Source organism: Aeoliella straminimaris, from assembly GCF_024054565.1.
Classification (GTDB): Bacteria; Planctomycetota; Planctomycetia; order Pirellulales; family Lacipirellulaceae; genus Aeoliella; species Aeoliella straminimaris.
The window spans coordinates 288,357-403,699 of the sequence record NZ_JAMXLR010000026.1; the positions used below are offsets into that span (position 1 = coordinate 288,357).

Here is a 115,343-nt window from a genome sequence, read left to right on the forward strand (position 1 = left end):
GAGTCGTGACAGGGAGTGGTCGATCCAGTCGAGGCAAGCGTCCTGCTCCACGATGTCGCCAGTCAGGGCCACCAGGTCAGGCTGCCATGCATTGGTGAGATCGACCATCTGATCGTAGTAGTCGCGAATGATGCGTCCCGACATGTGCAGGTCGGTAAGGTGAGCGATCTTCAGGCCCTCGAACCGTGGCGGTAGATCGGGCACCAGCAGGTCGAGTTCCACGCGGATCGGCGAGACGACCTGATTGCCGGGCAGACCACCCAGTAGTCGCGGGATGCCTGCCGCCAGCAGGTCGGTGGGCTCGCCCGCCACCAATTCGATGGGCGTCCGTCTCCGGCTAGCCACGCCGCCACGCCGCTCGCGGTGAAAGTAGCGAAAGGCGTTGTGCACAAAAGCAACGGCCGCCAGCGTGAGCGAAGCCCATCCCCAGAAGTCGGCCACCGAATGTGGCAACCGCGGCGCCAGGCTGGGATAATGCGGCCCGGCGGCGAACTGCGCAATCGGCCACAAACCGAAGCCGGCCAGCAACACGCACCCCAGCATCAAGACGTCGACAAACTTGCGATTCCAACCGTAAGCATGCGTGCGATTGACGATGGCCACCCAGAACACTGTGTGCCCCACGGCTGCGACGAGGAACAACAAGAGGCGGGCAAAAACCATGGAGACGAACGGCTGAGGTAGAACCGAAGACCGGGCGGATGGCCCAGGCCGAGAGAAGACCAGTTAGACAATCGGAACTACCGTTTGCTCCACGGCCTCGAGCAACTGATCGAGGCGGAACGGCTTGTACAGCACGTGCTTGAGCCCAGCCTGGCGGGCTTTGACGATGGAGTGCCCGGGGTCGTAGCCAAAACCAGTCATCAGAATCAGCGGCACCCGCTCGCTCATTTCGGCCAATTTCAACATCAGTTGGTGCCCCGACATATCGGGCAGGCGGATGTCGGAAATAATGGCGTCGTACTGCTGCGCCGTTCCGAGGTTACGCACCATGAACACCGCCTCGTTGCCGTCGTGGGCTGTCTCGACCACGCAGTGATAGCGATCCAACAGGGCATGGGCAGCACTGCGGACGCTCTCATCCTCGTCCACCACCAACACGCGTTTGCCAACCAATCCCGGACGCTGCTCGATGCGGGCCGCCGCCGGACGGGCCTCGATGGGGGCCATCGTCTGCCCCACCTTTTGGATCACCTGCTTGATGTCGCGGGCGTTCATCAGGATGCGTTGCAGGCGTTCGACCACGGCCGGTTCGTGGCCGATGTAGCGTTCCATCACATTGACCGCGTCGTTCAGGATATCGTCGACGGGGCGGGCGACAGCGCTATGGATGGCCTCGACGCTGGCGGCGGCGGTGTTGAGTTTCTCGGCGGCCAACAACTCAAGCGTGTTGAGCGCTACGGCCAGATCACGGCAGAACACCTCAACGAACTGCAAGTCGCTGGTGGTAAACGCCTTGACGTCGGGGCTCTCGACATTGAACGTGCCGATCACGTCGTCGTGCAGCATCAGTGGCACGGTCATCGAACTGCGGGCGTCCTGGCTCCCCTCGAGGTACAGACTGTCCTTGCTGGTGTCCTCGCACAGGTAGCTCTTCCCCGTAGCAGCCACCCAACCGGTAACACCGTTGCCTTCGGTCTGCGCCCACAGCGTGCGGGCTTCGGCCTCGGGCTTCATGCCGACGGCCAACAATGGCTTCAGCGCGCCGGTGGCCTGATCGAGCATGCGAATTTCGACCACATCGTACTGCAACACGTCTTCGGTGCAGTGCAGCACATTGTCCTTCAGCAGATCGATGCGGGCCATGAAGTCCATATCGGCCACATCGTCGGTGGTCAGGTCAGCCAACTCGATGCCGGCCTGATGAATGTTGGCGATCTTTTGCTGTTCGTGGTACTCGTCGGTGACGTCCCGCAGGGTGACGATCAGATGCTTCTGTGGGTCGGTGGTGTCGAACACCGGTGCGGCATGCACCCGGAAACAACGGTTGTCGCCACATCGCAGCGTGCTGGCGCTGGGGCGATCGGTAGTGAGGGCACGATTGAAGGGACAGAAGTCCGCGCCCAGGATCTCGGGGTCCCCCAGCACGCTGTACAGATTTTTGCCCACCAGGTCCTGCTCGCCCACCCATTCGCACAAGCGGCCATTGCTCCAGACGATCACATTCTCGCTGTTCAGCAGCACAACGCCATCGGGCATGCTTTGCAGAACGTGCTGATTCCGCATCACCCGCCCGGCATCGAACGCGGCGGAGAAATGCTCGGCATCGGCATAGACGCCGATGAATTCGCCACGGGCCAGTTCGGCCATTGCTCGAACAGGGGAGCCCACGCGGACTACGTCCACTTGATCGCCGAAGCGCTCCTGGATCGCGACAACCTGATCGTGGCTGCCTCCCAAGCAAAGTACCTGGGGTCGGGCCTCGGCGACGGTCGACTGTGGGTCTGTGGCAGGTTCGTTGGTGTCGTGCGCGTTATCGGGCACAATCGCTTCCCGCAGGGGGTGGGGTCGGATCGGGGAAACGGCGCAGGACGACATCGGGGGGTCGTCGTAGTCCTGCGTCAGTCGTTCGCCTGTGTTGCCCCCTCACGCCGTGAATTATACGTACTGGTTGCCTAACCAACAACCTTTGACAGCACGAGCGGGCGTTTCTTGATATCGGCAGGCTGTCGTCGGCCTCGCCCCCGCCCAGCCCTATTTCACCCGAATTTCTCCCCGTCTGTGCAGGCGCATCCCGACTGGGCTATACAACCCGTTCGGCTGGGGAGTACAACATCCGATTCGCCCCAGCCCTCAGGCGATAGCCATCTGGCCGAATCGCGACCCGCTCCGCCCCGCCTTCCCATTCTTCCTGCCATGACGCCCAATACGGCCCACCTGCGCAACGTTGCCATCATAGCCCACGTCGACCACGGCAAGACCAGCCTGGTAGACAAACTCATGTACCAATCGGGCTTGTACCGTTCCGAGGAGCTCGACCGCCGCGCCGGCGGACAGCACGGCCTGGTGATGGACACCGGCGATCTCGAGCGAGAACGGGGCATTACCATCCTCAGCAAGAACTGCGCCGTTACCTACCAGGCGTCCGACGGCGACACTTATCGCATCAACCTGATCGATACCCCCGGCCACGCCGACTTTGGTGGCGAGGTGGAACGCGTGCTGACCATGGCCGATGGGGCCCTACTGGTGGTCGACGCTTTCGAAGGCCCCATGCCGCAAACCCGATTTGTGCTGCAAAAGGCGCTGGCCTGCGGTTTGCGCCCGTTGGTGGTGGTGAACAAGGTCGATCGCCCCGACTCGCGACCCGACGAGGTGGTTTCCGAAGTATTCGACCTGTTGGCGGATCTTGGTGCAGACGACGAGGCGCTCGACTTCCAGACCGTCTATGCATCGGCCAAAGAGGGCTGGGCGGCCACTTCGCTGGACGACGACCGGCAGGACATGCGGGCCCTGTTCGAAGCGATCGTCGAGTGGGTTCCGCCGCCCCGGTATGCCGACGTCGAAGCCCCCACCCAGCTATTGGTAACCAGTATCGACTATTCCGACTACGTGGGTCGTATCGCGATTGGCCGCGTGTTCGGCGGAGCACTCGAAGCCCGACAGCGAGTCGCCGTGATCGACCGCCACGGCGAGAACACGCAGCAGCAGATTCTGCAACTGCTGTCGTTCCAGGGGCTGGATCGAACGGAAACGAAGCGCGTGGAGGCGGGCGACCTGTGTGCCGTGGTGGGACTCGATCCCATTAACATTGGCGACACCATCGCCGATGCCGCTCAGCCCGAAGCCCTGCCCGCGGTTACGGTAGACGAACCCACGCTGCACATGACGTTTCGGGTAAACGATGGCCCGTTTAGCGGTCGTGACGGAAAGTACCTGACCAGCCGCCAGATTGGCGACCGGCTGGAGCGCGAACTGCGCTCGAACGTCGCCCTGCGGGTGGAGCCGGGCGAGACCATGGAGCAATACCGGGTGAGTGGCCGCGGCCTGATGCACTTGGGCATCCTGATCGAGAACATGCGCCGCGAAGGGTTCGAGTTGTGTGTCGGCAAACCCCACGTCGTGCTGCGGAATGTGGATGGACACAAGGAGGAACCGATCGAGCTGCTGGTAATCGACGTCCCCGACGAGCACCAAAGCTCGGTGATGTCCCTGCTGGGCGACCGCCGGGCGGAACTGATCAAAATGGGCTACAAAACGGGCACCAGTGGCTTCGTGCACATGGAATTCTCCATTCCGGCGCGGGCCATGATCGGCCTTCGTAGCCGCCTGCTCACGGCCACCGCGGGAAATGCAGTGATCCACCACACCCTGCTGGGATACGAAACGATGCGCGGCGCCGTGCCGCACCGTCAGTCGGGTGTGTTGATCGCCAACGAACCAGGTCAGGTAACCGCTTACGCCTTGGATGGCCTGTACGATCGCGGTTCCTTCTTCGTCAAACCGGGCGACGACGTCTACGAAGGCCAGGTTGTTGGCGAAAACTGCAAGGCAGGCGACCTGGTCGTGAACGTGGTCCGTGGCAAGAAACTCACTAACATCCGCGCCGCCGGCAAGGACGATAACAGCCAAATCCGCCCGGTGCGCGAGATGTCGCTGGAAGCCTGCCTGGAATACATCGACGACGACGAGCTGGTGGAAGTTACCCCAAGCACGATACGCCTCCGCAAGATTCTGTTGAAGGAAACGGATCGCCGCCGCGAATCGCGGCGGGCAGCCAGCGTGTAGGCCCCCCGTCCGTCATCCCGCCGAGATGCGTCTCTGATCTGGCCGCCGGTAAGCCGGCCCATTCGTTACGACCCGCGTGTTCGCGCGCCGGGTTGCAGGCGAGACGTTGCATTCTGCCCAATTTGGCTTAGGCAGTTCCCAATGAGCTAGGGTTGAAGTGGAACTTTGTACCGCGTACGCGCTATGCGCGTGGTTCGCAGTGCTCCTGGTGGAGTACAAGCAGCGAGCCCAACCGTTGAGACTCTACGTTACCCGGGGACACAAAACCATGTTTGGCATCCGTTATTTGGCGATCAGTCGGAACCACCACGGCCGTCGAGGAGCCAGCCTGCTGGAAATTGCTGCCTGCATTGCAGCAGTTGCCGTCGGTGTCTGGTTGGGTGCTCGCTACCTGGATCTCAATCTGCACGCCGCGGCATACACCGCATTGACTGAAGCGGAAGTCATGGACCAGCTTCCCGAGGACTGGCGACTCGACCCTCCCGAGGGCATGGAACTTCCCACGGCGGAGGAAGAAGCGGAGGCCTTGAACGCCGAGTTGGAAGCACTGCGTCTGGATGTGACCAGCCTCACCAAAGCAGAAGCCGACATCGCGGCTGCCGCTGCCGAGGACGAGGCGACCGTCGACCTGCCGCCGGAGGTGCTGAAGCGTCGACAGCACACGCTGGCCTTTTGGTCGCAACTGGCAAGTATCCGCGAAGAAGTTGTTAGGTTGCAGGCGACGGCTGACAGAGCTTTGAACCAAGACAACATGTTCCGCGTGCTGGAGATCCGCCGCCGCGCCTACCAGTATGGCGCCAAGGCCGTGAAGGCCGCCATGAACGACAATGTCGATCCGCAGGCACTGCAGTTTGCCCACCAATTGGAGGGCTGGTACCAGCATGGCGCCGATCTGTACGGCGAGGCCATGACCGTGTGGCAAACGCAGCATGGCCCGTCGGGAGGACTCTCCACCGATCAGCTATTGGAACAGGTACAACAGCAGCACCACAACGAATCGCTGCTGATCCAACAGAAGAGCGATCGGCTCCGCGAAGTGCTCCTACGCCGGTATCAGGTGGCATTTCCCAGCATCGACGGGGCTCCGAATTCTCAGGACTAATCGCATCCGAATATCCGATTGCGCCTGCCATTTTGGCCCGATGCTAGCCGATCGGGGCCATTTTGGTTCGGTTGATGCGGGTATTAGCGACTCTCTGGCGGGTAGGAGATTTAGTTGGATTTGCGGAAGCGGCCCTTCCCGAAGGTTGATTGCATCGCCATCTGGCCCTAGGTAACATGGACCAAAGTACAGGGAACGTACGCAATGCCCCAGGACGGTAGGGCGAATCCGACCATCCAGCTAGATTAGAGAGTACCTTTCATGCGTTTGCGTTTCCTGCGTCACATGTTGCGAGTCGCTCTGGTTCTGTTCCTATGCGTGACTCTCTCGGTGAGTCCCGCTGCAGCCAGCCAATGGTTTGCCTCACGGTGGTGCTCTCCTTGCCCGCCGTGCTACGTGCAGCGCTGCAGCCCCGTGTATTACGACTGCGGTCCCTGTGTCACCTACAGCCCGTGCGGCAGTTGTGGTCCCGTGGTGGTCGAGAGTTCGAGCAACTGCGGCTGCGACTCGACCGTGGTTAGCTCTGGCGAAACGATCATTCAATCCGAAGGAGCTGTCACCCAGGGTGAGCCTACGGAAGCCCCCCCGCAGCCCGAAGATGCTCCCAGCACTTGGTCGGCCACTGATCCCGCCACCGACGTCGAGGTAAACAAGCCCGCTGATGAGGCAGAGGCTCCTGCCGAAGACACCATAGCGCCCACCTTGGCCGACGAGGCCCCTGCGCCGGCCGACGATGTTGCTCCCTTACCGGAGCCCGTCGTGGAAGAGCCCGCTGCCGAGGAAGACCTCTTCGGTGCCCAGCCGGCGGCTGAAGAACCTGCCGCTGCCGACGACATGTTCGGCGCTCAACCGGCCGCCGAAGAACCCGCTGCGGAAGAAGACCTGTTCGGTGCCCAGCCGGCGGCTGAAGAACCCGCCGCTGCTGACGACATGTTCGGCGCCCAACCGGCCGCCGAAGAGCCCGCCGCCGAAGAAGACCTGTTCGGTGCCCAACCGGCTGCTGAAGAACCTGCCGCTGACGAAGACATGTTCGGCGCTCAACCGGCCGCCGAAGAGCCCGCCGCGGAAGAAGACCTGTTCGGTGCCCAACCGGCTGCTGAAGAACCTGCCGCTGCTGAAGACATGTTCGGCGCTCAACCGGCCGCCGAAGAGCCCGCCGCCGAAGAAGACCTGTTTGGTGCCCAACCGGCTGCTGAAGAACCTGCCGCTGACGAAGACATGTTCGGCGCTCAACCGGCCGCCGAAGAGCCCGCCGCCGAAGAAGACCTGTTTGGTGCCCAACCGGCTGCTGAAGAACCTACCGCTGACGAAGACATGTTCGGCGCTCAACCGGCCGCCGAAGAGCCTGCCGCTGAAGAAAACCTGTTCGGTGGTGAAAGCTCCGACATGGAAGAGGCAGCCATGGACGACGAAACCAACCTGTTTGGTGCCGAGACCGACATCGACGAAGCCGCCGCGGACGACGACGCAGCCACCATGTTTGGTGAGCAGCCTGCCGCTGTGGAAGATGGTGGCAGCCTGTTCGGAAGCGAGCCCGCCGAGGACGAGTCGGCCGACGACGCAGGTGCCGACCTGTTCGGGGGCGAATCGGAGAGCGAAGAACCTGCCGCTGACGAACCAGCGGGTGACGAGGACGACCCCATGACGGACCTGTTCGGCCCCACCGGAGTGCTCGAGCAGCCTGGTGGCTTCGACAGCCTGGCCCTGCGTCACTGGGTCGACAGCACCGGCACCTACACGGTCGATGCTCGCCTGGTGGCCGTGCTGGATGGCCAAGTTCGGCTGCTGAAGGCCAATGGTCGCACGACCACCGTGCCATTCAGCCGACTGAGCGACGACGACCTGTCCTTCGTCAATGCCCAAGCCGCCGCTCGCAATGCGGAGGATATTGCTCGCACCGCCCAGCGTTAGACTGCTTGGCAAAACTGCAACACGAAACGAGGCGAAGCCGCGAGGACAGACTCGCGGCTTCGCTTTTTTGTCTACCAGGGCTGGTCGCCAAGCTACCACGGACCGTGGCGGTTGGGACTGTTCCAGTTGTTGTCAGGGCGTCCGCCGTAGCGCCACTCCAAGCCGAACGTTAGTGTGAAGTTCTGCATGCCCCGAGCTGAGTTTTGTCCCCAGGCAATGTAGTTCATGGCCTCCGCTCGCAAAGCCACCCAGCGACGCGTTTGGTACTTGATGCCCAGGCCGACGGGCGTGGTGAACAACGTATTATCTTCGCGGACGCCGAAGGGCGTAATGAAATCGATGTCGGTCAGCCCCACTCCAAATCGGTAGTAGGGCCGCACCCGCGAGTCGCCCCAGGGATAATAGAGCAGCGACAGATCGTAAAGCAGCAAGTTGTTGCTGGGCGTCGAGGTGCTGGGAACGGTGCTGTAGAACTCGGGCGTGGTCCACGCCACACGAAACTGGGTCCCCCAGTAATCGTCAAAGTCCCAGCCCAATTGCGCGGCTAGCAGCACGTCGTTGTTGCGTGAATTGTTGGAACTGACACTCTTGGTCATCACAAACCCGCCCGTTTCCAGGCCGAAAGAATACGGCCGATTGAGCCAGCTGGTACCCCGCAGCGGTTGCCCATGGCCGCTGGCGCGGCCGTGCCTGTTGGAGCTTCGAAACCGCAGGGCGTCGAAGAACGCCCGACACCAGCCACGATCGATCAGCACCTCGCCGCCTTCCCAGGCGGGATCGCACTCGGTTTCGTCGCAGGTGGTGCCGCACTCGGGGGCAAAATACTCAGGCGACTGGTCGCCCATGATGTGGGTATCGTCCGACAGGTCGTGCAGGACGTGCTCCTGGGCGCTAGTGTTGGCAGCCAGTCCAGCGCAGCAGTATGTGCACGCGATCAGCCAGGTCGCATTGCGAAACCAGAAATGCATGACGAGGTTCGTTGGGGCGAAGCCCAGGATAAGTACACATGCCGCGCGGCAGTGCCGGCGGAGGAAAAGCCGGCGGAGTATGACGAGCCCACGGATGCGTGTCAATGCAAACCGGGCCAGGTCCTCAACCGCAGTTGGGGGCCTGGCCCGGTGGTTTTTCGAGTTGTTCGCCTGCAGTGCTAGCGACTGCCGTCCGCCAGATTGGTGCTGGACTCGCTCGAGGCAGTCGACGTGCTCTCGGCGGGGGCGTCTTCAACCGGCGCCGGAGCGACGATGTTCGCGTAAGCCGTGCAAGCAGTACTGAACGTTTCGCCACGGTCGGTGTGAATGACAATCTGCTTCTTCAGGCGACCGTCTCTGTCACCCGCTTTGAAGGTCACCGCCACGACGTGCGTCGTGCGAGGCTCCTGATCGTACTCGCATTGGAAGCTGTCGTCACAATCAATCTTGGTGATCTGGAAGGGGGTCTTACCGCGAACAATGAGCTTCTTGGAGACCTCGTCGCCAGCGGTCACATCGCCCAGCACCCAATTTTCGGGCATCACCGAGATCTCCGGCATCACCCGACCTTCGATGTCGATCGGAATACGAGGGTTGTTTCCGTCGTTGGTGACCAGAGTCAGTTGATCCTTCAGGTATCCGGCCGGGGCGGTGTCCTTCAGGCGAACATTCAGGTCGTAGCGGGCCTGTCCGCCCTGGCGATACGACTCCTGCAGTTCCACTTCGTAGTATTCGCTGCTCTCGTTCGAGGCGACCACGTCCTTGATTTCCCAGCCACTATGGCCAGCGTAGCGGACGGACACCTTCTTCTCCTGCACCTCGCCCTGATCCACGGTGCCGAAGTTAATTCCGCCCGGCTCGAATACCACGTCGCCACGGATATTGCCGTGCACGCGCAACTGAACCTGGGCCGGGTACGGCTTGTCGATCGTCACGGTAAGCGTCGCACTGTGATACCCGGTGAAGGTGCGGGTATTGAATTTGGCGACGATGTAGGCCTTTTCGTAGGTCTTGATTTCCCCGTTTTCCACCGATGGCGTGGTGCAACCGCAACTCGAACGAACCCCGGTGATCCGGATATCCTCGACAAACTTGTTGGTTACTTCAAACTTGTAAACGGTGTCCGAGCCACGCGCCACGGTTCCGAAATCGTGGTCCAGGGTCTCAAACATCTTTTTGGGCCACTCTTGAGCATCGGCCACGGCCGATACCAGGCAGGCGCTCAAGACAGTGCCAACAATCGCGAAACTCTTACAGCGGCTCATAATCAACCCGATTTCTGCAAAATGTGTTGAGTGTCGGCAGTCAGCTTCCGAATCCTTGGGCGTTTAATATGGCTGACTGTTCTTACCCCTCAACGGACGATCGCCCACACACGAGCTGGCCACTCCACGGCAAAATCCCTACCTTGGCTATGCCAAACATCGTACCGGCATTATATAGCTCTCGTGCGGATGCGGAGCAGGACTTGCGCCGGTTTTTTTCGATAATTCTTTGCGCATGCGGTGTTTTTTGGAAGAGCAAAATGGTTTGGGCGGACTAGGCACTCAAGTGCGACCCTAACACAAGCATGGCCGTTGCAATCGCCAAATTCGCTCGGCCGCAGGCCCTGCAGAACGCCCCCCCGGGCAACGTACCGTTAGGTCTGGTATCATCGGGGGCCAATCGTAACGATTATCCAACCTTCGCTATCCACGAAGTAAATCGCGTCATGCAGCCGTTCGACCAGGTCTCCATCGTTGGCGTGGGATTGCTCGGCGGTTCCGTCGCGCAAGCCATGCGCGAGCGTTCGCTCGCTAAGCAAGTCGTTGGCATTGGGCGCGATACGACCAAGCTGCAGAACTTGGTCGATAACGGCCTGCTCGATCGGGCCACCATCAATCTGGCGGACGGAGTGACCGAGTCGGACCTGGTGGTGATCTGCACGCCCGTCGATACCGTGGTGCCCAGCGTGCTGGAGACCGTCCGGAACGCCTCGGCAGGGTGCCTGATTACGGACGTTGGCAGCACCAAGGCCGAAATCGTGGACCAAGTGCACCAGGCCCTGGGCGACGAGCCGTGCCAATTTGTTGGCAGCCACCCGCTGGCAGGCCACCATCGCGGTGGGGCCGAATTCGCGCGAGCCGACCTGTTTCAGGGCCGTACCGTGGTGGTCACTCCCGACGAGCGGTCCAGCGCAGAAGCGGTCGAGCGGATTCAGGAATTCTGGCAGGAGCTTGGCAGCCATGTCGTGCTGCTCGCCCCCGACGATCACGATGCCGCATTGGCCGTGACCAGTCATCTGCCCCACGTGGTGGCTTCGGCCCTTGCGGCCGCGACGCCCGATGGGATACTCGATCTGGCGGCAACTGGTTGGCGCGACACCACCCGGGTGGCCGCCAGTAGCCCCGACCTGTGGCGGCAGATATTTCTGGCCAACCGCTCGCAGGTGCTGACCGCCTTGAATCAATTCGACCAACAACTGAATCTGATCCGCGACGCCATCGAGGCGGAAGACGGACCAGAACTTGAACGACTGCTCGCCGAAGGGAAGCGAATCCGAGATGCTGTGGGAAATTGACGTACTACCGCTGAAGGCCAACCTCGACCGCCCTGCCCAACGCCTGGTGCAAGAGGCCATGGAGTACGGCCTGGCCGACCAGTTTGCAGCCGCCAGCGGCCGAGCCTTCCTGCTTTCGGGCGATCACCTGGCCGATGCCGACGCCCTGCGTGTGGCCGACCAACTGCTGACCGATCATGTCGTGGAACAAGCCGTGGTCGCGCCGGTGGGCGACGCCAGGCTGGCCACCGCTCCCGCGTGGCTGGCAGGCGAAGTGCGTGTGGTGCACGTGCTGCCCAAGCCAGGGGTGATGGACCCAGTGGCCCTTAGCGCTCAATCGGCCATCGCCGATCTGGGCATCGAACCGCCCCTGGTTCGCACCTGCCACAAATACTGGCTCGCGGGCCTCGACGACCAGCAGGTCGCCACGCTGAGCAGTCGCCTACTGGCAAACGACGCCATCGAGCAAGTGATCGTCGGACCTCTGTCGCTGGACCACTTGGACGTAGGCCGACCGTACGAGTTCGAATTGCAGACCGTCGCGCTGGACCAACTGGACGACGATGGCCTGATGCAACTCAGCCGCCAGGGCCAGCTCTACCTGCAACTGGCCGAGATGCAGACCATACAAAAGTACTTCCGCGATCTCGGCCGGGCCCCCACCGACATCGAACTCGAGACCCTGGCCCAGACCTGGAGCGAGCACTGCAGCCACAAGACGCTCGCCGGCCGCATAAAGTACACCGGGCCCGATGGCGAGCGGCAGTTCGACAACATGCTGAAGGAGACCATCTTTGCCGCCACCCAGACGCTCCGCAAGCAATGGGGCGACGACGACTGGTGCGTTAGCGTGTTTGCCGACAATGCGGGCGTGGTAACGTTCGATGACGAGAATCACGTGGCCTTCAAGGTCGAAACGCACAATCACCCCTCTGCCCTGGAGCCTTACGGCGGAGCGAACACTGGCCTGGGTGGCGTGATTCGCGACATCCTGGGCACCGGACTCGGAGCCGAGCCGGTCTGCAGTACCGACGTGTTCTGCTTCGCCCCGCCCGACACCCCGGCCGATTCGCTTCCGCCGGGCGTCTTGCACCCGCGACGGGTGATGAAGGGTGTCGTGTCCGGCGTCCGCGATTACGGCAACCGGATGGGCATTCCCACAGTGAACGGTGCCGTGTACTTCGACCGCCGGTACCTGGGCAATCCGCTGGTGTACTGCGGCAACGTTGGCGTCATCCCGCACGACAAGGCGTTTGGGGCCCCGCAGCCAGGCGACTTCATCGTCGCCATTGGCGGTCGCACCGGCCGCGATGGCATTCATGGCGCGACGTTTTCCAGTGCCGAGCTAACCCACGAGAGCGAAGAACTCTCCGGTGGTGCCGTGCAGATCGGTAACGCCATCGAAGAGAAGATGGTGCAGGACGTGCTGCTGGCCGCTCGCGACCGCGGACTCTACACCTCGGTGACCGACTGTGGCGCCGGTGGATTCAGTAGCGCCGTGGGCGAGATGGGCGAGAAGATCGGCGCAGAAGTGTGGCTCGAGCGAGCTCCACTGAAGTACGAAGGCCTGTCGTACACCGAGATTTGGATCTCCGAGGCCCAGGAACGCATGGTGGTCTCGGTGCCTGAAGGCAATTGGTCGGAGCTCGAATCGCTCTGTGCATCCGAGGGGGTGGAAGCCACGGTCATTGGCAAGTTCGAACCCACCGGCCGGCTGGTGCTCAAGTACCATGGCCAAACCGTCTGCGACCTGGCGATGAGCGTACTGCACGATGGCCGTCCGCCCGTGATTCGCGAAGCCAACTACACCCCACCGGCCGCCACCCCATTCGAACTGCCCGAGCGCACGAGCTACAACGACGACCTGCTGAAGGTGCTCGGATCGCTGAACGTGGCCAGCAAAGAGTGGATCATCCGCCAGTACGATCACGAGGTGAAAGCCGGCAGTGTCGTCAAACCGCTGGTCGGCCGCGCGAGCGACGGCCCCAGCGACGCCGCAGTGGTTCGCCCCGTGCTGACCAACCAACGGGCGATCGTCATCTCGTGCGGCATGAATCCTCACTACGGCGACTTCGACACCTATCACATGGCCGCCAGCGCCATCGACGAAGCGATTCGCAACTGCGTGGCCGTGGGAGCCGATCCCCAGCGGATCGCCATCCTCGACAACTTCTGCTGGGGCGACTGCGAAAAGGCCGAGACACTCGGCTCGCTAGTTCGTGCCGCGATGGCCTGCCACGACCTTTCCCTGGAGCTGGGCACCCCGTTCATCAGCGGCAAAGACAGCCTGAACAACGAGTTCAGCTACTTCGACGCCGACGGCCGGAAGCAGACGATCGCCATCCCGCCCTCGCTGTTGATCAGTGCGATGGGACAAATGGACGACTGCAGCCAGGCAGTGACCATGGACCTCAAGGCCACCGGCAACCCGATCTACCTGGTTGGCGTTACCAAAAATGAACTGGGCGGATCGCACTTCACGCTCGTGAATGAACTCACCGGCGGGCAGGTGCCGACGGTCGATGCGGCAGCGGCCCGGGAGACGTTCACATCGATGCACACCGCCATCAAGTCGGGCGCCGTGCTCGCGTGCCACGACCTGTGCGAAGGTGGCCTGGCCGTGGCCGCGGCCGAAATGGCCTTCGCTGGCGGACTCGGCATGCAGCTGTCGCTCGATGCGATCGAGCTGGCCGAAGGCGGTGTGGCCGCCAAGCTGTTCAGTGAATCGAACACCCGCTTCCTGGTGGAAGTTGATGCGTCAAAAGCAGCCGAGTTCGAAAGCGCCATGGCAAACGTACCGTACGTCCAAATTGGCACGACAGTTTCCGACACTCGTCTGTCCATTGCCGCCGACGGAACGAACTTCGTCGATGCCGACATCGATGAACTCAAGTCCGCCTGGAAGTCGCCACTCGCCTGGTAACACGCATCCCAGAAGTCTTGCGAGTTCTGCTACCCCTAAAGCCTAATACCGATCAAGCAATGTCATCCCCCCGCGTCCTTGTACTTCGAGCCCCTGGCACCAACTGCGACAAAGAAACCGCGTTTGCGTTCGAGCAAGCAGGCGGCACGCCGCGCACCGCACACATCCGCGAGCTGCTGGGCAATCCTTCCTTGTTGGCCGAACATCAGGTGCTATGCATTCCTGGCGGCTTCAGCTACGGCGACGACATCGCATCGGGGCGGATTCTCGGCAACCAGCTCCGCGAGCAGTTGACCAACGCGCTGCAAGAGTTCCGCGCGTCGGACAAGCTGGTGCTCGGCATCTGCAACGGCTTTCAGGTGCTGATGAAGACCGGCCTGTTGGATATCGACGATGCCGAAGGTCCTCAAGCCACCCTGGCCTGGAACGACAGCGGCCGCTACGAAGCCCGCTGGGTGAACTTGAATGTCGAGCCCGGCAATTGCGTCTTCCTGCAGGGCATCGAAGACATTGTGCTCCCCGTGGCCCACGCCGAAGGCAAGTTCGTGGTCCGCGACCAGCAGACACTCGATTCGCTGGCTGGGGCCGGTCGACTGGTGCTCCGCTACACCGACTCCGCTGCGGACTCGGAGACGCTTTCGCTCGAACCCCAGGTCGACTATCCCGCCAACCCCAACGGCGCGTCGGCCGACATCGCCGGCATCTGCGACACCACGGGCCGGGTGCTGGGACTGATGCCCCACCCCGAGCGATTCCTGTTCGCCCATCAGCACCCAAACTGGACCAGCAAGGGTTTGAGCGGCGCCGGCGCTGGAGCCAAGCTGTTCGACAACGCCGTGGCTTATTTTAAGTAGCTCCCTGGCTTCAAGTAGGTGTCATGTAGCCGGAGTCGCAAGACTTCGGAAGCACGGACAGAACGCTCCAGAATCTTGCGCAAATCACGGTCTCGGGAGTTTTGCCACAACTCGTTGTTGGCCAATTGCGATTCGTAGGCCCAAAACTCCGGGTACTCAGGGCCCGTTCGAATGCGTAACTCCTTACCCAACAATGAGTTACAGCCTATAGAGGCTAAAAACCCCGGCGAGTTTTGTCCCAACGTTTCCCCCAGCTGCGAGATGACTTCGCAGAGTGGAGCCAGGATTCAACTCCCCACGCGCTGCCATCTGCCCTCCGCCCACCAAGTTGCCAAAGACCCCGCCGCGCATCAGCCGGTGGTTCTATTAGATCAGCTGGAGGGGTGAATTCTACGGCGAAGTTCTTACAGCGGACATTCTTGTGAGGTGGGTGCCACTACAGCCACGGAGCGGCGACAGCGCGTAGCCCGGGACGCAAGCCCCGGGTACTCGTTCGCAGTTCCACATAAGCCACGGAGTGGCGGCAGCGACTGAGGAATTGCTAAGGCGATGAACACCGCGGGGAGCTAGGCGGCACAAATGAGGTGCGTTTTGCTACAATCGAGGGCTGGCTCATCCACACTCGTTGTAGATAAGGCAGGATCGATCGAGGCTTATCCACATTCATTGCGTCTAATCACAACTTCGAGTGAAAAGCAAAATGTTGCAGAAAACCAAAGATTGGCTTGCCCTCCTCACTTGCCTCTTCGCCTTAGTTTCGAGCACGCAGGCCGAGGAAGCGGATTGCCCAAGTTCCGAAATCTCCGCCATCGAGGATCGGCTCGCCTTGCTGGAAAAGAACCCGGATACTCATCCGCTCATCTTGATGCGACTTCTCAAGTTCAAGAGCAACGATGGCCTGACAAAATACGAAGAGTTTCTGAAATCTTATCAGCCCATCCTTCGAGAGATGGGCGGTGAATTCCTATTCTTGGGTAGCGCCACTCCTTACAAATTGGATTATGAATCATCACATGAATTGTTCGGATTGAAGCACAATCCCTGGGATCTGCTTGTCATTGAACGATTCCGCTCACGTAAAGATCTTCGAAGGCTTGGGGACATGAAAGTCTACCAGCAAGCGGAGTCCGAGCTTCACGCCCATTTGGAGAATATTGCCATACACGCGCTCAACGGAACGCTACATGGCGGCAACGGTCGTAGCTCGGCCGATACTGTGGTCGCGCCCGAATTTCCGGACGGAGACGAGCTTTTTGAGATCAATCTTCTCCAGTTTAAGCCGAATGGTGGCGAGGTGAAATACTACAAGGAATACGCGAGGGAGGTCCTTCCCATGATTGGTCACGCTGGCGCCAAGGTGATCTACGGGCTCAAGGCGGAACTGATGTTGGTAGGGGAAGAGCGATACGATCGTGTTGTTCTCGTCATGTACCCATCAGAAAAGGCGTTTCATCAGATGGTGATGAGCGAGGCTTATCAAGCGATCTCGCCTAATCGTGAGGATGCCTTGGAGGTGGGGCATTTGTTTGGATTTAGGAATGCAGGGCGAAGACTGAAACGCATGCAACAAGAGTGACTGAATATTGGAGCGCCTGATCTTTCCAACCTCCGCCGGTCGAACAACGCAGAGTAGGCAAACCTCACCTGCCTCGAGTCGAATGACTTCCAGCTAAATGGCCCACCGAAGCCCTCTAGGGCCCCTGGAAACTCCCCGCGGTGCAGCTCACTTCGGCGAGATACTATTCCCCCAAAAGCCGCAACAACAAACAGCCCAGAACAATCTCGCTGCCGCCGATCCGTGGCTGAGGAGAATTTACCCTGGTGCGACGCATTGAGTCACCCAAAGCACTTTCTGGTAGCCGGAGTCGCACGTCTTCGGAGAACTCGCTGGGAAGGGCCGGAACTCTTGCGAGTCCAGCTACGGACTCGCAGCCGGCCGCGCCGCCGTCCTCTGCGGCCGTAGTACTTCGCGGATCATTACCGCATCGACGTCGGCCGTCGCTGGCCCGGTGAGGGCCAGCTTCACGTGAATCGTGCTCGCATCGTCGATGGTGCGAATCAGGCGGAACGGTTGCCAGCCCGTGGTCGCCCGGATCCGTAGCGCGAGTTGCTCGCCTCCCAGGTCGTCGACCACCATCAGCTCGCCCGACTGTCCACTGGCCACCATCACGCGGGCCCATCCCGTGATCTCGACGACGGTGCCCTTTCTGACTGGCACGTCGGGCGACGTGATCCAGACGACGGGCTTGGGATCCTCGTCCAGCACTCGGGCATCGCCCTGGTCGCGGGCCAAGAGCCTCAAGCAGGCCTGGCCATGTTTCGCCTGGGCGGGGACGAGTTGCACGCCGGTGTCGAGCATGGCTTCGGCATAGTTGGCATGAGTCCAGCCGGCGGTCTGGGCCTCGGTGAGATCCTCAAAATCGCCGCCCATCAGCAGGTTGTTCCCTCTTGGCAACGAGGCCAACGACTGATGCAAGGCGGCCTCGGTGGGCAGCAGTCGCAGTTCGCCTGCGGTCGGCATGCTGATGAATCCACCCGGCTGCAATTGCTTTTGAACGTGTCGACGCTCGGCGGCGGCCGTGTATCGCAGTTGCGTTGCCAGGTGAAAGGTCTGCGGATAGCGTTTGGCGGCCAGCAACTGATCGCATTGTTCGATGGCCCGCTTCAATGGGGTCACGCGGCCAGCGGCAATGTTGCCCCGCGGGTCGGACAGTTGGCTTTCCACGGTTTCCAATTCCAACAGGTCGGCCATCGCCAGCCCCCGCTCGGCCTGCGCGGCTTGCAGTGCGGTGTCGCCAAGGCGGCGTTGCACCGTGGCCAAGGTGCGGCTTTCGTTGGTCAGCAGCACCCAACCGCCCGCATCGGCCGCCGGTACCTGCACCTGGAAACCACCTGCCACCTGGCCGCTTCCCAATGGCAGCAGCCCAGCAGGCGTGAGCAGGTGGGCGCGGGCGGTTTGCGGCACGCTGGCCAGATTCAAGCTGGCGGTACCCAGTCGCTGGGGCGAGTCGGTCGGTTGCTCGGGCAGCATCACCAGACGCGAACGCCCCAATTGCCAGGCGGTCACCGCCACGTCCGAGTTGGATAGCTCGGCCGAAGGATCTCGCTTACCTGCCACGAGCCATGGTTCCACGAGCCGCAACTCTTGATTCAACAATCGCAGTTGATCCGCCAACCGCCGCGCTTCGGAACTGGTCGTACTGAGACGTTCGGGCGTGCAGACCACCAGCCCTCGACAACCGGCAGCCATGGCCGACAGGGCCGTGCGGCGAACGTCGCCCGGTTCGTGCCACCCGAGGTGGCTCGCTTTGGGGGCCAGCAACTCCGCTTGCCGGCGGGCGAGCGTGGTCCAACCGAGCGAGAGCTGTGTCCATGGCGAGCACCCCATCACGGGCAGCGGCTCGTCGCTCCGCGCCATGCTGCCAAGTGGTTGGTCTCGGACCAAGACGTCCGCCAGTTGAGCGTAGCGGCGATGGCGGTCGCGGGCGCCCACCAGGATGGGACGGGCGAGCCGATCGTTGCGGCGGACCTCCTCGGCCTGCGATGCAATGGCATCCATATCGAGCGCGTCGCAGTCGAGTCCCATCGACCAGGCGAGCACCGTTTGCCAGATGGTGTTCGGTTCGATCGTACTGAGTTTGTCGGCTGGCGGCGGCGGGCAGATGACCCACAGTTTCTCTTGCCGCGCGGCGTGGAGTTGGGCTTCGGTGGCGGTTTCGTCCAGCCACACGGCATTGAACCCCAACTCGGCCAGCAGTTCGAGACGCTCGCCACGGTACTGAATCACGCGCGGCACCAGTGGTTGTCCCGCCACGGCCAGGGTGTCGCCGTGACGGCGAACGTCGACCGGCTCGAATACCTCGTCGGCAGCCGTCGCGGCCGTACCGGGCGCTTGCAGCAGCGGTCCATCATTGTCGCCCCCCGCCAGTGGCGGAGCAAACACCGGTGTTTTGTCGGATGACTTTGCCGCAGCGGACTGGGTAACGACGCCTGCCACCTTCAAGTGGTCGACCTCCACCAGCGACTGGCCATTGCCGCCGGGCACCACCAGCACCACCCGTTCGATGTACGCTTCGCGCGGATCCACCTGGCGATTGGGATCGGTGCTCATGATGCGAGCTTGCCGCTCGGCCAACAGGGGCAGTCCTTCGATCCGCAGGTGCTGCCAGCGGCCCGTTTCCGAATAACGCAATCCGTGCACCAATGCCCGCAAGGGTTTGCCCGTGCGAGGATCGGTACTGCGGGGATAGGTGACTTCCGCAGCCACCTGCATCGAGGGCCGATTGCCACGCACCAGCACTTCGATGTTCACCTCGTCCAGCACCCGCAAACGGCCCACTTCGTGGGTCAGGTACGCGGCGTAACCGGCTGGGCAGGCGAGCACCACTCGCTCGGCGGTGATAGGGATTGCCACATCGGACGAGCGGGTCCGCCGTTGGTCCAGGATGCGGATATTGGCCGCCGGCTGCAGCTGCCAACTAGTCGCGGGGCCGCTAAATCCCTCCTCCAGCACGTTATCGGCCCTGGCCCCCGTGGCGACCAGCACCAGCACAACCGCCACCCCGGCCGCCCAACGCCATGCGTAATTTCGAGCGATTGTGGGGGCGGATGTCATGGCGCACCGATCTCGAGCCAGCAAACGGTCGGCAGGTGGCCCCAAATGTCCAGGGTGTTGCTTTAGCGAAACGTCCTGCAGAGGGGGGCCTTTGGCGACGTAAATCAGGCTTCTAGCAGGGTTTTCGCAACAGACCCAGAGCACTTTGAGGCGTTTGGGCAACACTGGCCCGGCGGCAAGAATCGCTGTGCCAACCCGTTGATGGTTCGTAAGTTGTTTGTGTATAATCGGTTGCGGGCGGTTCTCGCAGCCGCGGTGCGAAGGTGTGGCGCGCAGCGTGCATTGGTAGCAAGGTATACAACCCACCCAGGAGCTTACCTCAATGCCCGATCTGCAGCCCAAAACTACGACCACTAGCGAAGAAGTGCCCGCCGACGTTCGTCAGCTTGCCGAATTCATCCACAGTCTGCCCGAGAATTACTCCGAGCAAATCCTGCCCGTGCTCGATCGCGTGCTCGAAAGCACTAAACGCCGCCGGCGGATCCTCACCTTGGTTCAAGATGCCCTCGGCCAACTGCGGCTTGATATGAAGTACTTGATGTTCGACCTCGAGGCGACCCGCCGCGAGCGAGACGAGTACAAGGCCAAGTTGGAAGAAGAGTAGGCAACCGGAACCCATCTTCGCCAAGCCTTGTCCGGTTCTGGCGAATAATCCGTGCGACCCCGCACGATTTCCCTAGTGGTCAAGTCGTGTGGTCCCCTGGGGCTTTCGTGCTGTGTGAGTGCGGCCCCGAAGAAGATTCAGCAGAAGTGCCAGCGGGTTTTGGCTGCCCACCGCCAACACCGTGGCGAGGAACAGAATTAACGCGTTATGGCGACCGTTACCACCGCGGATCAACTGGCACAGTGCGCGATGGAGGTCGGTGTACTCGACCATCGCGACTTGCAGATTGTGCGCGGTGACCTCGGTACCCGAACCGTCGACCTGCACACCCTCTCGCAGGAACTCCTGCGGCGCAATCTGCTGACGCAATACCAGCTGGAACGTGTCATGAAGGGCCTCAAAGGTGGCTACTTCTATGGCAAGTACAAAGTGCTGTATTGCGTGGGAGCCGGAACGTTCGCCCGGGTGTTTCGCGCCGTGCACACCGATACCAAAGAGGTATTCGCCGTTAAAGTGCTCCGCAACCGGCACATGGCCGAGTACGCCGACGTCTTCCGTCGCGAAGGGGAACTGGGGGCCTCGCTCAAGCACCCCAACATCGTCCCCATCCACGAAGTGGTCTCGCGGCGCGATGCCCAGTACATCGTGATGGACTTCATCGAGGGGCGGAACCTTCGCGAGTTCACGCGAGTTCGCCGGGTGTTCGAACCGCTCGAAGCTGCGGGCATTCTCGATGGCATGCTTTCGGGACTCAACTACGCCTTTCAGCAGGGCGTGACGCATCGCGACTTGAAGATGTCCAACGTGCTGGTCTCCAGCGAAGGCGAAGCCAAGCTGCTCGACTTTGGCCTGGCGGCGCTCGAAAGCGAAGCCGGCGCCGACGCCGGGGTGAAGCGGACCGTGGAGTACGCCGCCCTGGAGCGGGCCACTGGGGTCCGCAAAGAAGATACGCGGAGCGACATTTTCTTCGCCGGTTGCATTTTCTACCACATGCTCAGTGGCCACTCGCCGTTGCCGGAAGGACGCGATCGAGGCAAACAACTGAGCAAGGCCACATTCGAGCAGATCCCGCCCATCGCGAAAGTCGCACCCAAGGTGCCGCCCACGTTCGCCAAGGTGATCAACCACGCTATCGAGCTAGACCCCAGCAAGCGTTACCAGACGCCGGCTGAGATGCTGGCCGAATTGAAGATCGCCGCTAAGCGACTCGCCGAGCGAGGCACCGGCCAGCAACCCAAGAACGAACTGGCCAGCAACGAAGGTCACGATGAAAGCGGCCAACCGCGCCGTCTGCTGGTGGTGGAGTCGAACGTCAAGATGCAGGACCTGCTGCGGGACCTATTCAAGCAGCATGGTTACCGAGTGCTCGTGGCAAGCGATCCCGACCGGGCGCTCGACCGCTTCTACATGGACGCCAGTTCGGCCGAAGTGGTGCTGTTCAGTACCGGCGACATCGGCCGCGCGGCCCTCGAAGGCTTCAATCGTTTTGGCCAAGAGAGCATCACCCGCGAAATCCCGGCCGTCCTGCTGGTGGACGAAGCCCGCAAAGAATGGGTAAAAGAAGCCGAAACCGCCGATCACCGCGCGGCGCTGGCGATGCCGGTAAAACAGCGGCAACTTCGCCAGGCCATCCAGTCGGTTCTGAGCCGACAAGCGGTGAACTAGTGGCAGCCCCCACGAAGTGCGTCGGAAGAATCACCGACCATGCTCTAAGCTAGCCCCTTGCCGCTATTCTGCGTGTTCGGGGGAAGATTCATCGAGACACAAGTCGGCTTCGGCGATTTCACCAAAGCGTCCGCGCACGGCATACCACAATCCGGGGACCCCGAAAGCTGCTAGGCCACAGAGGGCATTAAGAGCCGTCGCAGAAGAGCGACGACCGTCACCAATCCACTCACCCTCGATGATCATGTCGGCCAGGTACATTGCATAGCCTAGAAACACGATAGCTCCTACAAGACGCCAGCACCAACGAAACTTCACGGTGTCGTACAATCCGGCGAATACTAGGGCGGCAAGCAGTTCACACCCAAGAAGCACGATCCATCCGGAAACACTTGGTGGGCTGACCAGCAAGGGCATCAGCACAAGAAACGCCACAAGAAAAGGAGCAGTGCTCCAGAATATGAACCGGCTGGGAACCGTTGTCACTTGGTTTGCCACAACATGTTTCTCCCGCATTCGCGGCGCATCGCCCTTCCGACAGATCTCCAAGGGAACTATAGCTCCTAACCGAGTGGAATGACGCGGCGAAATCCTCCAGCCAGTTTCATGCAAGAGAAATCAGCAACTTACTTTTCTTTACGCCCAATCGCCTGCACCACCGAAGCCAGCCCCGTGTGGTAGGTGCCCTCGACCACCTCACGCTCAATTTCCTCAAGGTGCGTGAAGCTCAGCCCCGCCAGTTCGGTGCGGAGCGACTCGGCGGTTTGCATCGTGTCGGCGTTGTCTCCGCCGCCGGTGCCGTATTCTAGCTGTTTGGGGGTGTAAGCTTCGAGCAGAAACACGCCGCCCGGCTTGAGGGCTCGAACCACTTTGGCGTGCACCTCTCGGCGAACCGCCGAAGGCAGTGGGCAGAAAATTGACACGATGCCGTCCCATCGCTCGATGCCCAAATCGTACTCCGTCAGGTCGGCGGCAATGCATTGCAGTGGAACCTGCTGCTGGGTGGCAAGTCGGGCCGCTTTTCGCAACCCGATCTCCGATGCGTCGACGGCCGTCACCGCGTAACCTTGCCGGGCAAGGAACACGGCGTTGCGTCCTTCGCCCTCAGCGAGACTGAGCACCTTGCCTTGGGGAATCTCCGAGAACCGGGCCGCCAGGAAATCGTTGGGCTGGGTGCCGTAGATGTACTCGTCGGTGCTGTATCGTTCGTCCCACATGGTGTGTCCTGCGTCGGGGGTGAATGCTCCCGATTGTAGACGATGGACACCGCCTGCGGGAGAAAGAAAGGAGCGCCGCCAGTCAGGCACCACTAGTGAGAGTTCGGCAAGTGCTCGCCGTCGGAGAACACGAAGTTGGCCCACGACTTCATCCGCATCAAGACCTTGCGAACGACGGCTACCGGCTCCATGTATTCGCTGTACACGGCTACCTCGGCGCTGGAACCTGGGGGGACGTTGAACCCTTCGAACGCATTCTCGTCGAAATCGATCACTACGTTAATGCGACCGTCGCCCTGAACGCTGTCGGGGTCGACCAGGGTGCCCGAGGGTTGCAACTGCCCCAGGGCCACGGCGGCGCCAACAAGTCGCACCTTGCCCTTGAATACTCGCCCTGGAACCGCCGGGAATACGACTTCGGCCTCGGCTCCTTCTTGTATGCGCTGCGCGTTGTTTTGCAAAAACGAGGCTACAAACAGCTGCGAATCGTCGTGCTGAAACACCATCAATGGTTTCAACGGCAGTGGCACCGCCATCATGCCGGGACGCAAGAAGACCTGCAGCACAATGCCATCGGTCGGCGCCCGGACCACGGTTTGATCCAAATCGAACTGCGCTGCGACCAGTGCCGCCTGGGCGTTGGCGACATCGGTATGGACACCATCGATCAGCGAAGTGGTTTCCAGTTCCGCTCGTTTCAACTCCGCTTGCGCCATCCTGGCTTCGGCTTCTGCGGACAAGTAACTCTGTCGAGATTGCACAAACGCCGACTGCGATACGGCACCTGAGGCAACCAACTCCTTGTCGCGCTCGTAGGTATCTTTGGTCGCAGCCAGCAGCGACGCGGCTGCTTCATACGCTTGCTCCTGCATGTGCAAATTCTCGTCCAACTCTTCGACGCGCTGCTTTGCAGAAGCAAGTTGGGCGCGTTTCTGATCGACGGCAGCCTGAAACGGCGTGGGATCGATCTTGAATAACACGTCACCGGCCTTCACATGTTGCGCGTCCGACACCAACACTTCGGTCACATGCCCGCGGACTCCACTGACGATGGGGGTCGTAAGGTAGTAGTCACGGGCAACGCTGGTGTACGGATGGTTATAGTTCATCAGCAGCAACAGCGCGGCAAGGATCGCGACGCCGCCCAGTGCGGTGGTCAGCACCGTGTAGGCATTGACCGGCACCTTGAACACCTTGAACGCCACAATGGCGATCGCGGCGTACGTCATTAAGATCAGTAGATCCATTGACTCATTCCGATTGGCTGTCGTTCTCGTTGGTCGCGGGCGCGGAATCCAGTTTCGCCTCGAGTTCTGCAATACGATTTCGTAGCGTCTCTAGTTCCTGGCTATTTACGTCATTTGCCGGCTCGGAAGAAGGTCGGCCGGCATAGCCGCGTTTCGGATCGTAGGCGTATGCCCAGATCCACAGAAAAGGCCAAATGGCGTGCAGCGTGAATAGGCTGATCCAGCCGCCTGCCTCGATGGCATCCTGATGCGGATGGTTGCGAGCCTTGGCAATTCGGTGGGGAATCTCGTGAATCGCCACGAATCCATAGGCCAGAGTCAGCACCACAAACAGCATGACGACCAGGGCAAACCAGCTCAGAGCATCCACCATATACTCCCTACATCTTTGTATTGAGACCGGTTAGAGAAGGTCGCAGCCTGTGCCGAAGCAACCCGCAATAGAAAGTATAGCGGCCAAACTCTGGGGCTGGCAAACTACGGCAGAAGAAATCTCGCCACTGCGGAGGCCGAACAGGCGGACACTCCAAATGCGGCAGCGGCACCCATGGAGCCGACCGGGTAAACTCTGTATACAGCAAGCGGCCGGACGCAGCCACCGCCTCCAACCGCGTGATCCGTCGCTCAGCTATTCTTCTTTTCTTGAATCGCCAATTCCCGCTCCGCCACCCACTCCTCGCCAGCCGAGAAGGCGAGTCTCTGGTTGGGAAAGTCTCGCAGGTATGCGACGCGCAAGTTGCGATCGTTGATGATTCGCAAGTGGTACCGGGTTCGCTTGAAGGGCGCCGATGTCTCCATGGAGATCAGTTCGAACCGGTAATTACCAAATCTCCGCTGCCCATCATGCTGCATCCCCGGACGGCGTTGACGGCGGAACTTGCCCAACTCGCTGTGACGCGACGAAGACGAGTAGTACAGCGACATGGCCTGAGTTCCTGATCGTACGGGCGTGAAGAAGAGATGACTTCTTCAGTATGATCGGCACACTCGGTGGCCTCTATCCAGCAGGGCACGGAAAGCCATTGCTGCTAGCACCTGCCCATCCGTTGATGCGAACTGTGACGGTTACGCGCCCGCGCTAGGATTCCTCGCGAATACGCCACGCCAGTCGTCCGAGCAGGCGGTAGTAAGCACCCGCTGCGCCAACGATCGGCACGCTAGCTGCCAGCAGGGCGTAGGGTCCCATCCACGCCAAAAGCGCGACAGCAAGCACCATCACGGCGGCCATAGCGCCGCTGACTAGGTAGAACGTGGTCCAGGTACCCGAACACCTGCCGAGGCTGCCGAGCACCCCCGGCATGATGAGTGCGAACGGCGCGGAGGCCTCCAGCGTGGAGAGCTGCACGATGGGATACAGCAGCCAGCCGCTGACCAGCATGCCCCCCAACACCGCCCAGGAGGGTGCGCCGGAAACTTGCACCAGCAAATACCCGGGTGCCGTGGCGACCAGCCCGGCCACCATGATGTACAGTGCTTCGCCCAACCAGTCGATGGGATTGATGGTCGGCCAGGCGGTCATCTGATCGTTGCCTTCGGAACTCTCGGTAACGATCGTGATGGCCGTAGCCGCGCAACATGCGGAACACAACGCCGCCACGGCGCCGGCAGCACACAGCAGCGGCAGTCCGGCCACGGCTCCATAGGGACCGCCAGTAAAGATGATATTGAAGGCGAACACGGCCAAAGCGGCCGCCGCCGAGAACCAAGCGCTCAGCCCCAGCCAACGAGCGACCACTCCGGACGAGGCGAGGAACGCGCCCCAACCGGTGAGCAGTGGCAGCCGCGGCATTTGCGGTCGCGCTTTACGATTGGTCGCCACCCGCGACATCCGCTCTTCTTTTTCTTGCTCGCTCAGGCTATCGAATTCGTGCAACCGCGAGTAAATGGGCGGCGCCGAGGGCGTGGCCATCTCGGCGGTCACTTGGGGTGGCTCGATTTCCAGATCGGCCCCCAGATCCTTGGCCGCCGGCTTGGGCTTGCCCGGACGGACCCGCGTGCCGTGGTCGCAGTCGGGACAGATCGCCACCGAGCCCACCATCTCCGGCGGCACGTACTGCAACGTGCCACATAGTTCGCAGTGCACGGGGAGCATTTCTGCTTGGGAGGCCGCCAGCGTGACGCCCCAGGGCTGGTCGTCGCCCTCGTACAGTTCGTACTGATCGCCCAGCATGGCGGCCGGTACAGCTTGCTTGGTTTTCGGTTTCGGCGGTGGCAGCGTGGTCTCGGTGTAGCAGTCGGGACACTTCAGCGGTTGGCCCACCTGATCCAGACGCCCATACATCCGGGTACCACACAAGCGGCAATTTACGCCAACGTGCGTCACCTCGGGCGGCTGTTCCGCGACAACCACTTCGGGCTGAACGATCGGGGACACCGCTGCCGGCCCGCGAGCAATGGGCTGCACTTCGAACGGAGCCCGGCAGTGGGGGCACCGGGTCCGACGCCCCACGTGCTCGCCGCCAACACGAAATTTGGCCTGGCAGCCAGGGCACTGGGTGCGAATAGTCGCGTCGGTCGTCATGGCGAATCCGCAGCCTCGAGCGGGGGAGACGAAAAACATCGCAGCTTCGAGTATAACGGTTTCGTCAGCAAAAGTCGGTCTAATTCCCAAATTCCCCTGCGGTGGCTTGCCCATGTGGATGGATATCCACGGTCACGATTCAATTGCCGAACGGTTCGCCCGGACGCTGCGCGACGGGCGACTAGCCAGCACCTACCTGTTTGTGGGGCCGGGGGGCGTGGGCAAGCGGATGTTCGCCCGCCGATTGGCCAAGTGCCTGTTGTGCACCGGGACTCCGGCCACCGAACTGGAGGCCTGCGATCAGTGCGAGTCGTGCCAGTTGATGGACGCCGACAACCACCCCGATCTCCTGGAAGTGGGACTGCTGAAGGACAAGCGGACGCTGATCCTGGAGCAGTTTGTCGGCGACGACGAACATCGCAACCGTGCTGGTCTGTGCCACGATATCTCGCTGAAGCCCTATCTGGGCAGGCATCGCGTGGCGGTGATCGACTGCGCGGACACTTTCAACAACTCTACAGCCAACGCGCTGCTCAAGACCCTGGAAGAGCCACCCCCCCGGTCGGTGATCATACTGGTGGGCACCAGCGAAGCCCGCCAGCTATCTACCATCCGCTCGCGGTCGCAGATCGTGCGGTTCGCACCGCTCGAACCGGCAATGCTTGCGCAACTGTTAGTAGAAAATGAGTTGGTAGATAATACCCAAGTTGCCCAAACCGTATCGGAGTTGGCCGAAGGGAGTCTCGATCAGGCCGTGGCCATGGCCGACGAAGCGCTGTGGCAAGTGCACACCCGGGCCGTTGAATTGCTGAACCAGCCGGTGATCGATAGCGTGAAACTCGCTGTGATGGTGCATGATTACTCCAACTCGGCGGGCAAGGAAGCGGGTCCGCGGCGCACTGCACTGTTGCAGGTACTGGGCCTGGTGGCGCGGCACTACCGCCGCCACCTCCGCGCCGCCCCTGCCTCGCCCGAGGTGCCGCGGCTGCTGCGCCGCATCGATCGTTGCCTGGATGCGGAGTACCAAGTCGACCGGAACGTTCATTTGCAGACGGTCATTCAGGCTTGGGCGGACGATTTGGCGCGCTCCTGAGTGTGCAATGAGCCAATAGGGCGCGCGCGTTTTGCCATGCGTGCTAAAGTCGCTCATTCCCCACATTGACAGCGATTCAACGCGTGGGCTAGACTTCGACGTTGTTAAGCGTCGGGCGGCGTAAAACACCCAATTCCGCGCTTTCCCGACGTGCGTTGGATTGCACTCTTTGACCACAGGAGCGGTGACGCGGCACCGATGGTCGTATCGCATTTTGTCGTGTCACGGCTATCTCTCTATACGCTGACGCTGTACAGCGAAAGCCTCGCTGGCAGCTCGCGCGAGCTATACCTTCGTTTACCTTTTTAGTAGCCCCAGGGCTTAAAGGATTTGCATCATGGTCGACCCGAAACTCATCATCTATGTTGTCCCAGCGGTGGCTGTCGCCGCCCTGATCTACGCCATGGTCAGGGCGAAGTGGGTGCGCGATCAGGACGCCGGCGACGAGCGCATGAAACTCATTGGCGGCTGGGTAGCCGAAGGCGCCATGGCATTTCTATCCCGCGAGTACCGTTCGCTGGCCGTGTTCGTCGTGGCGGTGGCCATCCTGTTGGGAGTTACCAATCACTATGTCTCGGCCGATACTAACGCTTATATCGCCGCCTCATTCGTACTGGGTGCATTCTGCTCGGCGCTGGCCGGTTTCTTCGGAATGAAGACCGCCACGTCGGCCAACACCCGCACCGCCGCGGCCGCGCGCGGTGGCCTCAACACGGCGCTGCAAGTCGCCTTCGCCGGCGGCTCGGTGATGGGCCTGTGCGTGGTGGGACTGGCCCTGTTGGGGTTAGGCTCGTTGTTCTTCATCTTCACCCAGATGCACCCTGAGTCGCTCACCGGTGGCGCTCCTACGATGCTGGTGCTCAATACGCTTTCCGGTTTCTCACTGGGGGCCTCCTCCATCGCACTGTTTGCTCGCGTGGGGGGTGGCATCTTCACCAAGGCGGCCGACGTTGGTGCCGACCTGGTGGGTAAAGTCGAAGCCGGTATCCCTGAAGATCACCCGCTGAACCCTGCCACCATTGCCGACAACGTGGGCGACAACGTGGGCGACGTGGCCGGCATGGGTGCCGACCTGTTCGAATCGTACGTCGGTGCCTTGATCTCCAGCATGATTCTCGGCGCCGCCTGGTATACGGCGCTCGACGCGGTCGAGCCTGGCTCGGGCATGAATGCCGTTTACCTGCCTTTGGTCATCGCCGTGGTGGGCGCCGTCGCTTCGATCATTGGCTTCTTCTTCGTCACCACCGAAGAAGGGGGCGACCCGCAGAAAGGTCTGAACCGCGGCATGTTTGTTTCCGGCGGCCTGATGATCGTCGGCACGATTGGTGCGATCTACATGCTGATTCCTCATGCCGGAGTCCCTTTCGCCGATACCGTTATCAACCCCAATGCGACAGAAATTCTTGTCACCTGGAAGGGAGTGAGCCTGGCGGTGGTCGCCGGACTCGTGGCCGGCATTCTCGTGGGCATGATTACCGAGTGGTACACCGCCTGTAATCGCACGCCGGTCGAGACCATCGTCAACGCATCCAAGACGGGCCCTGCCACGACCATCATTCAGGGTGTGGCTGTTGGTATGAACTCCACGACCGCGCCGATCCTCGTGATTGGCGTCGCCATCCTGGTGGCATTCTGGTGTGCCGGACTGTACGGCATCGCGATGGCCGCCCTCGGCATGCTCTCCACGCTGGGCATTCAGTTGGCCACCGACGCCTACGGACCGATCGCCGACAACGCCGGTGGTATCGCCGAAATGGCGCAACTCGGTCGCGAGGTGCGTGCCCGCACCGACAAGCTCGACGCGGTGGGTAACACCACGGCCGCCATTGGCAAAGGTTTCGCCATTGGCTCGGCCGCCCTTACGGCCCTCAGCCTCACGGCGGCGTACCTCACCAAGATGAATGGCACCGTGGAGATCAACGCGGCGGACCCCTTCGTGCTGGTTGGACTGCTCATCGGCTGCATGCTGCCCTTCCGTTTCTCGGCCATGGCCATGGTGGCGGTAGGCAATGCTGCCCAGGACATGATCCAAGAAGTGCGACGCCAGTTCCGCGACATTGCCGAACTGCGGCCCGCGCTCGACGCCGCCCAGCGGGCCGAGAGCGAAGAACGCGATCCCACCGCGGAAGAAGCGGCCCTGATTGCCGCCGCCGATGGCAAAGCCGAGTACGCCCACTGTGTCGAGATCGCCACGGCAGCGGCCATCAAGCAGATGGTGGCCCCGGGCCTGCTGGCCGTGATTGTGCCCATCTTGGTGGGTCTCTACTCGCCCAATATGCTGGGTGGACTGCTGATAGGCGTGACCATCTCGGGCGTCTGCCTGGCGATTTTCCAGGCCAATTCCGGTGGTGCCTGGGACAACGCCAAGAAGCAGGTCAAGGACGAAGGTCACGCCAAGTGGGGCGACGACTTCGACGAAATGCACAAAGCCACCGTGACCGGCGATACTGTGGGCGACCCGTTCAAGGACACCTCGGGCCCGTCGATCAACATTCTGATCAAGCTGATCAGCGTGGTGGCCATGATCATCGCCCCGGTGCTTTATGCTCAGCATCACCGAACCGAAACCTCGCCCGATGCGTCTAGTGATGCACAGGCCCTGCAGCGGCCGGCGATTGTGGCCCCGCTGGACGACAGCCTGGCCACCCGGTAAAACGTTCGCATACTGCGTCCGACTCCCAAAAAAGGCTGGACTTTTCAGCTCGCCTTGGGCGACGTAGAATAGGACGCTTCGGTGCTGGCGGCAGAGGTCTGCCAGCACCCGCCAGGAGAGGTGGCTGAGTGGTCGAAAGCACCGGTTTGCTAAATCGGCGTACGGGTCATTCCGTACCGCAGGTTCGAATCCTGTCCTCTCCGCTGAGCACAAAGCCCTCGCAGTTGCTGCGAGGGTTTTGTCGTATCGGGAATCCGAAAACCCCGCTACGGGCTCGGGACGCGTTCTACTTGGCTGGCAGGAACCGCACCCTACTTCGCGTCTACGCCAGGCGTTTCTGGAATCGCATCACGCTGAGCCAGAGGACCGCAATGCAGCAGATCGAGAGGCCGACGATCCAGGGCACCAGGTCCAGCAGGTCGGCCCCGCGCAGTACGACGCCGCGGAGGATTTCGATGAAGTAGGTTACCGGGATAGCGAAGGTTACCAGGTAGATAGGTAGCGGCATCTCGCTGCGGGGGAACATGAACCCCGACAACAGCACCGACGGCAGCATGATGATGAAGGCGAACTGCATGGCCTCGAGCTGCGTTTTCGAAAGCGTCGAGACCAACAGCCCCAACCCTAACGAGCAGACCATGAACAACATGGCCAGTACCAACAGCAGGGCCAAGTTGCCGCTCACCGGGACGCCGAATACGTAGACCATCACGGTCAGCACCAGCAGCAGTTCGACGAATCCTATCATGGCGTAAGGCAACAGTTTGCCAAGCAGCAGGCCCATTCGGCCAACAGGTGTGACAAACAGTTGCTCGAGCGTGCCGAGTTCGCGCTCGCGTACGATGGCGAACGATGTAAGGAATAGCGTCACCAGTTGAAGTATGATCCCCACCAGGCCCGGCACAAAGAAGTGCGAGCTATCGAGGTCGGGATTGAAGAGCATCCGCGTACTAACATCGATTGGCAACACGCCCTCGCCGGTTTCGTTGCGAGCCGGTGCCACCTGCAGCGACTCTCCCTTCGCCCGGGCCATTTGGATCGAAAGGCTGAGGCCCAGCAGGTTTGCGGTGCTCTGGGCGGTGGTCGCCACCTGGGAGTCGCTGCCATCGATCAACACTTGCACCGAGGCCTGCTCGCCGCGGACCAGTCGATCGGAGTAGTCTGGCGGTATCCGCAGTCCCACCTTCGCCCGGCCGGAAGTGATGGCGCGGTGGAAGGAGTCCTCGTCTAGCACATGCTCCTCTAAGCGAAATCGGCGCGTATTGACGAACGATGAAGTCAGTTCGCGGGCGTGCTGTCGGCCGTCCATGTCGAACACCACCATCGGAATGTTCTCGATCTGCGTGTCGATGGCGTAGCCGAAAATCAGCGTTTGCATCACCGGAATGACCAACATGAAGAACAGCGTGCTCGGCTGTCGGCGAATGTGCACGAGTTCCTTGACGAGCACCGCTCCCAGTCCGGCCAAGGTTTTGCCCTTGACCGTTTTCGGAGGGGGCGGCGTTTCAGCCTCTAAAACCGGCTCGCTCTCGGCAGGTTCTGCTGCTGTTTCGGTCAGGTCGATCTCTTCGGGGGGCGTGGTGTCGCGTTCGGCGTTGGCGGTGAGGGTGACGAACACGTCCTCGAGCGACGGCGGAATCTCGCGGGCCCTGGTGTCGTTGCCTTCCAGGCCAAGGCGATCGATCAACTGCGGCGGACGCAAGCTTTCGTCGACCAGCACGTGAACTGTCTCGCCAAACAACGTGGCGTCGCGCACCCCGTGCATACCGCGCAACCCGGTGAGGTGCTCGGTGGCTTTCGGGATACGGAGTTCGTATCGCTTGGTCCCCTCGGGCGAGACCTGCGGCAACTGCTTCAGTTGATCGGGCTTACCGAGCACGAGCATCCGCGATAGATAGATGTACCCAACGTCGGTACACCGCTCGGCTTCGTCCATGTACTGGGTGGTGACCAACTGCGTGACGCCGCGACCCGACAGCTCGAACAACAGGTCCCACAAATGCCGGCGCGCCACGGGGTCGATGCCCGCGGTGGGTTCGTCGAGCATCAGGATTTCTGGATCGTGGATCAGGCTGCAGGCCAGGGCCAGGCGTTGTTTCCAACCACCGGAAAGATTTCCAGCAAGCTGATGCTCGTAGTCGCCAATCTCCGTCAGACCGAGTACGTAGGCCCGCCGCTCGGCCAACCGTTCGCCCTCCAGCCCGTAAACACGTCCGTAAAAGTCGAGGTTCTCTCGTACCGACAAGTCGGCGTATAAGCTGAATTTCTGCGACATGTAGCCCACACGGGGCTTGATGAGTTCCGACTCTTCGAGCGATCGATGTCCCAGGACGTAAGCCGCGCCACTGGTGGGTGGAAGGATGCCCAACAGCATGCGGATGATGGTCGATTTACCGCTGCCGTTGGGTCCCAAGAGGCCGAAGATAGCGCCCCGTTGCACCTGGAACGAGACGTCCTCGACCGCCACCACTTCGCCAAAATGGCGGGTTAGTCCGCGAACGTCGATGGCTGGGGCATCGCTGGCGGGTGGTTCGCTGGCGGGGCGATTCATCCGTCGTCCCCCGCCGGCTGTCCGGTAACGGGCTGCAGCCACACATCGGCCGTCATGCCAGGCCTCACCAGGTCGAGCTTGTCTTTGGGCAAGTCGACCTTAATGCGAAACACCTGCTTCGATCGTTCCTCGGGGGTTTGCACATTGTTGGGAGTGAACTCCGCCTGCCGCGAAATAAACGTGATGCGGCCCACCATGCGCTGGCCGGGCAGGCTATCGACCGTAATGGGTAGTTGCTCGCCCACTTGCAGTCCGACACGATTCTGCGGCACGTAGGCCCGCACCCAAAGGTGGCTCATGTCCATGATCGACAACACGGGGCCACCGGCCGGCGCCAGGTCGCCCTTCTGCAGATCGAGCGCCTCGACCACGCCATCGACCGGCGATTGAACGGTTAGCTCCTCTTTCTGTGCACGAACCACTTCCAGGGCAGCGGCCGCGGCGTCGCGGGCGGCCTTGGCGGCCTGCACCTCCTCTTTACGGCTGCCTTCCTGGGCCAGCATCCACGCCTGGCGGGCTTCTTCCACCTGCGCCACCGCTTCGCGGATTTCTTCCTCGCGCGTGCCCGCCAACAGCAGGTCCAACTCCTCCTGGCGAACATTGGCGAGCCCCTGCGCTACGTGAATCTGTTCGCTGGCTTCTTCAAACTCCTCGCGAGTGATGGAGTTGGAACTCAACAGCTCCTCGCGGCGTTCGAATTTCCGTTTGGCGAGTGACAACTCGGCCTGCGATACCTGCACGCGGGCCCGTGCAGCGTCGATCTCTTCCTGGCGCGGACCGGCACGGAGCTTGTCGAGTACGGCTTGCTGCCGCTCGAATCGCGCCTTTGCCTGAGCAATCTCCTGCGGCCGAAAGCCGTTGGCCAGGCGTTCGAACTCGGCCTGGCGGGTGGCGAGCTGCTCGATAGCCTCTCTTTCGCGCTCCAGCAGATCGTAGGGTTCGAGCTCGAACAGCGTCTGCCCCGCAGTGACTCGCTGACCTTCTTCGATATGCACCGCCGCGACGCGGCCGCCAACGCGCGAGCCCACCCGGATCTCATCTGCCTCGATGAAACCAGAGACATAGTCGACCGACGAACGGTACTGACTGTAGACCAGCAGCCCTGCGAGGGCCGCGACAATCAAGAACACTGCCACCAAGCGGGAAAACATCGCAGGTTATCAGGCGGTTGGAGTTGTAGTCGAAGGTGTCGCCCACTCCCATCAGCCTAACGTGCTGCACTACAGGCTGGAAGCCAGGAACCGGCGTTTGCTCAAGGTAGGCAACAATTCGCCGAACGTGTAGGCTGTGGCGTCGACACTGCTGGCCAGCACGATGTTGGAGATCTCGTCGTTGGCCACGTCGCCACCCTCGCTGCCGGCGCTATCCTGTCCATCCGGGTAGAACGACGGGTCGGTTTCGGTCACCTGGTAGGTACCCGGCAGCAGATTGGTGAACTGGTACGTACCATCGGCCGCCGTAGTGGTGGTCTGATTGACCGGCGCGGCAGTAAAGTCGATACCCGTAAGCGTGATCATCACGCCCGCAATGCCCTGCTCACCTGGATCGCGTACACCATCGTTGTTGGCATCGACGTACACAGCGCCAGAAATGGACGAGGGAGCCACGGCCACGATCGATTCGGAGGTGGCCGTATTGTTGGCGGGCGTCGTCTCGGTCTCGTCGGCGGTAACCGATGCCGAGTTAGTCAGCGTGCCAATAAACGTGTTGCTGACGGTTGCCGAGATCGTGACTTGCGTGCTTTCGCCGCTGGCCAACGTGCCCAGGTTATAGTTCAGCGTGGTACCGGTACTCGAATCACCTACCACGCTGTCGGGCATGGTCGATGAGCCGGTATCAAATGCCAAATTGGCGGGCAGCGTGTCGGTCAGCACGACGTTCGTAGCCGCGCTGGGACCGTTGTTGATCACCGTAACCGTGTAAACGATCGTATCGCCCGGTGCCACATCGGCGTCGCCGTCGTCGTCCACCTTGGTAACGGCTAGATCGATGGTCTCTTCGACCGTGGTCGCTGCCATGGCAGTGTTGTTGGAGGTGTCCGACTCGTCGGTAGCCGAGACGCTCGCCGTGTTGGTCAGAGTGCCCGTGGCGCTGGCGTCGACATCAACGTTAATCGTCACGGTGACTGTGGCGCCCGAGGCAATGTCGCCCAGGTTAGCAGTGACCTCTCCCGCTGAGTGGGATACCGCGCCCACCGTGGTGCTGCCCGAGTCGAACGTCACACCAGTGGGCAGCGTGTCAAGGAACGAGACACCGAACGCTGTGGAGGGTCCATTGTTGGTCACATCAATGGTGTAGACCAGCGATCCGTTGGACGACACCGCCGACAGGTCGACCTCTTTATCAATCACCAGATCGAAGCCATAGAAGCCGAAGTCGACGGTGAGGTTGGAATTCGCATCCGAGTCGCCGTCGTCGGTAGGCTCGTCGTCGCCCACCAGCGTGATGGCCTGCGTCACCACGCCGAAGGTCGATAGGGCGTAACCGTTGTCATCGCCGTCCACGTCGTCGTCGGGATCGGGTGCAACGGTGGCCGTCTCGTTGCCGGTGGACGAGATCAATCCGGCCAGCGGTTCGCTTGCGCCGAATTCCGTTTCCGCAATCCGCAGTAGGTATTCTCCTGGCAGCAGGTCCTCGAACAGATAATTTCCATTAGAGTCCGTGGTTTCGGTGGCCAGCAGTGTGTCGACGCCATCGCTGTAGACCCCGTCGGTGTTGGTGTCTTCGTACAGCGAAACGACCACGTCTTCAATGCCCGCCTCACCGGTGTCGAACTCGCCATCGTTATCCAGATCGGCAAACACCTGGTCGCCCAGACTCATGCGATACAGTGCGGTGAAATCGGCGGTTTTGACCGTGTTGCCTACAACACCCACCATTTGCACGCGCGCGTCCAGGCCGCTGACGTCTGGATCCTGGAAGTCGAGCACCATCTCAATGGCGGTCACGTTACTGAAGTCGATGCCGGTGCCCTGGACGTTCTCGGTGAACGCCGTGAAGGGGACAACAATCTCCTCGTCCGCGTCGCCATCCAGCAGACCGTCCTGGTCGAGGATGCTGACGGTGGCTTCGGCCGTGTTGCCGCTGCCACTGGTAAGCCGCAAGACGACTTCGGCATCGGGTTTAGCATCGGCGCTGACGTTCAGCAGCATACCAAAGTTGCTGCCGCCATCGGAAAAGTCGAGGCTCAGCCCCGCCGGGTCCACCGCATCGCCGTCGCCATCGGCGCCGTCCCAGGTAACACGAGCAATGCCCTCGGTGCCGCTGCTCGACTCGAGACTCAAGATATTATCGCCGCCGAACATCGAGGTCAACGTCACGTTGCCTGTTGTCGTGGCGTTGACGTACAGGTCGCGTACTCCGCCAGCGTTGGCATTGGTTCCATCCGCGTCCGATGCGTCCGTCACACCGACCGCACCGCCCGACCGCATCACGGTTGCGGATTGGGCCGTAGAGAAATCGTCGATCGTCAGGGCCGTTACGCCCATCGCCTCGCTGGCGTTAAATGTCACCGTCTGCAGGTCGCCGCCCGCCAGGGTCTGCAAGTCGGACGAGGGCGTGATTTGTACGAAGTATGTGCCTTCGGTCAAACCGGTAAACGTGTACTCGCCACTGCCATCGGTCAGGGTGGGCGCACCGTACTGCGGATCGGTGGCGGCGTCGTCGAAGGTGCCATTGCCGTTGCCGTCGCGGTACAGCGTTACCGGCAACCCAACTACTACGGTGTCGTTTGCCGGGTTGCCGTCGTTCTGCAAGTCGTTGAGCACCGTACCCGAGATCTGGCCCAGGTCGGCAGCCAGCAGCTTACGGTCTTCCAAACGTTCGAAGTGGCACTTCATCGCAAAACTCTCCGTATGGAAGGAGTCGAACTACCGCTCTGACGCGGCCAGCATGGGATAAGTCAATGGCTGCTTGGGCATCGCCGCTCGGAGCGGGCGCAGCACTAACTATATCGCCAAACAGGCGGCGCGTAGTGGACCGACAACCGTCAGAATCGGCAAAATCAGCTGCCGGCAACGACAGCAGCGATAGCAGCCAGAACGGTGGAGAAGTTGGAGAATGCAGAGGAATCGAGAAGTTCGGCCCCCTGAGCCTGGCACCACTGCGCGCCGGCCAATTAGAACCGATAGTCGAGTCCAAGGTTCAAACCGTGGGCCAGCAGCGAAGTGTCGTCCCAACGGAAGCGGGGGCGTTCGGGCCCTACCACTGGTTCGACCACCGGCGGCAGCAGGTTGGGGTTCACGTCCAGATCGATGTGCTCGCCAGGTCGGGCGACGCTGCCCCAATAAATCAGGGTGTATCCCACAGTAGCCTTGAGCCGGGGGGTGATGCGGTAGCCAGCCGTCAATCCAATCTCAGGGATGGCGGTGAACTTGTCGCGGTCGTACTTGCCGATGTTGCTACGCAGCGCCAGCAGGCCTCCCTCTTCGGAGTACGAGTTGACCCCATCGCTGACCGTGGTGCCGCCATCGACGGTCACGCGTTGATGCGTATTGCCCAAGGCCACCTTGGACAAGAACTCCAGCGTCCAGCGCGTCGACTCCCATTCCCAGATAAAACCGACGTCGCCGCCGTGAAATTCGTTGTAGGTGTCGAAGCGGTCGTAGATGTCGAACGTGCCGGGACTGGCCGTGAGCAAGGAGTTGAGATCTTCTTGAATCAATACGCGTTCGTCGAGCTTGAAGAACCGATAGCCGGCGATCACATCAATACGCGACACGCTGCTGGGACCAACCGCTGGACCACAAGGACTGCAGGTGTTGCAGACGCCACCAATCTCCTTGCAGCAGATGGCCGCCCGCAGACGGAGGCCCGCACCGCCGAAATCGCTTCGCGTATCGACACTTACGGTGCCTTCGACCACATTGGGATACGACACCAACTCGGCGTCTTCGGCGGGCGGCAACACATCGCCAACGCCGTCGACCGGTACCATGTTGAAAAAGGGCCGAGCCAAGATGGGGGATCCCCCATCGCCCGTGGCGCTGAATCCGGTCGAAGCGGTTTCGAAGAAGAAGATGTCGCCTTCGATGGCCAAGTCGCGGTACTCGTTGAACCAGGTGCCCAACTGGAATCGCAAGCCGTCGCGGCTGCCACCCAGCACTTCGCCACCACCAAACAGGATCGAGGTCCCCTCTTCTCCCAGCACACCGGCCTCGCCCTGGGGCGTGCCAGCCGGGCTGGAAGTTACCAGCGGCGGAATGTTCATCCCGTCGATCCACCACAGCAGGTATTCGGCCCGGCCGTAGAAGCGTCCCCGGGCACCGCGGCAACAGCTAGGGTTGAAGCTGGTGTCGGGCGAAACGAAGTAGGGCGAGTAGGTCTGGCACTCGTTGCAAGCATTGCCACTGCCCCAGGCGTCGTAGCCGTTGATGTACCCACCGCCTGCTGGCATTCCGTACTGGTTCACGGTGCAGTTGGGGCAGTTGCCCGGCGCGGCGTTGCTGGTCATGCCGTATTGATCGACCACCACGGGGGCCACCTGGGCGGTGCGGTGTTGGGGCTGACTATTGTTGTTGATGCGCTGAGCCACCGGCTGCTGATGCTCGGCCTGCACCACGTCGAACTGCGGCGCGGCGTATTGCTGCGCGGCGGCTGTGATGGGCAGATTGAGTTGCGATGCCAGCAACGTGGTGCCGGTGTCGCTGCGCACGGTCACCCGTTCGCCTACGAACGACGCCAGATCGATACCAGGCGAAGACTCAACGTACCTCTGAACGCGGCCAAACTGGTCGGCCAGGGCGTACTCGCTGGTACCGTTGCTAGTATCGGGATTGCGGATCAACAGCGCCTGTTGCATCTGCGTCTGCGGCGGGGTATTCGCCGAGGGTGCAGGGTCCGCAGCTAAATCTGCCAGCGAACGAACAGGTTGGGCTCCTCCGCGCTGTGGCGACCAGGCCAGCGGTTGTGCGGTAACAAAACCTGTCGCTAGCAGCGCCACTGTCGCCATCATTGTACGAGCCAACGAAACGCGCAGCGTGCGCGAGCACACCTTATCCATGGAACAGCTCCCAGCAGATTAGTCGCCCACCACCATTCAGCGGCAAGACTTGAGGTTTAGCAAAAGTGAAAAGATTTCGAAGAAAAGTCCGCGGGCGAGCTTTTAGCACAACGCCCTGAGGCTCGCAACGCCAAAGCCGCACAATCACTACTACCGTTAAAGTCTGACAACCCAGGTGGTCGAATCAGAGCAGGGTGTGTAGTCCGTTACGCACGCTTTACGCCAGCACTTGTTGGCTGTTTCGAGCTCCAGTCGGTCCAATTGCATGTCGCCACGACTGCTAATCGTCGCCTATTTCACAGCCCTATCGCTGCTAGCGGTGGGGTGTAGTCCCACGTTTTACCGCCGCCAGGCCGACCGCCAGGCGGAGTGCCTGGTCAACCAGAAGGCAGTGCCAGCCGATGGTATCCCGGGCAGCTACAACATCGCGATCGATCCGCGGTCGCGCATGTTCGACCCATTCGACCCGGATGTTGAACCAATGCCTCCGGACGATCCCACGAGCGCCCAATACATGGAGTGCGTGGACGGCAAACGTGGTTCGGCCGAGTGGCGGAAACTGCCCAAGACCAGTTTTGTTGATAACCCGCGCTGGCAGCAGTACTTGCCGCGCAACGAAGAAGGCGACATCGCACTCGACCAGCAAGCCGCCATGGAGATGGCACTGCTGCAGTCGACCAGCTATCAGTCGCAACTGGAAGAACTCTACCTATCGGCCCTGGATGTGTCATTCGAGCGGTTCCGCTTCGACACCCAGTTCTTCGGCGGGTCGCAGATCGTCTATCGCACCGAAGGTTCAGGTCGTGGCGGCGACAGCACTTTGAACGTCTCGCCCTTCAGTTCGGCGGCCGGGCCCAGCATCGATAACAATCGGCTACGGGCCGAGACGCTAACAGCCACGGGTGGCGAATTCGTGGTCGGACTGGCCAACTCGCTGGTGTGGCAGTTCTCCGGTTCCGACAACTATACCGGCTCCACGCTGCTGGACTTCAGTCTGGTGCAACCCTTGCTGCGAGCCGGCGGCCGGGTGGTGGTGCTCGAGCGACTCACCATTGCCGAGCGAGCCCTGCTGGCAAACGTCCGCCAGATGGAACGCTATCGCCGCGGCTTTTACGCCGAGATCATCACGGGCCGCGATTCGGGTGGCGGTCCTTCGCGGCGAGGTGGCTTCTTCGGCGGCGCGGGTCTGGAAGGCTTCTCGGGCGTCGGCGGTGGTGGCTTCGGCCGCGTCGGTGGTTTTGGTGGGTTTGGCGGCGGTGGTGGCGGCGGGTTTACCGGCGGTGCTGGTGCTGCCCAGGCGGGGGGTTTCCTCGGCCTGCTGCAGGACCAACAGGAACTGCGTAACCAGCGGGCCAATGTGACGGCGCTAAAGGCCAGCGTGTCGCAGTTGCAGGCTACCTTCGAGGCGGGTCGCATCGATCGATTTCAAGTCGACCTGGCTCGCCAGGCGTTATTCCAAGCCCAGAGTCTGTTGCTGCAACAGGAAAATGCCTATCGCGCTTCACTCGAATCGTTTCAGACTGATATTGGCCTGCCACCCGAGTTGGCAGTCGCCATCCGGGATCCCTACCTCGACCGGTTCAATCTGTTGGATCCGGACCTGGAAGGCTTGAAATACGATGTGGCCAACGTGCTCGATACGCTTCGCGACCGCCGGCAACAACTGCTGGAAGCGGGGCCCGACGACGCGGCGCTGCGGGCCTTGGCTACCGAGGAACTGGAAGCAACGCATGAGGCCATCGACGATCTGGTGGCAGCCATTGCCGTGCGGCTCGAGGCCGTGAAAGAGGACTTCGTCAAGCTGGACGTGGCCCTGCCACAGCGGCGCGAATCGCTCGAGCAACTGGTCACGCGCCCGGAGGTGTTGCAGGCGGAAATCGACACCTCGCTGCTGAGCGTCGAGCACCTGAACGAGTACGTCGCCAACCGGCGGAGCGAACTGGTCCGCCTGCAGCAAGTGTTTGAAAAGACCCTGCAGGATCTGACGGAGCTGCCCGGCAGCGACACCAACGAAGATATCGAAGCACGCTTGCGAAACACGACCGAACTGCTGGGGCGCACCTCGGGCGAGTTGCTGGAGCTGTCGCTGCTGCAAGCCAGCGTGCGGCTCGAAACCGTGGCCATTAAGCCGATCGAGCTCCAGCCGGCTCAGGCCTTGGCCATTGCCAGCGCCCACCGCCGCGACTGGATGAACGCCCGGGCCAACCTGGTCGATACCTGGCGACTGATCAAGTTCAACGCCAACGAACTGGAAAGCAGCCTCGACCTGGTGGTGAACGGCGAGATTGGCAACGTGGGGCAGAACCCCTTCAACATCGAAGCGAGCAACAGCGCGCTGCAGTTTGGTCTTCGGTTCGATGCACCACTCACACGGCTGGCCGAACGCAACGTCTACCGCCAATCGCTAATCGAATATCAACAGGCTCGGCGCAGCTATTATCAGTATCGCGACCAAGTGTACTTGGGGCTCCGCAATCGGCTGCGGCAGATGCGTTTGGACGAGATCAACCTCGAGCTCCGCCGGGCGGCGGTCCAACTTGCGATTTCGCAGGTCGATTTAACGCAATTGCGTCTAAGCGAACCCCCTCAGCCAGGCGAGACCGCCGAACTGGGAAACACCACCGCTCGCGACTTGGTTCAATCGCTGTCGGATCTGCTGAACGTGCAAAACGACTTCCTGAGCGTATGGGTCGACTATGCGGTGCAGCAGGTCTCGCTGGAGTTCGATCTGGGCGTCATGGAAATCGATTCGCGGGGTATCCGCATCGATTCGCAGGTACCCTACTCCGCGTATCTCACCAATCTGCCCGTCTATCCCAGCGATCTGTACCCTGGCATGGGATGTGGTCCTCCGCTGGAGACCCGCGACGCGGGCGAAGTTCTGGAGGAAATCGAGCCGTTGTTGGACGAAATCGAGCAGCCGCTCGAGATGCTGCCAGCACCGGAGAGCGACGAGTAAAAGGGGAAGGTTTGACGCCCGACCGGTCTTTTTGGCGGTGTGTGGGGTTCAATATTGTTGGAGCAGAGTGGGGTCAAACGAGGTGGCGAGTTGCCGCCGATCCCCTATAATACAGTTCCCCCTTTTTCGTCCCACCTATCAGGCTTAAAGTCATGGTGCCTTCCAACGGCCAGCGTCCACCGCGCGGCCTTGTCCAAATCTTGCTCGTCGCTGTTCTCGCCATTGCAGCGATCGCCGGCGGTGTGCTCTGGTACCGCTCCACTACCACGAACGATGAAGCCTCGCATCTGGTGCTGCATGAAGTGGAGCGCGACGATTTCGAACTGTCCATCACCGAACGGGGTGAGTTGGAAGCCGCCGGTGTGACCGAAGTCCGCTCGGAGGTCAAAACCCAGAATCAGCCCGGTCTGGCGATCCTCCGCGTCGTGGAGGAAGGCGTCCACGTTAAAGCGGGCGATTTCCTGCTGGAGCTCGACTCCTCAGCTCTGGATGCCGAACGAACCACCCAGCAAAACGTGGTCAACCTGGCCGAAGCAACGGTGGTGGAGACCCGCAACCTGTACGAAACGGCTCTCATCGCCAAAGAAGAGTACATCCAGGGCACTTACATCCAGGAACGCACCACCATCGAAGGCGAGATCTTCGTGGCCGAGGAGAACCTGAACCGCGCCCGCGAGTACTACCAGTTCAGCCAAAAGCTGGCCGCCAAAGGTCACATCAACGAGCTGCAACTCGAGGCCGACAAGTTTGCCGTCGAGAAGTCGGAAAAAGAGCTGGAGGCCGCCAAGACCAAGCTGCACGTGCTGGATGACTACACCAGGCCCAAGATGATCAAGCAGCTCGATAGCGACATCGTCATTACCGAGGCCAAGTGGGGTTCGGCCAAGAAGAGCTACGAACTGGAACTCGAGACGCTGCAGGAAATCGAAGACCAGATCGCCAAGTGCACGATCTACGCCCCCAAAGACGGAGTGGTCATCTACAACAACGACCGCGATCGGCACGGCAACGAAGACTGGATTGTCGAGGAAGGTGCCGAGGTCCGCGAACGGCAGGTCATCTTCCGCCTGCCCGACTCGTCCGCCATGCGAGTCGAGCTGAAGGTAAACGAAGCCCTGGTGCAGTACGTCAAGGCGGGACTGCCGGCCACCGTGCGACCCATCGGCACGGACGGACTGGAGCTTCACGGTCAGGTCACCAGCGTGAGCCGTTACGCCGAGCCTGGCAACTGGCGAAAAGCAGACGTGAAAGAATACAAGGCCTACGTCTCGATCGAAGAGGAGTCCGACGGACTACGCTCGGGCATGACCGCTTCGGTCACGGTGAAGTGCGATTTTGTAGCCGATGCCATTCAGATTCCGGTCCAGTCGGTGCTGCCCCACGGCGACGACTTTTACTGCCTGGTTCGCAAGGCAGGCAAGTGGACACCCCAGAAGCTGAAGGTCGGCCCTACCAACACCGAGTTCTTCGTCATCGAACAAGGTGTCGACGAAGGCGACCTGGTGGCGATGAACCCGCGTCAGTACCTGGCCTCGGTGGAACTGCCGGAACTGCCTCCGACGAAACAAAAGGGGAATAGACTGCCCGGTCCGCCCACCACGGAGGAATCTGTAGCCGATTCGACCGAACCGGCCCAAACCACTCCCACTGCCGCGACCAAAGAAGATCAAACCGCCACCTGACGATTCACCAACTAGCGACGCCTCTTCAATTTCTCTCCGTAGGTAGTTTTCCTTCCGCCGTATGTTCACCTCCCGGCCCGCCACCGGTTCTCTCGCAGCCAGCATCCACAACCTGCACAAGCAGTACGTCCTGGGTGGCGAGACCGTGCACGCCCTGCGAGATGTTTCGTTCGACGTACCGCGGGGCGACTACATCTCGATCATGGGGCCATCGGGATCCGGCAAGAGCACCCTGCTGAACCTGCTGGGCTGTCTCGACACGCCCACCAGCGGCAACTTCTTTCTCGGCGACCTGGATGTCGCTGCCATCGACGACGACCATCGGGCCGAAGTTCGCTCGACGCTCATCGGCTTTGTGTTCCAATCGTTCTACCTGCTGCCAGCACTTACTGTGGTAGAGAACATCGAGGTCCCCCTGCTCTACAGCGGGCGGCTCGATCGTGAAGCACGCCAACGAGCAATCCACTTGGCCGAACAAGTGGGGCTGGGCTCGCGACTTGGCCACCGCCCCACGCAGCTCTCCGGTGGCCAACAACAGCGCGTCGCCATCGCCCGCAGTCTGGTGAACGATCCCCGGTTCCTGCTGGCCGACGAACCCACGGGAAATCTCGACTCGCAAACCACCACCGAAATCCTCGAGCTGTTGGACAATTTGAACAAAGAAGGACGGACCATCCTGCTGGTGACCCATGAACCCGAAGTGGCCGAGCACACGAAGCGCAAGATCGTACTGCGTGACGGCCGGGTTCAGATCGACGAGAGGATGCGCCCATGTTAGCCTGGTGGCGAACAATTCGGCTGAGCATCAAGGAGCTGATGCTGCACCCTCTCCGCTCGTCGCTCACGGTGCTGGGCATCTTTATTGGTGTCTCGAGCGTTATCTGGCTCTTGGCCATTGGCGAGGGCATCGGTCGCAAGGCGGAAGAGCAGATCGTCGATCTAGGCGCCCGAAATATCATCCTCAACACGGTGAAGCCATCGGGCGATCAGGCGGGCGAAGGTCTCTACGGCGTGACGCGGGAGGACTTTCGCCGGCTGAAAAACACGCTGGAGGGTCATCTGGAGCGCACCGTGCCCATCCGCGCACTGTCCAAGGAATTTGGCCGCGGTCCCCGCACAATGGAAGGCCGACTGGTAGGGACCACCGCCGGTTTTCTGGAAGTCATGCGGATGGACGTGGAGGAAGGGGGCCGCTTTTTCGCCCCAATCGACAGCATCGAAGAACGACCCTACTGCGTACTCGGCCCCGAAGCGCGTAACGAGCTGGTACCGTACGGTGACCCGATCGGCGCCACGGTTCGCATTGGCGATGAGTTCTACGAAGTCATCGGCGTGATGAAGCAGAAGAAATCGCACAGCTCGGACGAGAAGATCAAGACCGACGACTATTCGAAAGACATCTACATCCCCATCGAGACTTTCTGGCGCCGGATTGGGGATGTCATCATCACCACCGGTAGCGGGTTGTTCAAACGCGACATCGTCGAGGTCTCGCAAATCGTGCTCGAGGTGCAAGAACAAGACCAGGTACTGGAAATGGCTCAAGTGGTGCAAGACACCCTGGCGGCCGAGCACACAATGCCCGACTATACCATGACGGTGCCTTTCGAGCTGTTGGAACAAGCTCGCACCACACGACTGTTGTTCATTGTGTTCTTGGGCATGATCGCCGCCATCTCGCTGGTGGTAGGTGGCATCGGCATCATGAACATCATGTTGGCCACCGTGACCGAACGCACCCGCGAAATTGGCATCCGTCGCGCACTGGGCGCCAAACGGCACGATATCACCCGGCAGTTTCTCATTGAATCGATCGTGCTTTCCACCATCGGTGGCCTGCTGGGCATCGCCGCTGGGCTGACTTGCCCGCTGCTGGCCAGTCCGGTGCGGCGAACCTTGTTCTACCTATTCCCTTCGCAGATGGCAGCGTTGCCGGAGGAGATCCGCAATGTCGAACCCATGTTGGTGACGTGGTCGATACCTCTGTCGCTGGCCATTGCGGTCGCCGTCGGCGTGCTGTTTGGCGTCTATCCAGCCATGAAAGCCGCTCAATTGGACCCCATCGAGGCGCTCCGCCACGAGTAACCTGCAGTGCCCCCAGCCGGCGTCATTGTCTACATAAAACCAACTACTCGCCTCTGCTACGCGAGAAGTCAGGTTAGGGACGCGGTCGTTTTTATCGTACCGAGCGCACCAATCGTTAGTTTCCTGCCAGGCGGAGGCTGCATAATCGTTTCAGCCTGAACTACCAACGCGAGGATTCCGCAGAATGTGCGAAAAGGCACGGCACACAATCGACATATAGTATGCTTTCGGTACGCCAGGCCGCGCTAGTTGCAGTGAGCGCAACGACTTGGGCATTTCCTCTACGGCAATGCCTGACGCAAAACATGGGAGCCCTAAGATGAAAACCGACACCCTCGACAGGTACTCAAAGGTGCTAGATGTTCAAGACCTGGTGAGTCGATGTATGGGAAACATCGACTTTGCTTGCCGCGTGCTACAGATCCTGAGCGAACGCTGCGACAGCGACATGGAAGGCCTGGAGCAAGCCGCCGCCCAAAGCGACTTCGACCAGGTCTATCACATCTCACATCGACTCAAAGGCGCATTCGCTAACGCTTCGGCCAAGAACATGAGCCGACTGGCAGACGAAGTCTGCAGCGCATCGCGGGATAAGAACGAGAGCGACTCGCTAGAAAAGACCTGCAAACTGCGAGACGAGTGGGATGAGTTCATGGCCATGGTGCGCAGTGAACTGGACCAGGCAATCTAGGACCGCACACAACAAAACCAAAACTCAGCTGGCGCACAGACGATTGGCCGTCGTCCCCCGGCGCACACGGTATAACCCAATGACCAAAGTACTCGTAATTGACGACGATCCTGTTTCGGCAGAAATGCTCAGGGGCACGCTGGAACACTTCGGCTACGAAGTGCAATACGAGTGCGACGGCGTGGAAGGTTTCGAGCGGATACGTTCGGGTGAGTACAGCATCGTGATCTCCGACTGGGACATGCCCGGCATGCGAGGTGACGAATTGTGCCGGATGGTTCGCGATCGCCAATGGAGCGGCTACATCTATTTCATCCTGCTCACGTCGCACGGCGACATGGCGCATCTGGTCAGCGGATTGCGTTCGGGGGCCGATGACTTCCTGGTCAAGCCTTTCCATCCGGAAGAACTGCGGGTGCGTCTACGAACCGGCGAGCGTTTGCTCGCCATGGAGAGCCGCGACGTCCTGCTGTTCACGCTGGCCAAGCTCACCGAGTCGCGCGACAACGAAACCGGATTGCACCTGGAACGCATGCGCGAGTACGGTCGCGTGCTGACCGAGGAACTGTCGCTGTGGAAGGAGTTCAAGGACGAGGTCGATGGCGACTTCGTGCAGATGATGTACCTGACGTTGCCTCTGCACGACATCGGCAAGGTAGGTATCCCGGACAGCATTCTGCTGAAACCTGGCAAGCTGACGACCGAAGAATTCGAAGTCATGAAGCAGCACGCGGCGATCGGCGGAAACACGCTGGCTGCCGCCGTGGAAGTGAATCCCCACGCCAAATACCTGCAAATCGCCCGCGACATCGCCTACTACCACCACGAAAAGTGGGATGGCAGCGGCTACCCCTTTGGCCTGGCGGGCGACAATATTCCCCTGTGTGGGCGGATTACTGCTCTGGCCGACGTGTACGATGCGTTGACTTCCAAACGCGTGTACAAGGACAAGTTCTCCAACGACAAGGCCAAGTCGATCATTCTCGAGGGATCGGGCAGGCACTTCGACCCTCGCATCGTGGAAGCCTTTCTGGCAAACGAGGAACGCTTCCTCGAGATCTCGCGGCAGCTGGATAGCTCGCATGCCAAGGCCGAAGCCCCTCCGTTGGTGCCCGCCACGGTCTGAGCGCAGCGAGAGCTATCGCTGCTGGCATCCCTGGAGCTTCTTGTGGTGGATGCCGGAATCTCCAGTTTACCCAATCGTTACAACGCGATCGTCCGGTGCGATACGCACGTTCCGCACCCCAAACCACGTCAAGCCTTAATAGCTGAGTGGTCGATGCCTGATTCGCCCCCTGTGATGTTTGGCCAATTTCACCCTCGCCCGATCTGTAAAATACCGTGCAAAACCTTCTCTTTCGCGTTGGCTTGCTGCTGAGCCTCCTCGCCCTATTGAATGTTGTCACTCCACGTCGCGTCCTGGCGGATGGCGTATCGCTCGATGGGGTGTCGGCCGTGAGCATCGGCCGCGGCGGAACGAACCTCGGCTTCGCCGACAATGGATCGATGATCCATGATAACCCCGGAGCCATGGGACAAATGGACGCCGACGGGATGCTACAGATCGGCATTAACACCATGTTCTCGCAGTTCGACTATGGCGACTCGGACAACGTGCAGCACCGGTCGCAGAACCAGATGTATCCGCTGCCTGAGATCGCCTGGATCACGCGCCTCAATCCCCAGTGGACGGTCGGCTTCGGGCTCTATACGCCGACGGGATTTGGTTCCGTCTACAACCTGGATGGCCCTGCGCCGGTCGCCACCGGTCCCCAGCGTTACGAATCGTTCGGTTCGCTGACCAAAGTGCTGTTCGGCGCTTCATATACGCCGCTGAATCACGAGTACCTGTCGATCGGCGGCACGATTGGCCCCGGCATCTCGTTCCTCAACCTCGAAGGCCCTTACACTTTGCAGGGTCCCACGGCCGGTGGGTTGCCTGGCATACTCGACATGGGCATCGAAGGAGCTGGACTCACCTGGTCGGGCGGTATCTCTTGCCAGCTGACGCCCGATACGTCAGTAGGTTTCTCTTACCTCGGCGATGTGAAAGTGCAGGCCGATGGTCACGTGGCACTGAACACGCCGCTGGGCAGCACGCGGTACGAAACCGAAACCGAGATCAAGTGGCCCCGCACCGTCGGCGGCGGTGTACGGCACCAGGTCGATTGCCGTACCGTTGTGGCGGTGGATCTGCTGTGGACCAACTGGTCGGACGCGTTCGACCATATGGACCTGTACCTCAGCGACCCGTCGAACGCTGGCTACCCACCGAACGCCGTGGAGCGTTTTCCGCTCAACTGGCGTGATACGTTTTCTACGCGCGTGGGCATCGAGCGGATCGTGGCGCCAGGTCACACCGCGCGGGCGGGCTATGTCCATCACAACAGCGCGATCCCCAGCAGCACGATCACGCCCTGGATTCCCGCGGCCCTGGAGCACGCCTTCTCGTTGGGTTACGGCGTCGAATGGCGAAACTGGGACGTGAACTTCGCCTACATGTACTCGTTTGGGCCAACGGTGGAGGTCGGGACGAGTGACTTCGTTGGCGGCGATTTCGACAACAGCGTGCATCGAAATCGCACGCACTGCATGGCCATCAGCCTGACCCGTACGTTCGGCCCGGGCTGCAAATCATGCCGCTAGTGCAGGCGGAACTCCCCACTGCATAGCCAGTCGGCACCCGGCCTGCGCCGGATGCCGACTCGGTCGACCGAAGTCACCCGGCGAACATTAACGGGACGATTTCACATCGCTGCTGTTGGCAGTGCTTCCATTCGATTGGAAGTGCGGCATGAGCACAGGCCGCGACGGCGGGTGGTAGGTGACCTTGCGGTAGGTCTTCGGCACGTGATTCGTCGGTGCCGATGCACCAGCGACCGTGCAGAATTGGTAAATGGAGTAAACCGGATCGGCTGCCTCAGGGAAATAAAGGTCCGACGTCACCAGATCCAGGCACCGCAACCCGCATTCATCGATGAATTCTGCGGGCGTATCGCTTCCGAAAGTGAAGGGCTCGCCCAGCACCTGCATGCCCCGCATGAAGGCCTGTGTCGATTCGGAGAACGCCTCCGGATTGACCACCGGCTCGCGGTCCACCATGTCCAGCCACAGCAGGCTGTCGGGGTGGCTGAGCAACTGCTGCATGTCGCACAGAACGTTGGTGACCCCCTCGTCGTCGAAGTACATGCTCATGCCTTCCCAGATGACCAGCACGGGGTCCTCTTTGGGCAGGTGACCGTTCAGCGTCTCTGCCAGGCTCATGGTTCGCAGATCGATGGGCAGTTGGTGGCGCGTGATGCCGGCAGGATCCGCGATGCCCAACTGATCGAGTCGCGATTGACGCTCTTCGAGTGTCGTCGGAAAATCCAATTCGAAGAAGGTGGTGCCTTCGGGCAGTTGCAGGCGGAAGGGCCGCATGTCCCAACCGACACCCACGTTCACGATGTGGCGTCCCCCCGCTTCGACGAAGTTCGTCAGCACGTCGTCCAGGTGCCGGGTTCGGGCGGCCACCATGGGGCCCAGCTGCGGTGTTCGCTGACAAAATCGCGTGGCCACGGCCATGCCGTGTTGACCGGCCATATCCGCGGCGTAAGGATCCACGAACAGTGGGCCGCTTTCCTGAGCACGAACACCAGCGATCATCTCGGCCGACGAAGTAAGCTTTAGCGCGTAGAGCGAGTTTACCTTGCCCACATCGATTCCATTGGAGCGCAAGGCCGACGACTGCCTGGCGAAATAGGTGCAAATGCCTTCGGCGACAACTTCTTCGCCATTCATAAAATGCATGGTCAACGTCTCGATCACCGGCTTACCCGCCAGAAAGCGACGCTGGATCTTCTCGCGACGTTCGGCGTCGATCGACACTCGCACCCGCAAATCGGCGGTGCTGGGACGGATGTACTTCATCTCGGCCTTGATTAACCACATGGAGACCGATCGAGGCGAATCCACAGGATGCACGCCAATCACGGGCCAGCCCCAGAACAACGTCGCCAGGGCGGTACCACCGCTATAATCGGCCGACAGCAGAATAAGAGCGGCCTGATGCGTGAAATGCTGATTCGTCGAGGGGGGATTCAACGGCAATACCGTTTCGACTTCCCCCGGCTTAACCGATACAACCCTCCAGTCTACGAACTCGAGGACCGGTATCTGGTCGCGCATGTATCTGGTGACCATGGGGGGATCCATCCGCAGGGCTAGATCATCCTCCCACGATATCTCAAAAAGCGGTGACTTATTGTCAACCTTCACTTGGGCTTCCTTCATTGGAAAGGCTCCGTTCGCGGTGGGGTTCCACTGGTGATAACACTGCCGGTGCCCCCCGGCGACGAGTAGTCGTCCCGCGCGCTGAAACTTTCTCTTTGTGCGTGGGCTTTATCCTATTTATGAACGAACCAAAAGCCTAGGAAAAACTTGATTGCTTTTTGTCCAATGCGGTTAACCTCAGGTGTACGATTGACACAGACGTCACGGAATATCACGAGATCATCCCCTCACAATCGCTCAATCCAATTAATCCGAATCATCAGTGCGACCGTCAGGATTGAAATTCATGATTTTTTACGATGCACCTCGTAAGTGCTGAATCCTGATCTGGAGGTACAAAACGCGTCCCCCACGTGTGCGTAACCTACCATTTGGAAGCACTTTGCGCGTCTCTTCCACGGACGCCAGCGGCAACGGCGGCCAAGGTTCGTGTGAGTGCGTGGAATCCACTACTCGCCAACTGTTCACCGATGCCGAGCGACGCGAACCACCCCAGCGACGACGCACAACCGTCCGAACAGCGGACGATCGCGGAACGTTATGCGCTGATTAGTTGCCTTGGCCAAAGACAGGGGGCAACCTACTACCAGGCCCAAGACCGGAATACGGGCCAGAGTGTCACCGTCAAACTGGTGCCGGGTTCGCTGCTTTCGTCCTCGCTGGAGATGCGGCTGGAGTACGAGACTCGTTTGGCGGACAAGCTCGATTCGCCGCACGCGGAGCCTCGTCTGGAATTCGGCGCCGATGGTGGCGAGTTCTACCTGGTCAGCCCTCCCGCCGAAGGCGTGTCGCTCGACGAGTTGATCTCCAGACGCCCGATGAGCGTCGAGCAGACGATCGAAATCGGCCGGGGCATCCTGGTCGGTCTCCGCGACCTGCACGCAGCCAAGATGCTGCACCGCAATCTACGCCCCACCAACGTGATGCTCGCCGATAGGGACGATCTGTCGAGCGTGAAGCTGACCGACTACGGTTTGTGCCTGGCCGTGGAGCCCGATACGCCCCTGGCGCTGCAGCCATTGGACATCGCCCTGTACGCCTCGCCCGAGCAGGCCGGGTCGATCGATTTCGGCATGACCACCGCTTCGGACCTCTACAGTTTGGGAGTATTGCTGTTTCAATGCCTGGCCGGTCGGCCTCCGTTCGAGGGCGACACGGTAGGCACGGTGCTGTTCAAGCATCTGACCGAACCGGTGCCCGACCTGACGTCGGACGAAACCGAGATCCCCCTGGCGCTCGACAACTTCGTTCAACGATTGTTGCGCAAGGACCCGCGGGAGCGCTACCAAACGGCCGAAGCGGCACTGGCCGACCTGGCCGAAATTGCTTGGGCCGTGCTGTCGGGTGACACACATGCCGACATTGCCTTGGGAGCCAAAGATCGCCGGGTCACACTGATCGACCCCGCGTTCGTAGGGCGGTCCCAGCAAATGTCCGCTCTCGAACGGTCGATGGCCCAGGCTGCTTCGGGTAGCAAGGTCATGGCGCTGGTCGAGGGCTCATCGGGCGCCGGCAAGTCGCGTCTGTTGGCTGAGTTGCTCCGCGTGGCGTGCAAACGACGATACCGCGTGTTTCGGGGCCTTGGCGCCAGCGACGTCTCGTCGCGACCGTTTCGCCTGCTCGATGGCGTTGTCGAAGGGCTGGCTGCCGAAGTCAGAACGTGCCCCGAGTTACGCGATCGTCTGATCGAGTTGCTCGACGATCGTTTGCCCCGCGTCGTGGCAGCGTTGCCGGCGTTGTCCAAGCTGTTTGGCAGCGAGGCCGAAGGGGACGTTGCGCCGGACGAAACGGGTGAAGCGCGAACGATTGAAGCCCTGATTTTGTTCCTCGAAGCGCTTGGACGGCTGGATCGGCCAACCCTGGTGCTGCTGGACGACTGCCAGTGGGCAGACGAACTGACGGTCAAGTTCCTCAAACGGCTGGCCGCCAGCGATAGCAACCAGGCGGGGCGGACCTGCTCGTTGATGGTAGTGCTCTCGTTCCGCTCCGAGGAGATACCGGCCGATCACTTGCTCCGCGAGGTGGAAGTCGGCGAGGCCCTGAAGCTCGAACCCTTGGCAGACGACGAAATCTGCCAACTGGCTTTCTCGATGGCTGGTGCCCTGCCCTCTGAGGTTATCCAAACCGTCACACGACTATCCTCCGGCAGCCCCTTCATGGCAGCGGCCGTGCTGCGGGGACTAGTCGAATGTCAGGCCCTGAAGCCAACCGACACAGGCTGGTCCGTCGATCATGACGCGTTGGCGGATGCAGGCTCGTCGGACCAGGCGGGTACGTTTCTGGCGCGCCGCCTGCAGTTGCTGCCTGAGGATGCGTTGCACCTGTTGTCGGTGGGCGCCATCCTGGGCAAACAATTCGACCTGCACACGGCCCAGCAACTGGCTGGTATCGATCCGAACAAAGTGATCGAATCGCTGGAAGAAGCCAAAAATCGCCAGCTGGTATGGCTCCGCCCCAATGGCTCGGACTGCGTGTTCTTTCACGACAAGATTCGGTCGACCTTGCTGGAACAAATGCCTCAGGAACAACGCTACCGCCATCACCAGGTCGCGGCACGTTACTTCCTGGAAAATTCGCCCAAGCGAATCTCCGACATCGCCTACCACTTCGATGCCGGCAACGATGCGTCGGCTGCCTTTCCCTTTGCGGTGATGGCGGCCGAGGCGGCCCGCGCCCAGTACGCGTTGGAAGTTGCCGAGCAACAGTACCAGATCGCCATGCGCGGGGCGTCGAGCAACCGCGAGCAACTGCGCATCATGGAAGGCTTGGGCGACGTGCTGATGTTGCGGGGCCGGTACGAAGAGGCGCAGTACTGGCTCGAAAAAGCCGCGCCGCTGGCGGAGACAGGGTTTCCCCTGGCCGAGATTCGCAGCAAGATAGGCGAGCTGTATTTCAAGCGTGGCGACATGGCCACTGCCTACCAGAACTTCGAAACGGCCCTGCGTCTACAAGGCGAGTACGTACCGCGCTTCACGGCCGTGATGGTGCTCATCCTACTGTGGGAAGGCTTTGTGCAGGTGCTGCATACCTGCCTGCCCAAGCTATTCCTGCACCGGGTAAAGCGGCAGCCCAACGCCTCCGAGCAGCTGAACATGCATCTGCTCATCTACGTGGGCTACTGCTGCTGGTACTCGCGTCGGCAATTGCCCCTGCTGTGGTCGCACCTGCGCCACTTGAACATGGGCGAACGATTCCTGCCCAGCGAGGCCTTGGCCCATGCCTACTCGGGCCACGGGCCCGCGATGTCTCTGGTCGGATATTTCAGCCGCGGTATCCGGTACGCCGAGCGGTCGATTGAGATGCGGCGGGAACTGGGCAATACCTGGGGCACCGCTCAGTCGCTGGTGTTTCTGGGCATTACGTTATTTGCTGCGTCGCGATATCGCGAGTGTATCGAGAAAAGCCGCACCGCCATTCGCATCCTCGAGCGGATGGGCGACTACTGGCAAATTCACATGGCGCGATACCAGATTGCTGCGTCGCTCTACTTCCTGGGAGATGTCCGGGGAGCCATTGAAGAATCCAAAATCAACCGCAAGAGCGGACTCGAAACGGGCGATCACCAGGCCTCGGGCATCATTCTGGACGTCTGGGCCCGGGCCGCCATGGGACGGATACCCCGTGATATTGTCGAGCTCGAATCTCGCCGCGAACGCAGCGATGCGCAAGGCGCCTGCCAGGTGAAGCTGGCGCAAGGCATCTGCCGTCTTGCCGATGAGAAGTACGACGAAGCAATCGAACTGTTCGACCAGGCGACCGAGATCGCCGCCAAGGCGGGCGTGAAAAACGCCTACACGCTGCCACCGTTTGTGTGGGGTGCCACAGCGCTGCGGCGAAAGGCCGAAAAACTGGGATACGCTACCCCGTTCGAGCGTCGGCGGTGCCTGCGGCAGGGCGAGCGGCTTGCCCGCGAAGCCATCCATGCCGCGCGGATCTGTCGCAACGACCTGCCCCAAGCCTACCGCGAACTGGGACTCATCCAAGCCATGCAGGGACGCACCTGGCGGGCACGCTGGTCGCTGCACACGAGCACCCGCTATGCAGCTCGCTTGGGGCAGAAACTGCAGCGGGCAGAAACGCTTTCGGTCGCCGCGCGAATTGGTACCGAACTCGGCTGGCGAAGTGCAGCCAAGTATCGTCAGCAGGCGGCCGACCTGATGGCCGAACTGCAGCTTGGTACCGACGGAGCATCGCTGGCCGAAGGAGCGGGGGCGGAGGTCAACCTGTCGCTGGTCGATCGATTCGAAACGGTTCTCGACTCGGGGCGTTCCATCGCTTCGTCGCTGACTTCTGAAGCCATTCATCAGCAAGCCATCACGGCCGCCTTGCGACTGCTGCGTGGCGAGCAGTGTCATGTGCTGCCAGTGCTGGACGGCAGCGAGGTCGACTGGTCGAACTACGAGTGCGAAATCTGCGAAGCAACAGTGGAACTGGTCGACCGCGCGCTGGCCACCGGCAAAGCCGTACCCAGCGAAACATCCAACGCTACCAGCGATCCCGCTGCCAAGACGTTGGGCTCGGAACTGTGCGTACCGATTTTTGTCCGAGGTCGTGTTGTCTCGCTGCTGCATATCACTCACTCGGGCATCGAAGGTCTGTTTGCCGAGGACGAAGCTCGCCTGGCCGACTTCGTCGCCACGATCACGGGTGCGGCCTTGGAAAACGCCGAAGGCTTTGCCGAGCTGCAAGACTTGAACATTACCCTGGAGCAACGCGTCGCCGAGCGTACCGCCGCAGCTGAGTCGCGAGCAACGGAACTGGCCGTCTCGAACGCGGAACTCGAACGCACCGCCCATGAACTTCGCGAAGCCGAAGAGGAACTGCGGGCGGCGAAATTGGCAGCCGACCAGGCCAACGAGGCGAAGAGCCGCTTCCTGGCCACGATGAGCCACGAAATCCGCACCCCGATGAACGGCGTGCTGGGCATGACCGACCTGCTGCTCAACACGCCGCTCGATACGCAGCAACGCAACTACCTGGCCACCGTCAAGCAATCGGGTGGCGCCCTGTTGTCGCTGCTCAACGACATCCTCGACCTGTCGAAGGTGGAAGCGGGCCATATGGAACTCGAGTCCATCCCGTTCGACGTCCGCCAGGTGGCCACCGACGCCGCGCGACTTTTGGCAGTTTCCGCGTTCAGCAAGAACCTGGAACTGGTATGCCGGGTCGCACCCGATGTACCCGAGCGGCTGGTTGGCGATCCGAATCGAGTGCGACAGGTGCTGGTGAACCTGGTTAGCAATTCCATTAAGTTCACTTCCACTGGCCACGTGCTGGTGGATGTTACGTTGGAGTCGCGCGACGACCACCGCGCCGTGCTGAAGTTCTTGATTCAGGACACGGGCGTTGGCGTTGCCAAGGACAAGATCTACGACATTTTCCAGGCCTTCAAGCAAGAGGACAGCTCCACTACGAGAAAGTATGGTGGTACCGGCCTGGGACTGTCGATTACGCAGCAACTTACGCACCTGATGCATGGCGAGATCTGGTTAGAAAGCGAAGTGGGCGTCGGCAGCGACTTCCACTTGGTGCTACCGTTTGAGCTGCCGGTGGATGGCAGCAACGAGCCCAGCTTTGAGTCACTCCATGGCCTGCGAGTTCGGCTGCTGGCCGACCACAAGCTCACCGCCGATACGTACCGCGCGCTGCTAAGGCAGTGCGACGGGGCAATGGTCGCGCACGACGACGCTCAACCCGATGTGGTGCTGGTGGACGTTGCGGCCGACGACCTCAGCCAACTCGACAAAGTGGCCAAGAAGCTCAAGCGACTGATAGCTTCGGGCAAGCCGCTGGTGGTGATGCTGCCGGCCGGAAATGTCGAAGTGGTCGAGATGTGCCAGCAGCTCAAGATCCGGCACACTTCGATGAAACCGGTCAAGCGGGAGGAATTGGCTGCGGCCCTGCTGGCCACGACGGGCGAGGCGCCCAAGTCCGAACAACCGGCCGAGCTTCCCTCGACGGACACTCCTGGCGATGCTTCGCTCCACATTCTGGTAGCGGACGACAGTCCGGTGAATCAGGAAGTTGCCAGCGGGCTGCTCGACTTCCTGGGCCACCGCGTCACGACAGCCGATAATGGCCAGGATGCCGTCGACAAGTGGCAAGCCGACCAGTTCGACCTGGTACTGATGGATATCGAAATGCCGGAACTCGACGGCTTGTCCGCCACCCGGCGCATCCGCGACCTTGAACAACAATCGGATCGGCCGCATACACCCATTTTCGCCCTGTCAGCCCATGTCACCGACGACTTCGTTCAGGAATGCGAACAGGCCGGCATGGACGGCAATCTCACCAAGCCCATCGAACCGGGCAAGGTGAAAGAAGCCATCGATGCAGTGATCCGAACGCACCACCAGCAGACCACCAAGAGCTAACAGTCGAGCGCCACTTGCAGGTGTGCTATACGCCGTCGTAGCCGCTAACGGCGGCGGTAATGGTGGCCAGTTCCTCTTCGGTGAGTTCGACCGACCCGGCACCAGCATTGTCCGTCGCCTGCTGCGGGGTGCGAGCACCACAAAGCACATGCGAGCAACCAGGCTGGGCCAGAGTCCACGCCATCGTTACCTGGGCAAGCGACAGTCCATGTCGCTCGGCGATGGGCTGCATCGGGCTGAGCATCGCTTGCACCTTTCGCACGTTGTCTGGCTTGAACCGATCCTTGAAGCGGCGTTGGTCGCCCTCGGGATACTCGCGGTCCGGATCGATCTTGCCGGTGAGCAACCCTTGAGCCAACGGGCTGTAGGCCAGGAACGCAGTATCTTCCGCGTGGCACTTCGGCAAGTTGCTCTGCTCCTGCTCGCGGTCGAGCATCGAGTATTTCTCCTGGTCGACATCCAGTTGGCCCGCCGCCTGGTAAGCGTCCAACTCCGCGGGCGAAGCGTTCGACACACCAATCGCCCGAATCTTGCCTTCCTGCTTGAGTTCCTGCAGCACACCCATTTTCTCGGCAACGGGAACGCTGTCGTTCTGCCAGTGAGTCTGATACAGGTCGATCACGTCGGTCTGCAACCGCTTTAAGCTGCGTTCTACTTCTTCGCGAATGCCATCGGCACCGCCGTAAATGTAGACGTCGAAACTATCGTTCGATTCCTGTCCCGGCAGATCGAACATCTCGTCGGTGGTCGAGAACTTCTTTTCGGCACGCTGCTTCTGCTCGTCGGTCAGATCCCACCGCATTACGCACTTGGTGGCTAGCACCACGCGGTCGCGGCGGTCGGCGATGGCCTTGCCCACCACTTCTTCACTGCGGCCGAAGCCATAGACGGGCGCGGTATCGATCAACGTGCCACCCGCATCCAGGAAGGCGTGGATCGCTCGGATCGACTCCTGTTCGTCGGCGCCGCCCCAGGTCCAGCCGCCAATCGCCCAGGCTCCGAAAGCGATAACCGACGCGTCGATACCCGATTTACCCAGTGGTCGTGTCTTCATCGTAACTTTCTCTCACGTTCTCGCGGATGACAACAGTAGCTATGTTAGGCTTCGCGGATCAATACGAGCACATCGCGTGCCGGCACTTGGCAAACCATCCCCTCATCGGCCACGCTTCGCTCTTGATGTGTCTCGAGGGGCCATACCTGGTGGAATTCGGCAAACCGGCTCTTCTCGACGGGCAAAGTAACTTCCGTCGGCTTTTTGCCTGCGTTAAATACAACGACCGCCTCGGAATCGTTCAACTGTCGGCGGAAGGCGTACACTTCGCCCTTGGCGTGCAGCGACTCGAAACTGCCCACCCGCAACACCGCGTGCGACCGCCGCAGCGCGATGGCCCGCTGGTAGAACTTCAACAGGTCGTAATTCCACTGCGACTCGTCGTGCCAGGGAAACGCGCGGCGGCAATCGGGGTCGACGCCACCGGTTACCCCCACTTCATCGCCGTAGTAAATGCACGGCGCGCCGGGCATGGTCATCTGCAGCAATACACACAGCCGCAGCGCCGCTTCGTCCCGCGTGATCCACAGCGCCCGCGGCATGTCGTGGCTGTCGAGCATGTTCATCTGCGCGAAGTTGATCTCCCAGTCGTAGTTGCCGAACATCTGGTCGACCATCTTGCCGAACTTCTTCGCGTCGATCGACTTGAAAGTCAGGTCGGGATGGCTGAACTCGTCGCGAATCGTCTCGGCGGCAAAGAAACTCAGCGCTGGACTGGTAAACAAGTAGTTCATCACCGCGTCGAACTGGTCGCCAGCCAACCACCGCTTCGCCTCGTGCCAAATCTCACCGCATATGTAGGCGTCAGGATTTTCTCCCTTCACCACCTGCCGGAAGGTCCGCCAGAAGTCGTCGTCGTCGATTTCGCCTGGCACGTCGAGCCGCCAGCCGTCGATGCCAAACCGAATCCAGTGTCGAGCGACTTCGTACAGATGTTCGCGGACAGCCGGGTGGTCGGTGTTCAGCTTCGGCAAGGCCGGCAATCCCCACCAGGCGTCGTAGTTGGTCTTCTGCTTCTTGCTACTCGGATAGGGATGCAGCGGCCAATCGCGCACGTGAAACCAGTCGATATAGGGCGAATTGCCGCCATTTTCCAGGATGTGGTGGAACGCCCAGAAGCCGCGGCCCGTGTGATTGAACACCCCGTCGAGCACCACGCGGATGTCTCGCTCGTGGGCCTTGTCCAACAGCTCTCGCAAGGCGTCGTCGCCGCCCAGCAGCGGATCGACCTTAAAGTAGTCGTACGTGTGATAGCGATGGTTCGAGGCCGACTGAAAGATGGGCGTCAGGTACAGCGCCGTGACGCCCAGTTCTTCCAGGTAGGGCAGCTTGTCGACGATACCCAACAGGTCGCCCCCCTGAAAGCTATCGATCTTGGGCGGCGCGCCCCACTCCTGGAACTTCAGCCCCGGCAGGTGTTCAATCCGCGAACTCCGCGCGAAGCGATCGGGAAAAATCTGGTAAAACACCGCGTGCTTCACCCAGTCGGGCGTTTTGATCGGCTGCTCCGAAGGGGGCGGAGCGAGTTCGTGGGGCGGATGATCCTGCATATCGGCAACCCAGTAGTTGGATGTCGCAAAGTGGAGACGATCCAACTAGCAGAAAGGGGAATGCCATGTGTTGCAAGGGTGCCAAGCGAGATAGACTCAGTGGTGAAGAGTCATTCCTCAGTCGGCGAGCCTCCTTCGAAATGACACGGCAGGCTTAGCGCGGCACGATAGCGGCGAGCACAGCAGAACCAGCCCTAATACTACAATACTGCTCGGCTCCGGCACGGTAGCCGCTTGCACGGGACTAGCCAGCGACACCCCGAAGTTCAGCTTCCATGTCTCGTATTGGGCGGTGCCGATGACGCTCGAGTGCAGGTCGTTCGCCAGCGTGCCGGCCGGGGCGCCCAGGTTGTTACGCCACACGGTGTAGTCGGCAATATCGACCACGTCGTCACCGTTGTAGTCGCCTGGCAGGACGCCGCTCGATAGATAGTCGGTCAGCACGATGCGGTTCTCCAATTCCGCGCTGCCGATGCCGTAGTTCACGACGAACGACCCGCGGCCGTCCAGCGTGTCGAGTCGCTGGCCGGTAGTAATGTTGTCGAACAGTCCCGAGAAGCTGTCGGCCACCATAACGATGAATTTGGTGGAGGCATCCGGCGTGAACCCGTTGACCAACGTGATGTTGAGCAGTCCATCGACGATGGCGTCGCCGGTCACGTTCACCGAGTCGTAAGTGCCACCAAAGCTGGTGCCGCCGATGTCGATGGCTAGCTCGCCGCCCGACTGCTGGGTGTAGTTGCCATCGATCAGCGTGCCACCCGTCGGGTCGCCTGGAGCCAGCGTGAACGAGTTATTCACCAGGTTGCCGGCGAAACTGTCGACACTCAACCGTCCACCGCTGGTTTGCAGCGTGCCGCCGTGGGTGTGGTCGACGGCGATAGCTCGCAGCGTACCGCCGTTCAGCGTGACGGTGCCCGGCCCCCAGATGGTAAGGGTGCCGCCAATATCCACCAGCGCGTGATCGTTGTTCAGCCGAAGCTCGCCACTCGCCTCGGCCTCGGCCTCGTTTAGCGACCCGCCCACCGAGACGTGCCCTGTGGCCTGCAGCAAGCCCACGGAGCCCGCTTGCCCCTCGACACTCAAGAGACTGCTACCAATACCGACACCGATTTGCACGGTGTCGGCCGTAACCTCCCCCTGGTCGACTAGCAGCGACCCGAAACCGGCTACGCTCCCTAAACGGAGGTTACCCGCGATATCCCAGGTCGAGGGTTCCCGCCGGGTACTGGTGCCTTCCACCTTCGCAATAGCCAGCCGATCCAAGTTCACGGAGTCGGTCGAAACCTGACCACCTTGCAGAATGTCCAGGAACCCGCCGTTCAGACTGAACTGTCCAGCCTGCCAACTCGCAGGATTGCCTGAGCTGTCCTCTCCTTTGATGGTGATGCGGCTGTCTTTCCGGACCTGCACACTGCCGGACGACATTGTTGCACCATCAACAATGTTCACTGTGCCCTTGGCCAACTCACCTCCTGCAGTCAGAAAGCCAACATTGAAAGTACCGGTAGACAGAGTCGACGGCTCGCCGCCTGCCGCGGCGCCTTGGATATCGACCAACGAACCATCGGCCGCAACAACGGCTGCAACGTGAAGCGAGTCGGGCAGCACCTGACCGCCGTCGGCAATGGTGAGCGTTGCTGCTCCACCGCTATCGCCCACTCGCAGGCTGCCTGCCATTTGCCACCGCGAAGGCTCCCCCAGCGAACTGGTTCCACCAACAAAGGCCTGGGACCTTGTGGCGCCGGCCGCATCCAGCACACTTTGGAAGCTGCCTGAACTGGAAGTTGTCAGCTGCGCGCCGTTGAGTAGTGTTAGGTCGCTCGCCGTGGCGGTAAAGCCCCGCTCGATGTCGACATCCAGCAGGCTGCCTTGGGAGAGATCGCCCAGAGTGAGCGAACTGCTACTGATCGAAGCTGCGCCGGCCAGGCTGAAGAGATACTGGGGGTCGCCCCCGCCAACGGAGGTGAGGGTTAGGTCAACATTGTTCGCGATCGTAAGGTCGTTGGCCGTATGACTCGAGGCGAGGCCAATGTTGTAGGCCCCCGCGACGCCGATGATGAGATTGTTGGTGATCGGCGGTTCGGTGCCCGGCACCCAGTTGCCGGGGTCTTCATACAGGCCACCCAATGGTTGAACCCAGGAGGAGTTCTGGCCATGCGTCGCGCTCGGCAGCCAGACACTTACCAGCGTTGCGCCCAACAATAGGATTACACTGTGTAGCGGTCGCCAGGTGTTCATCGCAGAGTGCTCCTCAAGTCTCGTAAGCGCAAATTCCGAAGGTGCCAACACTACCATGCGGCCAAGCCGCCCCGATGCAGGGCTCGACAAAACTGGTGCAGCTCGGCCCGTGCTGATCCCCAATCTGCGCGAGCCGCTGAAGTTGTCCCTCGAGGGACAGGAAAAGTCTCGCCACATCGTATCACAACCGTGCATCGGCGATGCAAAATGACCGCCATGAGGTGGGGACTTTTCAAGCGGTCCACAGGGGGGGAATCGTCAATCTCTTGGCCGTTTGGTGGTAGGAATTTGACACTCCATTGGGGAAAATATGCATGGGAGACGTCGATTTTCGGCATCGAGCGACTTTCCCCACGCAGTTTGGGCCCACCCAGCAAACATGCGGGGAACAACGCACGCAGTTTTGGGCCCATGGAGATCGAAAAACCGCTACGAATCGCGGTGTTTTTTGGCCACCGCAGGAAAAAACTCGGGGAGTATTGGGCCCATGAATCGAATTGCCGTTTTGGGCAGACAAAACTCCCGGCGCGGATGCCGCGTACGGAGAGCTAGTCCATCGACTCCTCGAACGCGGCGCAACGAACAGCTAGTCAACCAACAGGGCGCAGGAATGCACGAGCAATCGAGATGCAAGAAACCTGGAATTTCGGTCCTAAAAAGCGGCCACTTCCGCTACCCAAACTTAGTGCATTCGTGCCACCGAGCGTGGTATCATGGGGTTGCCGAATTCTCGGCCCGCAGTTCGCCCTGTTAGGCGGGCAAAACAGCACACAGCCAACTGCCACCACGTACATAGAGAGCTAGTCGCATGTTCAATCGCCGTCAATTTCTGGCTACATCCGGTGCCGCCGCGTCCTTGGCCCTGGGAACCTCGTGGGCGACTGCCCAGAGGACTTCGCCAAACGAACAAATTGGCCTGGCAGTCATTGGACTGGGTGGCCGGGGTAGCGGATTGATGAACGTGTTTCGCCGATTCTCCGACGTGCGCATCGTGGCCCTGGCCGAACCCGATCAAGAGCGGCTGGCCAAAGCCGGCAAGAGTGTGCCCGACGCTGTGCAGACGCAGGACATGATGGATATCATCGATCGACCCGACGTCGATGCGGTGGTGATCGCCACGTCGAATCATTGGCACTGCCTGGCCGCCATTCGTGCCTGCAAGGCCGGCAAGGACGTGTACGTCGAAAAGCCCCTGGGCCACAACCTGTACGAGCAGGAGCAACTGGTCAAAGCGGCTCGCAAATACGACCGCATGGTACAGATGGGCACGCAGCAGCGTTCCAGCCCCATCCAAGCGCGGGCCAAGCAAGTGCTACACCAGGACAAGCTGATTGGCGACCTGCAACACGTGGTGGTGAGCCGCATTGGCGAGCGGAAGCCGATTGGCAAGCGAAGCGAACCGCTGCAGGTGGCCTCCACGGTGGACTACGATCAATGGATCGGCCCCGCGCCCGACCAGCCCATCTACCGCAACAACCTGCAGTACGATTGGCACTGGGACTGGAACACCGGTAACGGAGAGATGGGCAACTGGGGCGTTCACGTCCTGGACGACGCGCTGAACGTCGCCATGCTGGACAAGGCGGGCTTCCCCTCGGCGGTGCAGTCGGCCGGCATGCGGGCGGAATGGGACGATGCCGGCAATACGCCGAACACCCAAGTCGCCTACTTCGAGAACAGCGTGCTACCGATGTCGATGCTGCTGAGCAACATCGTACCGGCCGACCCATTGGTCGAGGGCGCCCACAACGATGGCTTCGGCACGGGCTACACCGTGTTTGGCGAAGGGGGTCGCTTGTGCGGCTCGCGTGGTCACTGGCGGGTATTCGACAACGACGGCAAGCTGATCGAGGAGCTCAAGGGTCCCGAAGGCATGGGTCGCCATCAACGCGATTTCCTGGACGCCGTGCGGACGCGCGACCAATCGAAATTGACCGCCGAAGTCGAACGTGGCCACATTTCCACCGCATGGTGCCAGCTTGCGAGCATCGCGGCCCTGGAAGGCGAAGCCAGCAGCAGCGGTCTGCAGAGCGATGCTGCCGGGCGCTGGTCGGACCTGGTGGAAGGCTACCAGGAGCAGATAAAGAACGTGAGCCCGAACGTCACGGCAACACCTCCCGGCCGAGTGGAAGTCGACTCGAAGACCGGCGCCGTCAAGCAATTGACCTCCGAGAACGCCCAGCAGTTGGTGCACCGCACCTACCGCACCAGCGAGTGGGCGGCCGAATTCGAGGTGTGAGCCACTACGACGCCGTGGCGCTGGCAAATTCCTTACGGAAGGGCTCGATGTCGAGCAACTCCATCGCCTGCGTGGCGGTCCGGGGAAGCGAGTAGTTGTCGACCGTGCTGGCGACGATCTTCTTGGATCGTCGTGGACTGAACAAAAGCTGCAGCGCAACACCCCACATGGGGATGACGCTCCAGTAGTCGTCGCGCGGACGGGTCAGTTCGTCCTGGCTGTCGGTGTACATCCCGCGGCGCAGGCGGAACTCGTAGATTTCCTTCAGCAACTCGCGCCGCGACGCGCCGTTGTAAGCCATCGATAGCAGGATCATGAAGAAGCTCTGGGTCCGTTGCCCTGGTGCAGCGTGGGGCAGCGGCTCCACCGCCTGGCCGGCTGACAGCCGTACGAGTTGCTCGCACAAGTTCACTCCCGACAACCAGGCGTTCACGGTTTCGCCAACGCGGGGATTGCACTCGATGTACTCGGGCCGCTGGGTCTCGTAGTCGTAGAAATAGTCGACGAACATCGCACCATGCCAGTCGAGGTGCGCGCCAAGCTGCTCGATGTGCTCGCGGACAATGGGGTGGTCGGCCCCGGTGCGCGCCGCCGACATACCACCCACGCCAAGCTGACGGGCATCGAACATGTGGCTGCCGATCATCTGCCCATGATCGAACACCGCCTGTACCGTGGCCTGGTTGCCCTTGGCCGGCTGCTGCACGAGCATTTCCACCGTGCCATCCAGGTTGCCATCGGCCCGCAGCAGCTCGATGCGGTGGGCAAGGTCTTCCTCGTCGACGATATGGAACACCCCCAGCCCCGCGGTACTGTGAGCCAGCTTGAGATAGAAGGGATAGCTCCAATTGTGTGCCAGATCGGCTTCGGTCCTGGCGAAGGCCGTTTGCGGATGGGGCAAACCGAGCGATTCGAGCGTGCGGGTGAAGTCGGCCTTGTCCTGCATCTGCCGCATGGCGTCGAAGTGCGGCAGCGCAACACCGGCCGCTTCGCCCACCACGTCGCGGAATTTGCTGAGCAGATAAACCTGCTCGTGAGTCGGCAGCACAACGTCGTAACGCTCGCGCTGCACCATGTCGGCCAGAAAGTGCAGGAACTCACCAGGATTCTTCGCAAAGTGGGGCGACTTATGCCAGCGGCGGACAAATCGCGAAAATCGGCACTGGCAAATCGGATCGGGGTCGATCACATCAATCACGTGCCGCCCGCCCAAGGCGTACAGCGACTGCCGGGCCGAGAGGCTGGTGCCCTCGGTCATCAAGATTTTGAGCGGCGTAGAGCCGGAGGTATCGCTGGCAGCCATATTTGAACTTCGAAGTCGCAGGAATACTTGGAATCGGCCAAAAACCTACCGATATTGAGGTCTGACGGCCTTTGGGGGCCGTAGATTCCGCTAATACTGTAATTAGAGTGTGACGGGTACACATTCGTCCCGGGAGAGAAAACCGCCCAATCGAGGCGATTGACTTGCCCAGGGAATCCACTTTATTTATTTTATCGTGTTCCTTTCCTGGTCCCACGAGCCCCCCATGTCCTCTCCAGCATCCACTCCCGACCTGACGCGCCGCGAGATGTACGCGGAGATTCGCAAGCTCTGCGCACCCGACAACTATACTAATTGGTTTGTGCTGCTAAGGGAGTACGCCGTGTACGCTGCGATCGTCGCGGCGTGCGTCTGGAGCACCCATCGCCTGTCGGCGGCTGGCTGGTCGTGGGGCTGGCAGGTGCCCATCTATGCGGTCACCATCTTCCTGATCGGTTTCTGGTCGCAGACCCGCCTGGCCACGCTGGTACACGAGTCGAGCCACTACCTGCTGTTCAAGAACCGTCTGTTGAACGACGTGATGGCCAACATATTCGTGGTGTTTCCCTTCTTCGGCAAGGTGGGCAACTACCGCATCGGGCACTGGGGACATCATCGTAATGTGAACGACCTGGAACACGATCCCGATTTGCTCCGCTTGCTCAAGCACCACCCGCGCGAATTTCCACTCACGAAGTGGCGGTTCCTGTGGGAATACGTACTGCTGCAGTTCTCCCCCCACAAGGCGTACAGCTATTTGAAGGGCCGGGCCGAGTACGTCACCTTCATGAAGGACGAGGACAATATCGTCGACCGTAGCCCGCTGTCACCGCGAGCGCTCAATATCATGCGCATCGCCTACTACGGCACACTGCTCGCCGTGCTGGCTTACTTCAATTTGTGGATCCCGTACTTCGTTTTTTGGCTGGTGCCACTGATCACGGTCTACCCTGCATCGCTCTTCCTCCGCGAGATCGCCCATCACGGCAACTTCCCCGACAATGGCGACTACACCAACAGTCGGGTGTACGAAGGACTGTGGCTCGAAAAGGCAATCTTCTTCCCGTTCGGCGAGTGGAATCACGTGCTGCATCACATGTTTCCGACCATCCCCTGGCACAAGATGCGGCAAGCCCACAACGTAATGATGCGATACCCGCCGTACCGCGACAACGTGGTGATTTGCGACGGTTTCATGTTCAAGGGGCACATGGGCAAGGAATATCCCACCGTGCTGGATGTGCTGTCAAAACCCTCGCACACCTATCTTCGCGGCACCGACCGCGAAACCTCCGAGATTCGCCGCTCCACGGCCGACGAAATCGGCACCACCGAGAAGCACATGGACAAAATGCTGGCGGGCGAATCGTGATTCGGCCGATGCGTGGGATGTCCCTTAGATATCCGTGCTGAGGTCTGAACCGTCATGAAAGTCAGCTTTCTGGGAGCCGGCGCCATCGGCTCGATGTTCGCCGCTTTGTTGCGCAAACACGCGCCCGAGCTCGACGTGCTGGTGGTCGTCCGCGGCGCTCATGGCCAGGCCATTTCCGAGCGGGGCGAGATCGAGATCGTCGGCCCCTGGGGTGAAGAGCGGGTGCCCATCGCCTGGTCGTTCGACCCACAGGACGTGGCCGGCTCCGACATCGTCTTCGTCACGGTCAAGTCGCAGGCCACCCAGGCTGCTCTCCAGCAGGCGCAAACGGCGCTCGGCGACGCCCTGGTGGTGTCGATCCAGAACGGCATCAACGACGCTCAGTACGGCGGCTTTGTCCCGCTCGAGCGACTGGTGATGGGGATGACTACCACCAACATGGCCGTGCTCGAACCAGGCCGCGTGAGCATGCAACTCGACGGCTGCACGCTGTTCGGACCGGCGACTGGCTCCAGCGGCACCACCGGCGCCCAGCAGGTGGTTGAGCTCTTGCGCCGCATCCAGGTATCGGGGCTGGACTTCGCCGTGGAGCGCAACGTGCTCGGCGTTCGTTACAACAAGCTTACCATCAACGCGCTAGGCTACGCATCTTGCCTATCTGCATCCAACTTCATCACCGAGGCGCTCGCCTATCGGCCATGGCGGTTGGGCGTCGGACGACCAATTGTAGAGGAATGTAGGAAGGTTTTTTCGGCAGGGGGGATCGAGATCACGAAGATTCCCGGCAGATCGGATCTTTCGCGGATTGTCAACTTGATGCATGCACTCAATATGCCGATACTAGGCAAAATGGTACAGATGGCCATTAAAGGAAAATTCGAACGGTCGCCGATCGTATTCTCCCTGTACCAAGACCTCAAAAAGGGGAAACCCACCGAAGTTGACCACATCAATGGTCAGATAGTTCGTTTGGCGGAGTCGGTAGGCACAACGGCACCCGTGAATGCGGAAATCGTGGCGATGACCCACGAGTTGGAGGAGAAGTCAGGCGACACGTTTTTTTCCCGACAGGACGTCATTGATCGTATCACGAAGTTGACAGCCATTTAGAAACCGCAACGATGGCGACAGCGTCCGCCACTATTCCTTATGAACCTGCTGGCAATGCAAGCCCCCATTCGCGAGGCCATCCTGCGCTACAAGTGCAGTCAGGTGAATCGATTCGTCGCTGGTGCACAACAGGGCCGCGCGACTCAGCTCGAACTGTTGCTGGAGAAGGTCGGCCGGGCTGCTAGCAGCGACTTCGGCAAGCGGTACGGATTCTCGTCGGTGCACGACGTCGCCAGCTTTCGTCGGCAGCTCCCCATCACGGGCTACGAAGACTATCGCTCGTTCATCGAACAAGTCATGCAGGGCAACATCGAGGCGATGTTCGCCCCCAAGACCCGCGTCTTAATGTTCGCCATGACCTCCGGTACCACCAGCGAGCCGAAGCGGCTTCCCGTAACAGATCGATTCTATAACGAGTACCGAAAAAGCTGGCAGCTCTGGGGCACGGGCGTCTATCGCGACCACCAGGACCTGCTGAAGCGTCAGTCGCTGCAGCTCTCCAGCGACTGGCAGCTCGAATCGACCCCCAGCGGCGCCCCAGTGGGCAATATCAGCGGTCTGGCCGCCACCAGTCGCCCCTTCTACATGAAGCGGATCTTCGCCCTGCCCTCCTGCGTCATCAAGATCCGCGACTTCGCTGCCAAGCACTACACCTCGCTTCGGCTTGGTATGGCCAGCGACAATGTCGGCATGCTGATTACGGCCAACCCCAGCACGCTGGTCGAACTCGCCCGCCGTGCGGACAACGAAGCCGAAGCACTCATCCGCGATGTCCACGACGGTGGCATCAGCGACGATTACGATGTGCCGTCGGAGATCATTTATGCACTCCGCAACAGGCTTCGACCCAACCCCAAGCGGGCGAGGCAACTGCAAACGATGCTCGACGATCGCGGCGCATTGTATCCGCGCGATTACTGGCCGCATCTGTCGGTCATTGCCACCTGGACCGGTGGTTCGGTGGGAGTGTACCTGCCCCAGCTGGAAGAGTTCTACGGCAACGTCACCATCCGCGACCATGGCATCTCGGCCAGCGAGGGGCGGATGTCGATCCCCCTGGCAGACGGCACGCCCGATGGTCTGCTCGACTACGCCCGGCACTATTTCGAATTCATCCCGGCCGAAGAGCATGGCAGCCACGACCCCACGGTGCTCGAAGCACACGAACTGCAGGAAGGACGCGACTACTTCATCTTGCTTACGACCTCGGGCGGACTTTATCGTTACGACATTCACGACGTCGTCCGCTGCACCGGATTCGTCGGCGAGATGCCGATGCTGCGATTCCTGAACAAGGGCCGGCACTTCTCCAGCATCACCGGCGAGAAGCTCAGCGAGCACCAGGTGGTAGTGGCCGTTACCAAGAGCTTCGAGGAGCTGAATCTGCCTCCCTGCACGTTCACGCTGGCCCCCACCATGGGCGCCAAACCCCGTTACGAATTGCTGCTGGAGTCTCCCGCCCATTTGCAGAAGGCCGTCAACCTGGCCCAACGGGTACAGCACAATCTGGCCGCGGTCAACGAAGAGTATTCGGACAAGTGTCGCAGCGGTCGGATCGAGGCCATCGTCATCCGCGAGATCCCCGCCGGCACCTGGGCGACGTTGCGTGCCCTGCGCAGTCGCGCGCGGGGAAACTTTGAAGAGTTCAAGCAGCCGCTACTGGTGGGCGATGTCGATTTCATCAACAAGCTGCCCTTGCCCGCCCAGACCATTACGTCCGCCCGCGCCGCCTCGTAATGGCGCAGCGCCGCGGCGATCGCCCTGGTGGCCATCGCCGTAGCGGAGAAGGAGCCTGTATCGTGTCTGAAAAAACGATTCTCGTCACCGGCGCCACCGGACTGGTCGGCAATTGCGTGGTTCGCAAGCTACACGACGCCGGCTATCGCGTACAAGCGATGGTCCGCCACGGCTCGAAGCGCGATGCACTCGAGAGCCTGGGCGTCGAACTGGTCGAAGGCGACCTGGCCGATGTCGAGACGTTGCCCGCAGTCGTGCAGAACGCCGAAGTCGTGGTGCACGCCGCGGCCCACATCGGCGATTGGGGGCCCGCCGAAAAGTACCGAGCCATCAATGTCGCTGCGCTGGAGCACTTGCTGAACGCCGCGATGCACACGGACAAGTTCGAGCGGTGGATTCAGATTAGCTCGCTCGGCGTCTATCCGGCGCAGCATCACTACGGCACCGACGAGACCACTCCCCCCAGCCTCAGCGGCCTCGATGGCTACACCCGGACCAAGGCCGAAGCCGAGGTGCTCATTCGCCAACATATCGAGGAGGATGGCCTGCGGGCCGTCATCCTGCGGCCAGGCTTCATCTATGGGCCTGGCGAGCGGCATTCGATACCGCGGGTGATGGAGAAGCTGGAAGACGGCACCATGAAGTTCATCGGTCCTGGCGATAAGCTGCTGAACAACACCTACGTCGGCAATCTGGCCGACGCCGTGCTGCTGGCCATCCAGAGCGAGGCCGCCATCGGCGAGACGTTCAACATCCGCGACGAGCGTCTGGTGACCCGCGAGGAGTACATCAACACCATCGCCGACTATCTGGACAAACCGCATCCGAAGCACGTGCCCGAATGGCTGGCGCGGCTGCTGGTGGGGCCGATCGAGCGATTCGCCAAGCGTCGCGGGGCCACCGAGGCTCCGCTGTTGACCCAGGCCCGGATCAAGTTCATGACACTCAATCTGGACTATTCCATCGCCAAGGCGAAGCGGGTGCTCGGCTACGAGCCGCAGGTCGACTTCCGCGAAGGCATTCTCGAAGCCCTCGACGACCTGACCGGCAAGCGAAGATCCGCCGACGAAGTCTCGGCCGCCAACTGACTTCATAGCTTGGCGTCCCTCATGCAAGTTCGCAAACTGTCGGCCTACATCCTACGAGTCGCGCTACGCAAGCCGTTTCGCCACGCTTCGGCCGAGCGGCACCATAGCGATAACATCGTGGTGCGATCGGAATTGACCGACGGAACCTTCGGCTGGGGCGAAGGCGTGCCTCGCGACTACGTGACTGGCGAGACGGCCGCAGGCGCGCTCGAGCAATTCGCCGCCACGCCGCTCGCCGAGCAAATAACCGGCGACGCGTCCAACTGGCACGATGTACTGGCGATGTGCGACCGGTTTCAGCCGGCCACCATGGTCGACGATCCCCGCGGCTGCTACGGCAACTCGCTGCGTTCGGCCGTGGAACTCAGCCTGCTGGATGCTTACGGAAAAGTGTTTGGTGAGCCAGTGAGCCGAGCCATCGAGACTTCTCTCACTGATCTGCCGAACGCCGAATCGCTGCTATCCAAGCGCGATCAGGTGCAATACAGCACCACCATCGATGCCGAGCATGGCCGCAAACTGTGGCGATCGGCCTTGAAAATGCGCGTGTATGGCTTCGCACAGTGCAAAGTGAAAGTCGGTGCAGACGCCGAATCGGACTCGCAGCGGATGCGCGTGATCCGTCGCTGGATTGGCCCGCGGGTCGACCTGCGGGTCGACGCCAACGAGGCCTGGCGGCCGGAAAACCTGGTGGCTCGTGCTGAAGGGCTCAAGCCGTTTGGGGTCACCTGCATCGAGCAGCCGATGCAGCATGAAGAGCTGGCCGCGCAGGCGGAATTACGCAGCCAGGTTGATACGCCCATCATGCTCGACGAGTCGCTTACCAGCCTGCACGATGCTCAGCAGGCGATCCACCTGGGGGCGTGCGACTTGTTCAACATCCGCATCTCCAAATGCGGTGGCGTACTCAACTCGATGCGGCTGGCGGCTCTTGCCCACGAGCATGGTCTCGGCTACCAACTAGGCTGCCATCCGGGCGAGACCGGCATCCTGTCGGCCGCCGGTCGCCATCTGGCCACCACGCTGGGTGGCATTCGCTACCTGGAAGGATCTTACGACCACCACGTGCTGGCCGAAGTGCCAACAACGCCGGACCACACGTTTGGCTACGGCGGCCGCGCCCCACGGCTCACCCTGCCGGGGCTGGGAGTGGAGCTCGCCGAATCATCAGTTGTCGCCCGACCTAAGCGCGACCACGTAGTCTCCTAACTCTCCTCACAATTCCACGCGAGTATGCGTCGATTTGGCGGATCCAACCAGATCCTGTTCGCCGAGACGCAGTTTGCGAGCTAGACTTTTCCGCAATGTCCACCAAGCCCGCCAGCATCGAAACCTACCGCGCGCCGGATGGCCAGTCGCTGACGCTGCGTCATTTCCCACCGGCGGTGGAACCCATTGGTTCAGTGGTGCTGCTACACGGCATCATCAGCCACTCCGGTTGGTATGGAGCGAGTGCCGAGTTCTTGGCCCAGCGGGGGTTCGACGTCTACGCCCTCGATCGCCGCGGTTCGGGGCTAAACATGGACCAGCGGGGCGACGTCGATAGTTGGCGGACCTGGGTCGCCGACATCGTGGCCATGTGCGAGCAACGACGGCAACACGGCCCCGTCGTGCTGTTGGGAATCAGTTGGGGTGGCAAGCTTGCCCCCGTGATCGCCCGTGAGCGCCCCGATCTGCTGGCCGGCATCGGTCTGATCTGCCCGGGAGTCTACGCCTTGCAACAACCGGGCTTGGCCAAGCGTTCGGCCTTGTCGGCCAGTGGCAAACTGGGGATCCACCAGCGACGAGTGACCATTCCGCTGGAAGATCCGGCCTTGTTCACCAACTCGCCCAAGTGGCAGGCTTTCGTCCGCGACGACCCGCTCACGCTACGCGAGATCACCATGCGGTTTGCCCGTGAAGACCACAAGATGACACGCTTCAGCCGCCAGTCGCCACAATTTATCCATACACCGACGCTGCTGGTGCTTGCCGGACGCGATCGGATCGTGAGGAACCAGCGAACGCGACGGTATCTGACCGAGTTCGCCTCGCAGGACAAAACCTTGCTGGAGTACCAGACGGCCGCCCATACGCTGGAGTTCGAACCCGATCCCTCGATGTTCTACGACGACCTGGCCGCCTGGGTCGCCCGCGTCATGCACCGGCAGAAGGTGTGAGAGCAAGTGGCGGGCTGGTATCATGGCCAGTTGTTACCGCCGCGCCACAAGTGAGTCGGTACGTCCCCCCTCTGACTTCCGACCCCTTACTTGCCCACCACACGTGCACCTACTGACCATCGAAACAACGTGCGACGAAACCGCCGCGGCGGTGATCACCGACGAGCTCAAAGTGCTCTCGTCGGTCGTGGCGTCGCAGGAAAATTTGCATCAACAGTTCGGCGGCGTGGTACCCGAGATCGCCTCACGGGCACACGTCGAAAAGATCCTGCCAGTGATCGATCAGACGCTGCGCAAGGCGGAGCTCACGCTCGGCGACCTCGATGCAGTGGCCGTGGCCAACACGCCGGGGCTGGCAGGTTCGCTGCTGGTGGGCCTGACGGCCGCTAAGAGCCTGTGCCTGGCCCTCGACATCCCACTGTTGGCAGTGAATCACCTGCAGGCACATGTATACGCCTGCCGGCTGGCGAGTGGTCGCGACGTGTTTCCTTGCATCGGATTAATCGTCAGCGGCGGACATTCGAACCTCTACCGCTGTAACGGCGCCACCGATTTCACACTGCTGGGCGGCACTATCGACGATGCCGCGGGTGAGGCATTCGACAAGGTGGCCAGCCTGCTGGGTCTGCCCTACCCTGGCGGCCCATCGATCGGCAAAGCCGCGGCGGCGGGCGATCCGGCGCGGTACCGCTTTCCACGCCCGCTGAAGGACGATCGCACGCGGCTCGACTTCAGCTTCAGTGGCCTCAAGACGGCCGTGCGATACCAGGTGCATGGCACCGGTAAGCTTTCGGACGCCGCGCAACTCGACGAGCAGACCATCGCCGACGTGGCTGCCGGATTTCAAGAAGCGGTGGTCGACTGCCTGGTGGCCAAGGCAGAATTGGCGCTGCAGCAGACCGGCTACAAGACGCTCTGCGTCGGCGGTGGCGTTGCGGCCAACGGCCGGTTGCGCGAACGACTTCAGCAGTCGTCCAGCGAAGGTGCTTACGAACTGCACATTCCGCCGATGAGCCTCTGCACCGATAACGCCGTGATGGGTGCGATTGCTATCGAGCGGCTCAAGGCTGGCAAGTTCGAGGACCTGAGCTTGGATGTGTTTCCTGGACTGGAACGTCCCTCCTAGAGTTTCTCGGACCTTCAACACGAAAGCGGCCCGGACATTGCTGCCCGGACCGCTTATCGCTGGGTCATTCACTCACGCCTAATGGCTTAGTAGCCGCGTTGGCACTTCGCGCAGTAGGGGCGAGCCTGCGGGGTGTAGGGCTGGTAGCTCTGCGTGCTCACAGGGCTGGTCGTCACAGCAGGCTTGGCAACCACGCGACGAACAGGCTTCTCGCCGGTGCGGTTCTTGGTGACCATCTTAGTCCATTTGTCGGTGTTGATCTCGCCCGAAGCCGAGTCGAGGATCACCTTGCCCGACTTGTCGATGCAAGCGACGTAGGGGAAAGCCTTGGCGCCGAATGCCTCGGCAACCTTCGCACCGTACTTGGTCGAAGCGTCAACACGGCACAGATCGTAGTCGGCCAGGGCGCCCTTGGCGTCGTTGCTGATTACCTCGTCGTCCAGGCTTTTCTCAGCAACGCCTGGTTGATCGATCACCATCAGCATTGGACGGTCGTCGGACCGGGTCTGCTTCAGTGCGGTAGCGTAATCACTTTGCCACTGAGCAGCCGATGCGTTGACAGCCGAGAGACCGATGATGGCGGTGAAGATGGTGAAGTAGTGCAGCATGAAATACTCCTGTTGCTGTTCCTTACCGTCCAACGAGACGCAGAGCACAGAGGCGGGATCTACGAGACCCCAGAGTGCGATGCGAGTCGCGAGTTGGTAACAAAGATAGGTATGAACCTAAGACATGATTCCTCACCAGCCAGTGATGCTCATTGCGAGCAAGCGGGCACTAGGGCGAGGACGTTTCCGGCAGGTGGGAATTCCAGCGGGCGGGGGACATGGGGCGGGTTTGAATCGCAGTTGCCGGTGAAACAAAACCGCCAACCGCACCTCATAGATGCAAGGTTATGCCCGCTGGTTTACCCCGGTTCAAGGGGTAAGCTGGGGTAGGTTTGCCGAACATGCAAATTTAAGGGCCTCGACCGAGCCCCAACAGGCGCCGATTCGAGAAACGCCCAGCGGCAGGAAGTCCCTACCACCAAACGATTTGCCACTTCGGTCCCAGCACCAATGCCGGTCGTCGCCGGTGCGGCGAAAAAAAGTTGCCTCTGCGGCGATCCGTCTGCACCTCCCCGCCACACTAGGAGAAATACGGCAGATGGGGCAAATCGTGTCAACCGCAATTTCACGGCCGAAAATGCCCGGCTCCGTGCTTCGGTTAAGAATGCATGAAGGCCATTGATTGCTTTGCAAAGGCGGGTAGCTTGTAGGGTCAATCTTCCTGAGTGGCAGAGGCCTCCTGCTCTGCCACCACCGTTTCCATTCGGATACCGCAGATGCCATCCAATCGCCGCGCGTTCTTAAAGTCGTCCGCCGTGTTTGCCTTGGGCATGAGTGGCCTCAAGCACTATGTCGCCGCAGGTGAGCCCACGCTCGAAAGCCAGTACAGCCGCTTTGGCCAGATCGTCCCCGATCCGCACAACATCCTCAGCCTGCCAGCGGGCTTTGACTACCGAATTATCTCACACACTGGCGACCAGATGGACGACGGGCTACTGGTGCCGGACAAGCCAGATGGTATGGCCGCCTTCGCCGGCCCCAACGGCCTGACACTGTTGGTCCGCAACCACGAAATCGAACCCCGTCAGCAAGGTCCCTTTGGTTGGGGCAGTGAGCTCATCGACAAGATCGATCGCGAACTGCTATACGACCTTGGCGAAGAAGGCAAACCGTGCAACGCGGGCACCACGACCGTGGTGTACGACACGCGCAACCAGCGTGTCGTGCGACAGTACTTGAGCCTCTGCGGCACGATTCGCAACTGCGCAGGTGGACCGACTTCGCGGGGCACTTGGATTACGTGCGAAGAAGCGTGCGACGTGGTCGGCAAAAACAAGATCGACGATGGCCCCGAGATCACCTGTCAGCAGAATCATGGCTACAACTTCGAAGTGCCCGCCTCGGCCGACATTCGGCTAGCCCCCGCAATTCCACTCAAACAGATGGGACGCTTTCGTCACGAGGCCGTGGCCGAGGATCCTCACACCGGCATCGTCTACCAAACAGAGGACCTGGAAGACGGGCTGATCTATCGGTACCTGCCCAAGCGGCCGGGCGATCTGGCGGCGGGTGGCAAGCTGCAGGCGCTCGCGCTAATACACCTGTCGAGCGCCGACACGCGCAACTGGAACGGCGATTCCACCTTCACGCCCGGGCTGCGTCACGCCGTACGTTGGATCGACCTGGACGACGTCGAGTCGCCCAATGACGATTTGCGATACCAGGGGTTTGATGCCGGTGCGGCCCGCTTCGCCCGCGGCGAGGGCATGTGGTACGCGGACGGCGAAGTTTACTTTGCCTGCACCAACGGCGGCGCCGCCGAGTTGGGACAGATTTGGAAGTACACGCCCAGTCCGTCGGAGGGAATGCCCGGAGAAGTGGCCGATCGCGGCATGCTGGAGCTGTTCGTCGAGCCCAACGACTCCAACCTGGTGGCCAACGCCGACAATTTGACCTCCTCTCCCTGGGGCGATCTGATTGTCTGCGAGGACCGCGACGGCCAGGAGGTACGACTGGTGGGCGTGACGCCCGACGGGCATTGCTACACGTTCGCTCACAACCACGTTCATACGGAATTCTCGGGGGCAACCTTTTCTCCCGATGGAACCACCCTGTTCGTCAATCTGCAGCACAAGGGCATGACGCTGGCCATTACCGGGCCTTGGCCCCGCAGCGTTTAGGCCCGGCCGACCTCCACCTGCCGCGGGGGCTTGCCAAGGCGCGCACGGCTCGTCCGCTTCGAGTAGAATGAGTGCTGGTCATTTGATCCTGCATTCATGAAGGAAACGGGCGATGAAACGACGCGACTTTATCACCACCTCGGCCGCCATGGGCGCCGGAGTGCTTGCTCACGGCGCGGTTCAAGGTCAGGAGCAAAGCAGCGAGGCAAACTCCAGCGACAAGTTCAAGCTTCACTACGCGCCCCACTTTGGCATGTTCAGCCATCTGGCGGGTAACGATCCCATCGATCAGCTGAAGTTTGCTGCCGACCAGGGATTCACAGCCTGGGAAGACAACGGCATGAAGGGCAAGCCAGTTGAGTTACAGGAAAAGATCGCCAAGACGATGGATCAACTTGGCATGAAGATGGGCGTGTTCGTCGCCCACGGCAACTTCTCCAACAAGGCCTTTGTCACCCAGGACAAAGATGCCCGCGCGAAAGTGGTGCAGGAGATCAAAGACAGCGTGGAGGTTGCCAAACGAGTAAACGCCAAGTGGATGACGGTGGTGCCCGATGGCTACGTCACGAACAAGGAGTGGGGCTACCAAACGGCTAACTGCGTCGACTTACTGCGCGAATGCGCCGAAGTGCTGGAACCGCACGGTCTGGTGATGGTGCTGGAACCACTCAACTGGTGGACGAATCACCCGGGACTATTTCTGCATAAGATTCCGCAGGCGTACGAGATCTGCCGCGCGGTGAACAGCCCCAGCTGCAAGATCCTGTTCGATATCTACCACCAGCAGATCCAGGAAGGCAATCTCATTCCCAATATCGATATGGCCTGGAGCGAAATCGGATACTTCCAATGTGGCGACAACCCCGGCCGCAACGAACCCGGCACCGGCGAAATCAACTACCGGAACGTGTTTAAACACATTCATTCCAAGGGCTTTGAAGGCATCATGGGCATGGAACATGGCAAGAGCCTGCGCGGAATCGAAGGCGACCGAGAATTGATCGCCGCCTACCGGCGAGCGGACGATTTTTAGCGTTGCCGGCTGCGTCGCTTTGGCCGCCAATGGCTGTGCCGTCGGTGGAACCCCGTCACCCCCGCAAAAGGCCTTCAAAGCGATGAACACTCCCTACCATATTGGTCTGGCGTTCGGTCTGTTTGGTGCAGCGATGTTGGGAGGGGCACTCGGTTCTAAGAACGTGGCGGCCGCGCCGACCGCTCACGAGTACGAGCTCACGATGGAAGTCGCCCGCACCGCGATGCGGGGGTGGGAGTTGTTCGTCACGCATGTGCCCGCCGACCTGCAGCGGCACGGCCGATACACGGACACCGACCCGGCCATGCAGGGACGGAATTTCTGGTCCAATGGCATCTGGCCCAAGCTGGACCGCGACGGCAACGGCCATCACGAGACCCTGTTCGTGGTCCGCGATGGACGCCTGGTTTACTTTGGTAGCCTGGGATCCAAGGGCACCTTCGTCGATGTCGCGCGGGAGTTCTCCGCCTACAAGGATCGAAGCGTCCGCGAGTTCCACCAGGCAATGATGAAGCTGGCCCAGTTTCAAGCCGCCGAGTAGCGCCCCGTGGAGTTTTCCACTTCGGAGAGCCGAAAGTTTCACCTAGACGACGCCCGTGGCGCCCCGTGCCGTTGGGGAATTCTTCGCCATTTGTCGCACCTCCATCCGTAAATTCGTTAGCGATTGCCCGCCTCAGGGGACAGCTACGACTTCTCTTGCCACGCGTGGATCTGCGTAAAACCACGGCAATTTCAATATGCAACTTTGCGCCTAGAAATTGACCTGCGGATAGACGCCGCACCACGTGCGAAAACGCACATCAGTGCACATATCGCATGCCCACGAGAACTGCGCGCCGACCAACAAGCACGCGTACTGCATGACCTAGTGTCTATTTAGCAAACCTGCGGATGGACCTTTACATGAGTCGAAAGCCGCCGCGGAAACACGCTTTCAGTACGAGGTACTCCGGCATGGCATCGACATTCCTTGTGAAACGCAACCGCACTCGGCCCAGTCGCATCGCTCTGAAGGGCGATATCGGCATCGCCTCGGCCAGTGAGCTGCACGCGGCGCTCATGGAGTTGGCGGATGCGGACGTGTCGGTGAATGTCGACTGCAAAGACGCCACGCACCTGGACGGAGCAATCTGTCAATTGCTAATGGTGGCCCAACGCAGTTGGCCTGGTGGCACCGACCGCTTCAACCTGGTCAACACCTCCGCAGCGCTCGAGACGCATTTGATGCGTACCGGCGCAACGGAATCAACCATGGCCTGAGCCACGTTACGGATACCGTTCTTCTACATTCCAAGAACTCAGATTTCGCGACTCGATCATGCCCAAGACTGCCCTAGTTGTTGATGACTCGCGCTCGCTGCGTGGACTGGTCTGCGACACCCTTCAAGAAGCCGGCTACAAGGTCCTGCAATCGGCCAATGGTCAAGAGGCGCTGGAGACCGTGGCCAACCATCCAGTCGACTTCGTCATCACCGACGTCAACATGCCGGTGCTCGATGGTATCTCGCTGGTCAAACAACTGCGTACCCAACCGGCACTGCAATACGTTCCCATCCTGATTCTCACCACCGAGGCGACAGCCGCGATGAAGAACCGAGGCCGGCTGGCCGGGGCGACGGGATGGATGGTGAAACCTTTCAGCCCTTCACAACTGATCAACGTCGTATCTCGGATCGTCGCCTAAGGAGTATGCGCCGTGACCACAAACGTGAAAAACTATCGAGAAATCTTCTTCGAAGAAACCTTCGAGCATCTGGCGGAGGTGGAAGCCGGACTGCTCGGTCTCGAACACGACCCCGACGACTCGAGTCTGCTCGACCAGGTCTTCCGGGGAGTTCACTCCATCAAGGGGGGGGCTGCTACGTTTGGTATCGACTCGGTGGCCGACTTCTCCCATTCGCTGGAGAACCACCTCGATAAGCTTCGCACTGGCGAACGACGAAACGACACCGACTCGTCCGAGGCGTTGCTTCGTTCGGTCGACTGCTTGCGGGCACTAGTAGATGCGGCGCTGCAGGAGTCGGAGCCGGACGGCGAAACCTCCAAGAACATCGCCGAAATCACTCATACCCTTGCACAGTGCCATGGCACCGCGGCAGCCACGGACGCTGGCCCCCAACCGGCGCCGGCCAATACAAATCAGGCCGACACGCATACCACCACGACCTGGCGAATCGAGTTTGCGCCCGGACCGGACGCCTTCCAGAACGGGCTCGACCCAACGCTCATCTGGCGCGAGCTTGACGGTTTGGGCGAACTGAGCGTGCAACTGGACGACTCGCATCTTCCCAACCTGGCGGAGCTCGACCCCACCAGGTGTCACCTGGCCTGGCAGGCCACTTTGGTAACCGACCAATCTAAAGACGAAATCGAACAGGCGTTCTTTTTTCACGCCGACGATGCCGAGCTGGTGATCGAACCCGTCACCGCATCGCCTGCAAGAACCACGGCGCCAACCGAGGACTCCACCGCAGATTCGGCGCCTGCCAAACGGCAGACATTCGGCGACTGGTTGGTGCAACGTAGAGTTGTGTCTGCGTCGCAAATGCTCAAGGCGCTTGACCTGCAGTACAAGAACCGCATTCCCGTGGGCCAGCTTGCCCTGAGGGAAGGGGCAATGAACGTCGACCAGGTGTTCGAAACGCTCGAATGGGGATCGGTTAACGGCGAAAGGTTCGGCGAGACAGCCATTTCACGAGGCTTTCTCACCGCCGACGGACTCGCAAAACTGTTGGACTTGCAGGTTCACGAACTACCGTCGATCTGCGAAGAGCTAATCGCCGTGGGCGCAACCACGGCCGAGTTTTTGGAGCAAGAGCAGCACGCGTTTCGCGACGCGGGTGGAGTGATCCCGCCCGGCGAGGAGTTCACCACTCCCCCGCCCTGCAACGAGCCCATCGCTCACGCGGCGTCCCAGGCACCCGCTGACAAGCAGGCCAAGCCGGCTGTGAATCTGGAGATGCTCAAACAGAACAGCGAACTGATTGGCGACTTTCTCAGCGATTGCCGCGAGCATCTGGAAGAAGCCGAGCAGCAAGCGCTTCAGATGGAGGCCGACTCCACCTCCGAAGAACAGTTGCACGCCCTGTACCGCGCGTTCCACACCATCAAGGGGGTCGCGAGTTTTGTTGGCCTCACGCAGATCACCGAACTTGCCCACGCGGCGGAAGACGTGCTGAACATGGCCCGCGAAGGACAACTTTGTCTGACCGGCGAAGCCTTCGAACTGGTCCTCGCCAGCCTCGATAGCCTGCGGCGACTGGCCGACGGGGTGCCCGACCTGCTGGAGTGTGACGAATCGCCTCCGGCCGATGCCAATGCCCTGCAACTGATGTACAACCTGAAGGCCGTGGCCACAGGGCAACAACCGGCTGCCGCCAGCACGCCAGTGCCTGCTGCCCCAGCACCAGTCTGCGAGTCTACCGCGGCGCAGATGGAACCCACCAGAGCGTCAGAGCCCGTCGAGCCTGGCGTGCCGGCTCCCGTCGCCAGCGGATCCGATCCCGCCGACGCGTCGCCCGCCAGCAAGGCGAAGGCCCACAGTCACGACATGAAGGAAACGGTGCGCGTGGATCGCAGCCGGCTGGATCAACTGGTGGATATGATCGGCGAGTTGGTGATTGGCGAAGCGATGGTCCGCCAGGAGGTTGCCGAGCTGCAAGATGAAACCGAACTGGAATCGGTCGCCCAGTTGGGTCGCACCGTGCGGGAACTTCAGGAGATGAGCCTGTCGCTCCGCATGGTGCCCATCGCGGCGACCTTCCAGAAGATGCACCGCATCGTAAGAGACGTATCGCGGAAGCTCGGCAAACAGGTGAACTTCCAGGTTGAAGGAGAAGAGACCGAGCTGGACAAGACCATGGTCGACCAGCTCGGCGACCCGCTGATGCACATGGTGCGCAACGCGGTCGACCACGGCGTCGAAATGCCCAACGACCGAACCGCAGCTGGCAAACCGGCTGAAGGCAACGTCACGCTGCGTGCTTTCCTGCGGAACGGCAATTTCTACATCGAACTTGTCGACGACGGTCGCGGCCTGGATCGAGATCGAATATTGCAGAAGGCCGTGGAGCGGGGCGTCGTGCAACAGGCCGACTGCGAACAGATACCGGACGCCGAGGTGTGGATGCTGGTATTCGCCCCCGGCTTCTCGACCGCCGCCGTGGTAACCGACGTCTCGGGACGAGGGGTAGGAATGGACGTAGTGAAACGCGCCATCGAAGCCCTGAACGGCTCCATCGAGGTCGAAAGCGCTGCCGGACAAGGCAGTGTCTTCCGCGTCCGCCTGCCACTGACCATGGCCATCGTCGACGGACTGTCGGTGAGCCTGGGCAGCGAGACCTTTATCCTGCCGCTGGTCTCCGTGGTCGAGTCGGTGCGGCCACAGGTCCACGAGGTGAAGACGGTTGTCGGACGTGGTGAAGTGGTGCAGGTCCGCGAGGAGACCATCCCGCTGGTTCGCCTGCACCGCGTGTTCAACCGACCGGCCCGCGAACTCGACCCGACCCGCGCACTGGTGGTGATCGTCGAGTCCGACGGACGCCGCCTGGCAGTGCTGGTCGACGAACTGCAGGGACAGGTTCAAGCCGTGATGAAGAGCCTGGAAACCAACTACAACAAGGTGCCCGGCATCGCCGGCGCAACGATTCTGGGAAATGGCGAGGTGGCTTTCATCCTCGACGTACAAGGCATCGCAAAACTGCATGCCAATACTAGTTACGGTCGGGTGCCGGTTGGCAACTCGACTATTGAGATTGCTCGAGAAGAAAGTGAGTAAGCGACATGGCCGATAGTATGACGCTAAGCAACGCCCCTGATGCGGGTTTCGCGGCTGACGGCGAACAGTTCTTGACGTTTACCGTTCAAGAGGAGGAGTACGGCATCGACATCCTGCGGGTGCAGGAGATCAAAGGCTTCACTGCCGTGCGGCCCATTCCCAACGCCCCCGCATACGTCAAAGGAGTGATTAACCTGCGTGGAACCGTCGTGCCGATCGTCGATCTGCGCAGCCGCTTCGCCATGGACATCGAGGAATACACGCAGTTCACCGTAATTATTGTAGTCAGCGTCGGCGACAAGGTCGTCGGCTTGATTGTCGATGCCGTATCGGACGTCTTGAACATTCCCAAGGGAGAGGTCGTCGAAGCTCCGGAAATGGGAGGCGATGTCGACACGACGTTCTGCGCCGGCATGGCAAAAGTTGGCGAGAAGCTGGTCCTTCTGCTGAACATCGACAAGCTGGTAAACAACGAAGCCATGCAAAAACTCGAGGGTGCTGCCTAACAGTACGCTCTTCAAATTTCCCCACCCGCCAGCATGCCAGACGGGAACTCCAACATACATAAAGGTGCAAATCCATGGCGACAAAAAGCCATACCAAGTCTTGGTTCCGAAATACTAGTGCACGCGTCAAGCTGCTCGGCTCGTTTTTGATCGTTAGCGGTCTACTAAGTGCCGCCTGCATCGTGGCCGTCGTCAAGATGGGGGCCATCAACACCATGTTGAACGGTCTCTACGAGCGAGAACTTGTCGGTCTCTCCGCCTGCCAGCAGGCCACAATCAATCTGACCAAGGCGCAGTGCGCCGTTCGCAACGTTCTGCTCACGGACGATCCGAACCGGATGCGCGAACAAGACGAAGAATGCGAAAAGTTTCTTAGTGAGTTTGCGGACAATCTGCAAGTCGTAAAGGACACCACCAAGGACCCCCAGATCATCAAGCTGACCGCCGACGCCGACACAGCCTTTGCTGGCTACAAGCAGGCCGCTCGCGAAGTGAACGAGGCCTGCCTGCAGGCGGACAAGGAGAAGGCACAAGAAGTGGTTGTTCAGGCCCGCGATGTAGTCGCTACGGTCAACAAGGTGATGAACGACCTCTGCGAACGTAAGAAACAACTCGCGGCAAAATCGTACGAAGCCAGCAACGCGGCTTACTCGTTCGCCTTCCATCTGACGATTAGCTGCGTCGTCATTGGCTTCCTGGTCAGCATCGTTCTGGGATGGTGGATCTCTCGTTGGTTCACGAAGGCCTTGCTCGAAGTGGACCGCATCGCCCACACCCTGTCAGCCGCTTCCGAACAGTTGGCCTCGGCCAGCGAGGAACTGTCCAGCGGCGCCCAAGAACAGGCGAGCAGCCTGGAAGAGACGGCGGCCAGCCTGGAGGAGATTACTGGTACCGTTCAGCAGAACGCCGACAACGCGCAGCAGGCCAACCAGCTTTCGGCTGGCGCACGTGATGTTGCCGAGAAAGGTGGCGAAGTCACCCAGCGTGCCGTGTCGGGCATGAGTGAGATCAACTCCGCGTCGAACAAGATCGCGGACATTATCACCACCATCGACGAAATCGCGTTCCAGACCAACTTATTGGCCCTGAACGCCGCGGTGGAAGCCGCTCGCGCCGGGGAGCAGGGCCGGGGTTTCGCGGTCGTGGCCGGCGAAGTTCGCAACCTGGCCCAGCGGAGTGCTGGCGCCGCCAAGGAGATCAAGTCACTGATTCAGGACTCGGTGAACAAGGTCGAGGCTGGTTCGAGCCTGGTCAACCAGTCGGGTCAAACGTTGGACGAAATTGTCTCCAGCGTAAAACGCGTCACCGATATCGTCGGCGAGATCGCCGCGGCGTCGCGCGAACAAGCCACCGGTATCGAGCAAGTGAACCAGGCCATCACGCAGATGGATCAGGTTACGCAGAGCAATGCCTCGCAAACCGAAGAGCTATCGAGCACCGCCGAATCGCTCTCCGCTCAGGCCCGTTACCTGCAGGAAGTGGTGGCCCAGTTTAATCTGACCAAGAACCAGGCAGACGGATCTACGGCCCAAAGTCGCGGGCCCGCCAAGGCGCCGGCTGCATCAATGCCCAAACGTAGACCGGGACGAAACACATCGGTGCCGGTGGAACACTTCGGCTTCGACAGCCCCGCCGAACGCGAACTCCAGCCAGTCGGTGGCGGAGATGAAAACCTCGGCGATTTTGAAGAATTTTAACGGTCTGTAGTATTTACCTCCCCCAGCGAACGGCGGAATGCGGTTCGTTGGGGGAGTTTTTGAAATCCAAGGTTCTGAGCAGCGACGCACATGCAAACCGTGGGCAGTGACACCATTGATCTCTACAACATCGGCGACACCGAGTTCGGCACGTTGCGTGAAATGCTTTACCGCGAGACCGGGGTATCGCTGAGCGATTCGAAGCGCGCTTTGGTCTGCTCGAGGTTGGCCCGGCGTCTGCGTCACCTGCACTTGTCGTCCTATGCCGACTATATCGAGCATCTCTCCCAGCGAGACAGAGGCAGCGAACTACAGATGCTGGTTAACTGCCTCACCACGAACAAGACCGAGTTTCTCCGCGAGCCGCATCACTTCGACTTCCTGCGAGACGTGGTGATATCGGAAGCACGAAAACGAGCCGAGACCGGCGCACCGCGCCGTCTCCGCATCTGGAGTGCCGCCTGCTCGGAAGGCGACGAACCCTACACGATCGCCATGACACTGCTGGACAACCTGCCAAAGAACGAATCGTGGGACGTACGGATTCTCGCCAGCGACATCAACACCGAAGTGCTCAGCATCGCCCAGGCGGGTGAGTACCCGATGGAGAAGTTTGCGCCGCTGCCGGACGACTGGAAGAAGAAGTACGTACGCCGTGGCACAGGCAACCGCACGGGACTGGGAGCGGTCAGCCCGGAAGTCAAACAGCTTGTCACGTTTCGCCAAATCAATCTCATGGGACAGTGGTCTCACAAAGCGACGTTCGACGTGATCTTCTGTCGCAATGTCATCATCTACTTCGATCAGCCCACCCAGGAGCGATTGCTACAACGGCTAAGCGAACGCCTGAACAAGCACAGCTACCTGATGCTGGGTCATTCCGAGAGTTCCCCCTGGCTCACGCAATCGTTCGAGTCTCTGGGCAAGACCATCTTCCAGCGGCGAGGAACTGCGGGGGCAAGCCGACCGGCTGTGGCTCGCCCGACGCCTAAGCCCCAGGTGGTGGCTTCGGCGAAGCCCCCTCAACAGAAGCGGGCATCAGTGCAACAACCGCGCAGTTCACTGGTCCGCCCCGCAACCAATCTGCAAAGCCACAACATTCTGGCGGGCCAGACTTACGTGCTCAGGAAACCTGGCGAGATCACCACGGTGCTGGGCTCGTGCGTAGCGGTGTGCCTGTACGACCCGGAGTGCGGCATCGGAGGCATGAACCACTTCATGCTGCCATCGCAATCGGTCGACGCTGGCACCTCGGCGCGCTACGGCATCCATGCCATGGAATTGTTGATCACCAACATCATGAAGAGCGGCGGAGAACGCAGCCGCCTGGTTGCCAAAGCGTTCGGCGGCGCCAACTTGCTGCAGTTGAATTTCGGTGCCGAGCTAAGTGGCATCGGCAAACAGAACGTCGCCTTCGTACGCGACTTCCTGAAGACCGAAGAGATCCCACTGGTCTCCGAGAAGTTGGGCGGCGTACAGCCGTTGCGAATCTTCTTTCAACCCCATAACGGCCGGGTGATCGTGAAGACGCTGCGCAGTACGAAAGAAATTGCCAAGCGTGAAAACAGCTACCAACAGACTTCCGCCAAGAAAGCACGCAACACGGGGGAAGTCACGTTCTTCAACGAGCCCAGCGCAGCCGACATGCGGCGGTAAAGCCCCGAACACGTGCCATTCCATTCCACTGTTAGGTTAGAAATGCCCATCAAAGTCCTTATCGTCGACGACTCGGCGCTGATACGCCAGATCCTTTCCGACATCCTCGGCAGCGATCCCGATATCGAGGTCGTGGGTGTGGCTAGCGATCCACTCGTCGCCCGAGATAAGGTCAAGGCGTTGCACCCCGATGTGCTGACGCTGGATGTAGAAATGCCGAGAATGGATGGTTTGACATTCCTGGAAAAGCTGATGCGGGCGCGCCCGACTCCCGTGCTGATGGTCTCGTCGCTGACCGAGCGAAACTGTGACACCACGCTCAAGGCACTGGAACTAGGCGCCGTCGACTTCGTCACCAAACCGAAGTTGGACGTGCACGATGGCACTTTCGACCTGGCGGAGGAGATTCGCACCAAGGTAAAGGCCTGTGCTCAAGCGCGCTTCCAAGACAAGCGGAATCGACCTAACGTCACGCGGCCTCGACCTGCCAGCAGTGGGCCCGGTGGCGCCAGTGCACTGATCAAGAGTACCAATCAGGTGATTTGCATCGGCGCGTCGACCGGGGGAACCGAGGCCTTGCATGACGTGCTTACGTCGCTACCGGCCGATTCCCCCGGCACGCTGATCGTCCAGCACATGCCCCCCGGCTTTACGCGGGCATTCGCCAAACGCCTGGACAATGCCTGCCAGATTTCGGTGAAAGAAGCGGAAGACGGCGACCGAGTGCTACCCGGTCATGCTTTGTTGGCACCTGGTGGATTGCACATGGGAGTGTACCGCAGTGGCGCCAACTACGCAGTGAAGGTTGGTCATGGCGAACCTGTGAATCGCCACCGCCCTTCGGTGGATGTGCTGTTCCGCTCGGCCGCCAAGCACCTTGGCAGCAATGCCATCGGAGTCATCCTGACCGGCATGGGCAATGACGGTGCGGCGGGAATGCTGCAAATGCATCAGGCCGGCGCCCGAACCATGGCCCAGGACGAATCGACCTGCGTGGTGTTCGGCATGCCCAAGGAAGCGATCACGGCCGGTGGAGTCGACGAAGTGGTGCCACTCGACTGCGTGGCCGAACGCATGCTGGCCCTGGCTGCCGGTCAATTGCCAAGAACCGCTACTTCCCCTGCAACTTAGTAGCCTTGCATGGCGACCAGGTCCGTTGGATCGGTCGCAAACAGCACCAACCACGAATCATCAAGCACACGTGCTACGGCGGTGCCGAAACCACACTAAACATAAAAACTTCAACTCCCCCTCGAAAGGAGAGCACACCATGAGTTTCGGAAAGAAGATGTTAATTCTGGCAACGGCCGGTACGGTCGTTACCACCCTGGTGATGATTGCCGTCATCTGGACTCAACAATTCGCAGTCCAGGAGATCGTCCTGAAAGATACCGACGAGAAAGCGCGTTCGTCCTGCCAGAAAATGGCCGATCAACTAATGGAGTCATTGAAACTGGTGCATCGAAGCGAAATGGAACATGTCAATTCGGTGCTGTCCTTTACGGCCGAGACGTTCGACGAGCGCGAACTGACCCTCGCGGAGGAGAAGGTCACCTGGAACGCCATCAACCAATTCGACAAGTCTGAGCATCCAGTCGAACTTCCCAAGGTGCTGCTGGACGGCGAGTGGTTGGGACAGAACCAGACTTTCGACCAACCATCGAATTTCGTCGACGATGTGAGCGAAGTCGTCGACGGTGCTTGCACCATCTTCCAGCGCGTGAATGAAGCGGGAGATATGCTGCGTATCAGCACCAGCGTGAAGAAGACCAATGGAGAGCGTGCCGTGGGGACGTACATCCCGGCGGTCCACCCCGACGGTTCGCGCGACCCAGTGGTCAGCGCCCTGCTGAACGGTGACAGGTTCACAGGCCGAGCCTACGTCGTAAATGGGTGGTGGAGTACCGGCTATGCCCCCATCCGGGACCAGGACGACCGCGTCGTCGGAGCCATATTCTATGGCCGTCCCCAGTCATCCCTAACTGCCATCCGCGAACATGTCGAGTCGCTGGAACTGGGCAAGTCGGGCTACGTGTATGTCCTTCAAGGAAGCGGTACCGAGAAAGGCACCTATCTGATTTCCAAAGGAGGCACAAGTGACGGCAAGAACATCTACGACTCCCAGGATGCCAGTGGGAAGTACTTTATTCGCGAAGCGATCGATGTGGCCAAAGACCCCGCCAATGAAAAGTCGAGCATTGTCGAGTACTTCTGGCAAAACGAAGGAGAGCCAGAACCACGGTTGAAAATCGCCGCCGTCGATTTTTTCGAACCTTGGGACTGGATGGTTGGCGTTTCCGTCTACCAAGATGAATTCCGGCAAGCAGCTACGGCAATCGAAGCCGGCATGAACAAGATGACCATGATGGTGATCATCACCGGTATTGGCGTCACTCTGCTGGCCGGCGTCGCGTCGTTCATTGCAGTGCGACACCTGCTCAAGCCGCTCCGCGACGTGGACCAGGTGGCCTTGAACGTTGCCGAGGCATCCAATCAACTGGCCTCCGCCAGCGAACAACTCTCCAATGGCGCTCAAGAGTCGGCCTCGAGTCTCGAGGAAACGGCTGCCAGCCTGGAAGAGATTACCGCCACGGTTCGTCAGAACGCCGACAACGCCGACCAGGCCAACCAGTTGGCCCGGGGCTCACGGCAAAGCGCCGAGAACGGCGGCGCGGTGGTGTCCGATGCAGTCCGAGCGATGGACGAAATCGACAAGTCGTCGCGCAAGATCGCCGAAATCATCACCACTATCGACGAAATTGCCTTCCAAACCAATCTGCTGGCCCTCAACGCTGCGGTGGAAGCCGCCCGCGCCGGCGAGCAGGGGCGCGGTTTCGCCGTGGTTGCTGGAGAGGTGCGAAGCCTGGCCCAACGTTCGGCCACGGCGGCTCGCGAGATCAAGACGTTGATCGAGGACTCCGTTGGCAAGGTGAAGGCCGGCTCCGATCTGGTGAACAAGTCGGGCGACACGTTGCAAGAAATCGTTACCAGCGTCAAGCGAGTGACGGACATCGTTGCCGAAATTGCGGCGGCCTCCCAGGAGCAGACCACTGGTATCGAGCAGATCAACCGGGCGGTGACGCAACTGGATCACGTTACCCAAAGCAACGCTTCGCAAACCGAGGAGATGAGTGGTACGGCGACCGCCCTGTCGCGACTGAGCGGCCGCTTGCAGGAAGCCATCGCTCAGTTCAACCTGGGCAAACACGACTCTTCGGAACCGCATCAACTGCTGGAGTCGCCCGCACCGCGGGCCAAGAGCAGCAAGAAGCCTAGTAAGCCTGCCCCCGCCCCCCAGATGGAGGCTGCGACCTGGAAGGACGAGGCGCCCAAGGACGACTGGGACATGGTAGGTGCAGGAGCTGGCAGCGGTGAATTCGAAGAGTTCTGATTCACCGAGGTACGAAAGCTACTGCTGAAATGACAAACGGCCGTCGACGCCTGGAGGGTGTCGACGGCCGTTTGCTTGTTTTACGACAGCAGCTAGTCCGCCCGTTCTAGATGCCAAACATCTGTGTGTAGCTCGCGGCGTTGTTTACGCGGCCGCGATAGTATTGGTACTCGTAACCAGGCAGAGCGTAGTTATGGGCGTTCGAATACCGGGGTGGGCAATAGCGATAGGTAGGTTGGCTGGAGCGGTACGAGCGAGGTGTCCAGGCCGAAGCCGACTCCATCGACCCGAAGTGGATTGCCAGCCCCATAACGGCGATCAACATGAAACGCAGCATGACGAATCTCCTGGAGGCGAGAACAGATGACGAAAAGAAGCAAGGAGGGAGCGGGCCCGCGCCGACGCGTAGCGCGCCTGACTCCAGACTAATTGGAGCCCACTACGGTCGCAACAAAATGCCGTGCGCAGCATGCGCCAGCCCGCCGGAATACCAGGGTTTATTAAGGCATGGGTCGGGTCACACCGGTTTTGCCAGCTACGCCAGCAGCCTGCTCTAGCTGGCCTGGGCCGTTTGCCCCTCGCCTGGCGCTTCGATTCGTGGAATCTCAAACCCGGGGCGTTGCCTGCGGGCGAAGAATGTGGCCGCCTGGTCGTCGCCGGTGATCTGCTCGGCCTTAGGATCCCAGTTGATCTTGCGATTCAGGCGGGATGCTACGGACGAAAGATGGCAGATGTTCATGGCCTGGACATGGCTGAACACGTCCGACACTGGTTGACCACCTTCGCGGATGCAGCGGTAGAAGTTGCTCTTGTGACCTTCGTACGGCTTACCCTTGTAGAGCTTCTCGACGTCGGCGGTGGTGAACTCGCCCTCGTCCCATTTCTCTTCGATCGGCTTGCCGGTAATCTTGCCGCGATTGACGAAGATGCGACCCTTGGTGCCTTCGAAGAGGATGCCATTCTCGCCCCGACTGGTAACATGCAGCACCGTGCCATTGTCGTACTTGCAAACCACGTCGAAGTCGTGCGAGGTGTTGTACTTATTGTCGACCGTGGGATAGCCGTTCTCAAACGGCACGGGATGATTCGCATCGGTACCGTCGACTTCCACAGGGCCCTTGCCTTCGCCCTGCTGATCGAGCGCCCAGGTGGCGATGTCCACATGGTGCGCCCCCCAGTCGGTGAACTTTCCGCCGGAGTATTCGTACCACCAACGAAATTCGTAGTGGCACCGCTTTTCCATGTAGTCGGTCAATGGCGCCTGGCCAAGCCACATGTACCAGTCGAGGTCCGCCGGAGGCACCACCGCCTTGAACGGGCCACCCGTCGGACTGCCATTGATGCCGGCCGTAACCTTGGTGATGTCGCCCAGCAAACCCTTTTGCACCATATTCACCGCCCGCAAGAACAAATCCTTCTGACTGCGCTGCTGCGTCCCCACGGTGAATACCAGATCGGGATACTTCTTACAGGCGTTGCGAATCAGTTGGTTCTCTTCCAGCGTCAAGGTAAGCGGCTTCTGGCAGAACACGTGCTTCCCGGCCTGCAGAGCTTCGATGGCAATCTTCACGTGCCAGTGATCGGGCGTGACGATGCTCACCACGTCGATGTCGTCGCGGTCGAGCACCTTGCGATAGTCCTCATACATATCGGCTTTGCCTTTGCCGATATTGTCATCGTTCTTAGCTCGCCTGGCATGCCCCATGTCAACGTCGCATACAGCGACCACGTCGCCAAAGTGGGCATGTCCCCGTGCATCCCCGGTACCCATGCTGCCCACACCGATGCAACCGATATTCGGACGGTCGTTCTTCTCGTCGTTGGCAAACGCCTTCTGGTTCCACGCAAAGTAAGGTACGGCAGCAGCGGCAGCTGAAGTAGCCAAGAACTGGCGACGGGAGGTGGGCATGATGGATCTCGCCTGCGGGAATGGAACTCAGGAACGAATGCAAACCCTGAGTATATCGCGGTCGCGCGAGAAACTCAAAGTAGATTTCAGGAAACCGGAATTTGCTACCGCGGACTTTCCGCCCATGCAAAACAGCGAACCACACTCGGCTCGAAGGCTGTGGCAACGGCTCCGTAGCTGTTGGTCGACATCGTGAGATCGGCCAGCCAACATACCTCCAGGTCCGTGTTCCACTGCGAAGGCAATTCAAACTTGCAGAAATCAGATGTGACGGCAATCAATTCCAACGTGCGAACCGACGCCCCGAGCCCTAGTCCGGTGACTTTCACCGCCGCTTCCTTGCGAGTCCAGATTTGCAGGAAGTAGCCCAAAGCTCCATCGTCGTCCAGGGCGATAACGTCCATTTGTTCGTTGTCGGTAAAATGCTTACCAGCCAATCTCCGCAGGTTGCTGACGGAACGATGACGTTCGACATCCACCCCTACCGGCTGCTTGCCGATGACCAACACGCTCTCGTCGCCTGAATGAGACAAGTTGAATTCAAACGGTCGCCCCGGCAGAAAGGGCTTGCCCTTGGGCTCGTCATTGAACACCACGTCGCCCGGTTCGCAACCAAGATATCCGGCCAGCAGTTGTCGCTGCCCCCCATGCGAGGCGAGGAATCGCTGGCGAAGATCGGGAGTGGCCAGACGCTGATGCCGGGCTCGCTCGTTGGCATCCAGTTGCTCGAGCCACCGGTCCTGCAAGTCGTCGATCGTCCATCGCCAGAGGTGCAGTTCGCCTTCCCCCGGAACCGCTGGCATGTCGTCCGCGGAGACGGGGGTCGCATTGGCCAGCGAGAGTTCAATCAAGAGATTGCTCCCCCAGCTTCTGGAAGCTGATTGCAGATGAGCGACAGGGGCGCAGGCATCCTGGCTTCGCCGGCGCCCACTTCGCGACGTGGCGCGGGGTGCAGAAAGAAATGCCCCCCCGGAAACAACCGCATTTGAAATTGGGCCGAAGTCACTCCGCGCCATTCATTTAGCCGGTGAGGGCTTACTCCCACGTCGTTGGTGCCCCCAATGGCCAGGATGTCGATCGGCAGTGGCTCGCTCGGTTGGTAGTCGTAGGTTTCGATCATCTGGATGTCGGCCCGCAGCGCCGGCAGCACCATGGCCATTAATTCTGGGTGATTGCGCACCGCGTCGGGGATGCCGTCATAGCGGTCGGACACGGCTTCGATGAATTGATCGTCGGGCAAATGACCGATGGGCGATTTGGCGGGACCGCCTCGGGGTGCGCCACAAGCGGCCACCACTAACTTGGTGGGAGCAAACTGCGAAGTGTCGAGTAACCGCCGCGCAACTTCCAGCGCTACGTAACCTCCCAGGCTGTGACCAACAAATATCGATGGTAGCGGTGCCAGCGATGCCACCGCTTCGGCTGCGTCGTCGGCCAGTTTTGCCAAATCGGTGTATGCCGGCTCGGCCATACGATCTTCGCGACCTGGCAGCCGCATGGGCACCAGCGCCACGTCGTCCGGCAAGTACCGCGACCAGCGATAAAAAGCGGCTGCTCCGCCTCCGGCATGGGGAAAACAAAACAGCCTTCGCTTGGCCTGGGTGGACCGCGTTGTTGGCAGTAAAGGGTGGCGGGACACTCGAAACTTGGCTTTCGTTAGAACCTTGCAGCGGCAGCTTGCGTTGTAACACCCTGCGGCTTTCATCGTAGTAGAAGCCGTAACAGTCGTTGCCCGAACCCGGCCGGTGTCGGCATGCTGACCACCTTCAGCCAGGGCGGCAGAGCTGGAATAGGACCTGTAACCTTAGCGCCGACAAACATTTGCGCTAACGGCAGCACCGGCGATTTCGGCATCGCCAGGTTGGCAGTCTGTGCTGCCTATTGTGATTGTACGTTTTTTGCGAGGGTCTTACGCCGCCTGTTTTTTATACCTAAAATGGTCGTCTTGCCAGGGCAGGCGTTCCCCTGGCATGGGGAGCCCATTCGCTAGGAAGGCGGTGCTTCGGCGGGGGAAGGTCGGATCGCATCGAGAACGCATAATACTGCGGACCGATCGGTCTGAAGGGGCGACAAAGGCCAAGTTGGTATGCCCCGCAGCTTTGTTCCGATACCGAAAAAGAGTGCACCTTCGGCTGACGTTGCCTATCCTAGGTGGATAGCCGTTCGACATTCGAAGCCACCCGCCTAACATAAAATAACGATGCGGCCACTACGGACCGCATCCCCACGAATCAAACTATGGCATCCGTTATCCTGCAACGCGCTCGCACGCTCGAGACGATGGTTGACCTGCTCCGCCAACAGGCGGCCAGGTTCGGCGATCGCACGGCGTACGTTTATCTCGACGAGCAGAACGGCCAGCAGCCCATCAGCTTCCGCGAACTGGACCAGCGGGCTAAAGCCATTGCCAGTCGCCTGAGTGCGGAACTCGAACTCGGCGAACGCGTGCTGCTGGTTTACCCGGCGGGGCTCGAGTTCATCTCGGCCTTTTTCGGATGCTTGTATGCTGGCGTGGTGGCTGTGCCGGCCACCTATCCAAAGCCACGTCGCCCGCTGCCGCGGATGGCGAGCATCGCTCGCGACAGCGGGGCTCGCGTGGCCCTGACCACTCGGCAGACACTCGACACCGTTGATATGTCGCAGCAGGACGAGGTAGTGGCCGCCATGCACTGGATGGCCACCGACGAAGTACCGAGCAGCGAAGCGGACGACTGGAATCGGCCGGATATCGACGCCGAACAACTGGCCTTTCTGCAATACACCTCCGGCTCGACCAGCGATCCCAAGGGCGTGATGGTCAGCCACGGCAACCTGCTCGCTAACCTGGAGGCCATTCGTCAGTCGTTCGGCATCGAAGTCGATCTATCGGGCCGCGAGAAGATTGCCACCGGTGTGTTCTGGTTGCCCGCCTATCACGACATGGGCCTGATCGGCGGCATCCTCACTCCGTTGTACGTAGGCGGTCGCAGTGTCCTGATGGCGCCCGCGGCCTTCCTGCAAAAACCGATGCGGTGGCTGGAAGCAATCGACCACTACGAAGCCACCATCAGCGGCGCTCCGAACTTCGCCTACGAGTACTGCGTCAAGCGAACCAAACCCGAAGAGCGCGCGAAGCTCGATTTCTCCAACTGGCAGCTTGCCTTCTGCGGGGCCGAACCAATCCGGGCCGAGACGGTGCGCCAATTCACCGAGGCGTTTGCCGCCAGCCGGTTCCGGCCCGATGCGTTCTACCCGTGCTACGGGTTGGCCGAAAACACGTTGCTGGCCGCTGGCAGCGAACACCGTCGACCGCCGACCATTTTGCGGGTCGACCGCGCTGCCCTGGCCGAGGGCAACGTGGAGGTTGCCGTCAACGGAAGCAGCGACCACGTGCAGGAACTGGTTGGCTGCGGCACGGCCCCCGCCCAGCATCGTGTTGAAATCCTCCATCCACTCACCGGTCAGATGTGCCCCGAAGACGTGGTGGGCGAGATCGTGTTGCAGGGGCCCAGCGTGGCCAAGGGTTACTTCGGCCGCGCCGAAGAGATCAACCGCAACTTCCACGCCCGCGTGCGTGGTATTGAGGGCGAGTTCCTCAGCACAGGCGACCTGGGCTTCTTCCACCGCGGCGAATTGTTCGTCACCGGGCGGCTGAAGGACGTGATCATCATTCGCGGCCGCAATCACTATCCCCAGGACATCGAAGCCACCGCCGAATCGGCCCACCCTGCCCTGATGCCGGGTGCCGCGTTCAGCGTGACCGTGGGCGATGAGGAAAAACTGGTGGTGGTCAACCAGATCGACCGCCAATTCGACAAAAGCGAGTATTCCAACGTCATCAGCGTGATGCGTCAGGCGGTGGCCGAGCAGCACGAACTTGACGTGCACGCCGTGGTGCTCATCCGGCAATCGTCGCTGCCGGTTACTTCCAGCGGCAAGGTTCAGCGGTCGCTCACCCGCGACCAGTACATGGAGGGTAAACTGCGTGTCGTTCACGAATGGAAAGCCCCAGTCCGATCCGCCTCGTCCAACGGTCAAAAGCGAACAGAACAAAACGGGCAAGCTGCTCGCAGCAATCAACTCGTTGGCGACGTCTTTGGTGTCGAGCAAACAGCCGAGAGGATCGAGGCCTGGCTGGAAGAATGGCTGGTAGACCGCGTAGGACTCGACCCGGCCGACATCCACCGCGACAAGCCGTTTGCCGAGTTCGGTGTCGACTCGCTGACGGCCGTGGAACTGAGCCACGAGCTGGAAGAAGAATTCGGCGTGCCGCTACCGCCGATCGTGGCGTGGAACTATCCCACGCCCGCCGCCCTGTCGCGATACCTGGCCGAGCAATCCATCGGCCAGGACGACGAATCGCCAGCCGCCGTGGAAGAGCCGGAAGCACAAGCGGCCGACGAAGACCTCGAAGCACTGCTCGCCGAAATCGAGGGGATGAGCGACGAGGAAGCCCAGCGCATGCTGGACGGCGAATCGTAGTTCGAAGCGACCCGACTAATTCGCTATCGACTGTCGCACGTCGATTTTCAAATCCCTTACGTCTTTGGCACGTATATTTCTTGAAGGGCCGATCGCGTTTCTTGGCGCGACCCCAGTCAGCACCCCCTCGTATCGGACACCGTCAACCTCGTATCTCGCCGGACCGGAAAGCACACAGTCGCCATTAGGCAAGATGTCCTCCACGGTGGCCATGATGGTAGGAACCAACCTTTTCCCACCAGGGATTCGCCGCATTTCACTCGTGACCCCCGGATTCTGAATAGGACTCGCAAAGTACACCACCAAGGCATCGTTTTGGCGGATCAGTCGGAGGTCGCTGGGGCGCATTGGCGGTGCCAACCGCTCTTCCAACTTGGCAATCCGAGCCTGCAACTGCTCGGCCAGCGACTTCAGTTCGGCTAGCTCTGTACGCAGCGCCACGTGGTCCGCTGGCTGCTCGGCATGCAGAGCCCCAGCGGCCGTGAGTACGATCAGGCAGGTGCTGGCAACTAGTCGAATTCGAGACATAGCCAGGGGCCTCCAGGTCAAAATGGTGGATAAATAGCGCGGCGCAGGGTAGCAAACGCCCAGCGGGCCGAGCAACGTCAATCCGCCTGGTCGCCAGGTGGACAACCGGTCCGCCCCGGCTATCAAATCTGGAGGAATCTTGGCAAAATGCAGTGCCCCGAGGGCGTGGCGGCGCGCCCCTGACACCTTTGCTCGCCAACCTGTGGTGGACCTTCCTTGGGCACTTTCTCGATGCAAGACATCAAACTATTTAGCGGTACCGCGAACCCCGAACTCAGCAAGCAAATTGCCGACTATCTGGGCGTGCCGCTCGGCAAGGTGTCGCTCGGCCGGTTTCCCGACGGCGAGATCTCCTGCAAGATCGACGAAGACATCCGCGGCCGCGACATCTTCCTCATCCAGCCCACCTGCCCTCCGGTGAATGAGAACCTCATGGAACTGTTGATCATGATCGACAGTTGCTTGCGGGCGAGTGCCGAACGTATCACGGCCGTCATCCCCTACTACGGCTATGCCCGCCAGGACCGCAAGGACGAAGGCCGCGTGCCGATCACTGCCAAGTTGGTGGCGAACCTGATCACCCGGGCCGGCGCCGATCGTGTGCTGACCATGGACCTGCACGCCGCGCAGATTCAAGGCTTCTTCGACGTACCGGTCGATCACCTGTACGCCGCGCCCGTGCTGAACCAACACTTCCTGGACTCAGACATCGACCTCGACGAAATCGTGATCGTCAGTCCCGATGAAGGCAGCATCAAACGCGCCTTGGGGCACTCGAAGCGACTCGGTGGCGAAGTAGCGATCATCGACAAGCGCCGCACCAGCGCCGAAACCACCGTGCAGGCCAACCTGCTGGGCGGTGCCGTCGAAGGCAAAGTGGCCCTGTTGTTCGACGACATGATCTCCACCGCCGGCTCGATCTGCGGCGCCGCGCAAGTGCTGCACGACTTCGGCGCGAAAGAAATCCATGTTGGTATCACGCACGCGGTGTTCTGCGGCCCGGCACTCGACCGCTTGTCGAACGCTAACCTCACGAGCCTGGTATGCACCAACTCCATCCCGCTGAGCACCGAAGTCCGCGAGCGGCTGCCACAATTGGTCACGCTGCCAGTCGACCAACTCGTGGGCGACGCCATCAAGGCGATTCACCGGAACGAGTCGGTGAGTAAGTTGTTCCGGTAGCAGCAGGTTAAAGCTTCGATCCGCAGCGAATGGTCCCTCTAGCCGGACCGCCACGCGGTCCGCGAGAACCTCTCGAGACCAACGTTGTCCCAGACCGGAGCCGAGTGCCGCTCACTGTTTTGGGACCAGTTCTACGTTGCGAATCCGTGGTCCCAAAACTCCCACCGTTTTGGTTCCACCCTAGTGGTGAAAACCCTGGTTTTACTGGCCAAACCATGCGAAGGAGGGAACAGAATCCTCCGCGTTGTTCTCCGCATGTTCGGTGAGTTGTACCAATACTCGGCCAGTTGAACCAAAACTCTTCGGCCAGACGGCGAAGGGCAAGCCCGAGCCTCACCTGCTCAGCACGAACCAACAGCGCGCCCCTCCAGCGCAGCCCCCAGGCCTACAACTTACAGCCCAGAGCCTACAGCCCAATCCAAATTGCCAAACAGCCGAGCGAACCTATCGCCACCCCCACATTGGACCAGATCGCCGCGCGATTTCTACAGCGATTATTTTACACCGGCTGTTTTACCATCTACGACGCAAGGTCCCGGTAGTCGGACTGGCAAGAATTCGGACCACACGACTCGGCACTTTACTGGAGTTGAAGTTTCACATCGAGCAGCCGAGGGGGTGTATGATTTAAACATCGGCCCTTATTCGATTGGTGACCCCTCGGGGAGATGTACCCGTGAAGTACGCTAAAGTCGCATGCGTGAGTTTGCTGCTGTTTGCTGGCTGTTGGCTCTCAGGCCATGACTCGGTACGGGCTCAGGATGATCCGTCTGATGATAATTCGTTTGAGGCGCTTATCGACCAGATTTTCGACCGCTATTCCGTCGATGATTCGGATGCGCCCCCCGAAGCGGAAGTGCGACCTTTTCCAGGCAAGCTTTCCCGAGTGCTTGGTCATCAGCAAGTATTCGACAAGAGTCTTGCCGAGCGATTTGGAGTCTCAGGGCTATACAGCGATGCGAGAGAAGATTGGCCGGAGTCGCAGGTGATTTGGGCTTCGCCAGAGGTAGACAAGCTACAACGCTTGCTGGCGCAGCCACTGAAAAAGGAAGGCTTCCAGTTCAAGGATATGCCATTGTCGGAAGTGGCCGACTTCGTCAGAAAAGAGTACGGGCTTAAGGTACAGCTAGACCCTTCATCTTTCGATGACCTGGGGCTTTCAGAAGACGAAAAGCTCGATGCAAACTTGAGCGAGATGTCGCTAGGCGCGGCGCTGAAGCTCACGCTGCACGAGGTCGAATTAACTTACATTCTCGTGCACGATACGGTGGTGATTGCCAGTGAGGATGAATCTTTCGCCTGGCCTTTGGTCGGAATCTATCCTGTCGGCGACCTGCTCGAAGTAAAGCAGGGGGCTGCCTCTTCCGCCAAGACACGGGGCCTTGCTCAATACCCGGAAGATATCGCTCATCTTATCGAGATTATCCAGGCCACCTGCTGTGTGGATGGCTGGGGAGGCGACGACGGATACATCGCAGCGATGCAGCCCAACTTGCTCATCGTCAGGCACCGCGAGGAAGTGCACCAGGAGATCCAAAATCTTCTCTCGGCGTTAAGGCTAGCCAGGCAACATCGGTTCGCGCTGCCTTTAGAGTCTCGGGAGAATGGCAAGCGTTCTGGGACTCGTGCCCAACGCAAGGAGAAGCCGAAACAAAGCAGCAAAGCTGTGGAAGGCGGTGGAGGTGGTTTCGGTGGGGGTGACGGTAGACTCGGCGGCGAAGATTTCGGCGGTGGCGGGGCGTTCTAGTAAGTTCGGCGAAGCTCTGGCTCAGTTGCCGTAACAGCACAAGCTCGTCGCGGCCTACGACGCTCCTTCGCGCCTTTGCGTGAGAAATCGCCCGTGCCGGACCTACGCGGGGGCTTGTTTCAGCCAGAGGTTGCTGTGCTCTTTCGTTCGGCCGTTTCTGAGCTTGGTCGGCGAGATTCCCACGTTTGCAATGCTGTTCTACCTGCAAAGCCAGATTCTTAGGTCGCCTAGGCTCCTTCCGGTTTACACGACTCGCCCCCACTCGTGCCGCCTTCCCCGGCGATTTCCCGGTCAAAACCACCCCAATACGGCCATCCGGCCCGCGGGGCCGGCCGATTCTACCCAGGCCGCCCAAAATGACCCGAAATTCACCTCGGGGACCGCTTGCAATCTCGGCCAAAACTCGCAAAATGAGGGATTCTGCCAATTCAATTCGGGCGGACCCTCTGGGCGGCAATCGCTGCATGCCCGGGAACGGGGCGGCCCGCTTGTGAGAACGCCAAGATGTCTGAAACACTGAACGTCAAGAAACGCGAGAAACTCGGCACACGGGCGAGCGACCGCCTCCGCTCCGAAGGCCTTTGCCCCGCCGTGCTGTATGGCCACAACGAGCCTTCGGTAAGCTTGGCCGTGCCGTACGAAGAGCTGTCGACCACGCTCCGCCACGGCGCTAAGATTGTGCAACTGGCCGGCGACGAAAAGGGCCAGGCGCTGCTGCAGGACCTGCAGTGGGACACTTTTGGCCGCTACGTGCTGCACGCCGACCTATTGCGGGTCGCGGCTGGCGAACGAGTACACGTTGAGATCCCCGTCGAAGCCAAGGGGCAGGCCCCCGGCGAAGACGAAGGCGGCATGATGACCTGGGTAAACCACTCGGTGGAAATCGAGGTCACGCCGGCGAACGTTCCTGAGAAGCTGCACATCGATCTGGCCAATGTCCACCTGGGCGACACCGTGACCGCTTCGGCCGTGATCGACCTGCCCGAGGGTGCGAAGCTGCTGACCGACGCCGATCGGGTGCTGCTGAATTGCGTCGCCCCGCTGGCCGAAGAGCCTGAGGAAGAAGAAGCCCTGGGCACCACCGGCGCCGAACCAGAATTGGTTGGCCAGAAGCCCGAGGACGAGGAAAGTTCGGAAGAATAACACACGCCACCCGGTTGGGAGAACCGACCAGTGGTTAGCGGGGATAGCTGACAACCATGAAGATGATCGTGGGGCTCGGCAACCCCGGCAAGAAGTACGACAACACGAGACACAACGTAGGATTTGAGTTAATCGGCGAACTGGCCAAACGCTGGCAAGCCGATAGGTTTCGCGACAAGCACCAGTCGCAATTGGCCGAGATCGCCCTGGCCGGCGAGAAGGTTCTGCTGGTGGCCCCGCAAACCTTTATGAACCTGTCCGGCGTTTCGGTTCGCTTGGCGGCCGACTTTTACAAGCTGCCACCCTCCGATTTGCTGGTAGTTTGCGACGACTTTAACCTGCCACTGGGCACGCTCCGCATGCGGACCAAGGGCTCGGCCGGCGGGCAAAATGGACTGGACAACATCATCCAGCAACTGGGCACCCAAGACTTTGCCCGGCTGCGAATCGGCATCGGACCGGTGCCGGAGCGGTGGAGTACAGTCGACTTCGTCCTGGGCAAGTTTGCCCGCGACGAACAGGAACTGGCCGACCAAACCATCCGCCGAACCGCCGATGCGGTAGAATGCTGGGTGCGGCAAGGTCCGACCGCCGCGATGAACCAGTTTAACTAAGATACCCAACGCCCCCACTGACTCCCCACGGAGACGCAAAATTGTCCACCCAAGTTTACGAAGGCCTGTTCCTCTTCGACGCCAATAAGTTTGCCCGCGACCAGCAGGGTCTTCCTGCCGAAGTTGAGCAAATGGTTGTCGATGGTGGCGGCGAGGTTGTCGTCAGTCGACTGTGGGAAGAACGCCGCTTGGCCTACCCGATCAAGGGCCAGCGGAAGGGCACCTACTGGCTGATTTACTTCCGCAGCCCCACGGACGCCATCACCCCGCTGAACCGCAAGTGCGAACTGCACGACGGCGTACTGCGTCAGCTGGTGCTGAAGATTCACCCCAGCCTGGTCGAGCCGATCCTGGCTCACGCCCAGGGCACCGGCCAGCCGGAAGAAGAGCCCTCCGAGGAAGAAGCCGGCGAACCGGTCGCCGCTGGAGCCGAATAATCCGCGGCCCAATCGCCGGTCGTTCCGCCAGCCGGGCAAACTGCTTGCTGGTCGAAAGTCGATCGGGTAGACTTGGCCCATCGGTTCAAATGTACAGATACTCCTTCCCCACGGACGAGGCACAGCATGGCAAGCTTTAATCGAGTGATTCTGGTCGGAAACCTGACCCGCGATCCCGAGCTGCGCTACCTGCCGAGCGGAACCGCGGTGGCCGAGATTGGCATGGCCGTCAACGAGCGGGTGAAGAAGAACGACCAGTGGACAGACGAGGTCAACTTCTTCGACGTCACCCTGTGGGGTCGCACCGCGGAAGTGGCCAACGAGTACCTGAGCAAGGGCTCGCCCCTGCTGATCGAAGGCCGCCTGAAGTACGACACTTGGGAGAAGGACGGCCAAAAGCGCTCGAAGGTGAAGATCATCGGCGAGAAGATGCAAATGCTCAGTGGTGGTGGTGGCGGAGGAGGCGGCGGCGGTGGCCGCAGTGCCCCCCAACGCCAGCCGGCCGCCAGCAAGTCAAGCGGCTCGGGCTACGACGACTACTCGTCCCCGCCCAGCATGCCTCCGGACGACGAAATCCCGTTCTAGGTGGCAAACCCCTCGAGTGGCAAACCCAGCCAAGCCAAAACAGAAGGTGTCCTGACGGGCCCTGCTTACAAGAAATACAACTGAACCCGCAACCGACCAACCAGCCATGCAAACCAAAGTCAAGCGTAAGAACAAGGGATTCAAGCGTCTTCCCACCGGCCCCCACGGTGGCGTTCAGCTGCTGTTGATCCAGTCGGTTCCCGACTTGGGTAAGCAGGGCGAAGTGGTTGAGGTAAAGCGTGGCTACGCACTGAATTATCTCATTCCTCAAGGCCTGGCAACCGTCGCTACCGAGCATCACCAACGGATGGTCGATAAGCATAAGGTCAAGCTACAGCAAATCGAGCTCGCCCGTCAGGCCGAGCTGCGAAGCTACGCTGCCGAAATCGCCAAGCAAAGCGTTACTATCGAGGCCAATGCCACCGAGGATGGCCATCTGTACGGTAGCGTTGGCGCCGCCGAGATTGTTGCCGCTCTGAAGAAGAACGACATCAATCTCCATGCCGATCAAATTCGTCTCGAAGGCGTCCTGAAGGAACTGGGCCTCTACACCGTGAAGGTCCGCCTCTCCTCTGCGGTCGAAGGCGAAGTGAAGGTGTGGGTGGTGCCGACCGTCGCCGCCGACGAGTAAAGAGCTTGCGGTCCGTCCCTTCCCGCCGGGCATACCCCTGGGGGGAGACATCTGGGTGAGGATCCGGGAAACGGGGACTGCTGTTATTTCCCCAAACAGTCGCAGGAAGGAGTGTGCGCTGTGGCAGACGAACGTCGTAAGGACTCGGGACGTGGCGGCAGAGACGACAGACCCAAGGACACCGAGGGCCTGCTCGACCGCAAGATGCCGCAGTCGCTCGAGGCCGAGCGCGGCGTGCTGGGCAGCCTGCTGATTCTGCCCGAAAAGTTCGACGAAGTCGCCCTCATCCTTCGCGCCGACGATTTCTACGACGACGCCCACTCGCGCATCTACGCCCGCTTCGTCGAGATGCACGAATCGGGCAAGCAGATCGATCCGATGCTGCTGCTGCAGTTCTTACGCGACTCGGGCGACCTCGATATGGTGGGTGGCTCGTCGTACATCGCCGAACTGGGCGAAGCGGTTCCCACAGCGGCTCACGCCGAGTACTACGCCAAGATCGTTCACGAAAAGGCAACGTTGCGGTCGCTGATCCACGCCAGTACGGACATCATTCGCGACTCGTACGATCCGACGATGGATCCCCGCGAGATGCTCAGCCGCGCCGAAGAGCGGGTGTTCGCCATCCTGGAGGAAAAGGGCAACGCCCAGGTCACTTCGATCCGAGAGGTGCTGCACGAAGCACTCGCCCGGATCGACGCCCGTATGAAGAACGATCACGCCCACGGTGGCGTTGAGACGGGCTTTACCGACTTCGACGAGATGACCGGTGGGCTGCATGCCAACGAACTGCTGATCCTGGCGGCCCGCCCCAGTATGGGCAAAACGGCCTTCGCGTTGAATATTGTCGAGCACGTGGCCGTCAACACTCAGGCGCCGACGCTGTTCGTCAGCCTTGAAATGTCGAAGCTCGAACTCGGCGACCGCTTGCTCTGCTCGCGGGCCAAGGTGAACGGCCACCGACTGCGTAACGGTCACATCAGCAAGGAAGAAAGCCAGCTGCTAATCCGCACCGCAAACGAGGTAAGCACCGCGCCGCTGTACATCGACGACACGCCCGGTCGCACGATGACGGAAATCTCGGCCGCGGCCCGAAGGCTCAAGCGCCGCCACGGGCTGTCGCTGATCGTGATCGACTACCTGCAGCTGATCGAGCCGGATAACTCGCGCGACCCGCGGCAGGAACAGGTCTCGAAGATCGCCCGCCGCTTGAAAGGGCTGGCCCGCGAACTCGCGGTGCCCGTGCTCTGCCTAGCGCAGCTTAACCGCCAGGTCGAATCGACCAAGGACAACAAGCCCGCGCTCAGCCACTTGCGTGAATCGGGAGCCATCGAGCAGGACGCCGACGTGGTGATGTTCGTACACCGCGAAGAGTACTACCAGACGAACGATGAGGACCGCGAACGCGTTCGCGGCGAAGCCGATTTGCTGGTTCGCAAACAGCGTAACGGTCCCACCGGCGACGTGAAACTCACCTGGCTGCACGACTTTACCCGCTTTACGAACGCCGCGCCGGCGCCCCACGAAGAGTTTTCGAGCTATGGGGGCGGCGACGAATTCTAAAACGCTTTCAAACCGTAAGCGGCTCGAAAGTAGTCTTTTGTGAGGACGCACAACTTTTCGTGCCCCTGGGCGTTGCAGTGCAAGCCATCGGGCGCGAGTAGCGAGTTCATATCTACGCACTGCAGTTGCGTGAACAAGTCGAGCACTCCTGCCTGGCACCGCCTGGCAACCGCCACCAGCGCACTGCTGTAATCTTCCGCATCGCGGAGCAGGTAGTGACTGTCGGTATCCAGATAGGGCGAGGTCCGCGATTCGTCGAAGGGATACCCCGTCATCACAACGGTTTCGGTGATCGCTTGGGCATTGGAGATAAGCTCTTGCATCGCCTCGCGAAAACGTGGTAGCGGTACAGCGTTCGGTGCCTCGGCAAAGCCTTGCCGGCGGCAATCGTTGAAGCCGGGATAAACCATAATCAGATGCGGCCGACGCCGGGCAGCTTCGGGGGCGATGCGGTCGATCAAGCTGCGTGTCTGCTCGCCCCAAATGCCAAGGTTGTACACGCGGTGTCTGTTGTCGATGGACTCATACCAGAGTCGAAACCGATTCACAAAGCCACCGGCTTCGTCGTCGGCGGTGCCGTAGATGGAACTGGAGCCGAAGAAAGCGATTCGCTTGGGCGTCATGAGAAGGGTCCTGGAGGGGAGGTAAGGTCACCTGCCATGATCGAAACACCGACACTTGCCAAAGTTACCGTCGCCGGCCAACTGCGAGGGCGTTGCCTCCGCGCGTGTGACCACCAAGTTCACGCTATCTTGAAGAGTTACGGGTCCGGTTTCCACCTCTGTTCGATCCCAACTCCGACTAGAATCGCTTGCGAGTGAATGCAGGTTTGCAGGCCTGCGGATGCGAGTCCGACTTGACCCTCTGGGTGCTGCGACGTAAACTTGCATAAAGTTGCAAATACACAACTTCCGATATCAATACAATGAACCGAGCGGAACGAGCCAAGTACGAGACGCGGACCAAGGTGCTCAAGGCGCTAGCGCATCCGGCTCGGTTGAAGCTGGTCGATGTGCTCGCCGAGCAGGATGAAGTGTGCGTTTGTGAGCTGACCGAGGTGATTGGCATGGACATGTCGACTGTCTCGCGGCACCTCTCGCAACTCAAGAATGCTGGCATCGTCGAAAGCGACAAGCGGGGTCAGATGGTGTTTTACCGCTTGCGGGTGAAGTGCCTGAAGAGCCTGTTTAGCTGCATCGAGTCGGTAGTGAAGTGCAACGTCGACCAACAACTGAAGGTACTGTCGTAGCCGCTGCGTGGGGCGGCGTTTTTATTTGGTTAGATAGTTGCAAATTCATGCAAGTATACAAGCTGGTGCGTGACGATGAATCGGGAATGGAAGATCTTCGCGGCGTTTCTAGGCGTCTTTCTGTTCGCCTACTTCGTACCGCTGGCGACGCCGCAGTTCACCCCCCAGACGGATCCACTGGCGGCCAAGATCACGGGAGCCATTGTCGAGGCCTTCCTGCTGCTGCAGTGGTACGCTCGCAACCATACGCTCGCCTGTGTGGTACCGGCCCTGTTTATCGCTGGGGCGATCACCACGTTTCTGTCCAAAGAGTCGGTACTCAAGCACCTGGGGCCGAAGGCCAACAAGGTCGAGTCGTACTCGGTGGCTTCGGTCTCGGGCACGGTGCTGGCTGTCTGTTCGTGCAGCGTGCTGCCAATGTTCGCCGGCATCTACCGAATAGGCGCCGGTCTGGGGCCAGCCGCCTGCTTCCTCTACGCCGGTCCGGCCATCAATGTGCTCGCGATCTTTCTCACGGCCCGCGTCCTGGGTTGGGAGTTAGGCGTCGCCCGCGTGGTGGGCGCCATGGTGTTCGGCGTGATCATCGGCCTAGTCATGGCAGTACTGTTTCGCCGCAGCGAGGACGAGCGAACCGAAATTACGATGGCCCAGCCCGATCCTCCGGCGGCGAGCCGGCCCCTCTGGCAGAACACCTCGCTGCTGGCGGCGATGCTCGCCTTTCTGGTGTTCAGCGATTGGTTCAACCCGGGCGATAAAGTCGTCCAGTTAGCGGACGGGCAACAAATCGAGGCCACGCTGCAATACGAGACAGAGAACAGCTTCGACCTGCGACTCCAACAGGCCGCCTTGGGCCACCAGGCGTCGGAAGTGGTTCGGGTGGCCAAGACCCAAGTGGCCAGCATCGAAGACGTCGATAACTGGGTTACTCGCGTCTATCACTATCGTTGGTACCTGGCCGGTGCGATGGGCGTGCTGGTGGCGGTGATGAGCCTCGCATGGCTCGATCGCGACGACTTCGCCGAGTGGATGGGCAACACCTGGGAGTTCTCCAAGCTGTTGGTGCCGTTGCTGTTCGGTGGTGTCTTCGTCGTTGGCTTCTTGGGCGCTCTGATCCCCGAAAAGCAGGTTGCCGCCCTGGTGGGCGACAACAGTTTGCTGTCGAACCTAATCGCCTCGGTGGTGGGCTGCCTGTTTTACTTCGCCACGCTGACCGAAGTTCCCATCCTCGAAGCGTTGATGCGAAACGGAATGCACAACGGGCCGGCACTGGCCTTGCTACTGGCAGGGCCTGCGCTGTCGTTGCCAAGCATTCTCGTCATCCGCAGTGTTGTCGGCAACGCGAAGACGGCTGTCTTCGTGCTGCTGGTCGTGGTGATGGCGACCATCGCGGGGGCAAGCTTCGGAACACTCTATCCCACGGCGACAACCACGACCAATCAGGTCGCTACCGCCGCTGCTACCACAACCATCCCTTAGGAGGTTCACAAGATGATCACCATTCAAGTGCTGGGCACGGGCTGCAAGAAGTGCGTTTCGCTGAAAGAAAATGTCGAAGCGGCCGTCCAACAACTGGGCGTCGAAGCGGACGTGCAGAAGGTGGCTGACATCAACGAGATCGTGAAGTTCGGTGTCATGTCGACGCCTGCACTGGCCGTCAACGGCGAGGTGAAGATCGTTGGCAAAGTGGCTACGCCCGAGGAAATCATAGCCGTCCTGCCGCACTGACCGACAACTTCACTAACGGGAGTCTTACTCATGTCCCATCCCTCGATTGGTTTCATTGGTGGCGGCCGCATTGCTCGTATCCTGCTCGGCGGTTGGCATTGTGTCGGCAAACAACTCTCGCAGGTCGTTGTCTGCGAACCGGACAAGGCGGCCTTCGCCACGCTGCAGTCTGCAGCCCCGTATGGCACTCTGGTCCAGGGCACAGCCGCGCAGGCGGCGCAGCAACCGATTGTGTTTCTCGCTGTTCATCCGCCACAGGTTGCCGACGTTGCTTCGTCGGTCGCGGGCGCGCTAGGTACCGACACCATCGTGGTGTCGCTTGCTCCCAAAGTTACCATTTCGAAGCTACAAGACGTGTTGGGAGGATTCGAACGGCTAGCGAGGCTCATTCCAAATGCTCCATCGCTGGTCGGCAACGGCTTTAACCCGATCGCCTGGAGCAACGCGTTGAAAGACACCGATCGCAAGACGATTCGCGACCTGATGAGGCCGTTGGGCGAACTTCCGGAAGTAGCGGAGGAAAAGCTCGAGGCCTACGCCATCGTCGCCGCCATGGGGCCTACCTATCTGTGGCCGCAATGGCTGGAACTGGAGTCGCTCGCTAGTGAGTTTGGTTTGCAGCCAGACGAAGCCCGTCGAGCGCTAAAGGCCATGACGGTGGGCGCCGTCGACATGCTAACCTCGTCGCACCTGACGTCCGACGAGGTAATGAGTCTGATACCTGTGAAACCGCTGGGCAGGTTCGAACCGGTACTCCGCACGGCCTATCGCACGAACTTGACGGCCCTGTATGAAAAAATACACCCCTAACTCCGGAAGCGATGGTAAGGATGAACGCCAAGAATTGGATCGCTGGAGCACTGCTGATCTTTGTCGCCTCGTCGGTTGTGATACTCGTGGGACGCGAGTTTCGGAAGTCGCCCGTGGACGAGGCACCCCTGGGTGCCGAGCAACAGCCGGATAACGCCCTGGTCGTGTACTACTTCCATGGAGAAACGCGTTGTCCAACCTGCATGAGCATCGAGAGTTTCTCTCACGAAGCGGTCGAGTCGGCGTTCGCCGACGAATTGGCCGAGGACCGGATGCAATGGAAGGTTGTGAACTACGAACAGCCCGCGAACTCACACTTCGTGACGGACTACGAGATTGTTTCGCCGACGGTGGTGCTGGTGCGCCGGGTGGATGGCAAGGTAGCCGATTGGCGAAACCTGGTTCGGGTGTGGGAACTGGTGGGCGACCGCGATGCGTTTACCGAGTACGTACAATCCGAAACCCGCTCGATGCTGGGCTCCTGATCGGAACAGCACCGGACATCTCCAACAAGGAAGCAACCATGACGACAGCAACAATCATCTCCGCCGTGCTGGTTCTGAGCAGCGTGGTGGCCACGCCAAACTCGGCTCCCGAAACCGAACGCCCACAGCCTGCTGACCATCAGGTGGTGGCCATCTACTTTCATCGCACTCAGCGTTGCCCAACCTGCAAGCGGATCGGCACGTTATCGCAGGAGGCAGTGACCAAAGGCTTCGCGAAAGAGGCCAAGTCGGGTGTCGTTGATTTCCAGCTGGTTGATTTCCAAAACAAGAAGAACACCAAGCTGGCGGAAACTTACGGTATTCAATCGCCGACGTTGGTGCTGCTCAACCGGTTTGAGGGGGAGACGGTTTGCTGGACCAAGATGCCCAAGGTCTGGCAACTGGTCGGCAAGCCCGCTGCGTTCCGTGCGTACGTCCAGGAAGGGGTTGCCCTCTACCTGAAGCAAACCAGGAAAGACGCTGAGAAGTCGGCGGAGAAGAAGCAATGACCCAGTGGTGGTTAGCGGCCGGTTCGGCCCTTTGGCTCGGCGTGTTGACCTCGATCAGCCCTTGCCCCTTGGCCACCAACATCGCCGCCATCAGCTACATCGGCCGCCGCGTCGACAACCCACGCCGCGTGCTGCTAGCCGGGTTGCTGTACACGATAGGACGAGTTGTCGCGTACGTGGGGCTGGCGCTGCTGCTGGTTGGCACTGCCCTGTCGGTGCCTGGCGTTTCGCTCTTCCTGCAAAAGTACATGCACCTGCTGCTGGGGCCCACGCTGATTCTGGTCGGCATGCTGCTCGTCGGCCTGATCGAAATCAACCTCGGCGGCGGGGGGATCTCGGAGTCGGCCAGACAGCGCATCGACCGGCTGGGAATCTGGGGAGCGCTGGTGCTGGGCGTTCTGTTCGCGTTAGCATTTTGTCCCACCTCGGCGGCCCTGTTCTTCGGCAACGTGATGGCCTCGCTATCGGCTGGTTCGATCGTGCTGCTGCCGGTGCTATATGGTGTTGGTACCGCTTTGCCGGTCATCGGATTCGCGGCCTTGATCGCCGTTGGTTCCAAGAAGCTGGGCGAGGCGTTCCAGGCGGTGAGCAAGACCGAACGTTGGGCCCGGTTGATAACCGGAGGAGTGGTACTGCTTGTCGGCTGCTACCTGACGCTGCAGGCGTTGCTGTAGAACGCCGGAAACGCGACTAGCCCGTGTAAAAAACGTGCAAGAAAGTCGCCGTAGATATCGGGCAAGCGTGTGATCTAATGAACGGTGCCGCGCGGGCTGCGTGCAGGTGCTGAAGGTCCGCCAGCCAATTGAGCCGACGGCACTAGCCGCGGGTGAGCAGGTGTTTGCTGGGGCTTGCGGAGTTCGTCCCTAGGCACCCGGCGCGGCGTAACAGTAGGCCGGCCACCCCGGCCGGCACCGGGACGTACTCGATCGGTCTGAAGCTCGAACTCTCAACTATCTTGAGTACCCAGCGGCGCTGCTGGATGGCATCGACTATTCACGAACCTGCGCAGGACGATATGTCCGACGCGGGGTTTGATGACTCCAAAACTACTGAGGTGAGCTGCACCGACTGCAGATAGGAAGTTCCGTAACTGAAAGAGGTTGTGACAACCGACGCGAGTTTGGATGCCTGCGAAAATGCGGCAGCAGAGCCCCGTCGGCGGTAGCTGGAGCAAGCTTCGCGACGTACGTCAAAGGCCCCTTTCGCTGGCAACCTGTTCGATTCTGCATTACTCGCCGAATCTCGATAGGCGGGCTCGCAAACCTTGTAGTAGGCTGGAGTTGCGCCGTCAATGGAGCAGACTGCTTAATGGTATAGGCAGTGTTTTCTGTCCATTTATTGTTAACCGGCTCCAACTCGTCCGCGATGCTGCAATGACGTCGACTCACTTCCCGAGATTGGCATTTTTACCGAATACGCGTGAAAAGCTGCCAAGATTTCCTTCGCGACGTCGAATCACAAATTGATCAAATGGCGTCCGCTGATCATTCCCCCCCGCGCCACGCCGCACATGCTTATACTGGAAAGGAAACAACCAACGATGCACAATCTGTGGGGAATCGCAATAACAATAGTCGGTCTGCTGATGTTTCTTGGAGGCCTCACGAAGACCGAGTTCTTTGTGTATCGCAGCTGCCCGGTCACGAATTCTATTGGGTGACCGTGTGCACTCGTTCTACATCGTTGCTGGGTTGATGGTGGCAATTTTCGGTGTCCTTGTTGCACTTGGAATCACGCATCGATAGTTCCGGAGATTCCCGGCATGGAACCGGAAGTGAGAGACGTTGCCTTCATCAGTCATCAATGCAGATCGCACAACCATCGCATGCACCGGAGCGGCGGTGGCTAGCGGACCTTTAGAGCAACATTAACTCCCGCTGACCGGTGATGCGGGTCATTCGACTTCAGTTTTTCCCGGAGATTGTGGAGATGACGATGAGTACTTTCAAGAATCAGCTTCGTGGTTGCGTTTTGGCTTCCTCTGTGTTGGCCTTTGCCATTTCGATACCCGGTTGTGGCACGAAGACTACGCCCCCTGGCGCGGATATCATCCGCCAGACGGCTCCAGGCATGAACATTACTTTCCTTCGATGGAAGCAAGGGCTAACGGTACTGTTCGTCGATGACGTCGAAGGGGGGCACAATGCTGGCGGAACGGGTTCAACGGAAAACCCTGTATACACCGCGACAGTGGCTGCGGGGTCTCCGGAAACGGGAGGGTACAAATGCGTGCTTGAAACGAAGGATGGCAAAACGGCGATCTGCCGAATCAATGGAAAAGGCTACGATCTGTCAAACGGCACGCTGTTTGTTATCAAAGCCAAAGGGGAAGAAATCGAGTTACATCAGTTAAAGCGGGATCTAACGACCATTCCCTTTGATGTCAAGAAATGTAAAGAGCCAATCCAAAAAGACGCGGAGATTCGGGAGCTGTTGGAACTCGGCGAATTGCCCAAATAGAATCCGAACAAACCGTTGCACACGGAGCCGCGGGCCGCGCAGGATCTGAAATCATTGTCGTTCGCCGCGGCGCGGTTACCGGGGACGTTAGGGTGCAACGGTGGGCATTGGGCAGGTCGCCGGCAGGCCTCTAATTAACAGCGGTGTGCCCAACCTCTGTCTCTTCGCGTGTCACCCAACTCCAGTCGGTCTACATCACCTCGGCAACTTAGCGGCCGCCATTTAGGGTACTTCAGTGCGTTCGACGTGACACACCGAACGCACCCAACCGCACCGCCGAGCCTGTGCGGCGGCGATGCGAGCCTCTGCCGCGTTCGCCTGCGATTCCTAGCGGCCTCGTGTAAACAAATCGCCGTTGAAATCACAAACACGTGTGATCCAATAGAGTTGCGGCAGTTTGTGGCCGTTCGCTCCGCGACCGAGCGTTGGTAGCGTAGGCTGATTCGCGGGAGCAAATCGCCACCAACGGGGTTTTGGGCCAACTCGGGTGGCCCAAAAAACCTGCGGGGAACAACGCAGCGGGTTTTGTCGCACCCCCTACATGGTTAGGCCGAGAAAAACAGAGGTTTCTGCAACCGAGGGCGACCAAAACTCGGGGAGTTTTGGGCCCATGAATGCAAGCTGGGGGATTGGAGCTGGGGGATTGGAGTTGGGGAAAACGGCCCCGCAGCTGGAGCGGCTACTTTAGCTTGGCCACCTGGGCCAAGGCTTCGTCGTTGCCAGCCACCAGCAGGGTGTCCGAATCGTTGAGCTTGTGGTCCGGATCGGGAGCGGCCAGCGTGCTACCCGTCAGGTAGTCGTGCAGGGCGACAATCGTCAGGGCGTACTTCTGGCGAATGTTCAACTCGCGAATGGTCTGGCCGATCCAACTGTCGGGCACGCTCATTTCCTGGATGCTGAAGTCGGGGCCCAGCTTGGTGTAGTTCAGCAGCCCCGGACCACCGAGTTGGGCTGCCAGTTCGATGGCGGTGTCGTACTCCGGAAAGATCGTATGTCCAACTCCCAGCCGTTCCATGACGCGGGCATGTTCCTTGGAGACCACCTTCACATAGATGTCGCCGATCTTCAGTTCCAGCAAAGCCATCGAGGCCAGCACACAGGCCGTGATGTCGTCGCCCAGCGAAACGACGGCCGCATCCGTTTGGTGCGCGCCAAGCTGCTTGAGGATTTCGATGTCCGTGGCATCGCCAACGACGGCCCGGGCCAACTGATTGCCAACTCGGTCGACCAGCGTTCCGTCGCGATCAATCGCAATGACATCGTGGCCGTTCTCGGCGAGCGACAGTCCCACGGCGGTGCCGAAGTTGCCCAAACCTACGATCAGAAAGCGTTTCATTCGATTCTACAGAGTGATGGAGTAGAGAGGTTTAGCCCACGATGACGTCTTCGTGGGTATAGCGAAAATCGCGGCTTTGGGCAAACCGCCGCCGCAGCAAAGCCGCCAGGGACAGGGGACCAACCCGGCCCACAAACATCAGCAGGATAATGACCCAACAAGCGTGCACCGAAAGGTGCGTGGTAACCCCCATCGACAGCCCCACGGTGTTCAGCGCGCTAACGACCTCGAAGGCCTCGGCAAGGAAGCCGTCGTTTTGATTGAGCAGATCGCCGATGCCTGCCAGCAGGAAGATGCCCGCGACGATGATCATTCCACCAATCACCAGCAGCCCCACGGCCCGCTGCACGGTTTCCTCGGGGATCGATCGTTCGGCAAAGGTAACGGATGTCCGGGATCGCAACCGCGACCAGGCTAGCAAACCGATGATCGCGAACGACGTGGTCTTGAATCCCCCGGCCGTGGAGCCAGGCGATCCACCGATCATCATTAGCAGAATCGTGAGGAAGTTGGAACTGTTGGACATCGAACGATAGTCGACCGTGTTGAACCCCGCCGTTCGGGGCGTGATGCTCATGAACAGTCCGTTGGTCAGCCGATCGAGATACGCCAGTTTGTTGAGTCCCTCATTCCACTCGAACATGAGAAACAGCAACCACCCCGCCAGCGTGAGAAACAGCGAACTGGAGAGTACCAGTTTCGTGTGCAGCGAGAGGGCCCGTCGCTCCTTGCGAGGCTGACGCCAGCGCCGGGCGAGTTCTTCCATGACTACGAACCCGAGTCCGCCGACGATGATCAGCGACGAGATGATGAGCAGCGTAACGGGAGATTCGGCAAACTGCACCAACGAATCGGTGTAGATGGAGAACCCGGCGTTACAGAAGGCACTGACGGAGTGGAAGATTGCCGGCCACAGGGCGTGCCCCCAACCGAGCTTGGGTCCCCACGTGAGATACAACAGCACGGCACCGATGGCCTCGAACGTGAGCGTGAATCGAACCACAGCCAGGATAAGTGCCCGAGGACTGATTTCGGATAGCGAAGGTGGTACCACGACAGAGGCCTCGGACCGCAGCGACAGCCGGCCCCCCAGGGCGAAGATCACCATGCTTGCGAGCGTCATCATGCCGATCCCGCCAATCTGGATCAGCAGCAGCAAGAATGCCTGTCCGCCGAAGGTGAAGTTGCTACCGGTGTCGACCACAATGAGCCCCGTGACACAAACGGCGCTGGTGGCCGTGAAGACGGCATCGGTCCAGCCGAGCGGGTCGCCCGTGTAGATGCCCGGCAGCAACTTCAATCCTAAGGTGCCCAGCAGGATGAGCAACGCGAAGGAGCCAACGAACACCTCCATGGCACGAAGGGTCTGCCACCGGCGTGATAGCAGATCCATGAACTTCCGCCACGGCCCAGTGGGAGTAGGCTGGGGCGAGCGGTCTTTGAAGTCGGGCGGCACGTGAGCAATCCTGCGGAAACAGCCAAGGCGGGAAGTCAAACTGACAGGCACTTGTTGCTATCACACGACTTTCCCACGCTTGGGCAGTCTGGGCAAGGTACGGGGCGCCCTGCCCGCACCAGCCTAAGAGAACTCGGCACACCTGGTTGGAGGAAATGACCCAATTCCAAAGCAAATCGGCGGTAGTTTGAGCATTGGTCGCCCTAGCGGTATTGCCGGGGTTGGCGGATTTAGGTATCCCTTGCCACCCCTGCGGGGACGATGCAGGCGCCAACGTGCGCGGTAGGCACCGTCGTTCCCTTGCAGCAGTCGATCTCCTCTGGACGAGTCTTCTCGAATGAGCACTCAAAACGAACAAATTACATTGCCATTCAACTCGCTATTTCAGCACTCGAAACGTGTGCTGAAGCAGGCATTGATGGTGTTCGCAGCGACCCTCCCTCTTGGTCTGCCGGCGGCAGGACAAGGGAATATGAGTGCCGGCGACC

Annotated in this window: 85 protein-coding genes and 1 tRNA gene (2 of these 86 cut by a window edge); 57 read left to right on the top strand and 29 right to left on the bottom strand. The window is 60.5% G+C overall.

Features of this window, described 5'->3' with window-relative positions; genetic code table 11:
* Both NG895_RS08035 and NG895_RS08040 read right to left on the bottom strand, forming a co-directional pair.
* Nucleotides 1-663, bottom strand: partial view of a metallophosphoesterase gene (locus NG895_RS08035; RefSeq protein WP_252851957.1) — the 5' portion only. Its footprint begins 504 nt before the window's first position; 663 of the gene's 1,167 nt are visible here — the first part of the coding sequence; it begins with the start codon at nt 661-663; the stop codon falls past the left edge of the window.
* A 63-nt stretch (nt 664-726) separates the two neighbouring features.
* A complete protein-coding gene (locus tag NG895_RS08040; protein ID WP_252851958.1) occupies nt 727-2,484 on the bottom strand; it encodes a hybrid sensor histidine kinase/response regulator in 1,758 nt (585 codons plus the stop codon).
* Nucleotides 2,485-2,856: 372 nt separating this feature from the next.
* Here NG895_RS08040 and typA point away from each other — a divergent pair, with 372 nt between their 5' ends.
* The 3 genes from typA (at nt 2,857) to NG895_RS08055 (ending at nt 7,741) form a co-directional block, all read left to right on the top strand.
* Entirely contained in the window at nt 2,857-4,728 is a 1,872-nt protein-coding gene (gene typA, locus NG895_RS08045) for a translational GTPase TypA (protein ID WP_252851959.1), read from the top strand.
* A 268-nt stretch (nt 4,729-4,996) separates the two neighbouring features.
* A complete protein-coding gene (locus tag NG895_RS08050) occupies nt 4,997-5,830 on the top strand; it encodes a hypothetical protein (RefSeq protein ID WP_252851960.1) in 834 nt (277 codons plus the stop codon).
* A gap of 261 nt (nt 5,831-6,091) precedes the next feature.
* Nucleotides 6,092-7,741 carry a nucleoporin gene (locus tag NG895_RS08055; protein WP_252851961.1) on the top strand — a complete coding sequence of 550 codons (1,650 nt, stop codon included), beginning with the start codon at nt 6,092-6,094 and terminating at the stop codon, nt 7,739-7,741.
* A gap of 92 nt (nt 7,742-7,833) precedes the next feature.
* Here NG895_RS08055 and NG895_RS08060 read toward each other — a convergent pair whose 3' ends face one another.
* On the bottom strand, nt 7,834-8,709 hold the full coding sequence (locus NG895_RS08060; RefSeq protein WP_252851962.1) for an outer membrane beta-barrel protein: 876 nt from the start codon (nt 8,707-8,709) through the stop codon (nt 7,834-7,836).
* Nucleotides 8,710-8,888: 179 nt separating this feature from the next.
* Nucleotides 8,889-9,974, bottom strand: coding sequence for a DUF1573 domain-containing protein (locus tag NG895_RS08065; RefSeq protein WP_252851963.1), 1,086 nt, complete (start codon nt 9,972-9,974; stop codon nt 8,889-8,891).
* Between the two features lie 305 nt (nt 9,975-10,279).
* Here NG895_RS08065 and NG895_RS08070 point away from each other — a divergent pair, with 305 nt between their 5' ends.
* From NG895_RS08070 to NG895_RS08085, 4 genes are all read left to right on the top strand, one after another.
* Nucleotides 10,280-11,269, top strand: coding sequence for a prephenate dehydrogenase (locus tag NG895_RS08070; protein ID WP_252851964.1), 990 nt, complete (start codon nt 10,280-10,282; stop codon nt 11,267-11,269).
* Complete coding sequence (purL, locus tag NG895_RS08075; RefSeq protein ID WP_252851965.1) at nt 11,253-14,171, top strand: phosphoribosylformylglycinamidine synthase subunit PurL; 2,919 nt, start codon at nt 11,253-11,255, stop codon at nt 14,169-14,171. Before NG895_RS08070 ends, purL begins: the two co-directional genes overlap by 17 nt.
* 59 nt (nt 14,172-14,230) lie before the next feature.
* Nucleotides 14,231-15,025, top strand: coding sequence for a phosphoribosylformylglycinamidine synthase I (gene purQ / locus NG895_RS08080; RefSeq protein WP_252851966.1), 795 nt, complete (start codon nt 14,231-14,233; stop codon nt 15,023-15,025).
* A 700-nt stretch (nt 15,026-15,725) separates the two neighbouring features.
* A complete protein-coding gene (locus NG895_RS08085) occupies nt 15,726-16,601 on the top strand; it encodes a DUF1330 domain-containing protein (RefSeq protein WP_252851967.1) in 876 nt (291 codons plus the stop codon).
* Nucleotides 16,602-16,943: 342 nt separating this feature from the next.
* Here NG895_RS08085 and NG895_RS08090 read toward each other — a convergent pair whose 3' ends face one another.
* A complete protein-coding gene (locus NG895_RS08090; protein WP_252851968.1) occupies nt 16,944-19,640 on the bottom strand; it encodes a hypothetical protein in 2,697 nt (898 codons plus the stop codon).
* A 322-nt stretch (nt 19,641-19,962) separates the two neighbouring features.
* On the opposite strand from NG895_RS08090, the gene NG895_RS08095 reads away from it, so the two are divergent.
* Both NG895_RS08095 and NG895_RS08100 read left to right on the top strand, forming a co-directional pair.
* Nucleotides 19,963-20,244 carry a transcriptional regulator gene (locus NG895_RS08095; RefSeq protein ID WP_252851969.1) on the top strand — a complete coding sequence of 94 codons (282 nt, stop codon included), beginning with the start codon at nt 19,963-19,965 and terminating at the stop codon, nt 20,242-20,244.
* Nucleotides 20,245-20,451: 207 nt separating this feature from the next.
* The gene (locus tag NG895_RS08100) at nt 20,452-21,909 is read left to right on the top strand and encodes a serine/threonine protein kinase (RefSeq protein ID WP_252851970.1); all 1,458 of its coding nucleotides are present in this window, start codon (nt 20,452-20,454) and stop codon (nt 21,907-21,909) included.
* Between the two features lie 63 nt (nt 21,910-21,972).
* Here the strand turns inward: NG895_RS08100 and NG895_RS08105 are convergent, their stop codons facing one another.
* From NG895_RS08105 to NG895_RS08130, 6 genes are all read right to left on the bottom strand, one after another.
* Nucleotides 21,973-22,407, bottom strand: coding sequence for a hypothetical protein (locus NG895_RS08105; protein WP_252851971.1), 435 nt, complete (start codon nt 22,405-22,407; stop codon nt 21,973-21,975).
* 128 nt (nt 22,408-22,535) lie between these two features.
* A complete protein-coding gene (locus NG895_RS08110; RefSeq protein WP_252851972.1) occupies nt 22,536-23,126 on the bottom strand; it encodes a class I SAM-dependent methyltransferase in 591 nt (196 codons plus the stop codon).
* A gap of 92 nt (nt 23,127-23,218) precedes the next feature.
* Nucleotides 23,219-24,373 carry an HlyD family secretion protein gene (locus tag NG895_RS08115; protein WP_252851973.1) on the bottom strand — a complete coding sequence of 385 codons (1,155 nt, stop codon included), beginning with the start codon at nt 24,371-24,373 and terminating at the stop codon, nt 23,219-23,221.
* Between the two features lie 4 nt (nt 24,374-24,377).
* Nucleotides 24,378-24,743 carry a DUF3302 domain-containing protein gene (locus NG895_RS08120; RefSeq protein ID WP_252851974.1) on the bottom strand — a complete coding sequence of 122 codons (366 nt, stop codon included), beginning with the start codon at nt 24,741-24,743 and terminating at the stop codon, nt 24,378-24,380.
* A 254-nt stretch (nt 24,744-24,997) separates the two neighbouring features.
* The gene (locus tag NG895_RS08125; protein WP_252851975.1) at nt 24,998-25,297 is read right to left on the bottom strand and encodes a hypothetical protein; all 300 of its coding nucleotides are present in this window, start codon (nt 25,295-25,297) and stop codon (nt 24,998-25,000) included.
* A 154-nt stretch (nt 25,298-25,451) separates the two neighbouring features.
* Nucleotides 25,452-26,933 (bottom strand): zinc ribbon domain-containing protein, encoded by a 1,482-nt coding sequence (locus NG895_RS08130; RefSeq protein WP_252851976.1) that lies wholly within the window; start codon nt 26,931-26,933, stop codon nt 25,452-25,454.
* A 73-nt stretch (nt 26,934-27,006) separates the two neighbouring features.
* Between NG895_RS08130 and NG895_RS08135 the strand changes: the two genes are divergently transcribed.
* The 3 genes from NG895_RS08135 (at nt 27,007) to NG895_RS08145 (ending at nt 30,843) form a co-directional block, all read left to right on the top strand.
* A complete protein-coding gene (locus NG895_RS08135) occupies nt 27,007-27,987 on the top strand; it encodes a DNA polymerase III subunit (RefSeq protein ID WP_252851977.1) in 981 nt (326 codons plus the stop codon).
* A 337-nt stretch (nt 27,988-28,324) separates the two neighbouring features.
* Nucleotides 28,325-30,640: a sodium-translocating pyrophosphatase gene (locus NG895_RS08140; protein WP_252851978.1), complete on the top strand. Its 2,316-nt coding sequence runs from the start codon at nt 28,325-28,327 to the stop codon at nt 30,638-30,640.
* Between the two features lie 114 nt (nt 30,641-30,754).
* A tRNA-Ser gene (locus NG895_RS08145) sits at nt 30,755-30,843 on the top strand.
* Between the two features lie 119 nt (nt 30,844-30,962).
* Here the strand turns inward: NG895_RS08145 and NG895_RS08150 are convergent.
* The 4 genes from NG895_RS08150 to NG895_RS08165 form a co-directional block, all read right to left on the bottom strand.
* Nucleotides 30,963-33,191 (bottom strand): ABC transporter permease, encoded by a 2,229-nt coding sequence (locus tag NG895_RS08150; protein WP_252851979.1) that lies wholly within the window; start codon nt 33,189-33,191, stop codon nt 30,963-30,965.
* Nucleotides 33,188-34,342: an HlyD family secretion protein gene (locus tag NG895_RS08155; protein WP_252851980.1), complete on the bottom strand. Its 1,155-nt coding sequence runs from the start codon at nt 34,340-34,342 to the stop codon at nt 33,188-33,190. The genes NG895_RS08150 and NG895_RS08155 overlap by 4 nt, the downstream gene beginning before the upstream one ends.
* A 69-nt stretch (nt 34,343-34,411) precedes the next feature.
* Nucleotides 34,412-37,030, bottom strand: a complete 2,619-nt coding sequence (locus tag NG895_RS08160) for a DUF11 domain-containing protein (RefSeq protein WP_252851981.1) — start codon at nt 37,028-37,030, stop codon at nt 34,412-34,414.
* 278 nt (nt 37,031-37,308) lie between these two features.
* Nucleotides 37,309-39,192, bottom strand: a complete 1,884-nt coding sequence (locus NG895_RS08165) for a BBP7 family outer membrane beta-barrel protein (RefSeq protein ID WP_252851982.1) — start codon at nt 39,190-39,192, stop codon at nt 37,309-37,311.
* Nucleotides 39,193-39,457: 265 nt separating this feature from the next.
* Between NG895_RS08165 and NG895_RS08170 the strand changes: the two genes are divergently transcribed.
* The 7 genes from NG895_RS08170 to NG895_RS30555 all read left to right on the top strand — a co-directional run bounded on the left by NG895_RS08170 (nt 39,458) and on the right by NG895_RS30555 (nt 49,255).
* Nucleotides 39,458-42,151: a TolC family protein gene (locus NG895_RS08170; protein WP_252851983.1), complete on the top strand. Its 2,694-nt coding sequence runs from the start codon at nt 39,458-39,460 to the stop codon at nt 42,149-42,151.
* Between the two features lie 152 nt (nt 42,152-42,303).
* Nucleotides 42,304-43,833 (top strand): efflux RND transporter periplasmic adaptor subunit, encoded by a 1,530-nt coding sequence (locus NG895_RS08175; RefSeq protein WP_252851984.1) that lies wholly within the window; start codon nt 42,304-42,306, stop codon nt 43,831-43,833.
* 61 nt (nt 43,834-43,894) lie between these two features.
* The gene (locus NG895_RS08180; protein WP_252851985.1) at nt 43,895-44,611 is read left to right on the top strand and encodes an ABC transporter ATP-binding protein; all 717 of its coding nucleotides are present in this window, start codon (nt 43,895-43,897) and stop codon (nt 44,609-44,611) included.
* Complete coding sequence (locus NG895_RS08185) at nt 44,605-45,918, top strand: ABC transporter permease (RefSeq protein ID WP_252851986.1); 1,314 nt, start codon at nt 44,605-44,607, stop codon at nt 45,916-45,918. The genes NG895_RS08180 and NG895_RS08185 overlap by 7 nt, the downstream gene beginning before the upstream one ends.
* Before the next feature lie 319 nt (nt 45,919-46,237).
* Nucleotides 46,238-46,609 carry an Hpt domain-containing protein gene (locus NG895_RS08190; protein WP_252851987.1) on the top strand — a complete coding sequence of 124 codons (372 nt, stop codon included), beginning with the start codon at nt 46,238-46,240 and terminating at the stop codon, nt 46,607-46,609.
* Between the two features lie 79 nt (nt 46,610-46,688).
* Nucleotides 46,689-47,735: an HD domain-containing phosphohydrolase gene (locus NG895_RS08195; protein WP_252851988.1), complete on the top strand. Its 1,047-nt coding sequence runs from the start codon at nt 46,689-46,691 to the stop codon at nt 47,733-47,735.
* A gap of 215 nt (nt 47,736-47,950) precedes the next feature.
* Nucleotides 47,951-49,255, top strand: a complete 1,305-nt coding sequence (locus NG895_RS30555) for an OmpP1/FadL family transporter (RefSeq protein ID WP_252851989.1) — start codon at nt 47,951-47,953, stop codon at nt 49,253-49,255.
* 87 nt (nt 49,256-49,342) lie between these two features.
* Here the strand turns inward: NG895_RS30555 and NG895_RS08205 are convergent, their stop codons facing one another.
* Entirely contained in the window at nt 49,343-50,881 is a 1,539-nt protein-coding gene (locus NG895_RS08205) for an SAM-dependent methyltransferase (protein ID WP_252851990.1), read from the bottom strand.
* A gap of 470 nt (nt 50,882-51,351) precedes the next feature.
* On the opposite strand from NG895_RS08205, the gene NG895_RS08210 reads away from it, so the two are divergent.
* Entirely contained in the window at nt 51,352-57,258 is a 5,907-nt protein-coding gene (locus NG895_RS08210; protein WP_252851991.1) for a protein kinase domain-containing protein, read from the top strand.
* A 25-nt stretch (nt 57,259-57,283) separates the two neighbouring features.
* Here the strand turns inward: NG895_RS08210 and NG895_RS08215 are convergent, their stop codons facing one another.
* From NG895_RS08215 to NG895_RS08225, 3 genes are all read right to left on the bottom strand, one after another.
* Nucleotides 57,284-58,312 (bottom strand): aldo/keto reductase, encoded by a 1,029-nt coding sequence (locus NG895_RS08215; RefSeq protein WP_252851992.1) that lies wholly within the window; start codon nt 58,310-58,312, stop codon nt 57,284-57,286.
* Between the two features lie 44 nt (nt 58,313-58,356).
* Nucleotides 58,357-59,862, bottom strand: a complete 1,506-nt coding sequence (locus NG895_RS08220; protein ID WP_252851993.1) for a glycoside hydrolase family 13 protein — start codon at nt 59,860-59,862, stop codon at nt 58,357-58,359.
* A gap of 117 nt (nt 59,863-59,979) precedes the next feature.
* A complete protein-coding gene (locus tag NG895_RS08225) occupies nt 59,980-62,103 on the bottom strand; it encodes an autotransporter outer membrane beta-barrel domain-containing protein (RefSeq protein ID WP_252851994.1) in 2,124 nt (707 codons plus the stop codon).
* 808 nt (nt 62,104-62,911) lie between these two features.
* Here NG895_RS08225 and NG895_RS08230 point away from each other — a divergent pair.
* A complete protein-coding gene (locus NG895_RS08230) occupies nt 62,912-64,342 on the top strand; it encodes a Gfo/Idh/MocA family protein (protein ID WP_252851995.1) in 1,431 nt (476 codons plus the stop codon).
* Between the two features lie 4 nt (nt 64,343-64,346).
* On the opposite strand, the gene NG895_RS08235 is transcribed toward NG895_RS08230, so the two are convergent.
* Complete coding sequence (locus NG895_RS08235; RefSeq protein ID WP_252851996.1) at nt 64,347-65,645, bottom strand: ATP-grasp domain-containing protein; 1,299 nt, start codon at nt 65,643-65,645, stop codon at nt 64,347-64,349.
* A 226-nt stretch (nt 65,646-65,871) separates the two neighbouring features.
* On the opposite strand from NG895_RS08235, the gene NG895_RS08240 reads away from it, so the two are divergent.
* From NG895_RS08240 to tsaD, 7 genes are all read left to right on the top strand, one after another.
* The gene (locus NG895_RS08240) at nt 65,872-67,017 is read left to right on the top strand and encodes a fatty acid desaturase family protein (protein ID WP_252851997.1); all 1,146 of its coding nucleotides are present in this window, start codon (nt 65,872-65,874) and stop codon (nt 67,015-67,017) included.
* Nucleotides 67,018-67,071: 54 nt separating this feature from the next.
* The gene (locus tag NG895_RS08245) at nt 67,072-68,127 is read left to right on the top strand and encodes a ketopantoate reductase family protein (protein WP_252851998.1); all 1,056 of its coding nucleotides are present in this window, start codon (nt 67,072-67,074) and stop codon (nt 68,125-68,127) included.
* 54 nt (nt 68,128-68,181) lie between these two features.
* Complete coding sequence (locus NG895_RS08250) at nt 68,182-69,864, top strand: GH3 auxin-responsive promoter family protein (protein ID WP_252851999.1); 1,683 nt, start codon at nt 68,182-68,184, stop codon at nt 69,862-69,864.
* Between the two features lie 62 nt (nt 69,865-69,926).
* A complete protein-coding gene (locus tag NG895_RS08255) occupies nt 69,927-70,952 on the top strand; it encodes an NAD-dependent epimerase/dehydratase family protein (RefSeq protein ID WP_252852000.1) in 1,026 nt (341 codons plus the stop codon).
* Nucleotides 70,953-70,973: 21 nt separating this feature from the next.
* On the top strand, nt 70,974-72,161 hold the full coding sequence (locus NG895_RS08260; RefSeq protein WP_252852001.1) for a dipeptide epimerase: 1,188 nt from the start codon (nt 70,974-70,976) through the stop codon (nt 72,159-72,161).
* Nucleotides 72,162-72,256: 95 nt separating this feature from the next.
* Entirely contained in the window at nt 72,257-73,111 is an 855-nt protein-coding gene (locus tag NG895_RS08265) for an alpha/beta fold hydrolase (RefSeq protein WP_252852002.1), read from the top strand.
* Between the two features lie 103 nt (nt 73,112-73,214).
* Nucleotides 73,215-74,237, top strand: a complete 1,023-nt coding sequence (gene tsaD / locus NG895_RS08270) for a tRNA (adenosine(37)-N6)-threonylcarbamoyltransferase complex transferase subunit TsaD (RefSeq protein ID WP_252852003.1) — start codon at nt 73,215-73,217, stop codon at nt 74,235-74,237.
* Between the two features lie 86 nt (nt 74,238-74,323).
* On the opposite strand, the gene NG895_RS08275 is transcribed toward tsaD, so the two are convergent.
* Nucleotides 74,324-74,845 carry a hypothetical protein gene (locus tag NG895_RS08275; RefSeq protein WP_252852004.1) on the bottom strand — a complete coding sequence of 174 codons (522 nt, stop codon included), beginning with the start codon at nt 74,843-74,845 and terminating at the stop codon, nt 74,324-74,326.
* Nucleotides 74,846-75,561: 716 nt separating this feature from the next.
* Here NG895_RS08275 and NG895_RS08280 point away from each other — a divergent pair.
* From NG895_RS08280 to NG895_RS08335, 11 genes are all read left to right on the top strand, one after another.
* Nucleotides 75,562-76,965: an alkaline phosphatase PhoX gene (locus NG895_RS08280; RefSeq protein WP_252852005.1), complete on the top strand. Its 1,404-nt coding sequence runs from the start codon at nt 75,562-75,564 to the stop codon at nt 76,963-76,965.
* A gap of 112 nt (nt 76,966-77,077) precedes the next feature.
* A complete protein-coding gene (locus NG895_RS08285) occupies nt 77,078-77,998 on the top strand; it encodes a hydroxypyruvate isomerase family protein (protein ID WP_252852006.1) in 921 nt (306 codons plus the stop codon).
* Between the two features lie 82 nt (nt 77,999-78,080).
* Complete coding sequence (locus tag NG895_RS08290; protein WP_252852007.1) at nt 78,081-78,539, top strand: hypothetical protein; 459 nt, start codon at nt 78,081-78,083, stop codon at nt 78,537-78,539.
* A 413-nt stretch (nt 78,540-78,952) separates the two neighbouring features.
* Entirely contained in the window at nt 78,953-79,258 is a 306-nt protein-coding gene (locus tag NG895_RS08295; RefSeq protein ID WP_252852008.1) for an STAS domain-containing protein, read from the top strand.
* A 58-nt stretch (nt 79,259-79,316) separates the two neighbouring features.
* Nucleotides 79,317-79,682: a response regulator gene (locus NG895_RS08300; RefSeq protein ID WP_252852009.1), complete on the top strand. Its 366-nt coding sequence runs from the start codon at nt 79,317-79,319 to the stop codon at nt 79,680-79,682.
* Nucleotides 79,683-79,694: 12 nt separating this feature from the next.
* Entirely contained in the window at nt 79,695-82,775 is a 3,081-nt protein-coding gene (locus NG895_RS08305; RefSeq protein ID WP_252852010.1) for an Hpt domain-containing protein, read from the top strand.
* 5 nt (nt 82,776-82,780) lie between these two features.
* Nucleotides 82,781-83,281: a chemotaxis protein CheW gene (locus NG895_RS08310; RefSeq protein ID WP_252852011.1), complete on the top strand. Its 501-nt coding sequence runs from the start codon at nt 82,781-82,783 to the stop codon at nt 83,279-83,281.
* Nucleotides 83,282-83,355: 74 nt separating this feature from the next.
* A complete protein-coding gene (locus tag NG895_RS30480) occupies nt 83,356-84,978 on the top strand; it encodes a methyl-accepting chemotaxis protein (RefSeq protein ID WP_279676031.1) in 1,623 nt (540 codons plus the stop codon).
* 90 nt (nt 84,979-85,068) lie between these two features.
* Nucleotides 85,069-86,634, top strand: a complete 1,566-nt coding sequence (locus NG895_RS08325; RefSeq protein WP_252852012.1) for a CheR family methyltransferase — start codon at nt 85,069-85,071, stop codon at nt 86,632-86,634.
* 42 nt (nt 86,635-86,676) lie between these two features.
* A complete protein-coding gene (locus NG895_RS08330) occupies nt 86,677-87,765 on the top strand; it encodes a protein-glutamate methylesterase/protein-glutamine glutaminase (RefSeq protein ID WP_252852013.1) in 1,089 nt (362 codons plus the stop codon).
* A 139-nt stretch (nt 87,766-87,904) separates the two neighbouring features.
* Nucleotides 87,905-90,025, top strand: coding sequence for a methyl-accepting chemotaxis protein (locus NG895_RS08335; RefSeq protein WP_252852014.1), 2,121 nt, complete (start codon nt 87,905-87,907; stop codon nt 90,023-90,025).
* Between the two features lie 106 nt (nt 90,026-90,131).
* Here the strand turns inward: NG895_RS08335 and NG895_RS08340 are convergent, their stop codons facing one another.
* The 4 genes from NG895_RS08340 to NG895_RS08355 form a co-directional block, all read right to left on the bottom strand.
* Entirely contained in the window at nt 90,132-90,362 is a 231-nt protein-coding gene (locus NG895_RS08340) for a hypothetical protein (protein ID WP_252852015.1), read from the bottom strand.
* Nucleotides 90,363-90,578: 216 nt separating this feature from the next.
* On the bottom strand, nt 90,579-91,934 hold the full coding sequence (locus NG895_RS08345; protein WP_252852016.1) for a Gfo/Idh/MocA family protein: 1,356 nt from the start codon (nt 91,932-91,934) through the stop codon (nt 90,579-90,581).
* A 104-nt stretch (nt 91,935-92,038) separates the two neighbouring features.
* On the bottom strand, nt 92,039-92,785 hold the full coding sequence (locus NG895_RS08350; protein ID WP_252852017.1) for a 4'-phosphopantetheinyl transferase family protein: 747 nt from the start codon (nt 92,783-92,785) through the stop codon (nt 92,039-92,041).
* Nucleotides 92,782-93,573, bottom strand: a complete 792-nt coding sequence (locus NG895_RS08355; protein WP_252852018.1) for a thioesterase II family protein — start codon at nt 93,571-93,573, stop codon at nt 92,782-92,784. The genes NG895_RS08350 and NG895_RS08355 overlap by 4 nt, the downstream gene beginning before the upstream one ends.
* Nucleotides 93,574-94,172: 599 nt before the next feature.
* On the opposite strand from NG895_RS08355, the gene NG895_RS08360 reads away from it, so the two are divergent.
* A complete protein-coding gene (locus NG895_RS08360; RefSeq protein WP_252852019.1) occupies nt 94,173-96,395 on the top strand; it encodes an AMP-binding protein in 2,223 nt (740 codons plus the stop codon).
* 15 nt (nt 96,396-96,410) lie between these two features.
* Here NG895_RS08360 and NG895_RS08365 read toward each other — a convergent pair whose 3' ends face one another.
* A complete protein-coding gene (locus NG895_RS08365) occupies nt 96,411-96,923 on the bottom strand; it encodes a coiled-coil domain-containing protein (RefSeq protein WP_252852020.1) in 513 nt (170 codons plus the stop codon).
* A gap of 231 nt (nt 96,924-97,154) precedes the next feature.
* Here NG895_RS08365 and NG895_RS08370 point away from each other — a divergent pair, with 231 nt between their 5' ends.
* From NG895_RS08370 to dnaB, 8 genes are all read left to right on the top strand, one after another.
* Nucleotides 97,155-98,105, top strand: a complete 951-nt coding sequence (locus NG895_RS08370) for a ribose-phosphate diphosphokinase (protein WP_252852021.1) — start codon at nt 97,155-97,157, stop codon at nt 98,103-98,105.
* A 676-nt stretch (nt 98,106-98,781) separates the two neighbouring features.
* Entirely contained in the window at nt 98,782-99,852 is a 1,071-nt protein-coding gene (locus NG895_RS08375) for a hypothetical protein (RefSeq protein ID WP_252852022.1), read from the top strand.
* Nucleotides 99,853-100,356: 504 nt separating this feature from the next.
* Nucleotides 100,357-100,995 carry a 50S ribosomal protein L25 gene (locus NG895_RS08380; protein ID WP_252852023.1) on the top strand — a complete coding sequence of 213 codons (639 nt, stop codon included), beginning with the start codon at nt 100,357-100,359 and terminating at the stop codon, nt 100,993-100,995.
* Nucleotides 100,996-101,051: 56 nt separating this feature from the next.
* A complete protein-coding gene (pth, locus tag NG895_RS08385) occupies nt 101,052-101,609 on the top strand; it encodes an aminoacyl-tRNA hydrolase (protein WP_252852024.1) in 558 nt (185 codons plus the stop codon).
* 41 nt (nt 101,610-101,650) lie between these two features.
* Nucleotides 101,651-102,046: a 30S ribosomal protein S6 gene (gene rpsF, locus NG895_RS08390; protein WP_252852025.1), complete on the top strand. Its 396-nt coding sequence runs from the start codon at nt 101,651-101,653 to the stop codon at nt 102,044-102,046.
* Between the two features lie 126 nt (nt 102,047-102,172).
* Entirely contained in the window at nt 102,173-102,631 is a 459-nt protein-coding gene (locus tag NG895_RS08395; RefSeq protein WP_252852026.1) for a single-stranded DNA-binding protein, read from the top strand.
* A 106-nt stretch (nt 102,632-102,737) separates the two neighbouring features.
* Entirely contained in the window at nt 102,738-103,262 is a 525-nt protein-coding gene (gene rplI, locus NG895_RS08400) for a 50S ribosomal protein L9 (RefSeq protein WP_252852027.1), read from the top strand.
* Between the two features lie 120 nt (nt 103,263-103,382).
* Nucleotides 103,383-104,825, top strand: coding sequence for a replicative DNA helicase (gene dnaB, locus NG895_RS08405; RefSeq protein WP_341871436.1), 1,443 nt, complete (start codon nt 103,383-103,385; stop codon nt 104,823-104,825).
* Here dnaB and NG895_RS08410 read toward each other — a convergent pair.
* Nucleotides 104,822-105,448 (bottom strand): SGNH/GDSL hydrolase family protein, encoded by a 627-nt coding sequence (locus NG895_RS08410; RefSeq protein ID WP_252852028.1) that lies wholly within the window; start codon nt 105,446-105,448, stop codon nt 104,822-104,824. The two genes, dnaB and NG895_RS08410, sit on opposite strands and share 4 nt — an antisense overlap.
* Before the next feature lie 302 nt (nt 105,449-105,750).
* Between NG895_RS08410 and NG895_RS08415 the strand changes: the two genes are divergently transcribed.
* The 8 genes from NG895_RS08415 (at nt 105,751) to NG895_RS08450 (ending at nt 112,063) form a co-directional block, all read left to right on the top strand.
* Nucleotides 105,751-106,074 (top strand): ArsR/SmtB family transcription factor, encoded by a 324-nt coding sequence (locus NG895_RS08415; protein ID WP_252852029.1) that lies wholly within the window; start codon nt 105,751-105,753, stop codon nt 106,072-106,074.
* A gap of 75 nt (nt 106,075-106,149) precedes the next feature.
* Complete coding sequence (locus NG895_RS08420) at nt 106,150-107,550, top strand: permease (protein ID WP_252852030.1); 1,401 nt, start codon at nt 106,150-106,152, stop codon at nt 107,548-107,550.
* 12 nt (nt 107,551-107,562) lie between these two features.
* The gene (locus tag NG895_RS08425) at nt 107,563-107,799 is read left to right on the top strand and encodes a thioredoxin family protein (RefSeq protein ID WP_252852031.1); all 237 of its coding nucleotides are present in this window, start codon (nt 107,563-107,565) and stop codon (nt 107,797-107,799) included.
* Between the two features lie 30 nt (nt 107,800-107,829).
* Nucleotides 107,830-108,609 carry a pyrroline-5-carboxylate reductase family protein gene (locus tag NG895_RS08430; protein WP_252852032.1) on the top strand — a complete coding sequence of 260 codons (780 nt, stop codon included), beginning with the start codon at nt 107,830-107,832 and terminating at the stop codon, nt 108,607-108,609.
* Between the two features lie 20 nt (nt 108,610-108,629).
* Nucleotides 108,630-109,094, top strand: coding sequence for a nitrophenyl compound nitroreductase subunit ArsF family protein (locus NG895_RS08435; RefSeq protein WP_252852033.1), 465 nt, complete (start codon nt 108,630-108,632; stop codon nt 109,092-109,094).
* 38 nt (nt 109,095-109,132) lie between these two features.
* A complete protein-coding gene (locus NG895_RS08440; RefSeq protein WP_252852034.1) occupies nt 109,133-109,603 on the top strand; it encodes a nitrophenyl compound nitroreductase subunit ArsF family protein in 471 nt (156 codons plus the stop codon).
* Entirely contained in the window at nt 109,600-110,277 is a 678-nt protein-coding gene (locus NG895_RS08445) for an aromatic aminobenezylarsenical efflux permease ArsG family transporter (protein ID WP_252852035.1), read from the top strand. The genes NG895_RS08440 and NG895_RS08445 overlap by 4 nt, the downstream gene beginning before the upstream one ends.
* Before the next feature lie 1,261 nt (nt 110,278-111,538).
* Complete coding sequence (locus tag NG895_RS08450; RefSeq protein WP_252852036.1) at nt 111,539-112,063, top strand: hypothetical protein; 525 nt, start codon at nt 111,539-111,541, stop codon at nt 112,061-112,063.
* 679 nt (nt 112,064-112,742) lie between these two features.
* On the opposite strand, the gene NG895_RS08455 is transcribed toward NG895_RS08450, so the two are convergent.
* Both NG895_RS08455 and NG895_RS08460 read right to left on the bottom strand, forming a co-directional pair.
* Entirely contained in the window at nt 112,743-113,399 is a 657-nt protein-coding gene (locus tag NG895_RS08455; protein ID WP_252852037.1) for a potassium channel family protein, read from the bottom strand.
* Between the two features lie 31 nt (nt 113,400-113,430).
* The gene (locus tag NG895_RS08460; RefSeq protein ID WP_252852038.1) at nt 113,431-114,855 is read right to left on the bottom strand and encodes a TrkH family potassium uptake protein; all 1,425 of its coding nucleotides are present in this window, start codon (nt 114,853-114,855) and stop codon (nt 113,431-113,433) included.
* A 337-nt stretch (nt 114,856-115,192) separates the two neighbouring features.
* Here NG895_RS08460 and NG895_RS08465 point away from each other — a divergent pair, with 337 nt between their 5' ends.
* A protein-coding gene (locus tag NG895_RS08465) for a POTRA domain-containing protein (RefSeq protein WP_252852039.1) crosses the window boundary here: on the top strand, nt 115,193-115,343 show its 5' end (the start). 3,002 nt of this gene lie beyond the right edge of the window; only the first 151 of its 3,153 coding nucleotides appear in the window; it begins with the start codon at nt 115,193-115,195; the stop codon falls past the right edge of the window.

Excerpts from the sequence above, each read along its gene's own strand:
- NG895_RS08265 (WP_252852002.1), top strand. The coding sequence starts at position 72,257 with ATGTCCACCAAGCCCGCCAGCATCGAAACCTACCGCGCGCCGGATGGC.
- NG895_RS08070 (WP_252851964.1), top strand. The coding sequence starts at position 10,280 with ATGGCCGTTGCAATCGCCAAATTCGCTCGGCCGCAGGCCCTGCAGAAC.
- NG895_RS08195 (WP_252851988.1), top strand. The coding sequence starts at position 46,689 with ATGACCAAAGTACTCGTAATTGACGACGATCCTGTTTCGGCAGAAATG.
- NG895_RS08290 (WP_252852007.1), top strand. The coding sequence starts at position 78,081 with ATGAACACTCCCTACCATATTGGTCTGGCGTTCGGTCTGTTTGGTGCA.
- NG895_RS08130 (WP_252851976.1), bottom strand. The coding sequence starts at position 26,933 with ATGTTTTTCGTCTCCCCCGCTCGAGGCTGCGGATTCGCCATGACGACC.
- NG895_RS08155 (WP_252851980.1), bottom strand. The coding sequence starts at position 34,342 with ATGTTTTCCCGCTTGGTGGCAGTGTTCTTGATTGTCGCGGCCCTCGCA.
- NG895_RS08175 (WP_252851984.1), top strand. The coding sequence starts at position 42,304 with ATGGTGCCTTCCAACGGCCAGCGTCCACCGCGCGGCCTTGTCCAAATC.
- NG895_RS08330 (WP_252852013.1), top strand. The coding sequence starts at position 86,677 with ATGCCCATCAAAGTCCTTATCGTCGACGACTCGGCGCTGATACGCCAG.
- NG895_RS08295 (WP_252852008.1), top strand. The coding sequence starts at position 78,953 with ATGGCATCGACATTCCTTGTGAAACGCAACCGCACTCGGCCCAGTCGC.
- NG895_RS08185 (WP_252851986.1), top strand. The coding sequence starts at position 44,605 with ATGTTAGCCTGGTGGCGAACAATTCGGCTGAGCATCAAGGAGCTGATG.
- NG895_RS08325 (WP_252852012.1), top strand. The coding sequence starts at position 85,069 with ATGCAAACCGTGGGCAGTGACACCATTGATCTCTACAACATCGGCGAC.
- pth (WP_252852024.1), top strand. The coding sequence starts at position 101,052 with ATGAAGATGATCGTGGGGCTCGGCAACCCCGGCAAGAAGTACGACAAC.
- NG895_RS08180 (WP_252851985.1), top strand. The coding sequence starts at position 43,895 with ATGTTCACCTCCCGGCCCGCCACCGGTTCTCTCGCAGCCAGCATCCAC.
- NG895_RS08275 (WP_252852004.1), bottom strand. The coding sequence starts at position 74,845 with ATGCTGCACTACTTCACCATCTTCACCGCCATCATCGGTCTCTCGGCT.
- rplI (WP_252852027.1), top strand. The coding sequence starts at position 102,738 with ATGCAAACCAAAGTCAAGCGTAAGAACAAGGGATTCAAGCGTCTTCCC.
- typA (WP_252851959.1), top strand. The coding sequence starts at position 2,857 with ATGACGCCCAATACGGCCCACCTGCGCAACGTTGCCATCATAGCCCAC.
- NG895_RS08050 (WP_252851960.1), top strand. The coding sequence starts at position 4,997 with ATGTTTGGCATCCGTTATTTGGCGATCAGTCGGAACCACCACGGCCGT.
- NG895_RS08450 (WP_252852036.1), top strand. The coding sequence starts at position 111,539 with ATGAGTACTTTCAAGAATCAGCTTCGTGGTTGCGTTTTGGCTTCCTCT.
- NG895_RS08100 (WP_252851970.1), top strand. The coding sequence starts at position 20,452 with ATGGCGACCGTTACCACCGCGGATCAACTGGCACAGTGCGCGATGGAG.
- NG895_RS08300 (WP_252852009.1), top strand. The coding sequence starts at position 79,317 with ATGCCCAAGACTGCCCTAGTTGTTGATGACTCGCGCTCGCTGCGTGGA.
- NG895_RS30480 (WP_279676031.1), top strand. The coding sequence starts at position 83,356 with ATGGCGACAAAAAGCCATACCAAGTCTTGGTTCCGAAATACTAGTGCA.
- purL (WP_252851965.1), top strand. The coding sequence starts at position 11,253 with ATGCTGTGGGAAATTGACGTACTACCGCTGAAGGCCAACCTCGACCGC.
- NG895_RS08150 (WP_252851979.1), bottom strand. The coding sequence starts at position 33,191 with ATGAATCGCCCCGCCAGCGAACCACCCGCCAGCGATGCCCCAGCCATC.
- NG895_RS08060 (WP_252851962.1), bottom strand. The coding sequence starts at position 8,709 with ATGCATTTCTGGTTTCGCAATGCGACCTGGCTGATCGCGTGCACATAC.
- NG895_RS08225 (WP_252851994.1), bottom strand. The coding sequence starts at position 62,103 with ATGAACACCTGGCGACCGCTACACAGTGTAATCCTATTGTTGGGCGCA.
- NG895_RS08310 (WP_252852011.1), top strand. The coding sequence starts at position 82,781 with ATGGCCGATAGTATGACGCTAAGCAACGCCCCTGATGCGGGTTTCGCG.
- NG895_RS08360 (WP_252852019.1), top strand. The coding sequence starts at position 94,173 with ATGGCATCCGTTATCCTGCAACGCGCTCGCACGCTCGAGACGATGGTT.
- NG895_RS08125 (WP_252851975.1), bottom strand. The coding sequence starts at position 25,297 with ATGTCGCTGTACTACTCGTCTTCGTCGCGTCACAGCGAGTTGGGCAAG.
- NG895_RS08220 (WP_252851993.1), bottom strand. The coding sequence starts at position 59,862 with ATGCAGGATCATCCGCCCCACGAACTCGCTCCGCCCCCTTCGGAGCAG.
- NG895_RS08215 (WP_252851992.1), bottom strand. The coding sequence starts at position 58,312 with ATGAAGACACGACCACTGGGTAAATCGGGTATCGACGCGTCGGTTATC.
- NG895_RS08240 (WP_252851997.1), top strand. The coding sequence starts at position 65,872 with ATGTCCTCTCCAGCATCCACTCCCGACCTGACGCGCCGCGAGATGTAC.
- NG895_RS08285 (WP_252852006.1), top strand. The coding sequence starts at position 77,078 with ATGAAACGACGCGACTTTATCACCACCTCGGCCGCCATGGGCGCCGGA.
- NG895_RS08420 (WP_252852030.1), top strand. The coding sequence starts at position 106,150 with ATGAATCGGGAATGGAAGATCTTCGCGGCGTTTCTAGGCGTCTTTCTG.
- NG895_RS08210 (WP_252851991.1), top strand. The coding sequence starts at position 51,352 with ATGCCGAGCGACGCGAACCACCCCAGCGACGACGCACAACCGTCCGAA.
- NG895_RS08410 (WP_252852028.1), bottom strand. The coding sequence starts at position 105,448 with ATGACGCCCAAGCGAATCGCTTTCTTCGGCTCCAGTTCCATCTACGGC.
- NG895_RS08165 (WP_252851982.1), bottom strand. The coding sequence starts at position 39,192 with ATGGATAAGGTGTGCTCGCGCACGCTGCGCGTTTCGTTGGCTCGTACA.
- NG895_RS08245 (WP_252851998.1), top strand. The coding sequence starts at position 67,072 with ATGAAAGTCAGCTTTCTGGGAGCCGGCGCCATCGGCTCGATGTTCGCC.
- NG895_RS08140 (WP_252851978.1), top strand. The coding sequence starts at position 28,325 with ATGGTCGACCCGAAACTCATCATCTATGTTGTCCCAGCGGTGGCTGTC.
- NG895_RS08190 (WP_252851987.1), top strand. The coding sequence starts at position 46,238 with ATGAAAACCGACACCCTCGACAGGTACTCAAAGGTGCTAGATGTTCAA.
- NG895_RS08335 (WP_252852014.1), top strand. The coding sequence starts at position 87,905 with ATGAGTTTCGGAAAGAAGATGTTAATTCTGGCAACGGCCGGTACGGTC.
- NG895_RS08395 (WP_252852026.1), top strand. The coding sequence starts at position 102,173 with ATGGCAAGCTTTAATCGAGTGATTCTGGTCGGAAACCTGACCCGCGAT.
- NG895_RS08230 (WP_252851995.1), top strand. The coding sequence starts at position 62,912 with ATGTTCAATCGCCGTCAATTTCTGGCTACATCCGGTGCCGCCGCGTCC.
- NG895_RS08370 (WP_252852021.1), top strand. The coding sequence starts at position 97,155 with ATGCAAGACATCAAACTATTTAGCGGTACCGCGAACCCCGAACTCAGC.
- NG895_RS08280 (WP_252852005.1), top strand. The coding sequence starts at position 75,562 with ATGCCATCCAATCGCCGCGCGTTCTTAAAGTCGTCCGCCGTGTTTGCC.
- NG895_RS08065 (WP_252851963.1), bottom strand. The coding sequence starts at position 9,974 with ATGAGCCGCTGTAAGAGTTTCGCGATTGTTGGCACTGTCTTGAGCGCC.
- NG895_RS08170 (WP_252851983.1), top strand. The coding sequence starts at position 39,458 with ATGTCGCCACGACTGCTAATCGTCGCCTATTTCACAGCCCTATCGCTG.
- NG895_RS08115 (WP_252851973.1), bottom strand. The coding sequence starts at position 24,373 with ATGGATCTACTGATCTTAATGACGTACGCCGCGATCGCCATTGTGGCG.
- NG895_RS08085 (WP_252851967.1), top strand. The coding sequence starts at position 15,726 with ATGTTGCAGAAAACCAAAGATTGGCTTGCCCTCCTCACTTGCCTCTTC.
- NG895_RS08205 (WP_252851990.1), bottom strand. The coding sequence starts at position 50,881 with ATGAAGGAAGCCCAAGTGAAGGTTGACAATAAGTCACCGCTTTTTGAG.
- NG895_RS08345 (WP_252852016.1), bottom strand. The coding sequence starts at position 91,934 with ATGCCCACCTCCCGTCGCCAGTTCTTGGCTACTTCAGCTGCCGCTGCT.
- NG895_RS08380 (WP_252852023.1), top strand. The coding sequence starts at position 100,357 with ATGTCTGAAACACTGAACGTCAAGAAACGCGAGAAACTCGGCACACGG.
- NG895_RS08435 (WP_252852033.1), top strand. The coding sequence starts at position 108,630 with ATGAACGCCAAGAATTGGATCGCTGGAGCACTGCTGATCTTTGTCGCC.
- NG895_RS08260 (WP_252852001.1), top strand. The coding sequence starts at position 70,974 with ATGCAAGTTCGCAAACTGTCGGCCTACATCCTACGAGTCGCGCTACGC.
- NG895_RS08055 (WP_252851961.1), top strand. The coding sequence starts at position 6,092 with ATGCGTTTGCGTTTCCTGCGTCACATGTTGCGAGTCGCTCTGGTTCTG.
- NG895_RS08455 (WP_252852037.1), bottom strand. The coding sequence starts at position 113,399 with ATGAAACGCTTTCTGATCGTAGGTTTGGGCAACTTCGGCACCGCCGTG.
- NG895_RS08340 (WP_252852015.1), bottom strand. The coding sequence starts at position 90,362 with ATGCTGCGTTTCATGTTGATCGCCGTTATGGGGCTGGCAATCCACTTC.
- NG895_RS08425 (WP_252852031.1), top strand. The coding sequence starts at position 107,563 with ATGATCACCATTCAAGTGCTGGGCACGGGCTGCAAGAAGTGCGTTTCG.
- purQ (WP_252851966.1), top strand. The coding sequence starts at position 14,231 with ATGTCATCCCCCCGCGTCCTTGTACTTCGAGCCCCTGGCACCAACTGC.
- NG895_RS08440 (WP_252852034.1), top strand. The coding sequence starts at position 109,133 with ATGACGACAGCAACAATCATCTCCGCCGTGCTGGTTCTGAGCAGCGTG.
- NG895_RS08095 (WP_252851969.1), top strand. The coding sequence starts at position 19,963 with ATGCCCGATCTGCAGCCCAAAACTACGACCACTAGCGAAGAAGTGCCC.
- NG895_RS08110 (WP_252851972.1), bottom strand. The coding sequence starts at position 23,126 with ATGTGGGACGAACGATACAGCACCGACGAGTACATCTACGGCACCCAG.
- NG895_RS08365 (WP_252852020.1), bottom strand. The coding sequence starts at position 96,923 with ATGTCTCGAATTCGACTAGTTGCCAGCACCTGCCTGATCGTACTCACG.
- NG895_RS08445 (WP_252852035.1), top strand. The coding sequence starts at position 109,600 with ATGACCCAGTGGTGGTTAGCGGCCGGTTCGGCCCTTTGGCTCGGCGTG.
- NG895_RS08415 (WP_252852029.1), top strand. The coding sequence starts at position 105,751 with ATGAACCGAGCGGAACGAGCCAAGTACGAGACGCGGACCAAGGTGCTC.
- NG895_RS08235 (WP_252851996.1), bottom strand. The coding sequence starts at position 65,645 with ATGGCTGCCAGCGATACCTCCGGCTCTACGCCGCTCAAAATCTTGATG.
- NG895_RS08430 (WP_252852032.1), top strand. The coding sequence starts at position 107,830 with ATGTCCCATCCCTCGATTGGTTTCATTGGTGGCGGCCGCATTGCTCGT.
- NG895_RS08135 (WP_252851977.1), top strand. The coding sequence starts at position 27,007 with ATGTGGATGGATATCCACGGTCACGATTCAATTGCCGAACGGTTCGCC.
- NG895_RS08090 (WP_252851968.1), bottom strand. The coding sequence starts at position 19,640 with ATGACATCCGCCCCCACAATCGCTCGAAATTACGCATGGCGTTGGGCG.
- NG895_RS08160 (WP_252851981.1), bottom strand. The coding sequence starts at position 37,030 with ATGAAGTGCCACTTCGAACGTTTGGAAGACCGTAAGCTGCTGGCTGCC.
- NG895_RS08250 (WP_252851999.1), top strand. The coding sequence starts at position 68,182 with ATGCAAGCCCCCATTCGCGAGGCCATCCTGCGCTACAAGTGCAGTCAG.